Source organism: Pseudonocardia sp. N23 (genome assembly GCF_002583555.1).
GTDB lineage: Bacteria > Actinomycetota > Actinomycetes > Mycobacteriales > Pseudonocardiaceae > Pseudonocardia.
Genome location: NZ_BEGX01000016.1, coordinates 1 through 99,506, shown reverse-complemented (window position 1 = coordinate 99,506; position 99,506 = coordinate 1). Strand labels below are relative to the sequence as shown.

Here is a 99,506-nt window from a genome sequence, read left to right as displayed (position 1 = left end):
GCCATCGTGTGCTTCCTCCTCGATCGGAGTTACACCGTTGGTTTTACAGTCCCGAACCAGGCTCACGTCGAGCTCGGCGGAGGCGGGTGGAGCGGCCGGTTCGGCGCCGGCGGAGGCCGGAGGGCCGGGGTCGGGGGCGGGGTCAGCCGGTGGAGCTGTTCTCCTGGCGGACGAGCGCGGCGATGCGGACGTCGCGAGTGCGTTCCAGGTGCGCGCGCAGGACGGTGCGGGCGCGGTCCTGGTCGCCGTCGGAGATGGCCTCGAGGACCTCGGCGTGCTCGTCGTCGGTCGACTCCAGGTTCGGGTTCCGCGACATGTCGACGCTGTCGTAGAGCGCGAGCTGCAGTGCGAGCTGCTCGAGGATGCCGGTGATCGTGGGGTTGTGACAGGCCTGGCGCAGGACGGCGTGCCAGCGGCCGTGCAGGGCGCGACGCTCCTCCTGGTCGCGGGCGTTGCGCGCCTCCTCGTCGACGTGGCGCAGCCGGGCCAGGTCGAGAGCGGAGCGGTGCGCGGCCGCGGAGGCGGCGGCCTCGGCCTCCAGCGCGATGCGCGCCTGGTAGATGTCGACGACCTCGGGCGCGGTGAGGGCCCGCACCTGCGGGCCGCGGGGACCGCGGACGACGAGCCCGTCGCACTCCAGGCGGAGGATGGCCTCGCGGACGGGAGCGCGACCGACGCCGAGGCGGGTGGCGAGAGCGGTCTCGAGCAGGGTCGTCCCGGGCGGCAGCGCCCCGCCGACGATCTCGTCGCGCAGCACGAGGTACTGCGACTCGGCGGTGTTGCCTGCCTGCACGGGTGCGGCCACGGGTCCCCCTCACCTGCCGGACCGTGAGGTCCGACCGACATCGACGGGCCACAGCGTACGGGACGTGTCCGCACAATCCCGCATCTACGTCCATCATGTAGACGCGTGTAGACGCGCGTCGACGCGCGTCTTGCGCATGCCGCGGCAGTCACTTACTGTCGCGAGCGACCACCCGGCAGGACTCCGCACCGACGCGAGGAGGAACCGTGAGCGCACGTCACTTCTCCCAGCGCAGCGTTCTGTCCCGGCCGCGCGACACCCGCGGTGACCGCGGCTGCCGCAGCTGTCGTCCTGGTCCTCGTCGCGGCTGAGCCGCAGCCCGTGCCGTCGAGCCGGGCAGCTCGCGCCCTTCCGTGGCGCACCGTCCGTGACCGCGTGCCGGTCCGGATCTCCTTCCCAGAGAGGTTTCTCCGATGACGGCTGACGTCGTGCTGCGCCGTGGACTGGTCGTGGCGGCCCTGACCCCCTTCGTGGGGACCACCGTGCGCGTCGACAAGGCGCGGTTCGCCGCGCAGATCGACGCCCTGGCCGCCGCCCGGCCCGTCGCGGTGACCGTCGGGGCCGTGGAGAGCCAGGAGTTCCAGGTGCTGTCGAAGGCGGCGCGGCTCGGCCTGGTCGACGCGGCCCGCGCGGGCCTGCCCGACGACGTCCCGGTCATGGCCGGCGTGTCCAGCCCGTCGCTGAAGGAGTCGATCGCCCTCGCCGCGGAGATCCACAAGCGCGGCGCGGCGGTGGCTGCCGCGGTCGCGAGCCCGAAACCCTGGGGGGCCGCACCCACTCCCGACGAGGCCCACCGCTGGTTCGCGACGCTCGCCGACGAGAGCCCGATCCCGGTGCTGCTCTACAACAACCCGCGCCTGGGCGTGGACCTCTCCGTCGACACGATGGCCCGGATCTGCAGCCACCCCAACGTCGTCGCGATCAAGGAGACCTCGCGCGACGAGCAGAAGCTGCTGGGGCTGGTCAACCGCGTCCAGGGCAACGCGCACGTCTACACGAACATGGAGCTGCTGCTCTCGACGCTGGTCCTGGGCGGCAGCGGCGCCATGCTGCCGACGTCGGGCCTGCCGATCGCGGCGCGGCTCGTCGAACACGTCGAGGCCGGCGAGATCGCCGAGGCCGCGAAGCTGCAGCTGTTCTTCTCCGAGTTCCCGGGCCGCTGGACCGGGCTGGGCTTCCTGCCCGCGGTCAAGGCCGCGGCCGGGCTGATGGGCTGCGAGCTCGGCGAACCCCTGTGGCCCTGGTCGGGCCTGGACGACAACGCCCGCGCCGAGATGCGCGAGTTCCTCGCGAAGTGGGACCTCCTCGACTTCTTCGCCCCTACCGGGAAGGCCGCCTGATGGCACTGGTCGACGTCTCCCACCAGCTCTGGCCCGGGATGCCCAAGATCCCGATCCTGCCCGAGGTCGAGCGCCACCAGGTCGCCTCGATCGCCGCGGGCGCCCCCTTGAACATCAGTGCGATCACCCTGGCGTTGCACGTCGGCACGCACATCGACGCCCCGGCGCACGCCGTCGACGGCGCGGCGACGATCGACGAACTGCCGATCGAGCGGTTCGCCGGGACGGCCGTCGTCGCGAAGGTGGACCGCAAGCCGGGCGAGGAGATCACGGTCGACGACGTGCTCGCCGGCGGTCCTGCCCCGGCCCGGGGTGAGTTCCTGCTGGTCGCGACGGGCTGGAGCGAGAAGTTCCTGACCTCCGACTACGGCGACCACCCGAGCCTGTCCCCCGAGCTGGCCGCGTGGTGCGTGGAGCAGGGCATCCCGTTCGTGGGCGTCGACATGATCACCCCCGACCTGCCGGTGCACCGCCGCGGCGAGGGCTTCGACTACCCGGTGCACCGCACGCTGCTCGGCAACGACGTACTCATCGCCGAGAACCTCACGAACCTCGACGGGCTGGCCGGCACCCGGGTCCATCTCCACGCCTACCCGCTGGCCATCCGCGGCGGCGACGCCGGACCGGCCCGCGTGGTCGCCGACACGGGAGCCGCCCGATGACACGTGCACTCGACCACGGTCCCGGACCGCTCGACTTCCCGGACAGCCCGCTGTCACGGGCGGCCCGTCAGCCGCTGATGCTCGGCCTGTTCCTGCCGCTGCAGACGGGCGCGTTCTCCCAGTCGACGCTTCCCCGCGACACCCGCTGGGACTTCGAGTACAACCGCCACCTCACCCAGCTCGCCGAGCGCTCCGGGTTCGAGTTCGTGTTCGGGCTGCAACAGTGGGTCGGCAAGGGCGGCTTCGGTGGCGAGATGAACTACCGGGAGAACTTCCTGGACCCGTTCATCTCGACGATCGCGCTCTCGACGGTGACGACGAGCATCCTGTCGATCTCCACCGTCCACGTCCTCTACGGCAACTGGCACCCGATGCACCTGGCCCGCTTCGCCGCGACCGCCGACCACATCGCGGGCGGGCGCTACGGGCTCAACATCGTCACCGGCTACGCCACCGGCGAGCCGCCGATGTTCGGCATGGACCGCATCGACCACGACCGCCGCTACGACATGGCCGACGAGTTCACCTCGATCCTCTCCGACCTGTGGAACGGCCGCGAGAACCTCACCTACGACGGCGAGTTCTACAAGCTGACCGACGCCTACGTGTCGCCGCGGCCGCGCTACGGACGGCCGATCCTGGTGGCGGCCAGCGGCTCCCCGGCGGGCTACGACTTCGCGGGCCGCCACGTCGACATCGTGTTCACCGCGAGCCCCGCGGGCGCGGACTACGACGGCGCGATCGACGCGATGCCCGAACACGTCGCGAAGATCAAGGCCGCCGCCCGCAAGCACGGCCGCGAGGTCAAGGTCATCATCTTCCCGCTGGTCATCTGCCGCGAGACCGACGAGGAGGCGTTCGCCTACCGCGACGAGATCGTCGCCCACGCCGACACCGGGTCGCTGGTCAACTACCACGCCCGCCACGCCACCGGCGACGCCCAGGCCTGGCCCCAGCACGTGCTGGCCGATCGCGCGCTCGGCGGGCACCTGCAGATCACCGGCGGCCCGGAACGGGTCGCCGAGGCGCTCGACCGGCTGCACGCGGCCGGGTTCGACGGCGTCCAGCTGGGCTTCTACGACTACGAGCCGGAGCTGGCGTTCTTCACCGAGGCCGTCGTCCCGCTGCTCAAGGCCCGCGGGCTGCGGGGCTGAGCCGTGGAGACGATCCTGACCGCCACCGTCATGGGCCTGGGCATGCACCACGGCTCCTGGCGCTACCGCGACGGCGACGCGTTCGACTACGTGGACCCGGACTACTACGCCCACATCGCGCGGACCGCCGAAGCCGGTGCGCTGCACGCGATCTTCCTCGCCGACACCCTCGACGTCAGCGAGGAGCGCTTCGCCCGGCCCAACCTCGGGTCGCTCGACCCGGCGGTGACGCTGGCCGTGATGGCCGCCCACACCGAGCGGATCGGGCTCGTCGGCACCTCGTCGACGACGTTCAACGAGCCCTTCAACCTGGCCCGGCGCTTCGCGAGCCTCGACCACATGAGCCGTGGCCGGGCCGGCTGGAACGCGGTGACGACGTTCGTCCCGGCGGTCGCGGGCAACTTCGGCGGGATGCCGCTGCCCGCCCACGACCAGCGCTACGCCCGCGCCCGGGAGTTCCTCGAGGTCGTCATCGACCTCTGGGAGAGCTGGGAGGCCGACGCCGCCGTCGGAGACAAGGCGGCGGGCACGTTCGTCGACGCCGCGCGGGTGCACACCCTCGACCACGTCGGCGAGCACTTCTCCGTCCGCGGCCCGTCGACGCTGCCGCGCTCGCAGCAGGGCCGGCCGGTGATCTTCCAGGCCGGGGCGTCCGAGGGCGGGCGCGACCTGGCGGCGCAGTACGCCGACGTCGTGTTCACCGCGCAGAACACCATCGAGGCCGCGACGGCCTTCCGCACCGACGTGCGCCGCCGCGCCGTCGGCTACGGCCGCTCCGCCGACGCGGTGAAGATCGTGCCGGGGCTGCTGCCGGTCGTCGGCAGCACCAGCGCCGAGGCCAAGGCGCGCAAGGAGAAGCTCGACGAGCTGCGCGGCGTCGGCCCGGAGCTGGAGAAGCTGGCGCTGCGGGTCGGCGTGCCGGTCGAGGCGTTGGAGCTCGACGAGCCGCTGCCGGTCGAGCTGATCCGGGCCAACGACGCGTTCCGCGGCTCGCACGGGTTCCGCGACGCCGCCGTCGAGCTCGCGACGCGGGAGAACCTGACCGTCCGCGAGCTGCTCTACGCCAACGGCGGCGGGCACCAGCAGGTCGTCGGCACTCCCGAGGAGATCGCCGACACCATCGAGACATGGGTCGACGCCGGTGCGGTCGACGGCTTCAACCTCATGATCGACGCCTTCCCGTCGGGGCTGGAGGACGTCGTCGAGCACGTCATTCCGTTGTTGCGCAAGCGATGTCTGTTCCAGCACGACTACGCCGGTACGACGCTGCGCACGAATCTCGGCCTCCCACCCCTCCCCTGAACCCGGAAGCGAAACCATGACCGAGCCCGATCCGGTGCTCGTCGCGCATGCCGACGGCGTCGCGCGCGTGACCTTCAACAGACCCGACCACGCGAACACGATCACCTATGCCACGATGACCGCGTTCATCGACGGCCTCGAGCAGGCCCACACCTGCGGCGCGAACGTCCTCGTCGTGGCCGGCAACGGCACCGACCTCACGCTGGGCCGCGACAAGGGCGAACGCGTCCCCGGCGTCAGCCGTGCGGACAACCTGCGGCTCATCCTGCGCGCCAACGACCTGCTCGCCTCGTTCCCCGGGATCAGCGTGACCGCGGTGCGCGGCCGCGCGTTCGGCTTCGGGACCGGGCTCGCGCTGCACTCCGACATCGCGATCGCCGCCGACACCGCGACGCTGGGCTTCGACGAGCTGGCGGCCGGTCTGCCGCCGCTGGTCGTGCTCACCTACCTGTACCGCCACGTCACCCCGAAGGCCGCCGACGACCTCGTGCTCACCTCGCGCAAGGTCGGCGCGGCCGAGGCGCTGCGGCTCGGCCTGGTCAGCCGCGTCGTCGCCGAGGCGGACCTGGACACGACGGTCGAGCGCACGGTCGCCGAGCTCGCCGGTCGCGAGCCGTCGGCGCTGCGGTTGCTCAAGGAGTTCGCGGGCGAGGCGAAGTCGGCGGACCAGCGGCCGGCCAAGGAATTCGGCGAGTACGCGGTGGAGCGTCTCGTCGCCTGGATCGAGCGAGGGAACTCATGAGCACCGAGATCGCGGCCACCGGGACCGCGCGCAAGACGGCGCCGAACACCCGCCGCGCCAACTTCGCCTCCGCCTGGCTGGGCTGGATGCTCGACGGGTTCGAGACCTACTCGATCGTGCTGGTCGGCAGCCTCGTCGTCGCCGACCTGGTCGGGAGGAACGCGTCGCCGATCTGGTTCGGCACGATCCTCGCCGTCCAGCTGATCGCGTGGGCGGTCGGCGGGCTCGCATCCGGCGTGCTGATCGACTACTTCGGCCGCCGCCGCGTGCTGATGGTCTCGATCCTCACCTACGCGATCGCCACCGGCCTGGCCGCGCTGTCGCCGAACTTCACGATCTTCCTGATCCTGCGGATCATCGCCGGGATCGGCATGGGCGCGGAGTGGGGGCCCGGCAGCGCGCTCGTCGCCGAGACCTGGTCCGACCGCACCCGCGGGCGCGGCATCGCCCTGCTGCAGTGCGCGTTCGGCGTCGGGTTCCTCGTCGCGACCGGCGTGTTCTGGCTGCTCGGCCCGACCGAGCCCGGCACCTGGCGCTGGCTGCTGGCGATCGGCGCACTCCCGGCCCTGGTCGTGCTGTTCGTGCGGCGCCGGGTCGGCGAGTCCCCGATGTGGGAGGACGCCGACGCCCGCCGCCGTGCCGCGACGGCCCGCGCCGCCGGTGGCGAGTCGCTCGACGCGAACGAACGCGCGCTGACGACGTTCACCCTGCGCCGGCTGTTCACCGAGCCGGGGAGCCGCAGCCGCATCCTCAAGCTGCTCGCCTGCTCGACCGCGAGCCTCGTCGGCTGGTGGGCCGTCTCGACCTGGGTCCCGCAGTACGCGGGCGCCGCCGTCAAGGCCGCGGGCGCCGCACCGACGACCACGACGTTGATCGTCGTCGCCTACAACGTCGGCGGTGTGCTCGGCTGGCTCGCCTGGGGCGTCCTGGCCGACACCATCGGCCGCCGCTGGGCCCTGTGGTCGTACTTCGCCGGGGCACTGGTGCTGACGTGGGTGCTGTTCGGGGTGCACTACACGTCGCTGGGCCTGCTGACGCTCGTCGTCGGCGTCAACGGGTTCTTCACCCTCGGCCAGATGGGCTGGATGGCGACCTACCCGGGCGAGCTGTTCCCGACGAGCCTGCGCGGCAGCGCCATCACCGTCGTGTTCAACGTGAGCCGGGTGTTCGCCGCGGCGGGCGCCCTGCTGGCCGGCGGGATCGTCGGTGGCCTCGGCGGGATCGCGACGGCCGCGCTGACCATCGGCTCGATCTACGTCCTCGGCCTGGTGTTCGCGCTGCTCGTGGGCCCGGAGACGAAGGGCAAGCCGCTCCCGCAGTGACCCTGTGAGTGGCAGACGAGCCGGGTGCCGGCCAGCGAGGTGTCCCCGGCGTTCGCCGCGGCCGCCGACCGCATCGCGTCGGAGGTCGCCGAGCGCCTGCGCGCGGCATAGCCTCGCCGGGGTGTACCCCGGTCGGTTCGCCGTGCTCACCCCCGACAAGCCCGCCGTCGTCATGTCCGACACCGGCGCGGCGCTGACCTACGCCGAGCTGGAGGAACGCTCGGCGCGGCTGGCCCGGGTGCTGTACGACGCGGGCCTGCGCCCGGGCGACGACGTCGTCGTGCTGAGCGAGAACTCGTTGCGCTGCTTCGAGGTCTACTGGGCCGCAGTGCGCAGCGGGCTCTACGTCACCGCCGTCGACCACCACCTGACGCCCGCGGAGGCGGCCTACGTCGTCGACGACTGCGACGCGACGGCCCTGGTCACCTCGGCGGGCAAGGGCGACACCGCGACGGCGATCGTCGACGCGACCCCGCGGGTGCGGCTGCGGCTGGCGTTCGACGGCCCGGTGACCGGGCACGACGACTACGAGGCCGCGCTCGCGGCGGCGTCGACCGACCCGATCCCGGGGAACCCGCCACGTGGCAAGGACATGCTCTACAGCTCGGGGACGACGGGCCGACCCAAGGGCGTGAAGCCGCCGCTGCCCGACACGGCCGTCGACGAGGCGCACGACCCGCTGCTGGCGGTGTTCGGGCCCGTCTACGGCTTCGACGCCGACACCGTCTACCTGTCCCCCGCCCCGCTCCACCACGCGGCGCCGCTGCGGTTCGGCGCGATGGTGCACTCGGTCGGGGGCACGGTCGTCGTCATGCCGCGGTTCGACGCGCAGGCCTCACTGGCCGCGATCGAGCGGTACCGGGCCACGCACAGCCAGTGGGTGCCGACGATGTTCGTGCGGATGCTCAAGCTCCCCGACGACGTCCGCGCGCGAGCCGACGTGTCGTCGCTGCAGGTCGCGGTGCACGCGGCGGCGCCGTGCCCGGTCGAGGTCAAGCAGCGGATGATCGACTGGTGGGGCCCGGTCCTGCACGAGTACTACGGGTCCACCGAGGCGCTCGGCGTCACGATGATCGACTCCCACGAATGGCTCGCGCACCCGGGCTCGGTCGGGCGCTCGCGCCTGGGCATCGTCCGGGTCTGCGACGACGCGGGCGACGAGGTGCCCGTCGGCGACACCGGGCTGGTCTACTTCGAGCGCGACGTGCTGCCCTTCGCCTACCACAAGGACTCCGCCAAGACGGCCGAGGCGCAGAACCCGGCGCACCCCACCTGGGGCACGAACGGCGACATCGGGCACGTCGACGACGAGGGCTACCTCTACCTGACCGACCGCCGCGCGTTCACGATCATCTCCGGCGGGGTCAACGTGTACCCGCAGGAGATCGAGGACGCGCTGGCCCTGCACCCGGCGGTGCTCGACGTCGCCGTCATCGGGGTGCCCGACGACGACCTGGGCGAGTCGGTGACGGCCGTCGTCCGCGCCGCGCCGGACGCGACGCCCGGTCCGGAGCTGGCCGCGGAGCTGCAGGAGTTCCTGCGCACGCGCCTCTCACGTCGCAAGGTCCCGCGCGAGGTCGACTTCGTCGACGAGCTCCCCCGGACCGAGACCGGCAAGCTGCGCAAACACGTGCTGCGCGCCCGCTACGCGGCCCGCCGAGATGCGCACCAGCGCGGTTCGGGACGCGCCGAACCGCGCTGAGGTGCATCTCGGGGGCTCGGCGCGGCCACGCTGGGCATGGCGCGCATGGCGATGATGGACGACCTGTCCGAGGAGGAGCGGGCCCGGATGCGGGCGGGCAGCCTCCTCGCGTTCGACCCGCCCGACCACATCCGGCTGCGCCGGATGCTCACCCCGGAGTTCACGATCCGCCGGGACGCCGGGTGACGACCGACGACAGGGGGCCCGGACCGACGAACGGTCCGGGCCCTCGTGCCGGTCAAGCAGTGTGGACCACGTGCTGCGGATCAGATGGTGCGGGACTGGCTGTGCCGGGGTTCACCGGCCCCGACGGTGACGGCGTCACCCTCGACGGTCGCCGGTGCGCCGACGGCCGCGGCGGCCGCCTGCTCCGCAGCGACGGGGGCCGCCGGGGCGCTGCCCCGCAGCGTGACCTCGCGGATCACGAAGGCGGCGACGATCGCGACCAGGGCGACGGCGGCGGCCCAGAGGAAGGCCGTCGAGACACCCGAGGTGACGGCCGCGCGGAACGCGTCCTGCACCTGCGCCGGGAGCGAGCCCAGCATGGCCGGCGTGAGCTGCCCACCGCTGACCTGCGCACCCGCGGCGGCACCGAGGCTGCCGGTGAGCGAGGACTGCAGGTGCTGGGCGTAGAGCGTGCCCAGCAGCGACACCCCGAGCGAGCCGCCGATCGTCCGGAACAAGGTGGCGGCACCGCTGGCCGCGCCCATGTCCTTGCGCTCGACGCTGTTCTGCACCACCAGCATCGTCGTCTGCATCAGGAAGCCCATGCCGACGCCGAGCACGACCATGAACAGCGAGCTGGTGAGCTGCGTGGTACCGACGTTCATCAGCGACAGCAGGCCCAGACCCGCGGCCATGGCGAACGAGCCCAGGATCAGCAGGACCCGGTAGCGCCCGGTGCGGGTGACGAACTGCCCGCCGACCAGCGACGTGACGAGCATGCCTGCCATCAGCGGTAGCAGGAGCAGCCCGCTGCTCGTGGCCGACGCGCCCTGGACGATCTGCTGGTACTGCGGCAGGAACGTCACCGCACCGAACATCGCGAAGCCGGTCAGGAACGTCAGCGCGACGGCGGGGGTGAAGTTCGGCGCCGTGAACAGTGCCAGCGGCAGGATCGGCTCGGCGACCCGGCGCTCGACGCGGATGAACCACACGGTGGCGACGACGGTCAGCACGCCGAGGCCGATGATCTGCCACGAGCCCCACGCGTACTGGCTGCCGCCCCAGCTGGTGAGCAGGGTCAGGGCCGACACGGCGACGGCGAGCAGGCCCGCGCCGGTCCAGTCGATCGAGACCTGCGCGCGGCGACCGGGCAGCTTCATCGTGAACCAGATGACGACGAGCGCGATGACACCGAGCGGGATGTTGATGTAGAAGGCCCAGCGCCAGCTCAGGTTGTCGGTGAGGAACCCGCCCAGCAGCGGGCCACCGACGAACGCGATCGGCATGACCGCGGCCATCATGCCCTGGTAGCGGCCCCGCTCACGCGGCGGCACGAGGTCGCCGATGATCGCCATGGCACCGACCATCAGGCCGCCCGCACCCAGGCCCTGGATGCCGCGGAACGCGATCAGCTCGCCCATGTTCTGCGCGAGGCCGGACATCGCCGACCCGGCGAGGAACACGACGATCGAGATCATGAAGACGCCCTTGCGACCGAAGAGGTCGCCGAGCTTGGCCCACACCGGCGTCGCGACGGCGGTGGCGAGCGCGTACGCCGTGACGACCCACGACAGGTGCTCGAGCCCGCCGAGCTCACCGACGATCGTCGGCATCGCCGTGCCGACGATCATGTTGTCCAGCATCGCCAGCAGCATCGCGATCATCAGGCCGCTCAGGACCGTGTAGATCTCACGCTTGGTGCGTGTCCGGTCCTCGTCACCGGACGCGTCCGGCGCGGTGACGGTCCCCGCGTGGCGAGGCGCCTGCTGTGGCTCGACGGCCTGCCGTTCGACGACGGCCGCCGCGGGCTCGGCGCGGTGCCCGCCGGCCCGCTCAACGTCGCCCGGTGTGGTCGTCGCCCTCCCGGTCCCCTCGTTCATCTGGTCTCTCCCGAATGTCCGCTCTCTTACTTGCCGACCGGCTAGTAAGCTCCGAAAAGTAAGGTACGCTCGCACTAGCCGGTCGGCAAGTTAGATGACGGGCATCACGAAACTCGGAGGTGGACGGTGACCGACGCACGACGCACGGACACCCGGGAGCAGATCCGCGAGGTGGCGCTCGAGCTGTTCGCCGAACGCGGCTACGAGGGCACCTCGCTGCGGGAGATCGCGGAGCGGCTGGGCATCACCAAGGCCGCCGTCTACTACCACTACAAGACGAAGGAGGAGATCGTCGGCGCCCTGTTCGACGACTTCCTTGCGGGCATCGACGAGATCGTGGAGTGGGCGCAGGGCAAAGGGCCCGGCCCGGAGACGCGTGCCGAGGTGCTGCGCCGCTACCAGGGGCTGCTGTCGGCGCCGTCGGCCGCGCAGGTCGCCCGGCTCATGCAGGAGGGGCAGTCCTCGCTGCGCGACGTCGCAGCGGCGAAGGACATGAAGGCCCGCTTCTTCTCGATGAGCCGCGCCGTCATCGACCCGGACGCCTCGGCGGCCGACCAGATGCGGATGCGTCTCGCGGTGATCGCCCTGCATCTGGGCGCGTTCATGGACCAGGAGAGTCTGCCCGTCCCGCCCGCGGAGCGCAGCGCGGTCGCACTCCAGATCGCCCTGGAGCTCGCCGGGGGCTGATCAGACCTTGCGGTAGCCGGGGTGCACCCCCGGCGTGAGGCCCTGCTCGTCGGCGATCCGCTGGAGCAGCGCGCGCAGCGTCGCGCGCTCGCCGTCGTCGAGCGCCGCGCACAACGCGTCGTCGTGCTCGCGACCCACGTCGGCGATGCGCCGCAACAGCTTCTCCCCCGCCGACGTGATGTGCAGCGCGTGCAGCCTGCGATCGGCCGGGTTGCGCCTGCGCTCGACCAGGCCCCGTTCGCCGAGCTGGTCGACGAGTGCGACGAGCCGGCTCGGCGGAGTGCCGAGCATCGTCGCGAGAGCCTGCTGCGACTGACCGGGCGCCGCCGCGACGGCCCGCAGCAACCCGGTCTGCGGGGGCGTGAGGTCGAGCGCGCCGATCCGGTCGGCGAACGCCATCGCGGCGTGCGCACCGAGCTGCGAGAGCAGGAACGCGGACCCGGGCCCCGGGCCGGGCGCAGCACCCCGCGGCGTGGCGGGCGCGGCCCCGTCGGCGGTCTCCATGCCGGCACCGTACCAGTTGACAAATAATAGACCGAGGTGAATCGTTACGATTCGTAACGATCTGACCAGGGAGGTTTCATGACCGACCGCACTTTTCGTTTCGGTGTCGTCACCACGCCTGGCGACGGTGACTCCTGGCGCGCGACCGCCCGCCGGATCGCCGATCTCGGCTACTCGGCCCTGCTGATGCCCGACGGCCTGCAGCTGCTCTCCCCCTTCCCGTCACTGGCCGTCGCGGCCTCGACCGCGGACATCAGGGTCGCGACGTTCGTGCTGGCCTCACCGCTGCGCACGCCGGTGGCCGCGGCCTGGGACGCGCACTCGATGACTGTGCTGACCGACGGCCGCTTCGAGCTCGGCATCGGCACCGGTATTCCGGCGGCGAAGCAGTCCGCCGAGCGCCTCGGCATGCCCTACGGCAGCGCCGCCGAGCGGCTCGCCCAGGTCGGCGCGACGATCGACCACGTCCGCGAGCTCGACGGCGACGGTCTCCGCACGCCCGTGCTGGTCGCCGCGGGCGGCCCGAAGTCCCGCACGCTGGCGGCGGAGAAGGCCGACATCGTCACCCTCGCCGCGGGCCCGCTCGCCGGCACCGAGGAGATGGCCGCCATGGCCGACGACCTGCGCGCCAAGGCAGGCGACCGCGCCGACGCGATCGAGCTGGCCATGAACATCTTCGTCGTCGGCGACGAGGTGCCCCCGTGGACGAAGCAGTTCATGGGCGTGGACGCCGACGAGCTGATCGCCGCCGACGCGCTCACGATGCTGCGCGGCACCCCGCAGGAGATGGCCGACGAGCTGCGTCACCGCCGCGACCGGATCGGCACGTCCTACATCAGCGTCAACGCACAGTTCGTGGAGCAGTTCGCCCCGGTCGTCGAGCTGCTGAACGGCCGGTGACCCCACCCCTCACGGCTCAGGTGCCTGCGAGGATCGCACGGAGCTGGTCGGCCTTCTGCGGGGTCCAGTCGGGTGGGCGCAGCAGCAGCGCCCAGGCGTCGACGGACTCGCGGGTGTAGCGGTGGCCATGGCCTTCCGGCACCTCGGCGGCGGCGGGCATGTCGAGCGTGACCTGCCAGAACGTCACGATCGGCAGCCACGTCATCGACGGCAGCACGTCGCGGCCGCGGGGCTCGGCGAGCCAGTCGGGCCGGCTGAACAGCAGCTGCGGGCTCCACCACGTGATCGGGTCCGACGGATGCTGCAGGATCAGCGTGCGTGAGCCGTCCCAGGGTGCGCCCGCGGGTGGTGCCCCGACGGCGACGTCGGTGCTGAACCGGACGGTCCGCCCGTCGCGGTACACGGGCTCGACCTCGCGGCTGCCCGGGTCGCGGTCGTCGCGGAACTCGGTGTGCAGGGCGTTGAAGTTCGGCGGCCCGACGAAGAGCGCGCCGGAGGTGCGGTTTCGTAGGTCGGACTCGCCGCTGAACGCCGCCTCCGCCCCGAACGAGCCCAGGCTCTCGCCGAAGACGTAGAGCTGCGGGCGCCGGTCGACCGGGAGCGAGGCCCATCTGCCGTAGACGGCGTCGAACAGCGCGCGCCCCGCGGCCTGCGCCCGCGACGCGTCGACCAGGTAGGAGAAGCCCGACGGGACGAACGAGTACTGCAGCGCGACGATCGCCGAGTCGCCACCGGCGACGTACTCGAACGACGACATCGCGCCCGCGTCGAGCCAGCCCTGCCCGGTGGTGGTGGCGACGAGCAGCCGGGCCCGGTCGAAGCCACCCGCCCGTTCGAGGTCGGCGACGGCGAGCGCGGCGCGGGCGTCGGCGGTGGCCGCGGAGTCGACCCCGGCGTAGACGCGGACCGGGTCGGCGGCGCGGGTGCCGGTGAACGCGGCGATGTCGGCCGCCGACGGCCCGCCCGCCACGAAGACGCGGCCCTCGCGCCCGAGGGAGTCCCAGTCGATCAGCGACTCGGGCCCGCCCGAGCGCAGGTCCGACGCCGGACGGGTGACGCCCTCGGGGGTGGCGTCGTTGGCGGCGGCGAACGCGCGGTCGGCGGCGGCGAACATCCCGTCGAGGGCGACCCCGCTCACCAGGTGGACGACGAGCCCTCCGACGAGGAGCCCACCGAGCGCGCGGGCGCCGCGGCGGCCCATCCAGCGCGACAGCAGCCACCCGATGCCGCGGCCCAGCCCGAACAGCAGCCGGCACAGCGCGAGCAACACCAGGAACGCGAGGGCGGCGACGGGTACCGCGAGCAGGCTGTCGCCCCACGACTGCGCCGGCGCCCCCATCAGCTCACGCAGCCGCCCCTGCCAGTGCCGGCCCGCGACCACCGCGGCGGCGACGAGGACCACCACGACGACCGCGAACACGACCACCGACCCGCGCCGGGCCCGACGCGGGTCACGGCCGGCGAAGGCCCGCCATGCCAGTGCCGCGAGCACGCCGAGTCCGTAGCCGAGGATCGCCCCGATGCCGGCGACCGCCCCCTGCAGGACGCCGCTGCGCGGCAGCAGCGACGGGGTGAACGACAGGCACGCGAGGGCCAGGCCGCCCCAGAGCCCGGGCAGGCTCGGCGCGAACCAGCGCCGCACCGCGCGCGGCGGGTCGTCGACGCGATCGGTCTGCTCGTCCGCACGTTCCGTCGTGACGACCATCGGTGAAACGGTAACGATGTTGTGCGCCGCGCAGTACCCCCCGACGGCTCAGCCGAAGAGGTCGCCGAGCTCGACCCGGGACCGGTTCGACCACGGCAGGGATGTGGCGAGGTCGGCGGTGGGGGCACGGGCCGGGCGGCCGCCGGGGGCGGTGGACGGTCAGGCGGAGCGGCCCCGGCGGCGGCTGCGCCGCGGGGTGGCGGGGCGGTCGCCCTCGGCACCGCCCGCCCGCAGCGCGCTGGCGGCGAAGCCGTGGTCGGAGCGCAGCCGGGCGACATCGGCGTCGTCGCTCCAGAAGTCGGCGAACTCCTCCGCCGGGAACCGGGCGGCCATGAGCTGCATGGCGATGTCGTGACGGACGTACTCCACGGCCACCATGACGACGGCGGGGTTGTCGGAGAAGATTCCCCATGCGTCGGAGTCGACGAACCCGCCGATGACGCATTCGCGCCGGTCGGCGACGGCGACGAACAGCCGGCAGCCCAGGTTCTCCAGCACCACCGCGGGAGGGGAGAGCTTGTGCTCGTAGGAGTGGCCGGGGAGGTTCTCGTCCTCGCCGTAGGTGAGGGTCGTGACGGTGACGCCGCGGGCGTCGGCGTCGCGGACCAGGCCGTCGAGCTGCGCGCCCTCCTGCGGCCAGGTGGACAGGAACAGGTCGCGCCGGGCTCCGGACACGACGTCCCCCGCCCGTTCGAGCAGGGGTTCGCGGCCGGTGAGGTTGTGGATCAGGTGCACCCGCGACGGCGGCGCGATCGAGGGCAGCGCTGCGCGCAGGGCGCCGAGGGCGGACTCGTGGCGACGGCCGAGCCGGTCGATCAGTGACGCCGGGGGAAGCGGCAGGTAGGTGACGGTGTCGTCGTGCGTGCGGACCTCGTAGGTCGCGCCGCTGGCCGTGAGCTTGCCGAGCGTCTCGTAGACGGTGCTGCGGGGCACCCCCGAGCGCTTGGCGACCTCGTAGCCGTTGAGCGGCTCGCCCGCGGCGACCAGCGCCAGGTAGGCCTTGGCCTCGTACATCGACATCCCCAGCTGCTGGAGCTGGGCGACGACCCCGGTGGGGACGGTCATCGCGCGTCCCCCGAGTCGGCGAAGGAGTCGGACAGGTCGACGAGCGCGATCTTCGTGTCGAGCCTGCTCGGCAGGAACGCCCCCTGGACGCTGTGGCGGACCGTCGTGTCGGCGTCGCCGCGGGCGGCGGCGCGGCCCGCGAGTCGGCCGAGGGTGAAGCCGCCGGAGATGCGGGTGCCCCCGAGCTCGGCGGTACCGCCGAGCCCGCCGAGGCAGTCCCCCGCCGCGTAGAGGCCGGGGATCGGGGCTCCGAACACGTCGATGACCTGCAGTGACCGGGTGGTGCGGAACCCGCCGGACACGAAGTTGACGCCGACGACCATCGGGATCGCGGTGAACGGCGCGGTCGCGCAGGTGCGCCGTCCGGGCGGCATGACGACGCGACCGGTGACCGGGTCACCTGTCGCGCCGGTGGCGAGGAACGCGTTCCAGCCTTCGACGGTGGCCTCCAGCGCGGCGGCCGGGACCCCGATCGTCGTGGCCAGCTCGGCGAGCGTCGGTGCCTGCACGGCGGGCTCGGGCATCTGCCCGATCAGGGTGGCCTTCTCCCGGGCGACGAGGTCGTCGACGACGTACCAGCCGCGGCGGCCGGGCTGGCCGAGCAGCGCCTCGACGCGCTCCTCGTAGGGGCCGGCCTCGTCGTGGAAGCGCGCTCCGGAGGAGTTCACCGCGATCGCGTCCTCGACCAGCGACGACGAGACGATGACCAGCGGCGGCACGAACGTCATGTTGACCAGGTCCCCGCCGACGGCCTGACCCATGAGGTGACCGTCGCCGCGGCAGGTGTCGACGCCGAGGTAGGGCCCGCGAGCCAGGAAGTTGGGCTGGTAGCGCTGCCGCAGCTCCGGGTTGGCCTGGTATCCGCCGGTCGCGAGCACGACGCCCCGCGCGCGGACCGATGTGGCCCCACCCGGTCCGTCGACGAGCACGCCGGTGACCCGGCCGTCGTCGGTGAGCAGCCGGCGCGCCGTCGTCGAGAACAGGGTGCGGACGTTGGGGAGCGCGAAGTCGGGTTCGAACGCCGTCCGGAACGTCCACGGGTCGACGACGGCGGCCATGCGGTCGACGGTGTGCTGGCGGGGTCGCGGGATGAACCGGCTGAACCGCACGCCGCGCGCGGTGAGGATGTCGTAGGTCTCGGCGCTCTCCCGGCCGAACAGCCGCACCAGGTCCTCGTCGACGACCATGCCGTAGCCCTCGGCGGCCTCGGCCGTCATCCGGGCGGCGTCGGCGACGAAGGTCTCGACGTCGTCGACGAGGCCCTGTTCCGCCTGCATCGCGGAGTTCACGAAGGTCAGGTAGCCGGTGGACCAGACGCAGTTGCCACCGATGTGCTCCATGGCCTCGACGGCGACGACGTCGGCCCCCTCGGCCGCGGCGGCGGCGACGGCTGCCATCCCGGCCGGGCCGGTGCCGAGCACGACGACGTCGCAGGACAGCTCCTTCACGACCGCCCCTCGATCCACGCCATCAGCTCGGGCTCGACCGACTCGTCGACGAGCTCCAGCCAGGGCCCGCCTCCGGGTGCGCGCAGGTAGGCGAAGCGGGTGGGGTTCCCGTCGTCGTCGACGGCGTGCACCAGCTGGGTCGCGCCGGCGGCCCGCAGGGCGGCGACGCGGCCGGGGAGGTCGCGCTCCCAGTAGCCGAGATGGTCGAGCCGGGCGCCGCCGTGCGCGCCGCCGGACCAGATGCCGCCGCGGACGTCCTGGATCAGCTCGACGAAGGGCGGGCCCGGTCGGGAGTACGCCGCGAGCAGCTCGACCTCGATGACCGTGGGGTCGTCGTCGACCTGGACCCGCAGCGGTCGCGGCCGGATCTCCGACCAGGTCCGCCCGGCGGTGGCCGACAGGCCGGCCATCGCCTTCTCGATGTCGTCGACGACGTAACCGACGTGGTAGAGGTCCACGGCCTGCTCTCAGTCGTTCGTGACGCCGAGCGACAGACCGCCGTCGATCGTCAGGATGCTGCCGGTGGCCCACTCGGCTTCGGCGAGGTAGGCGACCGCCTCGGCGACCTCCTCGGTGGTGCCGATGCGCCCGATGGCGTGCGCGGCCGCCAGCCCCTTGAGGCGTTCCTGCGCCTCTTCGGGGGTACCGAGCCCGGCACGCTCGTTGATCTCGGTGTAGACCCCGCCGGGCCGGATGCAGTTGATGCGGACGCCCTGCGGGCCGAGCTCCGCGGCGAGCACACCGGTCAGCGCCTCGAGCGCACCCTTGGTGGCGGCGTACGGCGAGGCGCCGGGGAACGCGCGCTGGGTGTGCACCGATCCGAAGACGACGACCGAGCCGCCGCGTTCGCGCAGCGCGGGCATCGCGAGGCCGGTGAGCTGCACCGGGCCGACGACGTTGGCGTGGTAGAGGTCGAGCATCTGCTGCTCGTCGAGCTCGTCGATCCGGCCGCGGTACATGTTGCCCGCGGCGTTGACGAGGGTGTCGAGCCCACCGCCGTGCTCGATCGCGGCGGCCAGCATGCGTTGGCGGTCGGCGGGCACGGTGACGTCGCCGGCGACCACGGCGCAGGCCTCGCCGATGTCGTCGGCGACCTTGCGCACCTTGTCCTCGCGCCTGCCGCTGATCGTGACGCGCGCACCGCGGGCGGCGAACAGCCGCGCGACGGCCTCACCGATGCCGCTGCCCCCGCCGGTGACCAGCACCGACGTCCCGGCGATCTGCTTCACGACACCTCCTGCTCGGGATCGGCTCCCACGGAGTCGACCGACTTCGGGCGGGCCATCCGCGCCAGCGCGGCGACGGTGATGCCGCCGTCCACGGCGACGGTCTGCCCGGTGATGTAGGCCGCGCCGGGCGAGGCCAGGAACATGACGGCGTCGGCGACCTGCTCGGCGGTACCCAGCTCGCCGAGGGGCACCTGGCCCTGCCGGAGCCGGCGGATCTCGGGGTCGGCATAGATCGCGTCGGACATCCCTGCGTTGATCAGGCCGGGCGCGACGCAGTTGACCCGCACACCCGCGGCCGCCCACTCCAGCGCCATCTGCTCGGTCAGCCGGATCACCGCGGCCTTCGTCGCGGTGTAGGCACCGCCGTTGGGGGCGGCCGCGATCCCGTTGATCGACGAGATGTTGACGATCGTCCCCCCGGCCGAGCCCTGCTGCCCGACACCCATCCGCACCGCACCGTGGCGGGCGACGACGAAGGTGCCGGTGAGGTTGACGGCGAGCGCGGCCTGCCAGTCGGCGACCGACAGGGTGGCCAGCGGGCCGAACCGGACCAGGCCCGCGTTGTTGACGACGAGCGTGGGAGGGGTGTCGAGCGCGTCGTAGCCGGCGACGACGGAGTCCTCCGAGGTCACGTCGACGCGCCGGGACGTCGCGACGTCGCCGATGCTCTCGGCGGTGGCCTCGGCGGCGGCCTCGTCGACGTCCCAGCAGGCGACGCGGTAACCGGCCTTGCCGGCGTGGCGGGCGATGACGGCACCGATGCCACTGCCCGCGCCGGTGACGACGGCGGTCGCTACGGCGTTCATGGTCTTCTCCTCGGGGAACGAACGTTCACTGCCCGACCGTTCACTGGGCGGCCGTGACCCGCCACGTGCACGTCTCCTCCGGCACGTCGGGCGGCGTGACGGTCCAGGCGCCGTGCGCGTGGCTCTCGATGCTGCGGATGCACCGCGCGCAGTAGCGGGGATGTCCGCCGGGGACTCCCGGGACCTCGTCGTCGCCGACGAGAGCGACGTCGGGGTTGTCACGCCAGTAGTGCCCGCCGCTGCCGCAGGCGTGCCGGAACGTCGTGACCGGGCCGACCGACGACACCGTGCCGACCGAGCCGTGGGCCCGCAGCAGCGCCGCGATCTCGGCGGGGTCGACCGCGACGCCGGAACCGACGAGGTCGTCGATGCCGACGGTGGTCTCCCCGATCATCCGCGCGATCACGTCGTCGACGGCGTGCTCACCGCCGGTCGCGTCGGCCGCGATGTCGAGCAGCTGCACGATCAGCGCGACGAGCCGGTCGTGCAGGCCCCGCCAGCGCGCGTGTTCGGCGTCGACCAGCTCCAGGACGCGTGGGTCGACCGGTGGGTCGAGCGCGCGCAGCTGGTCGGGCAGCTGCCGCAGGTGCAGCTCCCCTGTGTCCCCCGTCATCGGTCCCCCTCGGTGTACCGCTCCGTCAGCGCAGGTAGGAGCTCACCAGCTCGTCCGACGCCAGCAGCTCGTCGGAGTTGCGGGTGAGCTCGTTGCGCCCACCCCGCAGGATGTAGGTGCGGTCCGAGACCCGCAGCGCGGCGGCCTGCTGTTCGACGATCAGCAGCGTGACGCCCTGTTCGCGCAGCTCACGGACGACCTCGAACAGGTCGCGCACGATGCGCGGCGCCAGGCCGAACGACAGCTCGTCGATGAGCAGCAGCCGGGGCTGGCTCATCAGCGCGCGGCCGAGCGCGAGCATCTGCTGCTGGCCGCCCGACAGCGACGACGCCGACTGGTCGAGCCGGCCCGCGAGCTCCGGGAACAGCGCGAGCACGCGGTCGCGGTCGGCCTTGGCGGCGCTGCCGTGCACCCGGCGCGCCGAGAGCCCCAGGTCGAGGTTCTCCCCCACCGTGAGCGTCTGGAAGATGCCGCGCCCCTCGGGGAGCTGGCACAGGCCCAGGCCGGCGCGCTTGTTGGGCGGCAGCTTGCCGAGGTCCTTGCCGTCGAAGGTGATGCGGCCCGACCACAGCGGCAGCACCCCCGACAGCAGGCGCATCAGCGACGTCTTCCCGGTGCCGTTGGGCCCGAGGACGGTGACGATCTCACCCTCGTCGACGTGCAGCGACACCCCGTGCAGGACCTCCAGACCGCCGTAGCCGGTCCGGGCATCCTCAATCTCCAGCAGCAACGTCGGCTCCCAGGTAGGCCTCGACGACGACGGGGTCGCGCAGGACGTCCGCGGGCGGTCCGTTCTGGATGATCCGCCCGAAGTGCAGGACCGCGGCCGTGGGACACAGCCGGGTGATGAGCTCGAGGTCGTGCTCGATGATCATGACCGCGGCCTCGGGCCGCTCCGCGAGCCAGCCGTTGAGTCCCTCGACCAGCCGGTCGACGTCCTCGGCGCCCAGGCCCGCGGCGGGCTCGTCGAGCAGCAGCAGCAGCGGGTCGTTGAGCAGCGCGCGGGCGACCTCGATGATCTTCTGGCTGCCGATCGGGAACGCGTTGGCGGCCCGGTCGGGGTGCTCACCGAGCCCGAAGATTCCCAGCAGCTCGCGGGCGCGGGCCCGCTGGTCCTTCTCGTCGCGGCGGGCGGCCGGCACACCGAACAGCTCGGCGATGTGCCCGTGGCGGTGGTGGCGCCCACCCCCGACCATGACGTTCTCGACCGCGGACAGGTTCGGGATGAGCCGCGGTGTCTGGAAGGTGCGGGAGACCCCGAGGCGCGCGACCTTGTCGGGCCGCATGCCGATGACGCTCTGCCCGCCGAGGCGGACGTCACCCGCGTCGGGCCTGAGGTAGCCGGACACGACGTTGAGACACGTCGTCTTGCCCGCGCCGTTGGGGCCGATGAGCCCGGTGAACCCGGGCCGCACCGCGAGGTTCACGCCCTCCAGCACGGAGTTGCCGCCGAAGGACTTGTCGATCCCCTCGAACTCGACGACGGCCCTCGCCTCCCGGGACGGGGTGGCCGTGTCACCGGCGTCGACGGTCTCGGTGGACATCACGCGTCCTCCTTCACGGCGGTGCCCTCGGTACCGGGGACCGGCTCCGCGGGCTTGCGGCGCAACAGTGCCGTCCCGAACCGGGAGTCACGGATGGTCCGGAACAGCGAGGTGAGCCCGCCCGGCAGCAGCGCGATCACGACCATCAGGACGAGGCCGTAGGCGATGGCCTGCTGGTCTCCGAGGTCCTGGAAGAACTCGATGATGACGACGGCGAACGCCGCGCCGACCAGCGGGCCCCACAGCGACCCGGCGCCACCGACGAAGACCATGACCAGCATCGGGACCAGCAGGTTCATGTGGAACATGGCCGGGAAGATGAACGTCTGCAGCTGCGAGTACAGCGTGCCGGCGACGGCGGCGATGAACCCGGACAGCCCGAAGGCGACGAGGCGGTAGCGCAGCACCGACACCCCGAGCGAGCCGGTGAGCGGCCCGAGGTCGCGCACCGCCTGCAGGGTGCGGCCGAAGCGGCCGAGCAGGGCGCGGCGGGTGAGGAAGAACGTCAGCGCCGCGACGACGAGGATCACGAAGTAGGTCGACGCGCTGCCGGTGATTCCGGGCAGCGTCCACACGTCGACGTTCATGCCCGCCCCGCCGCCGGTGATGGGCCGGGCGAACACCAGCAGCTCGACGATCGCCATGCCGAGCGCGAGCGTCGCGATGGCGAGGAAGAAGCCCTTGAGCCGGACCGCCGGGAACCCGATGACCACCGCGAGCAGGGCGGCGGCGACACCGGCGAGCGGGATCGTGATCAGGAACGGGACCCCGTGCTGGACGGAGATCGCGCTCCCGTAGGCGCCGAGGGCGAACAGCGCGGCGTGGGCGAGGCCGATCTGCCCCGACCAGCCGACGAGCAGGTTGAACCCGACGGTCGAGATCGCGTAGACGAGCGTCAGGCTGAGGACGAACACCAGGTAGGAGTTCGCGACGAACGGCACCGAGAAGAGGACCACCAGGGCGACGATCGCCACGATGCCCTTGCGCAGGCCCGACCCGCGCCCGCCCTCGTCGGCGGCGCCCGCGTTGGCTCTGATCCCGGCCGCGACGGCGGCGGGCCCGGTGGTCGGGGCGCTCGCGAGCACCTCGGTCGAGTCAGACATCGCGCAACCTCACTCCCTTGGTGAACCCGTCGGGACGCAGGACCAGGACCAGGAACACGATCAGCAGCGCGACGGAGAACTGCGCCGCGGTCGACAGGTAGGCGCCGACGAGCTGCTGGATGACACCCAGGATCAGGCCGCCGACGAACGTGCCGATCAGCGACGTGAAGCCGCCCATCGTGGCGGCGACGAAGCCGTAGATGATCAGCGACGTCGGCGTGATCGTCGAGACCAGCGACGACTGCGCCTGCAGCATCACGGTGACCGCGGCGATGAGCCCGCCGATGCCCCACGCGATGGCCGACAGCCGGCCCGCGTTGACGCCGATGAGCCGTGCGGTCGCCCGGTTCTCGGCGACGGCGCGCATCTGCGCTCCCGTCGACGACCGGAAGAACATGGTGATCGCGACGGCGCCGACGAGCCCGACGACGATCGACACGATCTGCGAGACACCGATGGACACGCCACCGCCGACGCTCACCGACACACCCGACCAGGGTGCGGGGAAGCTGCGGGGGTCGTGCCCCCAGATCAGGCCGACGACCGCATTGAGCGCGAGCGAGAGGCCGATCGTCATGAGCAGCAGCGGAAAGTGCCCGTACTTGGACAGCCGGCGCATGAGCGCGGCGTCGATGAGCACCCCGAGTGCGATGCCGACGACGAGTGTCGCCAGCACGGTGATCCAGAACGGCAGGCCTGCCGCGGCGAGCGAGATGCCGACGTAGGTCGCGACGAGCCCCATCTCCGCCATCGCGAAGTTGGGGACGTCGGCGGCCTTCATGACGACGACGATGGCCAGGCCGAGCAGGGCGAACCAGCTTCCGGACTCCAGCCCGCTGACGAGGGTCTGCAGCACGTTTCTCTCCTTCCTGCTCGGCCCGGCCGTTCGCGGCGCGGGACGTACCTACGGGCGGTGGTGGATCAGATCGGAGCCATGAACTGCTGCTCGACGACCCACTTGCCGCCGGTGAACTTCGCGATGCCGGCCTGCTTGGCGCAGGTGTGGCCGTCGGGAAGCGGTCCGCACTCGATGTCCGGGATCGACCCGAGCTTGATCGGGTCGGACTTGAGGCCCTCGGCGGTCTTCTGGAAGTTCGCGTAGGAGACGTCGTCACCCATGCGCTTGACCAGCTCGGCGAACGCCTGGACGAAGCTGTAGGTCTGGAGCGAGAAACCGCTCTCGGCCTGCGGCTTGCCGCTCTTCTTGGCCAGCTCGCGCCAGTGCTCGACGGCCGGGTTGTTCGTGGAGACGGTGTCGGCCTGCATGCCGCCGAGGAAGCCCTCGGCCGCGTCGCCGGCCGGGCCGACGGTCGAGGTGCCGCCGGTGCCGCCGGCACCCTGGTCGGCGAAGACCATGCCCGTGAAGCCCTGGGCGCGCAGCTGCTTGAGGATCAGCGCGGTCGAGGTGTTGTCCTCGGCGAGCAGCACGGCGTCGGGCTGGGCCGCGACGACCTTGTTGACCGCGGAGCTGACCTCGGTGCTGCCAGTGGCCGTGGTCTCGTCGGCGACGACCTGCATGTCCGGGTGCTTGGGCATCTGCGCGTCGAGCGCCTGCTTGGCCGAGACACCGAGGTCGTTGTCCTGCTTGATGACCGCGAGGCGCTTGGCGCCCTTCTTGGCGAAGTAGTCGATCGCGACCGCGTCCTGCGCGGCGCGGGTGGCGCTGAGCAGGTAGACCTCGGCCTGCTTCGGGTCGGCCGGGGAGATCGGGCCCCACATCGGCGTCTTGTTCTCAGCGAGGAACTGCCAGGTCCCGGGCAGGCCCTGCGAGCCCGCGGGGGCGACGATCGCGTAGACCTTCTCCTGCGAGACCAGGCGCCGGACGTTGGTGACGACGCGGTCGGGAGTGAAGCCGTCGTCGAGGATGATCGCGTTGACCTTGCGGCCGCCGATCCCGCCGCCCGCGTTGATCTCGTCGACCGCGATCTGGATGCCGGCCTGCAGTCCCTGGCCGGAGACGGCGGCGGTGCCGGTGATCGGAAGGGTCGCGCCGATGGTGATCTGGTCGGCAGTGATGCCGGGTGGGGTCTCGCCCCCCGCCGCTCCCGAACTGCTCGAGACGTTTCCGCATGCGGTCGCGAGCAGCGCGGTGACGGCCGCTGCCGCGATCAGGAGGGGCTTGCGCATCATCGGGGGTTCCTCCGGGCTGGGGGTGGTGCGCAGACGTGTGACGTCCGCAACTGCGCGGAAATCTAGGGGTCACAAACAAGCGTCGTCAAGACGCTAACGACGTTCGCGATGCTCACGATTCGGAGACGGAGCCGGAACGTCGCCCGCGAAGGGGTCCCGGACGGCCGCCGCGGCGCGCGGCCACGGGCTCACCGCGGACCGGTCGAGCGCCCCGACGCCTGGCCGTCCGATGAGTGCGAGGGTGCGGTCGATCTCGTCGTGCAGGATCGCGAGCATCCGCTCGACGCCGGCCGTGCCGCCGGCAGCGAGCCCGTACACCCAGGGCCGTCCGACCAGACAGGCCCTGGCGCCCAACGCGATCGCCTTGACGACGTCGCCGCCGCGGCGGATCCCGCCGTCGAGCAGGACGTCGATGTCGGCGGGCACGGCGTCGACGATCTCGGGCAGCACGTCGAGTGCGGCGGGTACCGAGTCGGCCTGCCTGCCGCCGTGGTTGGACACCGCGACGGCGCGGCAACCGACGTCGACGGCACGTTTCGCGTCCTCGCCGGTCATGACGCCCTTGAGCACCACCGGCCCGCCCCAGGCCTCGATCATCCACTCGAGGTCGCGCCAGGTGTGCGCCGGGTTGAGCAGCCCGTTGGTGTGGACGGCGAGCCCCGTCGTCCCCTTGGCCTCGGTCATCAGCCCGGTGAAGTTCGCGAAGGTGGGCCTCGGGTGGCTCAGCAGCCCGGCGAGCCAGCCGGGATGGCGCACGAGGTCCCAGCCCGTCCGCGGGTTGACCTGCGGGGGAACGGTGAGACCGTTGCGCAGGTCCTTCTCCCGTGCCCCGACGACGGGCACGTCGACAGTCACCACCATCACCTCGAACCCGAGGTCTCGGGCCCTGGCGATGATGTTGCCGACGGTGCCGCGGTCGCCCCACGGGTAGAGCTGGAACCACTGCGGCGAGTCCACCGAGGCGGCGACGTCCTCGATCGACACGCTCGACCCGGAACTGGTCACCGACACGGTGCCGAACGCCTGCGCCGCCGCCGCCGAGGCCAGCTCGCCCTCGTGCCCGACCATCCTCATCAGCCCGGTCGGGCCGAGGATGACCGGCATCTCCAGCCGCCTGCCGAGCACCGTGACGGCCTGCGGCCGCTGCGCGACGTCGACCAGGACCCGTGGCCGCAACGCCACCCGGTCGAAGGCCGCCTCGTTCTCGGTGACGGTCAGCTCGTCCTCGGCCCCGCCGTCGACGAAGTCGAAGACCATGCGCGGCAACCGCTTGCGTGCGGCGGTGCGCAGGTCCGCGACCGTGATCGCGGCGGCGGCCCGCCGGGCGCGACCACCTCGACGCCGGCCGCCCGCGCGTCCGTCTCCTGCCACGTCGTCCCTTCCCGGTCGCGGACGCACGCCACGACGGCCACGATGCCCTCCCGGAGATCCCACCAGGACTCCAGGAGCGCGTCGTGACCGTCGTGACCCGACCGACGACGCTCTGTTGTCAGTCCTGCTTGAGCGTGGCGAAGAGGTCCGGGTCACTGCGCAGGAGACGGCGGTAGTTCGCGATCCACATCTGCTCGCGGAACTCGTTCTTCAGGTAGGCGCCGCGGTAGCTCTCGGCGATCTGACGGTCCAGCGGCTTGCCGCCGACGGCCATGGCGGCCAACTGGTAGCCGGCGCACAGCTCCATGATCAGCGCTTCCATGGTGACCCGCTCCAGGGTGTCGCCCACGTGCAGCGAGCCATGGTGACCCATGAGCAGCGCCTTCTTGCCGCCGAGCGCGGCGACCATCAGGTCGCCCTCCTCCGACGGGACCAGGTTCGGGTCGTCGATCCACGGCACGACGTCGTCGAGCAGCAGCGAGGCGTAGTCGTAGTAGACGCCGTACGGCTCGCCGGTGGTGCTGAGCACGGACATGTTCTTCGCGTGGGTGTGGATCACGCAGTTGACGTCCGTGCGGGCGGCGTAGATCGAGGCGTGGAAGTTGATGCCGGGCGAGGCCGGCAGCGTGCCCTGCTCGATCACGGTCAGGTCGAAGCCGACCTTGCTGACGTGCTCGGGCAGCGTCTCGTCGAAGTACTGGAACGGGGTGACGAGGAAGGCCTCCTCGCCCGGAACCCGCAGGCTCACGTGCCCGCCGACCTGGCTGTCGAGACCCTCGCGGTGGAGGATCCGCCGCGACGCGGCGATCTGGAACCGCGGGTCGCTCTCGCTGACGACGGCCGGGGCCCCCGTGGCGGTGGTCGGCGCCTTCTCGCTCTCGGTGAGACTCATCGGTTCCTCCGGTCCGGGACACCACCACCGGCCCGGGCGGCGTCGCCTGACAGGCAGGCTAGCCCGGCGCGTCCATGCGGCGCTAGGGTTCTAGTGACGCTTTTATGGTCAGAGTTTCACCCCGGTTTCCCCTGGGACGGACTCGGCCCCGACCGGGTCCGCGGACACCGGCCGCGACGCGCAGCCGACGGAGAGGGTGGCGTGATGACGGGACGCATCGGAGTGCTGGGAGCGGGCGGGATGGGCTCGGCCTACGCCGCCCATCTGGCCCGTGCGGGGGCGGACGTCGTCCTCGTCGGACGCGGCAGCGCGCACGTGCAGGCGCTGGCCGCAGGTCCCCTTCAGGTCGACCCGCCGGGTGGCGCCCCGTGGAAGGTCGACGTCCCCGTCGCCGCCCATGCCGCCGACGTCGCGCCCGGGTCGCTCGACGTGCTGCTGCTGCTCACCAAGGCCTACGACCTGGGCGAGGCCGCCGCATCCGCCGCGCACGTGCTGGCCCCGGACGGGGTCGCGGTCCCGTTGCAGAACGGGCTGGGCACCGATGCGCTGGTTGCCGACGTCTTCGGCGAGGGGCGCACACTCGTCGGCACCACCACGGTCGGCGCGGCGCTGGCCGACCCGGGCCGGATCACGGTGTCGGTGTCCACGGCCGCGGGCGGCTCACGCACCGACCTGGGCCCGATGGGCCGCGGCCGTGCCCCGGTCGAGCGCGGAGCCGACGTGGCCGCGGCGCTGAGCGCGGCGGGACTGTCGGCCGAGGCCGTCCCGCAGGTCGACACCCTGATCTGGAACAAGCTGGCGCTCGCGTCGATGAGCCCGCTCAGCTCCGTCCCGCGCGTCACCGTCGCGACGGTGTGGAACAGCGTCGAGGGCCGTGACCTGGCCGAACGCATGGCCGCCGAGGTCGTCGCCGTCGCCCACGCCGAGGGCGTGGAACTCGACCGCGACGCCGCGCTCGACCACGCCCGCGCGGTCTGGGCCGGCACCGGCGAGCACTACACGTCGATGTGCACCGACGTCCGCAACGGCCGCCGGACCGAGCTGTCGGGGATGGGCGCAGCCGTCGCCCGGCTCGCCGACGCGCACGGTGTCGCAGTGCCCGTGCACACCACCGTGCTCGGCCTGCTGGCCCTTGCGGGCGTCCGATGATCGTGGTGACCCCGCGCACCCGTCGTCTTGGTGCTAGCGACTACTCCGGACGGTCCCGTTGATCTCCCTCGCCGCCGGGACGGTGCTCGACGCGGGACCCGGGGCGACCATCGACGCCGCCGCGGCCGCGGGCTACGACGCCGCTGGTCTGCGCCTCGACGCCGACACCGGTCCGGCCGCGGCCGGCGCCCTGCGCCGCCGCGCCGACGACCAGGGCCTGGCCCTGCTCGACCTGGAGGTCGTGCGGCTGGGCCCGGACCGCGGGATCGACGAGGCGCTGCGGCTGCTCGACCTCGCCGTCGTCCTCGGCGCCCGGTTCCTGCTCACCGTGAGCGGCCACCCCGATCCCGCCGACACCCGCGCCGAGCTCGCGACGCTGGTGGCGGCGGCACACGGCGGCCCGACCCGTGTCGGCCTGGAGTTCATGCGGTTCACCACCGTCGCCACGCTCGCCGCCGCCGTCGCGACCCTCGACGACATCGGCGCCGACCCGGCCGACGCGGCGGTCCTCGTCGATGCCCTGCACCTGCGGCGCAGCGGCGGCTCCCCCGCCGACGTCGCCGCGGTCACCGCCGTCGCGCCCGGCCGGATCGGCTACGTCCAGGTGTGCGACGGGCCGGCCACGGGCCCGGGCACGCTCGACGCCGTCGCCGACGAGGCCCGCCACCATCGGCTCCCACCAGGGGACGGCGACCTCCCGCTGCGCGACCTGCTCGCCGCCACCCCGGCCGGGCTGCCGGTCAGCGTCGAGGTGCAGTCCGACCGGCTCGCCGCCGACCTCGACCCCACCGCGCGCGCCCGCGTCCTGCTCGACGCGACCCGGCGCGCCCTTCCCGGACAGGAATGACCCGTGCGCGCCGCCGTCACCACCGGACCCCGCGACATCCGCGTCGAGACCGTCGCCGACCCCGACCCGGGGCCCGGTGACGCGGTCGTCGACGTCGGCACCGTCGGCCTGTGCGGCACCGACCTGCACATGTACCTCGGCGAACGCCACGACACCGGGTTCCCGCTGCGGCAGGGCCACGAGGTCGGCGGCACGCTCACCGCGCTCCCCCGCGGCTACGACGGCCCGCTGCAGGTCGGCGACACCGTCACGATCAACCCGGCGATCCCCTGTGGGCGCTGCCGGCCCTGCACCCGTGGGCACTGGCCCGCCTGCACCGGCTTCCGCGCGCTGGGCGTGGCGCTGCCGGGTGGCCTGGCCGACCAGGTCGTCGCACCCGTCGGCCAGCTCTTCGGCGCCCCGGGCCTGACCCCGACCGAGGCCGCCCTCGTCGAGCCGTTCTCGATCGCGGCGATGGCCGTCGCCCGCGCCGAGCTGCGCGGCGACGAGCGGCTCGCCATCGTCGGCGCCGGGCCGATCGGGCTGGCGATCACCGTGTGCGCCGCGGCCGCCGGGCACGAGATCCTGGTCAGCGACCCCGTCGCGTCCCGCCGCGCACTGGCCGCCGAGCTGGGCGCCACCCGCGTCGTCGACCCTGCCACCGAGGCCGGCGCGATCGCCGACTGGTCGCACGGCGAGGGTGCCGACATCGCGTTCGAGGCGTCCGGGTCACGGCCCGGGCTCGACGCCGCGCTGAGCGCGGTCGGCAACGGCGGGCGGCTCGTCGTCGTCGGCGTCGCCGCGCACGACCTGGTGGTCCCGGTGCCGAAGGTCCTGTTCGAGGGCGTCACGATCGTCGGCGCCCGGGCGGGTCTGTTCCCCGAGGCGCTGCGGGTCGTCGGCGGGCAGCGGGACGCGGTCGCCAGGTTCGTGAGCGGCACCTATCCCCTCGACGACGTCGCCGCCGCCTTCGACCACGCCGTCACCGGCGCCGCGTCGATCGTGAAGGTCTTCGTGACGCCCTGACGTGCTGCCGTCCGCGCCGCTCACCACTCCGGCGGGCGCCTGCATCGGCGGCCACGAGGGCCGCGGTCAGGCCGATCGCATCGGCGCCGACGACCACCATGTCGTGTTCCGTACCGGGATCGCCGCTCCAGAGGCGCACGTCCGCGCCTCTCTGCGACCGGGCAAGACACTGATTGTCATGACCCGGAATTCACGGCGGCAACCGCGTCGCAGGCTCAGTCGCGCACGGTGATCGCGTTCTCCGGGCAGGCCGACGCACCTTCGCGTGCGTCCTCGTCGGAGCCCTCGGCGAGTGTCACGTCGTCGACGACGAACCCGTCGTCGTCGAGGTGGTAGACGTCCGGAGACGTCGCGGCGCACTGCCCGTGGCCCGCGCAGGCGGCGAGATCGATGTCGATGCGCACGAGGGTCTCCTCAGCTCGACGACGAAGGTGGCGGTTGCAGCAGCTCGACACGCACGCCGTCCGGGTCCTGGATGTAGACGACCTTGCCGCCCTTGGCGATCCCCGCGTCCGGGGCGACGACCGCGCGCGACACCGGCCGGACGCCGGCAGCGAGCAGCCTGGCGTGCACGGCCTCGACGTCGTCGACGACGTAGCAGGTGTGGGCGGTACCGGGGTTGGCCGTCGACGTGTCGACGGGTGCGCGCGGCACCCCGCGGTACTCCGTCAGCTCGATGACCACCGACGAGTTCGGCGGCCGCAGGTGCGCGAGGTGCAACGCGACGCCGGGGTAGCCGACGACCTCGCCCGCGTAGGCCTCGTCGCGGACCTGGCGGGTGATCACCTCGAACCCGAGAATGCCCTCGTAGAAGGCGAGCGACCGGTCGAGGTCGGCGACCTGGATGCCGACGTGGTGCATCCGGAGGATGCCGTCGGCCGTGGAGGGTCGCGAGTGGCGATGGTCGCCCTCGCGACCATCGCCACTCACAGGGGGGTTGCTCACAGGGGGGTTGCTCACGGCGGTGTCGCGCTCCGGGGTGTCGCTCATGCCGCCGTCTGTCCGCCGTCGACGGCCCAGATCTGGCCGGTCACCCACGTCGACTCGTCGCTGCCCAGGTAGACCGCGGCCATCGCGATGTCCTCCTCGGTACCGAGGCGCCCGAGCGGGAACCGCAGGGTGCGCTGCATCTCCAGGGTCTCGTCGACGGACTCGCCGGTGTCGGTGCCGAACCCGCCGCGCGCCTCGTAGGTGGCGCGGACGAGTGGGGTGGGGACGGTGCCGGGGCACAGCGCGTTGACCCGGATCTGCGCGGGCCCGTACTCGACGGCGAGCTGGCGCGTCAGCCCGATCACGCCGGCCTTCGCGGCGGCGTAGGGCGCGATCCCGGCGACGCCGATCAGCCCGCCGACACTGGCCTGGTTGATGATCGACCCGCCGCCGCCCTGCGCGATGAGGTGCTTGAGCGCGTACTTGTCGGAGAGGAACACCCCGGTCAGGTTGACGTCGATGACGTGCTGCCACTCCTCCAGGGTCGTGCTCGCACCGGTGCCGACGCCGGGGATGCCGGCGTTGGCGTAGAGCACGTCGATCCCGCCGAACGCGTCGGCGCAGAAGTCGATCATCGCGGCCGCGTCGGCCTCGACGGAGACGTCTGCGGCGACGGCGAGCGCGGTGCCGCCCTTGCCACTGATCATGGTGACGGTCTCCTGCGCACCGGCGAGGTCGAGGTCGGCACACACGACCGCCGCGCCCTCCGCGGCGAACCGCAGCGCGGCCCCCCGGCCGATGCCCGAGCCGGCTCCGGTGATCACGGCCCTCTTGCCCGACAAGCGGGTCACTGTGTCCTCCTCGACGGTCAGGGGTGCAGCTGGAGCTGGAGCGACGGGGCCGACCGGAGCATGAAGCCCGCGTCGGCCGGGGGGTCACCGGCGAACGACAGCCGGCGGTAGCGACTCAGGAGGTGCTCCACTGCGAGCTCCATCTCCAGCTTCGCCAGCAACGACCCCGAGCAGGTGTGCTCGCCGCCGCCGAACGCGCGCAACGGTCCGACGGGCGTGAACTGCGGGTCGGCGTTGTCGGCGAAGCGCCCGACGTCGAACGTGTCCGGGTCGGGGAACACGGCGGGGTCGCGGTTGGCGGCGCCGAGCAGCAGGATCAGTTTGTCCCCCGCGGCGACGGCGACGCCCCCGAGATCGGTGTCGACGCGCGCCTGCCGGACCGAGCCCTGCACCGGCGCCTTCCAGCGCAGCACCTCCGCGACAGCCGACGGCACGAGCGCGGGGTCGGCGCGCAGCCGGTCCCACTGCTCGGGGTGGCGGATGAGGCCGCCGAGCAGGTTGACCAGCGCCCGGTCGGTCGTCTCGATGCCGGCGGCGAGGAAGAACGCGGTGTTGGACTTGATCTCGGCGTCGGCGAGGCGCTGGCCCTCGTACTCGACGGTGCACAGGTCCGAGAGCAGGTCATCGCCCGGCTCGGCGCGCTTTCCGGCGATGGCCGGGTCGAGCCAGGCGTCGATCTCCTCGCGGGCCTGCACGCCGCGGTCGTGCACGGCAGGGTCGCGGGAGACGTTGGAGATGCTCGCGGCTGCGAGGTCGTGGTACCACTGCGGGAAGTTGACGGCCTCGTGCATCGTCATCAGCTCGGCGATGACCGTGAGCGGCAACGGGGTGGTGAGCCCGGCGCGGATGTCGGCGACGCCGGGCGCGGCCGGGAGGTCGGCGCCCAGCTCCTCGACCAGGGCACCGATGCGCTCGCGCAGGGTGCCGCGCAGCTCGCGGCGGTTGCGGATCCGGCGGGCGACGATGGCGGCCTTGCGACGGTGCTCGTCGCCCGTCATGTGCAGGATCGTGCGGCCGTAGATGGCGCTGCTGCCGCTGCCGGAGGCGAGCGGGCCGAACGCGTCGGCATCCTTGAAGCCGCGGGTGACCTCGGCCCAGCTGGTGACGAGCCAGGCCTGCATCGGCTCGCTCCACACGACCGGCGACTCGGCGCGCAGTCGGGCCAGGATCGGGTAGGGGTCGCCGGTCGCGGGGCCTGCGGCGTGGGCTTCGAGCTCGGCCAGTGCCGACGTGCCCGCCAGCGTCATGGGGTCCTCCCGGGTCGGACCGACGTCGATGTCAGCCCGCCGCTGATAGTAGCTATGAATCTAACGCCGCATCAGGGTCTGGTGAGCACGACCGGCATCGAGTCGTACATGTCGTGGCTGCTCGACGCGGCCGCGACCGGCGGGTTCGCCGGGTCTAGCCGCACGTCGGCGGCATAGAGGGCGCGCAGGATGCGCAGCATCGTGCCTTCCGTCGGCGCCTGCCCGTCACGCTTGGCCAGGCCCGTGACCAGCGGTCTGCCGACGCAGACGTGCGCGCCGCCGCCGAACGTCAGCCCCCACGGCCGGACCCCGGACACCTCCGGCGAGCCTCGGTAGGGGTTGAAGCCGGCGGCGTCGTCGCCGAACACATCGGGATCGCGGTTGGCCGGGGTGAACAGCAGCGCGAGGCGCTCACCCTCGGCGACCTCGCGGCCGGACGCGAGCGTCACCGCCGCGGTGGCGTAGCGCAGCAGCGTCGGGGCGGGCTGGTGCAGCCGCAACGACTCGTTGACCATGAGCCGCAGGAAGTCCGGGTCACTCCTGCGCGCGGCGTCCTCGGGATGCTCGCGCAGCCACTCCTCCATGTGCACGATCACGTGCGGGAGTGTGTGCGTCGTCGTCTGGGTGGCGGCGACCAGGAACAGCGTCGCCTCGCGGAGCGGGAACTCCTCGTCCCACTCGTCGTCCCAGTGCAGGAGCAGCAGCGTCACCAGGTCGACGGGCACGTCGTCGCGCTCGACGCGACCGGCGTGGAAGTCCTCCACGAGCTGCCTGCGGCGCCCGACGGACGGGGCGAAGAACTCCTCGACGAACTCGGCGCGCCGCGCCAGCCCGTACGCGAGCACCTCGTCGTGGTCCTTCGTCGACCACTCGACGGTCGCAGCCGCACCGAGGTCCTCCAGGAACCGGCGGAACCGCTCGGTCGCCTCCGGGGTGTCGACGCCGTCGATCCCGGTGGTCGTCGCGGCGATCCGGTGCAGCATCGCGCGCACCAGCGGGACGAGGTCGACGGTCACCGTGCCGTCGTCGCCCGCACCGTCGAGACAGTCGCGCACCATCTTCTCGACGACAGGGCTGAGCGCCTCGTGGTCGTAGTACATCAGCGCGGTGCGGTCGAAGAGCGGGTTCTCCAGCCGGCGGCGCTCGCGATGGCCGGGGCCGTCGAGCAGGAGCAGCGAGTCGGCGAACAGCGGGCGGCTCTCGGTGTGCGAACCCTGCCGGAAGTCCTTGGAGCGCAGGATCTCGTCGATCTCGCGGAAGTCGGAGATCTGCGTCATCGTCGCGATGTGCGGCGGTGGAGTCCACTCGCGCATGGGTCTCTCCCGGGGTCGTCGTCGATCCGGCGGGCCTGAATCCAGGGTCATAGTCAACAGCATCTGGGAACCCTTCTCAAGGCTCCGTTCGCTGCATACCATGACCCTTGATTGCTCCGACCCGGAGTGACCCCCGACTCCGACCCGGAGCGACCCTCGGCAAGGAGGCCGCATGCGGCGGACGGGTTCGCCCCGCGCAGTCGTCGCCGTCAGCACCGTGGCCGTCGGGCTCGGTACCGCCCCGGCGTTCCTCTTCGGGTTCCTCGGCCCCGTGCTGCAGGCCGACCTCGGCCTGTCCCGCACCCGGATCGGGCTGCTCGTCGGGCTCATGTTCGGCCTGACCGGCATCGGCTGCCTGCTCGCGGGCCGGGTCACCGAGCGCATCGGCGCCCGGTTCACCGTCGTGGCGTCGACCGTCCTGCTGCTCGTGGCGCTCTGCGTCCCGGTCCTCGCCCCGAGCTACCCGGCGCTGGTCGTGTGCGCGCTCGTGTCCGGGGTCGCGTACGCGCTGGCCAACGTCGGCACCAACGTGTCGGTGACGGCAGCGCTGCCCGTGGCACGCCACGCCGTCGGGCTCGCGGTCAAGACGGCAGGAGTGCCCGCGGCGGTGGCAGTGACCTCGTTCGTCGTGCCAGGACTGGGCGCCGCCTACGGCTGGCGGCCCGTGCTGCTGTGGTCGATCCCCGTCGTCGTGGTGGTCGGGATCGCGGCGGCGCTCGTGCTGCCGGACGCGAAGGGCCGCGCCCGCGGGCTCTCCGACGACCCCGTCGCGGCGGCACAGGGCAGGCTCCCGACCGGGTTCTGGCGGTTCACCCTCGCCGCGACGCTGCTCATCGGCGGCTCGCAGGCCATCTACTCGTGGGCGGTGCCGTTCCTGCACGAGGGCGCGGGCGCGACGCTGCCCGTCGCCGGGGTGCTGACGGCCGTGGCCTCGCTCGTCGCGCTCGCTCCGATGATCGGCGCCGCCCGGCTGGCCGACCGGCTCGGCACCTCGCGGCGGCTCCCGATGGCCGCGGCCCTGTGCGCGCTGCTCGCCGTCGCCGAGCTCGTCCTCGCGACCGGCCGGGGTCTCGCCGCCGCGGCTGTCGCACTCGTGATCGCCACGGGGGCCCAGCTGGGCGCGGTGTCGCTGATGCACGCCTCCGTCGTCGCGGCGGCGCCGCACGCGGTCGGGCGCGGCTCGGGCGCGGCGATGGCGGGGTTCTACCTCGGCGCGCTGTTCGCGGCGCCGTTGTTCGGGCTGCTCGTCGACCTCACCGGCGGCTACCCGGTCGCGTGGTTGATCGGGGCCGCGCTGACGGCGGCGTCGGCCCTGTGCTTCCTGTGGTGCCGGTCCGTGGGGAGAACCGCGCTCACCACAGGTCCCGCATCGCCCCCCACGGCCCGCCCTGCGCACTGATGCCGCCGTCGACGGTGACGACCTGCCCGGAGATCATCGCCGCCGCCGGCGAGACCAGGAACGCGGCGACCTCGGCGATGTCGGACGGCGTGCACAGCCGCCCGACCGGCGTGTTGTCGACGAGCAGCGCCCGGACGTCCTCGCGGCCGCCCAGGTAGGTCTCCAGCGAGTCGGTGAGCACCGGGCCGGGGACGATCGTGTTGGCGGTGACGCCGCGCGGGCCCAGCTCGACCGCCCACGAGCGGGTCAGCGCCTCCAGCGCGGCCTTGGCCCCACCGAGCAGGCCGTGCCCGGACTGCGCGAACCGCGCGTCGAGGCCGCCGATCGTGAGGATCCGGCCGCCGGGGCCCATCGTCGGGGCGCAGCGGTGCACCAGCTCCACCAGCGAGTCGACGACGGTGGCGAACGTCAGCCGGCTGTGGCGGCCGGCGAGGTCGGTGAGCGGCCGGAACGCCGTCGACGCCGCGTTGGCGACGAGGGTGTCGACGTGGCCGAACCGGTCGAGCACGGCGTCGGTGAGCTCGTCGAGCTCGTCGGGGTCGGCCAGGTCGGCGAGCGCGACGATGCTCTCCGCGCCCGCGTCGGCCAGCACCTTGGCCACCTCGTCGGCGGCCGCGGCGTCGCGGCGACCGTGGACGACGCAGTCGTGGTCGGCGGCGAGGCGTTCCAGGATCGCGCGGCCGATGCCGCGCGTGCTGCCCGTGACGACCGCGACCCGACGGGCCATCAGAGGCTCAGCAGCCGCGCGATGTTCCCGCCCAGGATCGCGTCGGTGTCGTCGTCGGAGAACCCGAGGTCGCGGATCGTCGCGATCTCCGCGGCCGGGTCGGCCATGGGCCAGTCCGAGGCGAAGCAGATCCGCTCCGGGCCGTGCTTGCTGATGATCTCGCGCACGCGGCGAGTATCCAGGGTGGCGAGACCGGGCGGCCAGGAGGTGTCGAGGTGCACCGGCAGCCCGATGACGATCTCCGCGGCCTCCTCGAACCGCTTGTAGCCGCCGAAGTGGCACGCGATCAGGTCGAGCCGCGGGAACTGCCGGACGAGCTCGGCGAGCATCGCGGGGCTGCACCGGTCGCCGGGGTCGTCGCCCGCGCCGCCGACGTGCACGATCACCGCGAACTCCCCCGACATCGCGTCGAGCGTGGCGAGCAGCCGCGGGTCGTCGAGGGTGAGCTGCTGGAACATCGGGTGCACCTTGGCCCCGCGCAGGCCGTGGGCCCGCAGGCTGGCGACGTTCTCCTCCGGCGAGAGCCCGGGGTGCACGGACCCGAACCCGATGAACCGGTCCGGGTCGAGCGAGCCTGCGAAGCGGTTGGCGTTGCCGACGCGGTCAGGGGTGTTGGCGATGCCCAGGCACACCGAGCGGTCGACGCCCGATGCGGCCATGACCTCGGTCAGCGACGAGACGGTGCCGTCGCCGAAACGCCTCAGGTCCGCGGGTGATCCTGCGATCGCCTTGCGCGCCACCGCGTCGGGGTAGACGTGGGTGTGGCCGTCGATGATCACAGCTTGCTGACCTCGCCCCCGTCGATCACCAGCACCGACCCGCTCACGAAGTCCGAGAGCGGCGACGCGAGGTAGCAGACGAGCGGGCCGAACTCGGCCGGATCCGCCATCCGGCCCGCCGGGATCTTGCGCAGCCGCCGCGCGAGAACGTCCGGCGAGCCCGTCACCGCCGCCTGCGCGTCCGTGGTGAACGCGCCGGGGGCGATCGCGTTGACCTGGATGCCGAACGGGGCCCACTCCGCGCCGAGCGCCTTGGTGAACTGCACCAGCGCGCCCTTCGACGCCGAGTACGACACCAGGATCGGCTTGCCGTTGATCCCCGACGTGCTCGCGATGTTGATGACCTTGCCGGAGCGCTGCGCGAGGAAGTGCCTCCCCGCCGCCCGGGCGAGGACCGCGGGGGCGGCGACGTTGACCGCGAACACCTCGTCCCACTCGGCCTGCGGCTGCGCGGAGAACGTGCCCGCGGGCGCGATCCCGGCGTTGTTGACGACGACGTCGAGCCGCCCGAACCGCTCCACCGCCAGGTCGGCCAGCGCGGCGACGGCGTCGGCGTCGCGCATGTCGACCGTCGCGACCGCGATCTTCTCCGGGGCCGTGGCCTGCAGCTTCTCCAGTGCGTCCGTGGTCCGCGCCGCGGCGAGCACGAGTGCGCCCTCCGCGACCAGCGCCTCGACCGCCGCCGCGCCGAGCCCGCGGCTCGCGCCGGTGACGATCGCGACCTTCCCGTCGAGACGGAGATCCATCAGCGTCCCTTCGCAGCGATCTCGGCGACCGCTCGTTTGGCGATCTTGCCGACCGCGTTCTTCGGCAGCGAGTCCATCGTCAGCACCCGTTCCGGGATCTTGATGCTCGGCAGCCCCGCCGCCTTGCAGTGCGCCCGGATCTCCGCCTCGTCGACACCCGACCCCTCCCGCAGCGCGACCGCCGCGAGCACCGACTCGCCCCACTCCGCGTCGGGCATCCCGACCACGGCCGCCTCGATCACGGCCGGGTGCGAGTACAGGACGTGCTCGATCTCCGACGGCGTGATGTTGTAGCCGCCGCGGATGATCAGGTCCTTCATCCGGTCGACGATGTAGAGGTAGCCGCCGTCGTCGAACATGCCGACGTCACCGGACCGGACCCAGCCCTCGACCAGCGTCTCCGCCGTCTTCTCCGGGTTCCGGTGGTAGCCGCGCATCGTGTACGGCGTGTGGAACCGCACCTCGCCGCGCTCGCCGGGCGCGCAGTCGTTCCCCTCGGGGTCGACGACGCGGACGTCGGCGAGGTAGGACGCCCGGCCCGCCGAGGCCATCAGCCCGGTGCGGCCGGCCGCGATCTGCCGGTGGTCGTCCTGGGTCAGCATCGTCGCGATCGAGGCGATCTCGGCCATGCCGTAGAGCTGGCTGAACACCGGCCCGAACCGGCCGACCAGCTCGCCGACGCGGTCGTGCGCGATGGGCGCGGCGCCGTAGCCGATCGACGTCAGCGTCGCGACGTCGTCGTGCCCGAGCCCGGCCTCCAGGACGCGGTAGAGCTGCGTCGGCACCAGGTACGTGTGCGTGGCGGCCTGCTTCGTCGCCTCCGCGGCGAACTGGCCAGGGTCGAAGCCGCGGCCGTCGAGGAACCCGACCGCGCCGCCGAGGAAGAACGTGGGTGCCAGCGTGATCTGCACGCTGGAGTTGTGCGGGATCGTCGTGAGCCAGCGCGAGTGCCGCGACATCCCGTACTCCAGCCCCGCGACCATGGCGTGGGTCGCGACGGCCTGGGCGTCGAACAGGATTCCCTTCGGCGCCCCGGTCGTCCCGCTGGTGTAGACGATGCAGAACTCGTCCGACGGGGCGCGGGAGTGCAGTGTCGGCGGGGCCGTCGCCGACGCCGCCGTGAGCCCGCCCCAGCCGGCGTCGGACGGGTCGTCGACGTCCACCACGGTCAGCCCGAACTCGTCGGCCAGGGTCGCCGCCATCTCGCGGAACGGCGCCTCGGTGACCAGCACCCGGGCCGCTGCGTTGCCGAGGATCGCGCGGTACTCCTCCAGGCTCATCCGGAAGTTGAGCCCGCAGTAGACCGCCGCCGACTTGGTGACGCCGACGATCGCCTCCGCGACCTCCAGCCTGTTGCGCAGCAGCACCGCGACCCGGTCACCCGGCGCGACGCCGTACCGGCCGGTCAGGAGGTTGGCCAGCCGGTTCGTGCGGTCGTCGAGCTCCCGGTAGCTCAGCGTGCGGTCGCCCTCGAACGCCGCGTCGGCGTCGGGGGTCTTGCGGGCGTGCGCCGACACGGCGACACCGATGTCCATGACAGAAGACCCCTCAGACGTAGAGCACGACGTCGCCGCCCTCGACCACGACCTCGTAGGTGCGCACGCGCAGCTTGTCGGGGTCGACGATCGAGCGGCCGGTGGCAAGGGTGAACTCGTAGCCGTGCCACGGGCAGACGATGTACTCGTTGTGCCGCACGTAGGAGTACTCGTGGGCCGGGGTGCTCTCCATCGTGCCCTTGACCACGCCCTCGCACAGCGGAGCGCCGTGGTGCGGGCAGTTGTTGCGCAGGGCGTGGAACCGTCCGCCGACGTTGATCACGCCGATGGAGCGGCCGCCGACGTCGACGATCCGCCGCTCGCCCCACGGGAAGTCCGCCAGCTTCTCGACCACGACGCGGGTGCCGCGGCCGGTGCCGGGGCCCGACGTGCCGGGGTTCGTCGACACGGTCTCAGTCAAGGCGGTCTCCGTAGACGGCGCGCGGGGTGTCGACGAGGATCTTCTGCCGCAGCTCCTTGGAGACGGACTGCAGCGAACGCTCCGGGTTGTCGAAGTCCCAGTGCGGGTAGTCGGAGGAGAACATCAGCGTCCGGTCGGCGTGCAGCATCTCCATCAGCGGCGCGATGTGCTTGGTGTCGTGCGGCTCGATGAACGGCTGCGTCGTGAAGCGGATGTGGTCGAGCAGGTACTCCGACGGTGGCCGCGTCAGCCACGGGACCTCGTTGCGCAGGCCCTTCCAGTCGCGGTCGAGCTTCCACATGACTTCCAGCGCCCAGAGGAAGCCGCCCTCGGCGATGATGTACCTGAGCTTCGGGAACTTCTCGAACACGCCGTGGCAGATCATGCTCAACGTGTTCGACTGGTGGATCTGGCCCAGTGCGGTGTGCCACTCCAGGTAGAACGTCGGGGTGCCGGCCATCCGCGGCGCCTTGGCGAAGACGTTCTCGCAGCCCGACGGGTGCACGATCAGCGGCAGCTCGTGGCGTGCGCAGGCCTCGTAGATGGGCCAGTAGTGCTTCTCCCCCATCAGGATCTCACCGAGCGGCATGAACACCGCGACGATCCCGTCGCGCTTGGCCACCCGGTCGATCTCCGTGACGGCGGCCTCCGGGTCCTGCGGGGCGACGACGAGCGCGCCGCGCCAGCGCACGTCGTTCTGCAGCCAGCGCTCGCACATCCACTCGTTGTAGGCCGAGGCGATGGTGGCGGCGACCATGCCGTCGGGCATCGCGCCGATGCCCAGGCACTGCCCGGCGAGCAGCACGGCCCGGTAGATGCCGTGCTTGTCGAGCAGGTGCTGGGCGGTGAAGTCGGGGTCGGTCGCGGGCGGCATGCCCGGCCGGGCGGCGTCCTCGCGGTAGGCGCCCGCGGCGTTGATGTAGAGGTAGTCCAGCGGCAGCGTGAACTGGGCTGCGGCCATGCCCTTCGCCCAGTCGTCACCGCTGACGCCGAGCCGGTTGCGCCACGTCTGCGTCATGTACGGGGTGAGGTCCCGGATGCCGTCGACGAAGTTCGGGTGCACGTCCGAGTCGATGATCCCGGTCTTCTTCGGGTCACTGCGCTCCGCTTCCCGCGGTGCCTCGATGGTCGTCATGGCCCTCTCCCTTCGGGTCAGCGCGCCCGGCCGAGCAGCGCGAGGTTGTAGTACTGGGCGCCCGAACCAGCGCCGGACGCGATCGCGACCTCGGCACCGGCCACCTGCCGGTCGCCGCACGTGCCGCGCAGCTGGCGCACGGCTTCGACGAGCTTGAGTGTCGGCCCGCCCCACCCGATGTGGCTGCACGCCAGCAGCCCGCCGTCGGTGCATGTGGGAAGCTTGCCGTCGAGGCCGATGCCGGTCGCGAGCGCGAAGTCGGTGCCCTCGCCGGGTCCGCAGAAGCCCAGTGCCTCGAACTGGCGGGCCACCTCGAGGGAGTTGACGTCGTAGAGCTGCGCGACGTCGACGTCGGACGGGCCGAGCCCGGCCTGGGTGAAGGCCTTCGCCGCCGCCCGTGACCCGATCGTCCACGCCTGCTCGTAGCGGGCGGGGTCGACGTACTGCTGGCGCAGCCACTCCATGCCCGCGCCGAGCACGACGACCGGCGGGTGCGGCAGGTCGCGGGCCCGTTGCAGGGTGGTGACGACGACGGCCGCGCCGCCCTCGGACGCCAGGCACAGGTCGAGCAGCGTGAAGGGGTCGACGATCGGCGTCGCGGCCAGCACGTCCTCGGCGGTGTAGGGGCCGCGCCCGGCCATGACGGCCTCGGGGTTGGCCGCGCCGACGTTGCGGATCGTCGCGGCGATCTCGGCCATCCCCTGGCGCGCATGCGGGTAGCGGGCCAGATGGCGTTGCGCGACCAGCGCGAAGTGGGCGGAGGTGAACGCCCCGAACGGGGCGACGAACTCGTTGCCGGGCTGGGTGTAGGCGGCGACGCTGCCACCGCCGAGCACCCCGGCCTGGCCGCCGGTGATCAGCACGGTGGTGGCCTGACCGGTCATGATCGCGCCGGCGGCGTCGAGAAGGGCGGGCACGCCCTGCGGGTAGGAGTCGCCGATCCAGTCCAGCGGCACCCCGAGCAGCGTCGACCAGTCGGCCGACCCGGGAGCGAGCACGGTGCCCCCTGGGCCGGGCCAGCGCGCGGCGATGCCGTCGAGATCGGTGTGGCGCAGGCCGGCGTCGGCGAGGGCGAGCTTCGCGGCGTCGAGCGCGACCTGCAGCGAGTTGCGGTCGGATCGCTTCTGTTGCGGGGTCAGCCCGACCCCGACGATCGCGACCTCGTCGATCCTCACGGGAGGACCTCGGTGAATGCAGGGAGGGTCCGACCATCGCGCTCGATCCACGCCACCTGCACGGGCGTGTCGATCGCCGGGAGGCGCCCGTCGGGGCCGTCGACGAACTCGGTGAGGATGCTCCAGCCCTCGTCGAGGTCGACGATGCCGAGCCGGAACGGCACGGCGAACCCGGGGCTCGGCGGCTTGTGCACGACGGTCGCGCTGTAGACGCGACCGCGGCCGGCGCTGTGTTCGTAGGTCCAGTCCTCCGACAGGCACGTGGGGCACGCGACCTGCGGGGTGAAGAAGTTGCGGCCGCACGCGCGGCACACCGGGCGGACGAGCTCGCGGCGGCTCGCGGCCGCCCAGAACGCGTCGGTCAGCCCCGGGGCCGGGGCGGTCACGGGTTCACTCCCCACCGACGAGCAGCCGGTGCGCGGCCTCCTTGACCGTCATCCCGACCTCGACCCCGCGCGCGGCGGCGGCCTCGTTGTGCGCGCTGATCAGCCCGTGCTCGTAACCGAGGAAGGCGTCGCCGACCGGGGCGGTGGTGCCGTCGATGCAGGCGCCCGCGAGGCCGGCCTCGTCGGCGGTGACCAGCCCGGAGACGCCGGAGCGGTTCTTGCTCATGCCGCCGTCGTGGCAGATGAAGCCCCACGGCTTGGCCTCGAGGAGGAACTTCGCGCCACTGCGGCCGGTGTGCCCGGCGGTGACGAGCACGCTGCGGTTCTCGTCCTCGGGGTAGGCCCAGACGATCGAGTCGGTGACGACGACGCGCCGCCCGCTCGAGTGGGTCTCCATGATCTCGCGGCGGACCTTGTTGCCGACCTCGACGTCGGTCGGGTCGTTGGCGAGCAGGATCTCGGCGGCCTCGGAGACGGCCATGCCGGGCTTCACGCCGCACGTCTCGGCGACGTAGTTGACGTGCTTGACGACGCCGTTGCGGTAGAGGTCCTCGCCGTTGCCCATCTCGGCGGTCATGCCGTCCGCGGTGGCGGCGGCGATCCCGAGGGCCTCGAGGTACCAGAGCCCCGCGATGCCGGCGCCGTCCTTGCCGACGCACGCGTCGTGCCCGATGACGCCGCGCGGGCGGTGGATCGCCATCATCCGCGCCGGCAGGACCCCGACGTAGGAGGCCGGGACGACGACGTCGCGCCCGGTGTTGCGGGCGTCGACGTAGCGGGCCGAGTCCATGGTGCAGATCCGGCCGCGGTCGCGCTCGACCACGATGTCCTGCGGGTGGTCCTGCTCCCGCTCCAGCAGCGTCTTGCCGTCCATGCGCGATCCTGACGTCGTCGTCGGTCCTGCGAGGGCGCCGACCACCGATCGGCGCCTGAATCTCTGTATATCATTAACAGCAGCAGCGATCCAGGGTCGCCTACGCCACGCCGCCCGCCGCACACGACGGCGCCGCCTCCCAGGATGCGGGAAGCGGCGCTGTGGAGCCAGGTGGGACCGGGATCAGGTCCCGTACATCTCCCAGCTGAGGACCTCGTCCATCTGCCGCTGGTAGTGCCGCTCGAAGTAGGCGAGCGTGTCGTCCATGTGTGCGCGCATCGCGGCCTCGGCCTTGTCGCCCTGGCCGGACTCGATGCCGATGCACACCGCGTCGTGCGCCTGCCACACCAGCTTGCGGAACCGCCGCGGGTAGTCGACCCCGAGGACCGTGCCGTCGGTGATCCAGTGCAGCGAGTTGATGCAGTAGCCGAACAACGGGTTGTCCGAGCCCCAGGCCACGAGGTCGTGGAAGCGGCGGTTCTCGTCGAGGAACGCGTCGCGGTCGTCGAGGCTCGCGCCCATGAGGTCGACCGAGGCGCGCAGGTCGGCCACCAGCCCGGCGTCGCCACGCTCGGCGCACAGCCGGGCCGTCAGCGGTTCGAGCAGCTGCCGGGTCTCGATGACCGCGCGGAACGGCGTGTCGGCGAACTGCATCAGCAGTGCCAGGGTGCTCGCCAGGTGCCGCGAGTCGGGCGAGGTGATCACCGGGCCGCCGCCGGGGCCGGGCCGGATCGTCAGCACACCCTGCAGCTCCAGGACCCGCAGCGCCTCGCGCAACGTGTTGCGCCCGACGTTGTAGGTCTCGAGCATGTCCCGCTCCGGCGGCAGGTGGCTGCCCGGCTGCAGGTTGCGGTCCTTGATCTCCTTGACGATCCGCTGCGCGATGACGGTGGCGCGCTTGGGCGGCATCCCCGTCGGCGCCGAGCGCGGCGCGACGTCCCTGCGGACGACGGACATGTAGGCCCCCTGCTCCTGCGACCCCGAACTGCTCCGCGACACCCCCGCCCGACAGCCGGTCGGTGGTGCCAGATCCTGACGATCATACTCAGCAATCGGACGAACAGTCCGGATGGCCCCGGCCGGGCCGGGCAGACGCTACCCCGACCGGCCGGGCCCGCCGGTCACCCCACCGGCATCCCGACGGTGCCACCGAGCGCTTTCCAGGTGAGCCGGCTGCTGACGAGGCACTTGGCGCTCGGGTCGTCGACCTCCACGATCGGCACCTTGTCGCCCGGAACGCCTGGTGCCAGGTGCTGTGCGCGGCGATGCCCCGGTCGGCGACGGCGAGGTGGTCGACGTCGAGCTGCAGCACGTCGGTGCCGTCATCGCCATGCCCTGGCAGAAACCGCGGATCGCGTCGGAGTCGGGCATCTCGTCGTAGCTGTCCCAGGCCTTCTCGAGATCGAGAGCAGCCATCAGTGGGCTCCTCTCGTGGTGGTGGGCGCGTTCGGACGAGATTCAGCCGGCGACGTCGCGGGACTCGATCACGCCTTGCGCCGCGGGCAGCCAGGACGCGACACCCGCGAACGGCATGGCGACCAGCGTCGCCTCGACGAGCTGCTCCTCGGTGGCCCCGGCGCGCCGCGCACCGCGGGAGTGGATGGCCACGAACCGCGGCTGGTACTCGGCGGCGTTGACCGCGCAGAGCAGCAGCTCCATGTCGCGGGCCGGCAGCGGGGTCTCCCCCAGCGACGACTCGCGCATCAGGAAGTAGCCCTCCAGCCCCGCGCCGACCCGGTCGCCGAGCAGCTCGACGTAGTCGGGCACGACGCCGAAGTACTGCTGGAAGTAGGCGAAGGCGCCCGGGACGTCGGCGGTGAAGCCGTCGGTCGCGCCGGCGCCCGCCGGGGCGTGCTCTGCGGGCCCGTACGCGGCGTCGGTGGCGGCGACGAACAGCCCGTGCGGGACGACGCCGCGCGAGATCAGCAGGCCGACCGAGGCACCTTCGGCGTGCTCGCGCGGCACACCGGCCTTGGCGGCGACGGCGAGGAAGTGGCCGACGAGCGCCTCGTCGCGCTTGACCGCGCAGATGGCCGCGGCGAACAACGCCTTGAGACCGACCGGCAGCGTCCCGTCCGTGGTGATGACGTCCGCGACCCGGGCGAGGCCCTCGACGAACTTCGGCGTCGACACCTCGAGCCGTGGCAGCCAGGGCGCCTCACCGACCAGCTCCGCGGTGCGTCGCCCGCCCGACGTCGAGACCGTGCCTGTCATGGTGACCACTCCTCGTCGAGTACACCGGCCGAGTCACCGACAGGGGGGCGCACCGGCCCGTCACGCTGTCGCTCAGCTCACCAATAAAGTAACATAGTATGCATGGACTCCACGGAGAAGTGGTTCGGTCTCGGGCCCGCTGAGGTGGCCCTGCGCGAGGAGGCCGAGGCCGTCGCGGCGTCCGTCGCCGCCATCGCCGCCGAGGCCGATGCCATGAGCGAGATCCACCCCGGGATCCGGGAGGCTCTGCGCGCCAGCGGCTTGTCGGGGCTGATGGTCCCCGCCGCCTACGGTGGCCGCTCCGAGAGCGTCGACCCGCTGGCGGTCTGCATCGTCCGCGAGGTGTTCATGCGGGCGTCGTCGCACCTGGACTCCATGTTCGCGCTCCAGGGCATCGGCAGCTACGCGATCACCGTCGGCGGCACCGACGAGCAGCGGGCGCAGTGGCTGCCCCGCGTCGCGTCGATGGAGACCCTCGCCGCGCTGGCGCTCACGGAGGAGAACGCGGGCTCCGACCTCAAGAACGTCTCCACGACGGTCACCGAGAAGGACGGCTCGCTCGTCGTGCGCGGCGCCAAGTCGTTCATCTCCAACGCCGGCGCGGCCGACTTCTTCGTGACGCTCGTGTCCGAGGAGGCCGGGCTGTCGCTCGTGATGGTCCCCGCCGACGCCCCCGGCGTCTCGACGGTGCCCAGCCCCGAGCTGATCGCCCCGCACGTGCTGGGCGAGATCGAGTTCGACGACGTCGTGCTCCCGCCGGAGGCACGCCTCGGGGTGCCCGGCAAGGCGATGTCGCTGGTCCTGGGCACGCTCGCGGTGTTCCGGGTGTCCGTCGCCGGTGCCGCGTGCGGGCTGGCCGCCGGTGCCCTGGCCGAGGCCGCCCGCCACGCCCGCACCCGCGAGCAGTTCGGTCGCCCCCTGCTCAAGCACGGCCCCGTGGCCCAGCTGCTGGCCGACTCGTGGAACGACGTCGAGATGGCCCGGCTGCTCACCTACCAGGCGGCGTCCTCGGCTCGCACCGACGCCGCGGCCGCCCTCAACCGGTCGTCGATGGCCAAGGTGGCCGCGACCGAGGCGGCGAGCCGCGTCGTCGACCGGTGCGTGCAGGTCATGGGCCGCTGGGGGCTCGTCGCGAACAGCCCGATCGAGCGCTACTACCGCCAGGCCCGCCCGATGCGCATCTACGAGGGCGCCTCCGAGGTCCTGAAGCTGGGCATCGCGCGCGCCCTCTGCGACGAGGTCTGATCCCGTGAGCGGCGATGGCCGCCATGGCGGCCATCGCCGCTCACGAGCCGTGTCAGCGGCCTGACCAGCGCGGCGAACGCTTCTCGACGAACGCGCGCGCCCCTTCTTTCGCATCCTCCGACGTCCGCACCTGGGAGAGCATCGGCTCCTGGCGGGCGAACAGCTCGTCGTCGGGCCACAGCGCCGACGCGGCCATGACGGCCTTCGACGCCTGCACCGCCAGTGGGGCGTTCGCCGCGATCTCCGCCGCCAGCTCACGGGCGGCACCGAGCGCGGCCCCGTCGGCGACGACACGGCTGACCAGCCCGAGCTCGGCGCAGCGGGCCGCGGTGAGCGGGCGGCCCGTGAGCACCGCCTCCGACGCCACGTTGCGCGGCACCCGCCGCGGCAGCCGCAGCACCCCGCCGCCCGCCGCGACCAGGCCGCGCTTGACCTCGGGCAGCCCGAAGGCGGCGCTCTCCCCCGCGACGATCAGGTCGCAGGCCAGCGCGATCTCGAAGCCGCCGCCCAGCGCCGGGCCCTCGACCGCGGCGATGATCGGCTTCCGCGGCGGGACGCCGACGATGCCGAAGCCGCCGCGGTGCTCGTCGACGGGCCGCTCCCCTGTCGCCGAGTACGCGGCGAGGTCCATCCCGGCGGAGAAGTATCCCGACGAGCCGGTCAGCACCCCGACCCGCAGGTCCGGGTCCTCGTCGAGCTGGTCGATCGCCGCGCTGACCAGCCGCGCGGTCCCGAGGTCGACGGCGTTGCGCCGGCGCGGACGATCGATGGTCAGCACCAGAACGGGGCCGTCACGCTCGACGAGCAGCCCGCCCGCCGTGCCCGGGTCGGCGCCGTTGGTGGAGTGCCGCGCGGTCATCGTGGCGCCATGCGGATACCACCGTCGAGGCGGATCGTCTCGCCGTTGATCATCGGGTTCTCCAGGACGTGGACCGCCAGCGCCCCGAACTCGTCGGGGGCGCCGAGCCTGCTCGGGTGCGGGACCATCTTGCCCAGCGAGTCGCGCACCTCCTGCGGCAGCCGCCCCAGCAGCGGCGTGTCGAAGATGCCGGGCGCGATCGTCGCCACCCGGATCTGCTTGGTCGCGAGGTCTCGGGCGGCCACGATCGTCATCCCGACGATGCCCGCCTTCGACGACGCGTACGGGATCTGCCCGATCTGGCCCTCCCACGCGGCGACGGACGCGGTGAGCACGATCGCGCCGCGCTCCCCGTCGACGGACTCGAGCTGCGCCATCCGCGCCGCGGCGAGGCGCAGCACGTTGAACGAGCCGACCAGGTTGAGCTCGATGATCGCCGCGTAGTCCTCCAGCGATCCCGGGGTGCCGTCGCGTTGCAGGATCCGCATGGCGTGCCCGCGGCCCGCGCAGTGCACGACGGCGCGCAGCGGGCCGAGCTCGGCAGCTGCGTCCAGCGCCGGGGTGACGCCGGCCTCGGTGCGGACGTCGCCGACGACGAACCGTGCCCGGTCCCCCAGCTCGGCGGCGGCCTGCGCCCCGGCCGAGGACTCCAGGTCGAGCAGCACGACGCCCGCGCCCGCCTTGACGAGCCGCCGCGCGGTGGCCAGCCCGAGCCCGGAGGCGCCGCCCGTCACGACGGCCGAGATGCCTGCGATGTCCACGTGATTCCTTCCGGATGATTCTGGCCCTGGCGGGTCTTGGCGCCGGGTCAGACCGTCTCGAGCAGCATGGCGTTGGCCATACCGCCCGCCTCGCACATCGTCTGGAGGCCGAGGCCTCCGCCGCGGGCCTCCAGGGCACCGAGCAGCGTCGTCGCGAGCCGGGCGCCGGAGGCGCCGAGCGGGTGGCCGAGCGCGATCGCGCCGCCGCGGACGTTGAGCCGGCCCGGGTCGGCGTCGAAGGCGGCCTGCCAGGCCAGCGGCACCGACGCGAACGCCTCGTTGACCTCGTAGAGGTCGACGTCGCCGATGCCCAGCCCGGCGCGGTCGAGGAGCCGCCGGGTAGCCGGGACGGGCGCGGTGAGCATCTCGACGGGATCGTCGCCGCACACCGCGAAGCCGCGGAACCGGGCCCGCGGGGTGAGGCCGAGCTCGCGGGCGGTGCGGTCGCTCGCCAGCAGCAGCGCGGACGCCCCGTCGGTGATCTGCGAGGAGTTGCCCGCGGTGACCGACCAGCGGATCTCCGGGAACCGGGTGGCCATCGCGTCGTCGGTGAAGGCCGGCCTGAGACCGGCCAGCTTCTCCGGGGTGGTGCCGCGGCGGATGGACTCGTCGGCCGCGACGACCGTGTCCCCCACGATGATCGGCACGATCTCGCCGTCGAACCCGCCCGCGTCGGCTGCCGCCGCGGCGCGGGCGTGCGAGCGGGCGGCGTAGTCGTCGAGCTGTTCGCGCGACAGCTTCCAGCGGGCCGCGACCAGCTCGGCCGACACCCCCTGCGGCACCAGGCCCGGCGCGTACCGCGCGGTGACCGATGGACCCGCCGAGTCGGCGCCGAGCTTCGCCGCACCCATCGGGACACGGCTCATCGACTCCACGCCGGCGACGACCACGAGGTCGTAGGCGCCCGCCATGATCCCCTGCGCGGCGAAGTGCACGGCCTGCTGGCTCGACCCGCACTTGCGTTCGACCGTCACCGCCGGGACGTGCTCGGGGAACCCCGCGGCGAGCCAGGCCATCCGGCCCACGTTGCCCGACTGCTCGCCGGCCTGGCTCACGCACCCGGTGACGACGTCGTCGACGCGGCCGGGGTCGATCCCGGTGCGCGCCACCAGCGCCGCGATCGTCTGCGCGAGCAGGTCGACGGCGTGCAGCCCGGACAGGGCACCACCCGGCTTGCCCTTGCCCATCGGCGAGCGCACCGCGTCGATCACATAAGGCTCGTCCACCCCGGGCTCCTCTCGTTCGCGCACGTCAGTCGACGGCGCCGGCGTATGCCTGCATCAGCCGCTCGTGGGAGGTGAACTCCGACGCCGGTCCCGACGCCTTCACCTCGCCGTTGCTCAGGACGTAGACGTAGGAGCAGTGCTCGAGCGCGACCGACGGGTTCTGCTCGACGATCACCGCGGGGATGTCGGCGAACAGCACGTCGAAGCGGCCGTACAGTTCCTTGATCAGGATCGGGGCCAGGCCCAGCGACATCTCGTCGATCATCACGATCCGCGGCCGCTGCACCACGGCCCGGCCGATCGCGAGCATCTGCTGCTCGCCGCCGGACAGGAAGCCCGCGCGCACCCCGCTGCGCTCGGCGAGGCGGGGGAAGGCGTCGAGGACCCTGGCGATGTCCTCGTCGACGTCGCGGCCGCCACGGGTGTAGGCCGCGGCCCGCAGGTTCTCCACCACGGTGAAGTCCGGGAACACCCGCCGCCCCTGCGGCACGTGCGCGACACCGCGGGCGACGATCTCGTCGGGGCGCAGCCCGGTCAGCGTGTCCCCGCCGAGCAGGATCTCCCCCGACCGCACCGCGACGAGCCCCGACACCGCGCGCAGCATCGTCGTCTTCCCGGCACCGTTGGGGCCGAGGATCGCGACCTTCTGGCCGGGCCGGACCTCGACGTCGATGCCGTGCAGGACCGTGGATCGGCCGTAGCCGCCGGTGACCCCACGGAGAACGAGCCCTTCAGCCGCCAAGGTAGGCCTCCACGAAGTCGTCCTGGCGCCGCACGACGTCGGGGACGTCGTCGGCGATGACCCGGCCGAAGTTCAGCGCCACGACCCGGTCGGTGACCCGCATGACCAGCTCGATGTTGTGCTCGACGAGCACGACCGTCGCGCCGACGTGGCGGCTGTGCACCAGCACCCGGCCGACGAGGTCGTCCCCCTCGTCGGGGGTGAGGCCGGCCGCGGGCTCGTCGAGCAGCAGCAACCGGGGCCGGGCGACGACGGCGCGGGCGACGTCGACACGTTTCTGCACGCCGTAGGCCAGGTTCTCGACGCGTTCGTCGAGCAGGTCGGCCAGTCCCAGCATCTCGGCGGTCTCGATCGCGTCGGCGTGCATCCGCCGCTCCCCGCGGACGAACGGCGGCAGGCGCAGCACCTGGCTGAGCGGCCCGTAGCCGGCGACCGCGTGCTGGCCGATCATCAGGTGGTCGAGGACGGTCAGGCCCTCGTGCAGGCTGAGGTTCTGGAAGGTCCGCCCGACGCCCAGGGCCCGGCGCTGTGCGGCCCGGCGCGCCCGCAGCACGGTGTCTCCGACGGCGATCTCCCCGCCCGCGAGCCCGACGAAGCCGGAGACGGCGTTGAGCAGGGTGGTCTTGCCCGCACCGTTGGGGCCGACCAGGCCGACGACCGAGCCCGGCACGATCTCCGCCGACACCCCGTCGACGGCCGTGACGCCGCCGAACGCCACCCGTACGTCGCGGATGGACAGGCCCGTGCCGCCGTCGCCCGAGGCGGCGGCGCGAGGCGTCTCCGTGACCCGTGCGGTGTTCTGGGCGAGCTCGGCCTCGACGATCGTCGCCGTCGGCGCCAGCTGGATCTCCGCGGGTGCGGTCCGGCGCCTGCCGGGACCGAAGCGCCGCCACAGCGCGGCGATGCCGCCCGCGAAACCGCCCGGGAAGAAGATCATGATGACGACGAACACGACGCCGTAGATGACGTAGCGGAACTCGCCGGTGGTGCGCAGCATCTCCGGCAGGCCCTCGACGAAGATCGCGCCGAGCGCCGCGCCCCACAGGTAGCGCTGGCCGCCGATGATCGCGATGACCAGGGTGACGATCGACAGCTCCAGCGAGAAGTCCTGCGGCGAGACGTAGTTGACGGTGTGGGCGTAGAGCACGCCCGCGCACCCGACCATGGCGCCCGAGACGCCGAACGCGCCGACCTTCTGCCAGCCGAGCGACATCCCCAGGCTCGACGCCGCGAGCGGGCTGGTCCGCACCGCGTTCCACGCCCGTCCCTGCTTGCCGCGCAACAGGTTGCGGGCGAACAGCATTGCGATGCCCATGACCGCGAGCGCGATGTAGAGCAGCCCGAGCGGGGTGTAGGTGGTACCGAACAGCGTGGGCGGCGGGACCTGGATGCCGGCGCCGCCACCGGTCAGGCTCGACCACTCGAAGAAGATCTGCTGGGCGACGATGCAGAGCGCCAGCGTCGCGATGGCGAGGTAGAGGCTGCCGATCCGCAGTGACGGCAGCCCGATCACGACGCCGATCAGCGCGCCGACGACGATGCCGGCGACGAGCTCGCCCTCCATCCCGAACGGGGAGATGCGCGAGACCGCGATCGTCGCGTAGACGCCCGCACCGAGCAGGGCGGCGTGCCCGACGGACGGCTGGCCCGCCGCTCCGAACAGGACGGTGTGGCTCGCGCCGATGATCGTGAAGATGACGACGACGGTGACGACGTAGGCCTGGTAGCCGGTGAGCACCCCCGACGCCGCGAAGACGACGAGGATCGCCACCAGCGCGAGCAGCACGTCGCGGCCGGGGAGCCGGGCGAGCACGCCGCTCCCGGCCACCGCCTTCCCCGTCACGGGCTTCCCTGCACCGGGCGCGGTCATGCCCGCGACGCCGACAGTCGGCCGAACAGCCCGGCGGGCCGGATCAGCAGCACCACCAGGATGATCAGGACGGGCAGCGCGATCGTCACCGCGCGCGGGGCGTAGGCGATCGAGAGAGCCTCGAGGACACCGAGGATGAAGCCACCGGCGACGGCCCCGGGCAGGCTCGACAGCCCACCGAGGACGGCCGCGGTGAACGCCGAGATGAACGTGCCCTGCAGGAACCCGACCGAGAGCACCGACACCGACGCCACCATGACCGCCGCGACGAGCCCCAGCAGGCTGGAGATGATCCACGTCCAGCGCGAGACGGTGCGGGCGGGGACGCCCATCAGCGTCGCGGCCTGCGGGTCCTGGGCGTAGGCGCGCATCCCGACGCCGAGGTTGGTGCAGCGCAGCACGACGCCGAGGACGATCGCTCCGGCGACCGCGACCGCGAGGATGACCAGCCGGGTGAGGTCGATGTTGATGCCGGCGACGCCGACGCCGCCGGAGGGCAGCGGCGCGTTGATGTTCTGGACGCCGGAGCCGAAGAAGATCTGGGTCGCGTTGTTGAGCACGATGTCGAGGCCCATCGTGGCGAGCACGAGCCGGAACAGGTCGCCCGATCCGAGCGGGCGGACGATCCCGCGCTCCACGGCCCAGCCGAGCAGCACCGCGCCGACGACCGCGACCGCGAGGCCGGCGGCCCAGCCGAGGTTGAGGATCGTCCCGACCTGGAAGAACAGGAAGGCGCAGAAGGCGCCCATGGAGGCGGTGGCGAAGTTGACCGCATCCATGGTCTTGAAGATCAGGGCGATGGACAGCGCGAGCAGGGCGTAGACGCCGCCGGTCATGAGCCCGTTCACGACCGCCTGCAGGAAGGCGCTCACCTGGGCCGTCCGATCCGGTCGGAGGGAACGCGCGCGGTCATCGCCGACCTCCCGTTCCGGCGGCGTCCCCAGCGGCGCCAGCCGATTCAACTGATAAAGATATACATGGATTGCATCCGAGGGAACCCCGTCCCGGACATCTTGCGCACGCCGGTCGGCAGTCCTAATGTCGCAACACTATTAACATAGATTCTCCGCCGAGGCGGCAGTGCTGCCGCCGGGGAAGGACGACCGATGCGTCGAGTAGTGGGCGTAGCCGTGGCAGCGATCGCGGCGACCGTTCTCGCAGGCTGTGGCGGTGCGACCGTGTCGCAGTCGGACTCCGGGGGCGGAGGTGGCGCAGCGGCGCCGGGCATCACCGCCGACACGATCACGCTCGGCATGGTCACCCCGATGACGGGCCCGTTCGCGGCGCTCGGCACCGACGGGCAGGCCGGCGCCGACGCGCTCATCCAGACCGTCAACGCGGCCGGCGGCATCAACGGCCGCAAGCTCGCACTCGCGGTGCAGGACGACCAGTACGACCCCAAGCAGGCCGTCGCCGGCGCCCGCTACTTCGCGACCCAGCAGCCCGTCCTCGGCATCTGGGGCAACAACGGCACCGCGACCACCCTCGCCGGGATGCCGACGCTGCAGCAGGCGGGCGTCCCACTGCTGTTCCCGATGGCGCTGAGCACCCAGCTCGCGACCTACGACCGCTCCTTCGCCTCGATGCTGCCGCTGTCCGCGCAGTTCCAGCTGTTGTCGGACTGGGTCGCCACGCAGCCGAACCTCGCGACCGGCAGGTGGGGCATCCTCTACCAGAACGACGGCACGTCCGCCGAGGTCGCGGACGGCTTCAAGAAGGGCAAGACCCCGCTCACCGACAACGTGAACTTCGAGCGCACCGCGACCAGCTACGCCACGCAGCTGCAGAAGCTGCAGGCCGGCGGCATCACCAACCTCGTGTTCATCGGCAACGTCAACCAGATCTCGGTGGCGCTCAAGGAAGCCGACCAGACCGGCTACAAGCCGCAGTGGTACTCCTCGCTGGGCAACACCAGCCCCGACCTGGCCAAGCTCACCGGCCCGCTCGCCGAGGGCGTCATCACCGTCAACCCCTACGCCCCGCCGCAGAGCGACCTCCCCGGCACCAACGAGTTCCGGGCCGCGATGGAGAAGTACGAGCCCGGCAAGTCCCAGAGCATGTACGCGCTCAACAGCTGGGTCGGCGGCAAGATCATCGTCGACGCGCTGCAGCGCGCCGGCAAGGACGTCACCCGCGACTCGTTCCTCGCGGCGCTGCAGGAGACCAAGGACCTGCAGGTCGGCAACATCATGCCGCCCATCAGCCTGACCGCCACCGACCGCACCGCGAGCACCTGCATCGTGCTGGCCGCGGTCAACCAGGGAGTGTTCAAGGCCAACGGCGACCCGGTCTGCCAGTGACCCGCACCTCCCTCGCACGGACGGCGGTCGTCGTCGGGGCCGGGCTCGCCGGTCTCGCGACGGCCGCCGCCGACCGCGGTGTCGCCGTGACCGTGCTGGGGGAGGGCGACCTCGCCGGTCGCGCGGCGTCCTTCTCCGGCGACCACGTGTGGATGGCGGCCAACCATCTCGAAGCGGCGCAAGGGATCCAGGACGACCTGGCGCCGGCCGAGGCCTACGTCCGCGCCGTCGGCGCCTCGCACACTCACCGGTGACGGCATCCGGCTCGCCCGCCAGGCCGGGGGCGCGGTCGTCGAGGCGCATCGCGGCGGAACGCCTGCCAGCGCTCGTGGGTGGCGATGGTCGCTACAGCGACGGCCGCCACTCAGGAGGTCTGTTGCTCACCGGGTCTCGCGGTCCGCCGTCGTGACGTCGACGCCGGACTCCCGGAGCTCCAGCTTGCGGACCTTGCCCGACGGGGTCATCGGCAGCGACGCCACGATGCGGACGTAGCGCGGGACGGCGAAGGCGGGCAGCCGCGGCTCGCACCACTCCCACACCTCGGCCGCGGTCAGCGTCGTGCCCTCCTCCGGGACGACGACGAGGAGGAGCTCGTCCTCACCGGCCTCGGAGTCGGCCGGCACACCCACGACAGCGCAGTCCAGCACCCCGGGGTGGGCGAGGACCGGCTGCTCGACCTCGAAGGAACTGATGTTCTCCCCGCGCCTGCGCAGGGCGTCCTTGAGCCGGTCGACGAAGTAGTACCAGCCGTCGGCGTCGCGGCGCAGGCCGTCGCCGGTGTGGAACCACAGGTTGCGCTGGGCCTCGACGGTGCGTTCCGGCATGCCGTAGTAGCCCGTCGTCATGGTGAACGGCAGGTGCGCGCGGACCACCAGCTCCCCGACCTCCCCGAGTGGCACCTCCTCGTCGGTCCCGGGGTCGACGAGCCGCACGTCGAAGTAGTCCTCGACGAGCAGCCCCGCGGCCCCGGCCGGGCGGTCCTCCCCGTAGGGCGTGAGGATCGGCATGGAGATCTCGGTGAGCCCGAAGTTCTCGACGAACGCCTCGATCCCGAAGCGCTCCTTGAAGTCCGGGGCGATCGAGGTGGCGAGCGGGACGGCGTAGAGGCAGCGCAGGGGGTTGTCGGCGTCGTCGTCGCGGCGGGGCTGCTTGTGCACCCAGTCCATCATCACGCCGATGAAGTTGGTGACGGTCACGCCCGACTCACGCAGCTGCTCGACCCACCGGCTGGCGCTGAAGCGCTGCTGGAGCACGAACCGGGCGCCGACGATCATCGCCGGGTAGCAGGCCAGGAACTGGGCATTGCCGTGGAAGAGGGGTCCGACGGCCATGTGTGCGTCGGCGTCGGTGAGCCGGCACAGCGAGACGCACTCGTCGGCGAAGAAGTGGAAGTGGGTGTGCGGCATGGTGACGCCCTTGGACAGCCCGGTGGTGCCGCTGGTGAACAGGATCGCGGCGGGATCGGAGGCGGCCACCTCGGGCAGCGAGGCGGGCCGGTCGGCCCCGCTGAGCAGCGAGAACGGCTCCGCCGACCACCCCGCGCCGCGCAGCGCCGCGATCGCCTCGCGGGACGAGGACGAGGAGCCGGTGACGTAGAACGTGCCGATGCCCTTCGCCGCCTCCAGGTCGAGGAAGTGCGCCACGAACCCCGGGTCGACGACCGCTGCGCGGGGCGCGACCGTCCGCACCTGGTGCTCCAGGAACGTGCCGCGGTAGGCGGTGTTGATCGGGACCTCGACGAGCCCCGCGACCGACGCGCCCATCCAGGCGAGCAGGTAGTCGATCCCGTTGGCCGCCATGATCAGGACGCGGTCGCCCTGCACGCAGCCCCCGGCGAGCAGTCCCCCGCCGACGCGCTCCGCGGCGTCGAGGGTCTCGGCGTAGGTGAGCTGCACCTTCTGGAACGGGACGTCGAGGAACACGGCGTCGCCGTGGGTGCCGGCGCGGTGGCGCAGCACCGCGGGCAGCGTCCACGTGGCGCGGTCGGGGAAGGTGAGGTGCAGGTCGCGGTAGGTCCTCATCGGAGGTCCCGGAAGCGCGGGGCGCGCTTCTCCATGAACGCCGCCGCCCCCTCGCGCATGTCGGGCGATCCGATGGCCTGCACGAGCATGCCGAGCCCGGAGACGTAGTTGTCCCGGCAGGCGTTCCACCACACGTTGGAGCTGATCTTGGCGATCTCCAGGTAGCGCGGGGAGAGCGCGAGCAGCTCGTCGGCCCAGCGGGTCACCTCGGCCTCCAGCTCGTCGTCGTCGACGACGGCGTTGAGCCAGCCCAGCTCGAGGGCCTGCGCGGCGGTGTAGCGCCGGCACATCATGGAGATCTCCTTGGCGCGCTTCTCCCCCACCGAGATCGCCAGCAGGTTGGTCCCGCCCAGGACGGGCGCGCTGCCGACGCGGGGCCCGGTCTGGCCGAGCTCGGCGCTGCGAGCCGCGATCGCGAGGTCGCAGGCGACGACGAGCTCGTTGCCGCCCCCGGCCGCCGCACCGTTGACGGCGGCGATGACCGGCCGCGGCGAGGTCCGGATGACGTCGAACAGCTCCAGCGACGCGTGGAACATCCCGCGCAGCTCCTCGGGGTCCGGGTCGGCGAGGTTGGCGAGGTAGCCGCCGGCGCAGAAGGCCCGGCCACTGCCGGTCAGGACGATCACCCCGGCGTCGGAGGCGCCGCGGACGGCGTCGGTGAGCGCCCGGCCCATCGCGGCGTCGTAGGCGTTCATGCGGTCCGGCCGGTTCAACCGGATCCAGGCCACGTCGCCACGTCGTTCGACCGTCACATCTGCGGAACCGTCGTTCATATGCTGACTACTATCACCCTGGATTAGCGATGACAACGCGCACGGGAGGAGCGGTCATGGCGACCGAGGACCTGGAGGCACGCATCCGGCGGCTGGAGGACCGCGCCGAGCTCGGCGAGCTCGTCGCGTTCTACGGCAGGCTGCTCGACGACCGCGACGTCGACGGGCTGGCCGCGCTCTACACCTCCGACGCCGTCTTCGACTCCACCGACGGCCCGATGACCGGCCGCGACGCGGTGATGGGCTACTACCGTCGCCAGCTCGACCGCTACGGGATGACCTACCACTACCCGCACAGCCACACGGTCGAGTTCACCGGTCCCGACGACGCGACCGGCGTCGTGTCGGCGCACGCGGAGCTGGCGATCCTGCCGACGCCGTTCGTCGTCGCGCTGCGCTACCTCGACGTGTACCGCCGCGAGCAGGGGCGGTGGCGGTTCGTGTCGCGGCGCGCCCTGCAGCTCTACGCCGCTCCCCTGGCCGACCTGCCCGACGTCCTGGCCGGGACGTTGCGCCGGCGCTGGCCGGGGACCGAGCCCGTCGCGGCCGACATCCCGGAGTCGCTGCCGACGTGGCAGGCGTACTCACAGAGCTAGACGCCGAGCGGGACCACGTGGACCGTCGCCAGCACCCGCTCGGTGGCGGCCACCCGGCCGGCCAGTGCACGCCGGTCGACCTCGGCCGCTTCCGAGGTCACGTGCCCCAGAGCGGCATCGGCGGAGGGGAACCACAGTGCCTCGACGGCGTCGACGATCCCGAGCGGACCGGGCAACCGGACGAACGCCTCGACCGCGGTGGCGGCCCCACCCCGGCCCGGTGCGCCGAGGACCGCAGCGAGGTCGCCGGTCGCGACGTCGGGGGCGCCGCGCATGAGCGTCAGCAGCCGGACTCCCCCGGGCTCGGCGGGCGGCGTGCCGGCGACCCGCTCGGTGAGCACCGCTCCCCCGCCGCTGCGGTCGACGAAGCGGCGCTCGTCGGCACGCCCGGCCGTCAGGTAGTGGGGCTCGGCGAAGACGGTGTCGAAGGCCGCGACGTCGTCGGCGTCCATCTCCGAGCAGGCGTCGAACCCCGGCCACGGCAGCCCGGTGCCCGCCACCGCGTGGTTCTGCCAGTAGCGGCGCAGGCCGGGCAGCACACCGATCACGGCACCGTGGCGCTCACGCCAGTGCTGCTGGAACCGGTCGACGGTGAACCCGGCCTTGCGGGGCGCGAGCCCGAACCGGGTGATCACCGGTGCAGCAGCCGGTGCGCCGCCTCGCTCGCGGGCATCCCGATCTCGACACCGCACCGGGCGGCGAGGGCGTTGACCGCGCTGATCACGCCGTCGCGGTAGCTGGACAGGCCGTCGCCCATCATCGCGGTGCGGGCGTCGACGCATGCGCCGGCCAGACCGTCGGCCTCGACGATCGCGAGCCCGGCGACGCCGGAGTCGTCGCGGCCGCGCCCGCCGTCGGAGCAGATGAAGCCATACGGGCTGAACCTCCGCAGGTAGGGGACGCTGGAGCGGCCGGTGTGCCCCGCGGTGACCAGGACGTTGATGTCACGGTCGGCGGGGGTGCCGAAGGCGATCGAGTCGGTGCAGACGACGGCGCGCCCGTCCGGGCCTTCCTCCATGACGGTGCGGCGTGTGATCTCCGAGGGCGTCTGCGCGGCGGGGTCGGTGGTGAGCAGGAGCAGTGCGGCGTCGGCGACCGGCATGCCGACGGTGACGCCACAGGCGGCGGCGACGGCGTTGACCCGGCTGATCCGGCCGTGGCGGTGGACGTCGACGCCGTCGCCGAGGTGCACACCGGTGACGTCGGCGGTCGCGGCGGGGATGCCGAGCGCCTCGTAGAACCAGAGCCCGGCGATGCCGGCGCCCTCGGGGCCGATCCCGCAGTCGAGCCCGATCGCCCCACGGGGGCGGCGGTCGGCGACGAACCGGGCGGGCAGGACCCCGGAGTAGGACGCGGAGACGACGACGTCGCGTCCGGTGTTGCGGGCGTCGACGTCGTAGGCCGAGTCGATCGCGACGACGTGCCCGCGATCGTGTTCGGCCACGACGGTCTGGAGGTCCTGCGTGCTGGTCACGGGCGGCACTTCCCCTCGTCCCGGCGTTGATCCTATGGTGGTGAAGCACATGCATGAGGCGAGAAATCCGCATTCTCGGAATAATTCCGATCCTCTCGCCGTGAATCCGGAATACCGTCCCCGGACTGTCCCGCCACAGCAATCTCTGATAACAATATCCCCCAGTCAACGGACGATCTCACAGAGAGGTGAGGGCGCCCATGAAGCCCGCTGTCTTCGAGTACGTGTCACCGACGTCGGTCGACGAGGCCGTGACCGCACTGTCCACCACCGACGACATCGGCGACGTGAAGGTCCTGGCAGGCGGGCAGAGTCTCGTCCCGCTCCTCAGCCTGCGCCTCGCCCAGCCCGGTCGCATCGTCGACATCAACGGCATCGAGAACCTCTCGGAGATCACCGAGGAGGCCGGCGTCGTCACGATCGGTGCGCTCGTGCGCCAGGCCGTCGCCGGACGCTCGGACGTCGTGCGCCGGTCGATCCCCCTGATGGCCGCCGCGATCCCGCTGATCGGTCACGGCGCGATCCGCAACCGCGGCACCGTCGGCGGCAGCATCGCCCATGCCGATCCCGCCGCGGAACTCCCGACGGTCGCGGCCTGCCTCGACGCCGAGCTCGTCGCGCAGGGTCCCGGCGGTGAACGCTCCATCCGCGCCGCCGACTTCTTCACCGGCTTCTTCACCACGGCGCTGTCCGAGGACGAGATCCTCACCGCCGTCCGCATCCGGGCGGCCGGACCCGGTACCGGTGCCGCCTACGAGGAGGTCGCCCGACGTCACGGCGACTTCGCCATGGCCGGGGTGGCCGCCCAGGTGCGGCTCGACGGTGACACCGTCGCCGAGGCCCGCATCGCGATCTCCGGTGTCGACCTGGCACCCGTGCGCGCCAGCAAGGCCGAGGCCGCGCTGGCCGGACGGACCATCGACGACGCCGTACTCGACGAGGCCGCCGACGCCACCGTCGCCGACCTGTCCCCCTCGTCGGACCTCCACGGTTCCGCCGCCTACCGCAAGCACATCGCGGGCGTGCTGATCCGCAAGGCCGTCCGCACCGCCGCTGCTCGTGCCCGGGAGACCCTGTGAAGGAGCGTCAGCGAGTGAACCGTCAGCACAGCACCCGCGCGAAGAGCCGCCCGAGCGTCAGCGAGGGCGAGTGATGAACACCCGCGAGATCACCGTGACCGTCAACGGACGGAAGCGGACCGTGAACGTGGAGGTCCGGCGCACGCTCGCCGACTTCCTGCGCGAGGACCTCGGCCTCACCGCCACGCACCTCGGGTGCGAGCACGGCGTCTGCGGGGCCTGCACCGTCATCGTCGACGGGCACACCGAGCGCTCGTGCACCCAGCTCGCCGTCCAGGCCGACGGGCGCGAGATCACCACCGTCGAGGGTCTCGCGACGGGCGACGGCGAGCTGCACCCCGTACAGCAGGCGTTGCGCGACAACCACTCCTTCCAGTGTGGCTTCTGCACCCCCGGGTTCGTGATGACGATCTACGGGATGTGCGAGGACAAGAAGGCGGGCCGCCCGGTGCCGTGCTCGCGCACCGAGATCCGTGAGGAGCTGTCGGGCAACATCTGTCGCTGCACCGGCTACCAGTCGATCGTCGACGGCACCGAGGCGGCGCTCGCGGGTACCGCCGGGAAGGAGTCCTGATGGCAGGCGGCAGCGCGATCTCCGGGCTGGTCGGGGCACGGGTCCACCGCAAGGAGGACCGCACGATCCTCACCGGCACCGGTCGCTACGTCGACGACGTGCAGGCCCGCGGGATGCTGCACGCACACTTCCTGCGCAGCACGGTCGCCCACGGCCGGATCACCTCGATCGACGTCGACGAGGCGCGCAAGGTCGAGGGCGTGGTGCGCGTCTTCACCGGCGCCGACATGAGCGCGATCACCGAGGACCTGAGCTTCGCCCAGCCGATCCCCGGCCTGCACAGCCCGTCGTACCCGGCGATCGCGCACGACGTCGTGCGCTTCGTCGGCGAACCGGTGGCGTTGATCATTGCCGAGAGCCGGTACATCGCGGAGGACGCGGCCGGTCTGATCGAGATCGACTACGACATCCTCGACCCGATCATGAGCACCACCGCCGGCCTGGCCGACGGTGCCACCGAGCTGTTCGGCGACGTGCCCGGCAACGTCGTGCACACCGACGAGCAGCTCTTCGGCGACATCGAGGCCGCGTTCTCCCAGGCCGACCACGTCGTGGAGCAGTCGCTCGACCAGCACCGCTGGGCGTGCAACCCGATGGAGACCCGCGGTGGCGTCGCCACCTACGAGACCGGCAGCGGCCAGCTCGTCTACGAGGCGTCGACGCAGACGACGCACACGCTGCGGTTCCTGCTGGCCGGCTGGATCCGCCAGCCCATCCACCAGTTCCGTGTGACCGCCAACAACATCGGCGGTGGCTTCGGCCTGAAGTTCTCCGCCTACCGCGAGGACGTCGCCGTGTGTGCGGCGGCCAAGGCGGTCGGCGGGGCCGTGAAGTGGGTGGAGGACCGCAACGAGCACCTCGTCGCGGCCGGTGCCGCCCGCGAGGAGCAGCTGACGCTGCAGGCCGCGGTGAAGGCCGACGGAACCCTGCTGGGGCTGCGCGTCACCATGAAGCTCGACGCGGGCGCCTACCCGATCAACCCGCCGGCCACGGTCTACGCAGGCCTCGTGCGCACCACGCTGCCCGGCCCCTACAAGCTGCCCGCCTACCATTTCCAGCACCACATCGTCGCCACGAACAAGGCGTCCTACATCTCGCTGCGCGGGCCCTGGGCCGTGGAGACGCTGGTGCGCGAGCGGCTGATGGACAAGATCGCCGAGACGTGCGGGATCTCGCCGGTCGAGGTGCGGACGCGCAACCTCATCACCCTCGACGACCAGCCCACGAAGATGATCACCAACGTGACGCTGGAGAACGTCACCGCGGCCGAGACATTCCAGAAGCTGGTCGAGATGGTCGACCTCGACGAGGTCCGCCGCCAGCAGGAGGCGGCCCGCGCGGAGGGCCGGCTGCTCGGCTTCGGCGTCGGGACGTTCATCGAGCCGGCGCCCGGCACCCAGGAGTTCTGGGCGGCCGTCGGGTTCCCGTTCGGCTCGGAGCCCTGCCGGATCCGGATCGAGATCGACGGCAAGGTCACTGCCTTCACCCCGCAGACCCCGCACGGCCAGAGCCACGAGACGACGCTGTCGCAGCTGATCGCCGACGAGCTCGGCGTCGGGTTCGACGACATCCGCATCGTCTACGGCGACACCGACGCCACCCCGTTCTCCATGCTGGGGACGGGCGGAAGCCGGGCCGCGACGATGGCCAGCGGCGCCGCCGTCTACGGCGCACGTGAGCTCCGGAAGCGGGTGCTGGAGATCGCCTCGCACATGCTGGAGGCGAGCGTCGAGGACCTGCAGATCGCCGACGGCGTCGTGTCGGTCAAGGGTGCCCCGGGCGCTTCGGTGCCGATGGGCCAGATCGCGATGGGGTGCTGGCTCGCGCCCGACCAGATGCCGCCGGGCACGAACACCGAGATGGAGTTCGTCGCCGACTACGACGGTGAGGGTGGCGGGTTCTCCCAGGCCAGCCACGCCTGCTGGGTCGAGGTCGACCAGCAGACCGGGAAGATCGAGGTGCAGCGGTTCCTCGTCGTCGAGGACTGCGGCAAGATGATCAACCCGGCCGTCGTCGAGGGGCAGGTCATCGGCGGGATCGCGATGGGCGTCGGCGGCATGCTGCTGGAGCACTCCGCGTACGCCGAGGACGGTCAGTACCTGACGGCGACGTTCATGGACTACCTGATGCCCTCGGCCCCGGAGCTGCCGGAGATCGAGATCGAGCACATGGAGTTCGAGACCGACAAGGTCGTCGGGTCGCGTGGCGTCGGTGAGGGTGGCACGGTGCTCGCCCCCGCGGCGTTGCTCAACGCGATCGACGACGCGCTCGCGCAGGTCGGGCGGCCGCGGATCACCGAGACCCCGATCACCCCGACGCGGATGCTCGAGCTGCTGGGTGTGATCGAGAAGGAGTGACCCTCGCGCGCGTGTCCTCCTGGGCCGAGGCCGACGAGATCCTGACGTCGCGCCTGTTCGCGCAGGAGTCCAAGCACGAGAGCGCGCCGCTGGTGGGCGGGACCGTCCTGGTCATGGACGGTCCCGCCCATCTGCGTCGGCGCCGGCTGCTGGCCCCGCTGATGTCGCGGACGGCACTCGCGGACCACGACGCGGTCGTGGCCGCGACCCTGGACGACTGCGTCCGGTCGCAGGCAGCTGACCTCGTCCCGCTCGGCCGGTCGGTGTTCCTGCAGCTCGCGGCATCGATCATCGGCCTCGGTGATCTCGGCGGACGGACGCCCGAGCTGCTCGCGCTGCTCGGACCGCTCCTGGAGGCGGTCACGGTCGAGTGGTCGACGCGCGACCACGCGGTCGTTCTGGCGGAAGGGCTGGCAGCGCGCGACAGGCTCGTCGCTGGCTTTCCCTTGTCCGCCGACGGGTCGACGCTGGCGGCGATCATGGCCGCCCACCCCGGCGAGTGGGACCCCGAGGCCGCGGTCCGCGAGGTCGTGCTGTTCCTGGCGGCGTCGACCCTGAACAACGCGGCGCTGCTGGTGCACGTCGTGGACGAGCTGTCGCGGTGCCCGCTGCCCGACGACAGGCTGTCCGACGCCCTCGCCGAGACCCTGCGGCTGTACCCGCCGACGGTGGCGCTGCTGCGCCGGGCGCTGGAGGACGTGACCCTGCGCGACGGCAGGCTCGTCCGCGCGGGCGAGTACGTCGCCGTCGACCTGCACGCCGCCAACCGTGACCCGGCCGTCTTCGGTGCCGACGCCGACGAGTTCCGGCCGGGCCGCGCGGTCGACGGGCGCGCCCGGCCGTGGGGGCTGACGTTCGGCAGCGGGCCGCACCTGTGCCTGGGCCGCGCCGTCGTCACCGGGACCGCCGTCACACCGGGCGTGCACCTGCGAATCCTGCGGCGGCTGCGCGAGCTGGGGGTGCGGCCCGACCCGGACCGCCCGCCCGTCCTCGCCCCGACGGCCCAGCGCCGCCACGACAGCTACCCCGTGCTGCTGGCACCCACGTGAGGTTCTGAGTGGCAATGGTCGCTGGAGCGACCATTGCCACTCACAGGGGTGCGACGGGCGCGGGCAGCGCGGGCATCCCCAGCAGCTCACGGGCCTGCGCCGGGCTCGCGACCGGGCGGCCGATCGTCTCCGCCAGCGCCGCCACCTTCGCCACCAGCTCGCCGTTGTGCGGGGTGCCGAAGCGGGCGTAGTCGTGGTCGCCGAGCCCGATCGCGACGTGCCCGCCCAGCACGATCGCCGCGGCAGCCAGGGGCAGCACGTCGCCGCCGTAACACATCAGCTGCCACGGCTCCCCCGGCGGAAGCTCGGCGACCATCGCCTGCAGCGCGAGCAGGTTGGTCCCGGCACCCGAGGGCCGGGAGTCGCCGGTGAAGACCAGCTCCCAGAACGTCGGCGCCTGCGCCAGCCCCATCTCCCGGAAGCACCGGGCCGTGCGGATCTGGCCGATGTCCCACACGACCGTCGTCAGGTAGGTGCCGATGCCCTCGAGGATCCGCAGCACGGCCTCGATGTCGTTGCGGCTGTTGACGTACACGCCGTCGCCCGGGGTGAACCGGCGCGTCGTGGCGTCCCAGGTGTCGATGTTGAGCGAGCCGAAGTCGACAGCGGCGGCGTCGAAGCGCAGCCACGGGTCGTCGGCCAGCGCGCGGAGGTGCTTCACCCGGTCCTCGACGCCGGTCTGGCTGATGTAGCCCAGCGTGGGCTTGGTGATCAGGTCGGTCGCGGCGCGGATGCCCTCGTGCGCCGCCCGGTAGGTCTCGACGCTGTTGTCGGGGCCGCCAGTGTCGGGGTCGCGGCCGTGCCAGTGGATGATCGCGGCGCCCGCGTCGTGGGCGCGGACGGCCTCGCGCACGATCTCGTCGGTCGAGTACGGCAGGTGCGGGTTGGCACCGCGCATCGTCGACTCGTTGCAGCGGACCTCGATGAGGAGAGGGTCGTCGTTCACGACTTGACCTCGGGCACACCGGGGCGCGGCAGGACGTCGATCAGCATCTGCATCATGCCGCCGTCGACCTCGAGGTTCTGGGCGTTGACGAAGCTGGACGCGTCCGAGAGCAGGAACGCGATCACCGCGGCGACCTCGACCGGGTCGCCGATGCGCCGGCTCGCGATCATCTCCAGCCGGCGGCGCAGGGCGTCGGGGTCGGAGTTGAACTTCTCCGACATCGGGGTGCGCATGATGCCGGGGCTCACGCAGTTGCTGCGCACCCCGCGCGGGCCCCACTCGACGGCGAGCTGGCGGGCGAACATGATCGCCGCGGCCTTGCTCGGCGCGTAGGCCCCGGCGCGGGCCTCGGGCACCGTGCCCGCGACCGAGCTGACCGTGACGACGGCGCCGTCGCGCTGGTCGAGCATCGGCGGCCCGAAGTGCTTGGCACCCAGGAACAGTCCGCGGGCGTTGACCGCCATGACGCGGTCCCACTCGGCGACGTCGAGCTCCTCGATCGGCGTCCAGCTGATGACGCCCGCGTTCGCGACCAGGCCGTGCACCGTGCCGAACCGGGCGACGGTCTCGGCGGCGGCCGCGGCCATCGCGTCCTCGTCGGCGACGTCGGCCTCGAGCGCGAGCGCGGCGTCCCCGATCTCGCCGGCGACGCGCTTCGCCGCCGCGGCGTCGATGTCGAGCACGACGACCGACGCGCCGAGGCCGGCGCACACGTGCGCGGTGGACTCACCGAGCCCCTGCCCCGCCCCGGTCACGACGATCACCCGGCCGGCCAGGTCGATCTGTGCGGTCATCGGGCACCCCCGATCAGCACGCTGTCGTCGGATCCCTCGTCGTTCCACGGCGTCACCACCGCCCCGGACGCGGACCGGAAGCGATCGGGCAGCTCGTCGACCATGTGCAGGGCCATCGACAGCCGGCCGTAGCCGACGAACGCGGCGACGTTCATCCCGATCTCGACGACCTCCGCCTCGGAGAAGTGGTCCCGCAGGTCGGCGAGGGTGGCATCGTCGATCGCGAGGTGGTTGGTCGCCATCAGGTCGGCGAACCGGAGCGCGGCGCGCTCGGCGTCGGTGAGGTCCGGCGAGGCCGTCGGATCGTCGGGGCTCGCGAGCTGGCAGACCAGGTCCTCGTCGACGCCCTCGGCCGCGCCGTCGGCGTAGCGGACCGCCATGCAGCTGCGGCACTGGTTGTGGAAGGCCACGCGCAGCCGCAGCAGCTCGACGAGGCGCCGCGACAGCAGCCCGGGCCTGCGCAGCTCGCCCATGTAGGCGGCGTAGGCGCGGGCCAGCTCGGGGCGGTGTGCGTAGAAGCGCAGGTTGCCCAGCTCGAGCGGGGTCCGTGACTCCGCCATCTCGCGCAGGTCCTCGGGGAACTCCTCGGCGGACAGCATCCGGATCCGGGCCACGCGGTGCCTCCTCGGCGTCGGGCTCCGGCGAGGTCGGACCACGACCACCGAGCCCTGTCAGGTCGTCAATGACTGATAACGATGACCCTAGACTCTACCGTCGCCGGTGTACACGCCCGGCGCACCGCCCGCCGCGGCGGCCCGACCGGACGAGACCGTCGGCCGCGCAGCCGCGCGTACCGGTCGGCACCTCACAGAACTCGGTGGACCCGCGGCGGGCAACGGTGGAAAGTGGTCGGTCCCCCAAACCCCCTTCGAGAGGAGACCTGTGTCCGCTCCGGCCGAAGCACGCCCCGCGGCCGCGCCCGCACCACCGACCGGCACCCCCGCCGGGCCGGAGGTCCGGTCGCGCCGTGGGGTCGCGCTGCGCCTGGCCGCACGAATCTATGGACGCGAGCTCGCTCGCCACAAGCTGCTCACCGGCACCGCACTGCTGATGCCGGCGATGGGCAACATCGCCCTGTCCTACCTGCCGCCGCTGGCCGTCGCCGCGCTGGTCGACCGGCTCGCCTCGGGCGGCGGGCTGACCGTCGCGACAGTGACACCGCTGGTGGTGGGCTTCTTCCTGTCGCTGCTCGTGGGCGAGGCGTGCTGGCGGGTGGGCATCCACTGCCTCAACCGCACCGACGCCCGCGGCATCGAGCACCTCTACGTGGAGGGGATGGACGCACTGCTGGCGAAGGACGCGGCGTTCTTCCACGAGAACTTCGCGGGCGCGCTGACCAAGCGCGTGCTGAGCTTCGCCTCGCGGTACGAGGACTTCGTCGACACCCTGGCCTTCCAGATCGTGGCGCAGCTGCTGCCGCTGACCTTCGCGTCGGTGGTGCTGTGGCACTACGACCCGTGGCTGGTCGCCGTCCTGGTCGGGATGATCGTCGTGTCGGCGGTGACCGTCGTGCCGCTGATCCGTCGCCGCCAGGCGCTGGTCGAGGCGCGGGAGACGGCGTGGACCCGGCTGTCGGGGCACGTCGCGGACACGCTGACCAACATGGATGCGGTCCGTGCGTACGCCTCCGAGCTCCGCGAGGCGGCCGAGCACCGGCGCCGGGTGGCCGAGCACAAGCGGCTCACCCTGCGCGCGTGGGACTACAACAACCTGCGGATCGACACGATCGTCGCACCGCTGTCGGTGATCACGAACGTCGCGGGGCTGGTGCTGGCGTTGCTGGTGGCCATCCGCACCGACGGCCCCGGCGTCGCGGCGGTGGTGGTGACCGTCGCGTACTTCACGCAGGCCACGAAGATCCTGTTCGACTTCAACCAGACCTACCGTCACCTGGAGCGGTCGCTGACCGAGGCCGCCCAGTTCGCCGAGCTGCTGCTCGACGACCCGACGGTCGTCGACCACCCGGAACCGGAACCGCTCGCGGGCGGGCCGGCGGGGGTCGTCCTGGAGCGGGTGCGCTTCACCCACTCGGGCCGGCACGCGCCGCTGTTCGACGGGCTCGACCTGTCGATCGCACCGGGTGAGCGGGTCGGGCTCGTCGGCCGCTCCGGCGGGGGCAAGACCACGATCATCCGGCTGCTGCTGCGGCTGATGGACATCCAGGAGGGACGGCTGCTCGTCGGCGGTCAGGACGTCGCCCGGATGTCCCAGGCCGACCTGCGGGGCATGATCGCCCACGTCCCGCAGGACCCGGCGATGTTCCACCGCACGCTGCGGGAGAACATCGCGTTCGGCCGCCCGGACGCGACCGACGACGACATCCTTGCCGCCGCGCAGGCCGCGCACGTGGTGGAGTTCGTCGAAGGGTTGCCGGACGGGTTCGACACCCTCGTCGGGGAGCGTGGGGTCAAGCTCTCGGGCGGGCAGCGGCAGCGGGTCGCGATCGCGCGGGCGATCCTGCGCGACGCCCCGATCCTGCTGCTCGACGAGGCGACGAGCGCGTTGGACTCGGAGAGCGAGGCCCTGATCCAACGGGCGTTGTGGCGGCTGATGGAGGGCCGGACCGCGATCGCGGTGGCACACCGGCTGAGCACGGTGGCCGGGATGGACCGGTTGATCGTGATCGACCGCGGCCGGGTCGTCGAGGAGGGCTCGCACGCCGAGCTGCTCACCCGCGGCGGCGGCTACGCGCGACTGTGGGAGCGGCAGTCGGGCGGGTTCCTCTCGGAGTAGACCTCACCCCAGGGGCTCGAGCAGCCGGTGGGGCTCGGCGAGGGCGGCGCTGATCGCGTCGCCCTCCGCCGGGCCCTCGTAACCGGGTCCGGGGACCAGGACCGTCGCCCCGACGGGCACGTGCGCGCCGCAGTCGGCGCAGTGCCCGCCGGGTGTGACGGTGCCGCCGCACCCGGCGTGGGTGAACACGCGGCGCGGGCCCGCGGGCGAGTAGTGGACGTCGCCCCAGGCGGCGAGGGCCCGCAGCACCGGCCACAGGGCCATCCCCTTGTCCGACAACAGATACTCGTCGCGGCCACGCGGACCGGGCACCCGGTCGAGCACGCCTTCGGCGACGAGGAACTCCAGGCGTTCGCTGAGCACGGCACGCGGTACGCCGAGGTGACGGGAGAAGTCGCTGAAGCGGCGGACCCCGAAGAACGCGTCGCGCAGGATCAGCAGCGTCCAGCGTTCCCCGACGATCTCCAGGGCGCGGGCCATCGCGCACGACTGGCCGGGGTACTCGCGGGGCAGCGCCATACGACCATCGTCGCATACAGTTCGTTCACCGAACCATTCCTGGTACCGTCCACCGCGACCCGCACCCCGACGAAAGAGCAGCGACGATGACCGCACCCGGCGCGACCCCGGGCCGCTCCTTGGCCGTCACCGCAGGCGGCACCCTGCTCGCGATGACGGCGTTCACGGCGCCGCTCTCGATCGTCCCGTCCGTGGGCGCCGACCTCGGTGCCGGTCCTGTCGGCACCGCCTGGATCCTCAGCTCGATGAGCCTCGGCCTCGCCGTCGCACTGCTGACCTCCGGCGCGATCGGCGATGCCGTCGGCAGGCGCCGCGTCTTCGTCGCCGGTGCCGTCCTCACCGCCGTCGGGTCGGCGCTGTCGGGGCTCGCGCCCACGACCGCCCTGTTCGTCGCGGGCCGGGTCGTGCAGGGCCTCGGCGCGGCGGCCCTCATGGCGTGTGGCCTCGCACTGATCAGCGCGACCTTCGCTCCCGGCCCGCCCCGCGCCCGCGCCACCGGCGTCTGGGGTGCCGCCATGGGCGCAGGCCCCGCCGTCGGCCCGCTGCTCGGCTCGGTCGGCGACGCCGTCAGCAGCTGGCGCTGGGCCTACCTGGTGCTCACGCTGCTGTCCGCCGGTATCGCCGTCGCCGGGCAACGATGGCTGGCCGAGTCCCGCGGCGACGCCGCGCGCCGGATCGATGTGGTCGGCGCCCTGCTGCTCGGCGCCGGACTGGGCTGCCTGCTCGCCGCCCTCACCGAAGGCCGCCAGGGCTGGACGCAACCGTTCGTCGCCGTGCTGGGTGCCGCAGCCGTCGTCCTGCTCGTCGCGGTCGGGATGCACCTGCGCCGCACCGCCGAGCCGCTCTTCCCGCCGTCGCTGTTCCGACGGCCCGCCCTGGTCGGCGCGACACTCGCGGCGTTCGCCACCGGCGGCGGGATCATCGCGCTGATGTCGTTCATCGGCACCGTTCTCGAACGCGGGATGGCCCACTCCGCCGTCGCGGCCTCGACGATCCTGCTGGCCTGGTCGCTGCTCAGCGTCGGCGCCTCGCTGGCGAGCCGGTGGCTGCCCGCCGGGCTGTCGGGCGGTGCCCGGCTCTCACTGGGGCTCGCCGTCATCGCCGTCGGGATCGTCCCGCTCGCGCTGCTCGGCCCGGCCGGCGGGTTGTGGGCGCTGATCCCCGGACTGGTCGTGTCGGGCGCGGGAACCGGGCTGGCCAACGCCACGCTCGGCCGCGAGGCCGTCGCCGCCGTCCCACCGGAGCGGGCCGCCACCGGCAGCGGGATCAACAACGCCGCCCGCTACGTCGGCGCGGCCTTCGGCGTCACCGGGGTGACGGTGCTGGCGATCCGCCCCGACTCCCCCGACCCCGTCGCGAGCCTGCTGAGCGGCTGGAATGTCGCCGTGATGTGCGGCATCGTCGTCTGCGTGCTCGCCGCCGTCGCCGTTCCACTGCTGCAACGCGCCGACGACCGCCGCCTCACCCGGGCGGTCGCACCCGCGCCGTGACCGGCCGGAGCCGCGCTCAGCCCGTGGCGGACGTCGTCACGACGCCGGTGGCGTCGGCGAGGACACCTGCCAGGTGCTCGGTCGCCCACTGTCGCCGCGCGGCGAACTGACCCACGGTCGTCAGCGGCCGGCCGGTGCCGTACCAACCGCACGAACAGCCCGCGACCCAGGCGGTGAAGGTGCGCTCGGCACACCGCGACACGTCGGTCCACACGTCGCTCAGCGCGCCGTTGCGATACCGACCGGCGAGATATCCGACGTGCCCCTCCACTCCGGGCACCGTCCCGGTGAACAGCATCGGAACATGATGCCCCGCAACAGCCGCGGCGCAAGGCCCGAACGGCCCACACTCACCTGGAGGTGCGACGGGGCCGACCGGACCCCCTATCGGAATCACGGAAAGTGATCGAACCGACGTGATCACCACCGTCCGTGATCGGCGCGCCGGGGCCGCCCGCCAGGCCGGGTCGTGCATCAGCGCCGGGTGTGACACGGTCGCGACCACGCGAGGAGGTGCCGGATGATGCGGACCGGAACAAGGACTGCCGACGAGATCGACGCGCTCGTGGCGGCGGTGCTGCGCGACGTGCCCGTGGTCGACGGACACAACGACCTGCCGGCGGCGCTGCGCAGCGCCGCCGGCTACGCCGTCGAGGGTCTCGACGGCCACCGCCCCGAGCTGCACACCGACCTGCCCCGCCTGCGTGCGGGCGGTGTCGGCGCCCAGTTCTGGTCGGTCTGGGTGCCGTCCGGGCTCCCCGAGCCCGAAGCCGTCGTCGCCACGCTGGAACAGATCGACGCCGTGTACCGGATGGTCGCCCGCTACCCGCGCGACCTCGCCCTCACCTGCACTGCCGACGCCGTGCGCGCCGCCACCCGGACCGGGCGCATCGCATCACTGCTCGGGGTCGAGGGCGGGCACAGCATCGCCTCCTCGCTCGCGGTGCTGCGCACGTTCGCGCGGCTCGGAGTGCGCTACATGACGTTGACGCACAACGACAACACGCCATGGGCCGACTCCGCGACCGACGAGCCGCGCGTCGGCGGGCTCGACGACACCGGTCGCGCGGTCGTCGCCGAGATGACCCGTCTCGGAGTCCTCGTCGACCTCTCCCACGTCTCCGCGGCCACCATGCACGCCGTGCTCGACGTCGCCGACGCTCCGGTGCTGTTCAGCCACTCCTCGGCACGTGCTCTGTGCGACCACCCCCGCAACGTCGCCGACGACGTCCTCGCCCGCATCCCCGGCAACGGCGGCGTCGTCCAGGTGACGTTCGTGCCCTACTTCGTCTCCGCCGAGATGGCCGACTGGAGCCGCGCTGCCGACGCCGAACGGACCCGGCTCGGCGACGAGGCCGTGTCCTGGCGCTGGCCCCGAGCACCGCGCCCCGGCGAGGCCGCCGCGGACGTCGCGGCGGAGTTCGCCCAGGCCGGCCGGGAGCCCGTCGGGTTCACCGACTGGCTCGCCGCCCATCCGCGCCCGACGGTCACCGTCGCGCAGGTCGCCGACCACGTCGACCACGTCCGCGAGGTCGCGGGGGTCGCGCACGTGGGGATCGGCGGCGACTACGACGGCGTCGACGTGCAGCCCACCGGTCTGGAGGACGTGTCGGGCTACCCTCGCCTGCTCGCCGAACTGGCGCGGCGCGGCTGGTCGCGCACCGACCTGGAGGCCCTGACCGGCCGCAACGTCCTGCGGGTCCTGCACGACGCCGAGCAGGCCGCCACCGAGCCGCTGTGGCCGACGGTCGCCCCACGCTGACCCTGCGGGTGGCGACGGTCGCCGTGGCGACCATCGCCACCCACGAGTCGTCAGCGTTCGTCGACCACCCTGCGGGCCTTGAAGGTCGTCTCCGGGAGCGTGCCCGGGGCGAGCAGCGTGACGCCGGTCCGGATGCCCAGGATCCGCTGCAACGCCTCCTCGGTGCGGGTGCGCAGGGCGTCGCCGGCCGGGTCCGCCTCCGCCTCGACGGTCAGCTCGTCGAGGGCGCCGCGCTTCTGCACCCGGATGCGGAACTCCGGGCCCAGCTCGGGGACGCTGCGCAACGCCGTCTCGACCGCGCTCGGGAAGACGTTGGCACCCCGGATGACGAGCATGTCGTCGAGGCGGCCGAGGACGCCCTCGGGGAGCCGGGGGTAGGTGCGCCCGCAGGGACACGGGTCCGTCGCCAGGTACGTCTCGTCGCCGGGGGCGAACCGGATCATCGGCTGGGAGTCGCGCCACAGGTGGGTGTAGACGACCGCGCCGCGCTCCCCCACCGGGATCGGCACGTTGGGGTCGGACCCGTCGACGACCTCGGTGTAGACCTCGTCGGTGTAGAGGTGGGTGCCGGTGCCCGCCTCGCAGCCCACGCTGGTCTGGAACGGGTACATCTCCGAGGTCGAGCCGGCGTCGGAGACGATCGCGTCCCAGCCCTGCTCGATGATCGCCCGGGTCCCGGGCAGCGAGCCGCCCGGCTCGCCACCGACGAGCAGGTGCCGGACCGTGGAGGTACGCAGGTCGATCCCGAGCTTCTCGGCCACCGACAGCAGGTGGATGCAGTACGACGGGGTCGCGCTGAACACCGTCGAGCCCAGCCGCTCGATGAGCCGTAGGTGGCGCTCCGAGTCGGTGACGCCCAGCGGGAACAGGGTCGCGCCGATCCGCTCCACGCCCTGCACGACGCCCCAGCCGCCGAAGAACAGCCCGAACGGGAAGCCGACCTGCACGACGTCGTCGGGGCGCACGCCCGCGCACCACTGCGCCATCGCGTGCACGTCACCGGCGCGGTCCCAGTCCGCCTTGGACACGGCGTACATCGTCGGGGTGCCCGACGTACCCGACGAGCCGTGGATGCGGGCGACGCCACCGGGCGGCAGCTCGCGGGCGTAGCTGCCGAAGGGCGGGTGCTCGGCCTGGTCCGCGACCAGCATCTTCTTGGTGATCACCGGGACCTTCGTGGTGAAGTCCTGAAGCGACCGCACCTCGTCGGGGCGGAAGCCGTGAGCCTCCCAGTGCCGCCGGTAGAACGGCAGCTCCGACCACGCGTAGGCGAGCTGGTGGCGGATCCGGTCGAGGATCAGCTCGTCGCGCTTCGCCGGGTCGAGGGTCTCGCGGTCCTCGTCCCAGAAGCGGGGGAAGCCGCGGTCGTCGACGGCGACCGAGCGGGGTCCGGACACGGGGGCTCCTATCCGATCGCGCGGTCCCGGCCCGCCCAGTGCAGGGCGCGCAGGACCTTCTTGTCGATCTTTCCGAACGGGGTCTCGGGCAGGTCGTCGACGATCTCGACGGTCTTGGGCCGGGCGTACCCGGCGAGCTCGCCGCGTGCCCAGTCCAGCAGTTCGGCGGCGGCGAATCCGGGACCGGGGACGACGACGGCGTGCACGGCCTCCCCCCAGTCGTCGTGCGGCACACCGATGACGGCGACGCGGGCGACCGCGGGGTGCCGGGCCAGCGCGTCCTCGACCTCGCGGCAGTAGACGTTCATGCCACCACTGATCACCATGTCCGACGTCCGGTCCCGCAGGTGCAGGTACCCGTCGTCGTCGAGGAAGCCGACGTCACCGGTGCGGATCCACCCACCGGGCAGGAACTTCGCGGCGGTGGCGGTGGGATCGTCGAGGTAGCAGTCGAGCGTGTACGGCGAACGCAGGCAGATCTCGCCGGTCGCACCCGCGGGTAACGCCTCCCCGGAGGCGGCGACGACCTGCACGTCCGCCGCGATCGAGGCGCGCCCGGCCGAGCCGAGCAGGCCGGGGCGGGCGGGGTCGTGGTCGGACTTGGCCAGCCGGGTCCCCCAGTTCGGGCACTCCGTCTGGCCGTAGAGCTGCACGAACACCGGGCCGAACAGCTCCAGCGCGGCCGAGAGCCGGTTCGGGGCGATCGGCGCGGCACCGTAGACGACGGTCCGCAACCGGTGCGCCGCGGCGCCGCCCGCGGCGTCGAGCAGCCGGTAGATCATCGTCGGCACCAGGAACATCCAGGTGATCGCGTTGTCGCGCAGCAGGTCCAGGACCCGTGCGGCATCGAAGCCCGCCTCGATCACCGACGTCGCGCCGCGGATCAGCGCACTCTGGGCGAACAGCCCGGCGGCGTGGGCGAGCGGGGTGGCGAGCAGCAGCCGGTCGTCGGCGGTGATCTCGGCCTCGAGCAGCTGTGCCTGGTGCAGCGCGACCGTCGAGGCCTGGGAGTGCACGACGCCCTTGGGCAGCCCGGTCGTGCCACCGGTGAAGTAGATCGCGGCCCGGTCGGTGGGCCCGATCCGCGGCACGGGTACCGGCACCGATGAGAACTCCCCGGTCAGCGTCTCGTCCGGCGCCGCGGGAGCGCCACCGCCGTCGTCGACCACCAGCGTCGGGACGCCGGCCACCGGCGGCAGGCTCGTCCCGCGTACCAGCAGACACGCACCCGAGGCCCGCAGCACGTGCGCCACCGTTGCCGGGGGCAGCAGCGGGTTGACCGGCACCTTCACCGCGCCGAGCCGGGCGACCGCGACATCGGCGACGACGAACTCGGCGCAGTTGCGCAGATGCAGCGCGACGACGCCGCCCGCCACAACGCCGTGGTCGGCGAGCTGCGTGGCGACGGCCGCCGACCGGCGGTCGACGTCCTTGAACGTCCACCGCCGGCCGGCGTGCTCGATCGCGATCCGGTCCGGGTGGCGCCGCAGCGCCGCCTCCAGCTCCTCACCCAGGGTCGTGCGCACCGCTCAGGTCGGCCTCTCGACCAGGCCCTGTTCGAGCGCGACGTCCCAGTACGAGTGCAGCCCGCGGACGTGCTGCCCGCCGTCGACGGGGATGAAGTGGCCGGTGATCCGCTGCGCCGCGCGCGACATCAGGAACAACGCGACGTCGGCGATGTCCGACGGGTCCTGGTGGCGCTTCTCCACCAGTGTCCGGTCCAGGAACTCCTGGCCGATCTGCCCGACGGTGAACCCCGCACCGAGCGGGGTGTCGACTGTGCCCGGACCGATCGCGTTGACCCGGACGCCACGCCTGCCCAGCTCGCCCGCGCAGGTCTGGGTGAACTGCATGACGCCGGCCTTGGCCGCGCAGTAGTGGCCCAGCCCGTCGGTCGCCGCGATGGCGTTGAGCGAGGAGATGTTGACGATCGACCGGGGCTCCCCGTCGTCGGGCAGCTGCCGGGCGAAGGCCCGCGTGCACAGGAACGTGCCCTTGAGCAGGGTGTCGACGATGAGGTCCCAGTCCTCCTCACTGGTGTGCTCGACCAGCGACAGCGATGCCGTCCCGGCGTTGTTCACCAGGTGCTCGACCGTGCCGAACCGCTCCGCGGCCGTGGCGAACGCCGCCGCCACATCGGCCGCCACGGACACCGAGCCCTCGAACCACGCGATCCGGTCCCCGCCGCCGAGTTCCTCCGTCGCCGACTTGATGTTGGCCGGCTCGATCTCGAGAACGACCACGTTGGCGCCCTTCTCGAGCAGGGCGGCGGCGATCCCCTTGCCGATGCCGCTGCCCCCGCCCGTCACGACGACGGTCCTGCCCTCGAGCTCCGGGACCGGAGAGGACAGTCCCGCCTCCATCAGTCGATCCCGAGCGCGCGGTTGGCCAGCTTCTGGCGCCGGTCGAGCCGCTCACGCTTGGTGAAGTGCGGCATGACGTAGCGGGCGAACATCTCGTTCGACCGGTTCCACTTGTCCGTGGTCACCCAGTCGCGGACGTTGATCAGCAGCGTGCCGAAGCCGCCGGTCTCCTCCTCCAGCTCCTTGAGCTGACGGGTGCACTCCTCGGGGCTGCCGATGATCCACGGGATGTTGTCGGCCATCCACTCGAACGACAGGTCGGAGTCCTCCATGCCGTCGCCGATCTTCATCAGCGCGCCGAGGCCCAGGCCGAGCAGGTAGTCGTAGGACAGCTTCACACCCTCGCGGATGTCGTTGAGCGCCTGGTTCTTGTCGTCGGTGACGTAGACCTCGCGCACGATGCGCCAGTTCTCACGCGTGACGGCGGGGTCGATGCCGGCCGACCCACCGGCGTCGAGCATGGCCTTGCCCATCGCCTTGAGGTCGGGGGCGAGGTCGTAGGTGCCGTTGTCGATCGGCGCGAAGTGCACCGACAGCGGCTTCCAGCCCCGCTCCCCGCACTTCGCGTAGTTGTGCGTGCCGGTCAGGCCGGCGATCGCGAAGGGCGGAACGTCCTGGTACGGGCCGACCTGCAGCTGGCGGTTCTCGTACTTCCAGTACTGGCCCTCGTAGCTGACCGGCTCGTCCGACGTCAGCAGCTGCCAGATGATCTCCAGCGCCTCGTTGGTCCGGGGCGCCGCCTCCGAGGGCTCGAGGCCGAACAGCTCCTTGTCCGTGGGCAGACCGCCGCCGCCGAAGCCGTACTCCAGGCGTCCGTGCGTGAGGTGGTCGAGGAACGCCATCCGTTCGGCGACCATGAACGGGTCCTGGTAGGGCAGGTTGATCACACCGGTGCCCAGCCGGATCCGGTGGGTCACGGCCGAGGCCTTGGCGATCATGTACTCCGGCACGGGCACGTTCTCGTAGCCGCCGGTGTGGTGCTCACCCACCCAGAACTCGTGGAAGCCCAGCCGCTCGGCATCCACGATGTTCGCGATGTCGCGGTCGTAGGACAGCGTCCAGTTCTCGCGCGGCGGGTGCTCGGGCATGGTGAAGAAGCCGAACTTCATCGGTCGGGGTCCTCTCGACGGCTCCGGTCGTCCGGCCGCGGCCCCGTCGACTGCACCGGGACACGGCAATGGACAAACGCTCGTTTGCTCAAGGTGCTCCAGGTCACTGTGTCTCGTCGCATCGGCGGGTGTCAAGTCTTCCAGGCACTGCGTGCCGGTTCGCCTCGGCGTGACACCTGGACGACAACTCCGTTGCACCCGTTGATAGCCGACCCGAGGTTTGGTTACATGATGCGGTGACCGTCGCCGATCCACGTCCCCGCATCGCCTCCGGCCCCGGCGGGTCGGGGGTCGTCGCGGGCGTGCGCTGCCAGGCGTGCGCCGAACCCGTCGCCTACGCCTGGCCCGCCTGCCCGGCCTGCGGCGGCCCCATCGCCCCGGCCGAGTTCGGCCCCGGAGGCGTCGTCTGGAGCGCGACGGTGGTGCGCATCCCCGTCGCCGGGCGCACTCCCCCGTACGCGCTGGCCTACGTCGACCTCGACGACGGCCCCCGCGTCCTCGCCCACGTCCCCGGCGGCGCGGCCCCGGCCGTCGGCACCCGGGTCCGGCTGCGCGCCGACGCACCCGGCGGCGACCCCCAGGTCGAGGTGGCACCGTGAACCCGGCAGTTCACGGGGTGGGCACCTCGCACTTCGGCCGCCGCCCCGGCACCGACCTCGTCTCGCTGGCCTGGGACGCGGTGTCCGACGCCCTCGCCGACGCCGGCGGCGGACCGGTCGACGCAGTCTGGGTCGGCACCGTGTTCGCGCCCGCCGGTGTCGCCCAACGGGTCCTGCGCGCGATGGGCATCACCGGCATCCCCGTGGTCACCGTCGAGAACGCCTGCGCCAGCGGCACCACGGCGTTCGCCGAGGCGTGCGAGGCCGTGCGCACCGGCCGCTACGGCCGCGTCCTCGCCCTCGGCATCGAACAGATGAGCGCGGCGTTCGACGGCGCGATCACCCCCGAGCGCACCGACCCCGAGGGCGCCACCGGCCTCGCCCTGCCGGCCCTCTACGCCATGGCCGCGACGCGCTACCTGCACGACGGCGCCGTCACACGTGAGCAGCTCGCGGCCGTCGCGGTCAAGAACCACGCGCACGCCCTGCACAACCCGCAGGCCCAGTACGCCGGCCGCTACACCGTCGAGGAGGTGCTGGCCTCGCGCATGATCGCCGACCCGCTGACCCTGTTGCAGTGCTGCCCGACCTCCGACGGTGCCGCCGCCGCGGTCGTCGCCGCGTCGTCCGGCGGGGTCCGGGAGGTCGGCGTCCGCGGGATCGCCCTGCGCTCGGGGGCACCGTGGGGACGCCGCTCCCCCCACGTCTGGGGTCACGACGTCGTCCGTGACACCGCCGCCGACGCCTACGCCGCCGCGGGACTGCACGCCGCGACCGACGTCGACGTCGCCGAGGTCCACGACGCCTTCACCATCGGCGAGATCGTCACCACCGAGGCGCTCGGGCTCGCCGCGCCGGGCGAGGGCGGCAAGGCCGCCGGGACCGGGGTGACCACCCTCGGCGGCACGCACCCGGTCAACCCGTCGGGCGGGCTGCTCTCCCGCGGGCACCCGCTGGGCGCGACGGGGCTCGCCCAGGTCGCCGAGATCGTCCGGCAGCTGCGCGGCGACGCCGGCGGCCGGCAGGTCGACGGCGCGCGGATCGGGCTCGTCGAGACCATGGGTGGCGGGGTCAGCGCCCTCGACGGGAACGCCTGCGTCGTCGCCGTGCTGGAGGCGCCGTGACGAGCGCGCCCCCGGACGCCGACATCCTCGGCCCCGAGGCCGTCGCCGACCCCTACCCGTTGCTGGCCGAGCTGCGCGAGCACGATCCCGTGCACTGGAGCGAGCGCTACCGTTCCTGGTTCGTCACCCGCTACGACGACGTCGACGCCGCCCTGCGCGACCCCCGGTTCTCCTCCGACCGCATCGCCCCCTACCGTCGCGCCCGCCTCGAGGGCGAGGACACCGACCCTGCCGTCCGCGCCGCGTTCGGGGTGCTCGAGGACTGGATGGTGTTCAAGGACCCGCCCGACCACACCCGGCTGCGCAAGCTGCTGTCCCGCGCGTTCACCCCGCGTGCGGTGGAGCGGGTGCGGCCGCGGGTCGTCGAGCTGGTCGACGAGCTGCTCTCGGCGATCGCCCCGCGCGGACAGGCCGACCTCGTCCGGGACTTCGCGTACCCGCTGACCGCGTCGGTCGTCGCCGAGCTGCTCGGGGTGCCGCGCGCGGACCGTGACGTCTTCAAGGACTGGTCCGACGCCATCGCCGGGCTCGTCTTCGGCGGCATGGGTGACCCGCAGCGGCACGCGGCCGGCGCCGCCGGCATGGCCGAGCTCACCGGCTACCTCACCGGGCTCGTCGCCCACCACGAGCGCGAACCCGCCGACGACCTGATCACGGCCCTCATCCAGGCCCGCGACGCCGGTGACACCCTGTCCCACGACGAGGTCGTCTCCACCGGGGTGCTGCTGCTGTTCGCGGGCCACGAGACGACCACCAACCTCATCGGCAACGGCCTGCTCGCGCTGCTGCGCCACCCGTCGGTGAGCGCCGACGCCACCGGGCTGGTCGAGGAGGTCCTGCGCTACGACGGGCCCGCCAAGACGATCGCCCGGCTGATGGCCACCGACGTCGAGATCCGGGGACGGACCCTGCGCCGCGGCGACCGAGTGTTCCTGTGTCCGTCGGCGGCCAACCGCGACCCCGCGGTGTTCGACGACCCCGACCGCTTCGACCCCGGCCGCCCGACCGGACGCCAGCTCGGGTTCGGCGTCGGTCTGCACTACTGCCTGGGCGCGCCGCTCGCCCGGCTGGAGGGGTCCGTCGCGATCCCGGCGGCGGCGCGGCGGCTTCCCGGCCTCACCGTGACCGACACACCGCTTCGCTGGCACCCGGTGCTGCTGTCGCGGGGGCTCGTGCACCTGCCCTGTGAGTGGCGATAGTCGCTGGAGCGACCATTCCCGCTCACGATCCTGTCACCGCACGTCGCGGGCCAGGGCGTGCATCCCGCCGCCTGCCGCGAGGCCGCCCAGCGCCATCGCGAACAGCTGGTCGGCCAGCTCCCGGTCGGCCTGCTCACCCCGCGGGGTGAACCAGTGCTGCATCCAGTCCAGCATGCCGACGATCGCGCGCGCCGTCGTCCGCGCGTCGCCCGCCAGCGAGAACTCCCCCGTCCGCGCCCCCTCGGCGACCAGCGCCTCGACCGCGGCCATGTAGCGGGCGTCCATCGTGCGGAACTCGTCGAACCGCTCGCCACCCATCCGGCCGATGTGCTGCAGGTACACGAACGCCGCCGGGTAGCAGTCGCTGAAGATGCGCACCTGGGTGCGGACCAGCTCCCGCAACCGGACCGCCGCGCTGGCGCCTGTGTCCCGGGTGAGCCGGTCCAGCTCCGCGAGCAGCTGCTCGGCCGGCTGTTCGACGACCGCCAGCAACAGCTCCTCCTTGCTGGCGACGTAGTTGTAGATGCTGCCCTTGAGGATGCCGACGCGGGCGCCGATGCTCTCCAGCGTCGCGGTCTCGTAGCCACGCTCGCGGAACTCCTCACCCGCGGCGACGAGGATCTCCGACCAGCGGCTGGGACGGGGCACGTCGCGAGCCTAACGCGGGCGGTGTTCGCTGCGCGGGAACGATGCCCTGGCCGGGGCGTCGGCAGGCTCCTACCGTCCCGACCATGCAGCGCAGCGACGATCGGATCCTCACCACCCACGTCGGCAGCCTTGCGCGGCCGCACGACCTGCTCGAGGTGATGCGGGAGAAGGAGCACGGCCGCCCGTACGACGTCGACGGCTACACCAAGCGGGTCGCCGCGGCCGTCGACGAGGTCGTCCGCGAGCAGGTCTCCGCCGGCATCGACGTCGTCACCGACGGCGAGATGAGCAAGGTCAGCTTCCTGACCTACGTCAAGGACCGGCTCACCGGCTTCGACACCGGGACCGGCGAGAAGCTGATGCCGCCGTCGTGGCAGGTCGAGATCGACGCCTTCCCCGGCTACTACGCCGACTACCTGGGCAAGTACAAGGACCAGGTCTCCCCGATGACGACGATGGTCTGCACCGGGCCCGTCACCTACGACGGCCACGCGCAGCTGCAGACCGACATCGACAACCTCCGGGCCGCCGTGGCCGCCGCACCGGGTGCCGTCACCGAGGCGTTCCTGCCCTCGACCAGCCCGAGCGGGTTCGGGCGCAACGAGTTCTACGGTTCCCACGGCGAGTACCTCGCGGCCGTCGCCGAGGCGCTGCGTGTGGAGTACCTGGCGATCATCGACGCCGGGTTCGTCCTGCAGGTCGACGACCCGTGGCTCATCGAGTACCTGTCGGAGAACCCCGCGACCACACCCGAGCGGCGGGTCCGCGATGCCGAGCAGCACATCGAGATCCTCAACCACGCCCTGCGCGGAATCCCGGCCGAGAAGATCCGGCTGCACACCTGCTACGGCCTCAACCACGGGCCCCGCATCCACGACCTGGCCTTCCGCGACATCGCGCCGCTGATGCTGAAGGTGAACGCGGGCGCCTACTCGTTCGAGGTCGCCAACCCGCGTCACCAGCACGAGTGGAAGATCTGGCGCGACGTACGACTGCCCGACGGCAAGGTCCTGATCCCCGGGCTGCTGGGGCACGCGAGCAACTACGTCGAGCATCCCGAGCTGATCGCCGACACGATCGAGCTGTACGCGGGGATCGTCGGCAAGGAGAACGTCATCGCCGGCGCGGACTGCGGCTTCTCCTCGCGCGCGTCCTTCCACCCCGAGGTGCACCCGACGGTCGTGTGGGAGAAGTTCCGCGCCCTGTCCGAGGGCGCCCGCTTGGCGACGGAACGCCTGTACTGAGCGTTGCCGCTGCTCAGCGGTCGTGAGTGGCAACAGTCGCCATGGCGACTGTTGCCACTCACAGGGTTCACGGGGCCGAGCGGTCCAGCTCCGCGGACACCGACGCCGCCGCCCGGCGCACATTCTGGACGACGGCCATCTTGCGCGCGCCGAGGATGCTCGCCGTCCGACCCACCACCGAGATCGCGGCGACGGCCACCCGGCGGTCGCCGCGGGTGACCACGACGGGCGCCGCGATCGACGACATGCCGATCGTGTGCTCCTCGCGGGAGACGGCGAACCCGTCGGTCTGCACCTGCAGCAGGACCTGCCGGTATCGGCCCGGGTCGACGATCGTGAACGGGGTGCGGCGCACGAAGCCGCGGTCGAGGATCGCCCGGGCCATGGCCGGGTTCACCGCGGCCATCGCCTTGCCCGCGCTCGACGAGTGGCCCGGCCCCCGCCGGTACAGCTCTGTGTGGAACATGATGCCGGCGTCGGAGTTCTCCAGCCGCTCCACGTAGAGCACCTCTGACCCGACGGGCACGGCGAGCTGGGCCGTCTCGCGCAGCACCTCGCGCAGCTCCCCCAGGACCGGCAACGCGATCTCGCGCAGCATCAGCCGGTCGACGGCGAGCTGGCCCATCTCGAACAGCCGCAGCCCCAGCCGGTAGCGGCCGGCGCCGCTGCGCTCGAGCAGCCCGCCCGACGCGAGCGCCGCCAGCATCCGGCACGCCGTGCTCTTCGCGACGCCGAGGCGCTGCGCGACCTTCGTCGCCCCCAGCTCCGGTTCCTCGCCGAAGCACTCGAGGACCGCCATGGCGATGGCGACGGACCGCAGGGGCCCGTCGCCTGCCTCCGTGTCGGCTGCGTCGGTGAGGGCCGGCCGTCCGTCGAGGACCGTCATGGGGTCACACCTCGTCCCAGGCCGGGAACTCGTCGGCAGGCGGCACGTGCACCTCGGTGACGCGGTTGCGGTAGGACACGAACGCGGTCCGCCCGCCCTCGCGCAGCTTGACCCGGATCTCCTCGGTGTTGAGCGGCTCGCCCGGGTCGTAGCCGTGCGCCCACGTCGCGAAGGCGCGCATCGGACCGGAGTGCGTGGCCGCGACGATCCGCCTGTGCCCGGGGCTCTGGGCCATCAGCCGGTGGAAGCCCCGCCAGAACCGGCGCACGCACAGCGCGGGCGGCTCGAAGTACATGAGCGGGATCGTCAGCCACATCTGGATCGGGTCGGCCCCGCCCAGCTGGGCCCGGTAGAAGCGGTCGATCTCGACGAGCCAGCGCGGCCGGTCGCCGACCGCCATCCGTTCCAGCTTCTCCATCGTGGCCTGGTACTGCCGGAACGCCGAGGTCACGTCGCGCAGCCCGTCGGGGGTCCAGACACCGAAGTTGCGCAGCTCGGGGATGGCCTCCGGCTCCGACAGCTCGACCTCGTGACCCCACATCTGCAGGCCGTCGGTGGCGCCACGGTAGATCTGCTCGGCGGTCTGGCGGGCGCGGTTCGTCGCCGCGCACACCAGCCGCACCTTGTCGCCGCCGTCCCAGCGCCGGGCCAGCTCGTGGCCACGACGATGCGCCTGCCAGCCGCCCATCGGCGTCAGGCCGGCATCGGTGGAGTAGCCCTGGGTGATGCCGTGGCGGATGATCGAGATCTCGCAGACGACCTTCTCCGACGCGCGGCGCTCGACCGGTGCGGAGATCTCCTTGCCGCGGGTCGCCTCCGCGAGCGCGGGGGTGAACGTCGTCCCCTCGAACTCGACGGTCGCCGGCAGCGGGGCCGCGGTCGTCGCGCCGCGGTCGCGGAACCGGCGCAGGTACAGCGGGGTGTCGTCGGTCGGCGGCGCGTGGCCGTTCGTGCCCTCCGCGGGTGCGGCGCCGCGGCGCTCCCGGTAACGGGCCAGGTAGCCCGGAGCCTCGTAGCGGTCGAGCTTGCGGGCGTCGGTCATGAGTGCACCGTGAAGAAGCGCTCGTTGACCTCGCGGTGGTAGTAGAAGATGGCCCGCCCCATCTCCTCCTCGGTCCACGTGATCGGCTCGAAGTCCGGGTCGACCCAGTAGCCGCCGGTGAACAGCTCGTTGCGGTTGCCCACGGGGTCGAAGAAGTACGTCGTGTAGCCGCGGGTCACCCCGTGCCGCGTGGGCGCCACGTCGATCTGGACACCGTGGTAGGCCAGCGTGTCGGCGGCGTCGCGGATGCCGTTCCAGTCGTCCATCCAGAACGCGAAGTGGTGCAGCGCGCCGTTGGGACCGGTGATCACGGCGATGTCGTGCGGGGTGTGGCTGCGTTCGAGGAACGCGGCGAGCTGGTGGCCGTCGTTGGCCACGATCTGCTCGGTGAGCCGGAACTCCAGCAGCTCGGTGAAGAACGCCGTGAACGCCTCGACGTCCTCGGCCATGACGAACACGTGGTCCAGCCGCGGCGGCGCGATGCCGACGAGGTCCTGCGGCCGGGGCGGCGGGTTCGTCATCGGCAGCATGTTGCCGAGCCGCTCCATGCCGTGGACCAGCTCGACGAGGTGCCCCGACGGTGCCTCGAAGCGGATCGCCGCGCCCCAGCCCGGGCCGAGCTCGCGGGAGGCGAACCGCTTCACCGGCACGCCCGCGGCCTCGAGCTTCTCGGTGAAGTGGTCGAGGTCGTCGGCGGCACCGACCTTGAACGACATGTGGTCCAGGCCGTAGGTCGGGGCCTGTCGCAGCACGACGGAGTGGTGCTCCTGCTCGTCCCAGCACTTGAGGAAGACGCGGTCGACGCCGTCGCGGACGTCGCGCGCGGTCTCGATCAGGCCGAGGACCTCGGTGTAGTAGGCGGTGCACAGCTCCAGGTCGGGGACGCGCACCTCGACGTGCTGCAACCGGAGGATTCGGTCAGGCATGTGGCGGGACTCCTTCGTCGACCGAGGCAGGGGCATCTCGCGCGGGAACGGGGATGGACGCCGGTGGAGCCTGCGGAACCGGCGGGGCGGGTGGATCAGGTGTGCATGCGCAGGAAGCGCTGGCTGATGACGTTCTCGTAGTAGAAGAGGCCCTTCCCGAACTCCTGCTCGGTCCAGGTGATGATCTCGTGGTCGGGATCGACCCAGTACCCACCGGTGAAGACCTCGTTGCGGATCCCGAGCGGGTCGAAGAAGTAGATGGTGTTGCCGCGGGTGACGCCGTGGCGCGTCGGTCCCTGGTCGATCTGCACCCCGTTGTAGGCGAGGGTGTCGGCGGCCTTGCGGATGTGGTCCCAGTCGTCGAGCCAGTAGGCCCAGTGGTGCAGGGCACCGTTGGGGCCGTTGACGATCGCGATGTCGTGCGGCGAGTTGGTGCGCCCGGCGAGCCACACCCCGAGCTGGTGGCCGTTGCCGTCGAGGACCTGCTCGGTCAGCCGCATCCCGAGGACGTCGATGAAGAACCGCGAGGCCTCGGCGACCTCCTCGGCGTTGACCAGCATGTGGTCCATCCGGGGCGGGGCGATGCCGGGGAGGTCGGGCGGCGGCACCGGCGACGGGTTGTGCTTGCCGAGGATGTTGCCGGTCTTCTCGATGTCCCAGACCAGTTCCATGATCTGGCCGCTCGGGACCTCGAAGCGCAGCGACTCCCCCTGGCCGACGGCCTCGCCGCGGCTCACGCGGGTCGTCGGGCAGCCGTAGGCCTCGACGCGCTTCTCGAAGTCGTGCAGGTCGTCCTCCGCCTCGACGCGGAAGGTGAACGAGTCCAGCCCGGTGCGGGGGTTGTAGCGCATCCGCAGCGAGTGGTGGTCCTCCTCGTCCCAGCACTTGAAGTAGACGGTGTCGTCGGTCCGCTGCACCTGCTGCAGGCCCATGACCTCGGTGTAGTAGGCGGCGGACAGGTCGAGGTCCGGCGTGCGGACGTCGACGTGAGCGAGTCTGAGGATCCCCACGGTGCAAGCTCCCTGGGATGGCGGGGCGTCTTGACGGTTCGACCGTAGCCGTCCTAGCGTTCCGCAGGACAGACTTGCCGTTCCGCAAATCGGAACGCTTCCGCGTCGGTGAGGTGTGATGACGGAGAACCGTCCCGAGGACGTGCGCGCGGCCGTCGCGCAGTACGTGACCGCCCTGCACCGCGCCTACCTGGCGCAGGCCGACACCTTCGCGCCCGCCGTGCGCGGTGCGATGCCGCTGCTCGCGGGCGGTCCGCCGGTCACGGTCGCCGCTGTCGGCGTGCGCAACCTGCACCTGCTCGCGACCCGTGAGGGTCTGGGCCCCCTGCGCGGCCAGGAGGTCGAGGTCGACGGCTCGCTCGACGGGCTGGGCTGGACGCTGCGGTTCTACGACCCCGTCGTCGTCCCCGCCCTCGGCACGCTCGACGAGACCGCCGGCCCCGCCTACGACGGGGTGAAGACCGCCCTCGGCATCTCGACGGTCGTCTACCACGTGGTCGCCCAGCCCGGGTCCGGGCTGACCCCGCACCACGCCGGGCACGTCGGGTCCGGGCTCGCGAGCGGGCACTCCGCCGCTGCCCGCGACTTCGAGACGATCCGCAGCCGGGTCCGCGGCCGTGAGCACCTCGTCGACGAGCTCGCCGGCGCCGCACACGCGGGCCTGCCGCGGGCACAGGCGCTGCTGGCCAAGGAGATCGCCCCGCACAACGCCGGTGTCGCCGCGGCGGCCGAGAGCCTCGACCCCGACTCGATCAGGAAGGCCCTGCTCGCGTCGGTGGGTGGCCGCAGCGACTGGCGACCCCCGTCGTGACCGACGCCCCGCTCTCCACCGTCACCAACGCCGCCCGGCTGCTCAAGGCGTTCCTCACCCGCGAGGAGTCGATCGGCGTCTCCGAGCTGTCGCGGCGACTGGGCATCGGCAAGTCCAACGTCCACCGCCTGCTGACGACGCTCGCCGGTGAGGGGCTCGTCGAGCAGGACCCGCACACCGGCGGGTACCGCCTCGGCATCGTCGTCTACGAGCTGGGCGAGGCCGTGAAGATCCATCTCGACCTGCACGCCGCCGCCGGGCCCGTCCTGGTCCGGCTGCGCGAGGAGACCGGCGAGTCGTCGCAGGTCGGGGTGCTCGACGGCATCGAGGTCGTCTACGTCGACCGGCTGGAGAGCGCCTACTCGCTGCGGCTGTTCACCGAGACCGGCCGCCGCGTCCCCGCGCACGCCACCAGCTCCGGGAAGGTCCTGCTCGCGCACCTGCCGGGCGCGGCGCTGGACCAGGTCCTGGCCGCCGGGCTGCCCCGGTTCACCCCGCACACCGTCACCGACGCCGACGAGCTGCGCGCCGAGCTCGCCGGCGTGCGGGCGCAGGGCTGGGCGCGGTCGGTCGACGAACGCGAGATCGGCGTGACCTCGGTCGCCGCCCCGATCCGCGACATGCACGGCGACGTCGTCGCCGCGGTGAGCATCGGGGCGCCCTCGGCCCGGCTCGGCGCGGTGTCGCGGCGCCGGCACGCGCGGCTGCTCGTCGAGGCGGGCGAGGCCGTGTCCCGCCGGCTCGGCTGGGTGCCCGAGGGTGAGCGGCGGGTGGCAGCCCGATGACCGGCCGTTCTGCTGAGTGGAACGGAGCGGCTGACACGCACCCGGCCGCCCGCGACGATCGGTCGTCCCCGCCCCACGGCGGTGGACGCGATGCAGTGCGACGAGGAGGACCATGCCCGTGACGGACGCGCCCGCGAAGGCTCGGGCGCTCTACGAAGCCCGGCGGACCCGCGTGCCGATCGCGCCGTTCACCGACGCCGAACCCGGCCTCGGGATGGCCGACGGATACGCGATCCAGCAGGAGCTGGTCCCGCTGCTGCTGGCCGACGGCGACACCATCGTCGGGCACAAGGTGGGTCTGACGTCGAAACCCATGCAGCGCATGATCGGCGTCGACTCCCCCGACCACTCTCCCGTCCTCGGCTCCACCGTCTACGCCGACGGCGACGTCATCGACCCCGCGAACTTCATCGCCCCCAAGGCCGAGGCCGAGATCGTCTTCGTCATGGGCTCGCGGCTGGCCGGCCCTGGCGTCACCGTGACCGCGGCGCGCCAGGCCATCGCGGGGGCCGTCGCCGGGTTCGAGATCGTCGACTCCCGGATCGCCGACTGGCGGATCAAGCTCGCCGACACCGTCGCCGACCTCGCCTCCTGCGGCGCGATCGTCACCTCGTCGCGGATCGTCCCGCTCGACGACATCGACACCCGGCTGCTCGGCATGACGCTCACCCGCAACGGCGAGCTGGTCGACACCGGCGCGGGCGCCGCGGCACTCGGCGACCCCGTCGCCGTCGTCGCCTGGCTCGCCAATGTTCTGGGCGCCAACGGGGTCGCCCTCGAACCGGGACACATCGTCATGACCGGGGCACTGCACGCTGCCGTACCGATGGCCCCCGGCGACGTCTTCCGCGCCGAGTTCGACCGGCTCGGGCCCGTCACCGCACGCGTCGGCCGAGCCGCTCGTGTCGAGGAGGAGACCTCGTGAGCGTCAACGTCACCGAGCTCGCCGGGCGGCTGCAGAAGGCCGTCGCCGAGCGCACTGCGATCGACTCGCTCAACGCCGAGTTCCCCGACCTCGACCTCGACGCCGGCTACGCCGTGCAGCGGGTCCTGCGCGAGTCGGCCGGACCGCTCGTCGGCTGGAAGCTCGGCGTCACCTCACGGGCCAAACAGGCCCAGGTCGGCGTCTCCTCCCCCGTCTACGGCTTCCTGCCCGGATCCGGCGCGCTCGACATCGGCGAGCCGCTCGACACCACGGCGCTCATCCAGCCGCGCTGCGAACCCGAGATCGTCTTCGTGATGGGCCGCGACCTCGCCGGGCCGCACGTCAGCGCCGCCGACGTCGTCGCCGCGTCGTCCGGGGTCGCCGTCGGGATCGAGGTGCTCGACTCCCGCTACCGCGCCTACAGGTTCACGATGGCCGACGTCGTCGCCGACAACACCTCCGCGTCCCGCTTCGTCGTGGGCACGCCGGTGCCGCTCGACGGCATCGACCTGCGCGTCGTCGGCGTCGTCCTCGAACACAACGGCGAGGTCGTCGCGACGGCGTCGGGCGCCGCCTCACTCGGCCACCCCGCCGCCGCGGTCGCCTGGATGGTGCGCCGCATGGCCGCCGACGGTGAGGGGCTGCGCGCGGGCGAGGTCGTGCTCTCCGGCGGGCTCACCGCCGCAGTGCCCGTCGCACCGGGCGACGTCGTCGTCGCCTCGATCGACCGGATCGGTTCGCTCGAACTCGGTTGCCGCTGACCCTGGAGGTCTCATGCCGCTCGTGCAGATCACCCTCGCCCGGGGCCGCACCCCCGAGCAGCTCGCGGCGCTCGGCGCCGCCGTGACCGCCGCCGTCGAGGAGTCCATCGGGGCACCCCGGGAGGCGGTGCGCGTCGTCGTCAACGAGTGCGAACCGGAGCTGTGGTTCGTCGGCGGCGAGTCGCTCGCGGACCTGCGGGCGAGCGGGCGCCGATGACGCTGCTCCCCCTCGGCGGCGATCCCGTCGCCGGCGAGGGGGCGCGTGTCCTGGGTGTCGACGACGGCCGCAGCTTCGCGGTGTTCGTCGTCGACGGCCGCTACCGGGTGACCGACCCGCTGTGCCCGCACAACAAGGGCCCGCTGGTCGAGGGGCAGGTGGACGGCGGGGTGGTCCGATGCCCGTGGCACTGGTACCGCTTCGACCTGGCCACCGGCTCGTGTCACACCCACCCCGCTCTGCGACTCGGGGTGTACCCGGTGCGGCGCGGTGCCGACGGCTGGGTCGCCGACGTCGGCGAGAAGCCCGTCGCGATGTCGATGTCGGAACGCCTGCGCGCCCACGCACGGGGCGACGCCCCCTGATCCCGGCGGAACGGGCGCGCGAGATGCACACCAGCGCCGCCGAAGCGCCGGTGCGCGACGCTCAGGTGCATCTCGGCCGCGTCTGCGGCACGGTGGATCACGTTGTGTCGCAACGGTCACCGGACGGGTGACGTGCGCAGCCCGAACGGGTCCACCTCCTTCGAACGATCCCGAACGATCCGTGGACGCCACTGGCGTCCGCGCGTCAGCCCGTGATCAACAGGGGGTCGGGCTGCTCGGGGGCCCTGCAGGTGCCGCTGCGGGGCCGGAGCCGGGGTACCGCCCGCGGCGGGGTCAGTGCTCGGGTTCGTGGCCGACGGCGACGTCGCCGGTCGGGGTGATCTCACCGGTCCAGCCGCAGGCCGAGCAGGAACAGTAGAACCTGCGCGCGGCGCCCTCCCAGAACTCGGTCGCGAGCGCGGGCGGGGCGCCGCAGCGCGGGCAGTGCCGCGGTGCGTCGCGGCGGTGGGCCTCGGCGTCGGCGGCGAAGCGCCGGTCCGGGCCGCGCTCGACCCGGCCCGACGACCACCCCGACACTCCCGCCGTCACGACCCGGCCTTCTCCGACCCGGCCTTCTCCGACCCGGCCTGCTCCGACCCGGCCTTCTCCGACCCGACCAGCTCGATGCCGACCCGTTCCGCGGCACTGACGTGGATCTTCTTGATCGCGTCGAGCATCGGGGAGAAGCGCGTCGACCCCATGTCGCAGAAGTCGAGCGCGAACTGGGCGCCGGCGTGGAACTTGTCCTTCTCGCACGGAAGGTCGATGCGCTCGTGGTCTTCGCGGATCGTGCCGAGCGGGTCCTCGCCGCGGGCGACGCGGTCCATCTGCTCGCGGAACAGCTTGCGCAGCATTGCGACCCCGATGTCGGAGCGGCCCAGGTGCTCCGTGGTGCGATCCGTGATCGCGCCCTGTGTCACCCAGGCCATGATGTCCTGGCCCTCGACGTAGTTGACGACGTGGCGGCCCTTGGCGTCGAGCACCGGGATCTCGTAGTCGGGCACCACCGGCTGCTCGACGTGCTCGTAGCCCTCCTCGGGGCGGTGCACGGTGTAGAGCATGAACCGGGTGGTGGTCCGGTTGATCGGGACGCGGATCTGCATCTGGTGCACGCCGCCGCCGCCGACGCGCATGTTGTACGGGAAGACGAGCGGGTGCCCGACCTTCCAGTCGTCGTTCTCCTCGCTCGCACCCTCGAGCACGCGGCGCTTGATGATCCCCCACTCGAACGGTGTGAAGCCCACCTTCTGGTGCTTCTTCGCGAACGACGCCGGTGACGTGAAGCCCTCGTGGCGGCCGATGAACTGGAAGTACCGCCCGTGCAGCCACTCGACGTGGTGCGGGTCGACGGCGTTCTCCATGATCTGGACGTAGTTGCACGGCAGGTCGGCCCAGCCGATGTCGCGGAAGCCCTCCATCACGTAGGTGTCGAAGCGGGGCAGCCTCGGTGCCGGGTCCTCGGCCGAGTGCGGGCCCACATAGGCCCAGACGAGCCCGCCCATCTCCTCGGCGACACCGGCCTGCGCGGAGACGCGGGCGCCGAAGCGGGTGTCGTCGCGCTCGGCGGGCTGCTCGACACACACGCCGTCCTCGTCGAACACCCAGCCGTGGTACGGGCAGCGCAGCCCGTCGGACTCGACGACGCCGTAGGCCAGCGACGCCTTCCGGTGCGGGCAGGCCTCGGGGACGATGCCGTAGCGGCCGGACGGCGAGCGCCACACCGCGAAGAACTCACCGAGCAGCTCGACGCGCTTCACGGGGAACTCGGCGAGCTCACGGGCGAACGCCACCGGGTACCAGTAGCGACGCAGCACCTCACCCATCGGCGTCCCGGCGTCGACCTGGGTCAGCTCGTCGTTCTGCTCGGCGGTCAGCATCGGCGCTCCCTGCTCGTGGTGGTGCCGCGAAACGTAGGTGGCGCGACCACCGTCGACAAGGAATCCTTCCCGCATGGAGGGAAACCGGCAGGAAAGGCCGTCGTGGGAGCTGACGTCGGTCCGCAACGCCGCGCGCCTGCTGAAGGAGTTCTCCCGCACCGACCGCGAGCTGGGCGTCTCCGAGCTGTCGCGGCGGCTGGGGCTCGCGACCAGCACCGTCCACCGGATGCTCGCCACGCTGGCCGCCGAACGCCTGCTCGAACGCGGCGTCGCCGCGGGCTCCTACCGGCTGGGCCTGGCGATGTTCGACCTCGGCGCCGCCGTCGCCCCGCGTCTCGACCTGCACGAGGCGGCCCTGCCGGTGATGGCGGTGCTGCGCCAGAGCACCGGGGAGACCGTGCAGCTCGCCGTGCTCGACGGGCTGGAGTCCGTGTACGTCGACCGGCTGGAGAGCCCCCACACGGTGCGGATCTTCTCCCGCGTCGGGACCCGGCTGCCCGCGACGACCACGGCCACCGGCAAGGCCCTGCTCGCCGCGCTGCCCGCCGCCGACCTCGACGCCCGGCTCGCGGACTGGCGTCCTCAGCGGCCCACCCCGTTCTCGATCGTCGAGGTCGAGGTCCTGCGGACCCGGCTGCGTGAGATCGGTGAGCGCGGCTGGGCGGAGAACCGGGAGGAGAGCCGGGTGGGCGTCGTGTCGTGCGCGGCCCCGGTGCGTGGTGGCGACGGCGCGGTGATCGCCGCGCTGTCGGTCGCCGCCCCGACCGCGCGGGCCGCCCCCGCCGCGCTGCGGCGGATCCGGGAGGCCGTCGTCGAGGCCGCCGCCGTGCTGTCGCGGCGCCTCGGCCACCCCGGCGCATAGCCTGGGTGCCATGCGGATCAGCCTCTTCGGGTATCTCGGCGCCGGTGGTGGGCGCACCGTCACCGACTCCTACGTCGCCGAGCTCACGCAGGCGCACCAGGAAGGGTTCCGGCGCTACTGGACCGCGCAGCTGCCCACCGACCCCGACCTCCTCACCGTCCTCGCGGTCGCACTGCGGGAGGTGCCCGACATCGAGGTCGGCACCGGGGTCGTGCCGATCCAGCTGCAGCACCCGTTCTCGCTGGCCCAGCGCGCGCTGACCGTCAACGAGATCGGCGACGGCCGGCTGACGCTGGGGCTCGGACTGAGCCACAAGCCCGTCGTGGAGGGGGCGTGGGGGCTGCCGTTCGACCGGCCGCTGCGCCGCATGACCGACTACCTCGACGCGCTGCAGCCGCTGCTCACCGACCGGCGCGTCTCCGCCGAGGGCGAGACCGTGACCGCGCGGGGCTCGCTGCGCTACCGCGACGCGCCGGACCCCGAGGTGTACCTCGCGGCGCTGGGTCCGCAGATGCTGCGGCTCGCCGGCAGGCGGACCGGCGGGACCCTCACCTGGATGACCGGGCCGCGCACCCTCGCCGAGCACGTGGTGCCGACGATCCGCGCCGCCGCCGAGGAGGCCGGTCGCGCGGTGCGGGTCGTCGCGTCGCTGCCGGTCGCAGTCACCGACGACGTCGACGCCGCCCGCGCCGAGGCCGCCCGCCAGTTCGCGGTCTACGGGAAGCTCCCGTCGTACCGGGCGATGCTCGACCGCGAGGGGTACGCCGGGCCCGACGACGCCGCGATCGTCGGCGACGAGAAGGAGGTCGCCGAGCGGATCGCGCAGCTGCGCGACGTCGGCGTCGACGAGTACGTCGCCCTGCCCTTCTCCCCCGACCCCGACGTCCGTGCCCGCACCCGCGCCCTGCTGCGCGCCGAGGACCACGACGACACCTGACCACCCGGCCCGCCGGTTGAACGGACATTCTCCGCCCGGGCCCGGCATCCGGGAGCGGCATTGACACCCGTGCGGCGGGCGGCTGTGCTCGGACCCGTGATCATGCGGGCGAGCGGCGCGGGCCTGACCGAGCGCCGCCACGTCGACCTGTGCCGCACCGGGGCCGCCCTGTGTCCGTGGGCACACCGATAGCACCACCACCGGTGTGCCGCCGCCAGGCCCGCGCGGGAGCCGCACGGGCTCGACACAGCCCCAGGAGACCTCCATGACCACCGCCACCACCCGCGCCGACGACCTGCGCGCGATCGTCGATGCCACCGCCTCCGCCGTCGCGGACGACCCCACCAAGGCCGCGGCGCTGTTCCGCGCCGACGGCGAGGGCACCGACGGCGTCCGCACCGAGATCCGCATCGGCCGCCACGCGGTCACCATCGACGAGCCGCCCGCCCTCGGCGGGCAGGACGCCGCCATCAACCCCGTCGAGTCGGCGCTGGCCGCGCTGCTGTCCTGCCAGGTCGTGACCTACCGGTTCTGGGCCGCGAAGCTCGGCATCCCGCTCGACGACGTCAGCGTCCGCACCGAGGGCGACCTCGACGTCCGCGGGTTCTTCGGCCTCGACGACGGCGTGCGCCCCGGCTTCGGGGAGGTCCGCCTCGCCGTCGACCTGCGCGGGCCGGCCCCGGCCGAGGACTACCAGCGGCTCAAGGACACCGTCGACGAGCACTGCCCCGTCCTCGACCTGTTCCGCAACCCCACCCCGGTGACGACGACCCTGGGCAGCTGACGACCGGGCGAACCTCTCCCGCATCCAGGCCGATGCGTACTCCGACGTCGCCGACCCACCGAGACCGACGTGAGTGTCGTGCACGGCCGCCGCGACGACACGCACGTCGGGCTCGGCGAGGGTCGACCCGGGTGGGCCGCGAGCGGGCGGCCCACCCGGCGGGTGTCAGCGGCCGGGGACCGGCTTGCCGCTGAAGACGTACTTCTGGGCCAGCGCCACGGGGTCGTAGGCGACGACGGTGGGCTCCTCCGCGGTGACGGTGACGGGCCTCGACTGCACGATGCAGATCCCGTCGCCTGCCCGGCGGTGCCGGGAGATCACCCACTCCACGTCGACCGGGTAGCCGTAGTGCTCCTCGATCGCGGTCACCGCGGCCACGACGGCACCGACCTGCTCGTCGTCGAGGACCTTTCGGTCGGCCAGCCGGGCCGGCATCTCGACCTCGGTGACCCGGCCGTCGGCGAAGTCGAACGCCGACACGATCGCCTTGTGGGCGACGTCGTAGCGCAGGACACGGCCGTCGGCCTTGCCGACCTCGATGTGGTCGGGGTCCACGACGCCCTGCACGATCGCCTCACCCCAGCCCCACGACGTCTCGATGACGACACGGTCCGGCTTGCCCGTCACCGGGTGCACGGAGAACGCCACCCCCGACGCGCGGGCGTGGATCAGCTCGATGACGCCGACGGCGATCGGCATGTCGTGGTGGCTGATGCCCTTGCGCAGCCGGTAGGCCAGCGCACGGCCGGTGAACAGCGACCCCCAGCAGGCGCGGATCGCGTCGAGCACCCGCGGCGCACCCGACACCCCGAGATAGGTGTCGAAGATGCCGGCGAACGAGGCGTCGGCGGCGTCCTCACCGGTGGCCGAGGAGCGCACAGCCGTCGGGACGTTGACATCGACGCACCGCACGCACAGTTCCTCGTACGCGTCGACGATCTCCGCGGCCAGCGCCTCGGACATCGGCGTCGCGACGAACAGCTCCCTGATGGCCGCCGACGCCGTCTCGACCTCCGCCTCCGACGGCTCGGCACCGACGGCGGCCAGGACGGCGTCGATCCGCGCGTCGAGGCCGGCGTCCGTGCAGTGCCGCCGGTAGGCGTCGACAGTGACCGCGAACCCCTGCGGCACCTCCACCCCGGCCCGGTGCAGGTCGGCGAGCCTGCCGATCTTCGATCCGGCGGCCGCGACCGCCTCGTCCGGCTCGACGGCATCGACCCACACCACACTGCTCATGAGAACCCCCGTCACGGCTGTCCGGCGTCGCCGGCGAGCTCGGCGGCCCGCTTGAGGATGGTCACCTTGCCGTTCGTGCCGTCGACCTCGATCTTGTCGCCGTCGTTGATCGCGACGGTGGCGATGCCGACGGCGGTGACGGTCGGGACGCCGTACTCGCGGCCGACGATGGCGGCGTGGCTGAGCATGCCACCGCCGTCGCACACCGCACCCGCGATCTTGCCGAACGCCGGCGTCCAGTTGGGCGAGGTGGACTCGCAGACGAGGATCTCCCCGGGCGCGACGCGGTGCAGCTCGTCGGAGCTCTGCAGCACCCGGGCGACGCCGGTGGCCGTGCCGCGGGCGGCCGCGACGCCGGTCAGGGTCGTCTCGTTGGCGGCATCGGGGTTCTGTACGGCTCGCAGCGAGCCCGGGTTGATGCCGAAGATCTCGATGAGCACCGGGTCCTCGACGGAGTCGGGCACGGTGCCGAGCACCTTGGGCATCTGCCCCCGCAGGCCGTGCCAGTGGTCGAAGTACTGGCGACGGTCGCGCACGAGCCCGCTCAGCTCACCTGCGTAGGGCTTGCCGTCGGCGACCTGGAGCAGCTCGGGCCAGAAGAGGTAGAGCATGTCGTCGCGGTGGTCGGCGCCGACGCGGGTCGCGAGCTCCTGGCAGGCCTGGCGCAGCGGCAGCATGACCTTGAGGTCGATGTAGTAGTTGTGGTCGTCCTGCCACCACGGGAAGTTCGCGGCCTGGTTGGCGGCGAGCCCGCCGTCGAACACCGCCTGCTCCTCGCGGGTGAGGCCCGACCGGGCGGCGTCGATGGCGGCGTCGCGCTCCTCCAGGGCGTGGCGGGCGGCGGCCTCGAAGTCGTGGTCGGTCTCCTTGAGCAGGAAGGTCTTGATGTTTCCGAAGGCGTTGGTGTTGTCCTCGATCCAGCTGGGGACGCCGACGTCGCAGGTGGCGTCGGTGCGGTGGCCCCACACCCGCAGCCAGTCGTCGAAGTCGGTGAGCCACTGCGCCGCGGAGCCGCCGTGCGTGGTGAGGGCGGCCCGCAGGTTCTGTGGCTCGTTGTCGGCGAAGACCTGCGACAGCCCGGCCTGGCGCGCCTTGATGGCCAGCGCGTAGAGCTCGCGGTCGAGCTCCATGATCTTCGTTTCCTCGCCCTGGAGGAACTTGCCGACGAGGCTGGTGTCGATGCCCATCTCGGCGCAGGAGCCGTAGAAGCCGAGGAAGTTGACCAGCATCGGGTACATGACGCCGAAGTGGATCTCCATGGCGCGCTTGTGGTAGCGCCGGCCCTGCCGGATCAGGGTGCCCAGCTCGGCGGTCGGGACCGTCGTCAGGTCGATGCCCTGGAAGTAGTCCCAGGTGGCTTCGAGCTCGTCGCGGCCGGACTCCCAGATCGACCGGTAGTTCTGCAGGAAGTGCGGCAGGTTGGTGCCGAGGCGGTTGGCGCGGGCACCGATCTCGCGAGGGTCCTCCTCGGGGATCGGCGACCCGTAGAGGTGGGTGCCGGCGAAGCGGCAGGTGACACCACGGCCCGGGGGCAACGGCAGGCTCTCCGACGCGCCCTGGGTACCCGCGCAGTAGCCGTCGGCGCTCCACAGCGTCGCCGCGAGCGGGGTCAGGCCGCGTGACCAGTGGAAGTCGAGGAACCAGAAGGCGTTCTCGTCGCCGGGCCGGAACGGTGAGGGCGCGTCGACGACGTACGGGAAGTCGAAGTGCTCCGGCTTGTACCCGGGGTACCACTCGCCGGTGTACGCGTCGAGGGGGACGACGTTCGCCATCGGATCTCCTCTGATCGGGACGATTGTTCGGACCGTGACAGCGGACACACCCCGCGGCAACCCGGCCGTTCTCCCCTGCCGAACGCCCCGCCCCGGTGAGCTGCCGTTTCCCGGCGGAGAACGCGCTGCTTCCACCGTGGGGCGACCCGTCCGTAGGGTCAGCGCGTGGTGATCACGGGTGCGCACGGGTGAAGGCGCTGCTGCTCGACGTCGGCGGCGTCGTGTTCCGGTCCGGGTCGGAGATGCTGGCGCTGCTGGGTGAGCGCGAGCCGGCCGCCCGCGCGGTCACCGCCCGTCGCGGGCCGCTGGGCCCGGAGCCGGATCCCGACTGGGAGCGCATGCTGCGCGGCGAGGTCACCGAGCGCGGCTACTGGGCGCTGCGGGCCGCGGAGCTCGGCGCCGCGCTGGGCCGCGACGGCTGGTCGACCCACGAGTTCATGGTCGAGCTCTACGAGCGGGCAGGCGTGGAGATCGTGCGTCCGGTCGCGGCGGCGCTGATGGCCGACGTGCGCGCCGCCGGGCTGCGCCTGGGCATCCTCACCAACGACCTCGCGGCGTTCCACGGCGACGGGCCGCTCGGCACCCACACCGGGCTGCAGGACGTGGACGTGCTGGTCGACGGCTCGGTCACCGGCATCCTCAAGCCCGACCCGCGCAGCTATGCGGCCGCGATCGACGGGCTGGGCGTGACGCCGGGTGAGATCGTGTTCGTCGACGACATGCCGTGGAACGTCGAGGGCGGCCGGATGGCGGGCCTGCACGCCGTGCAGCTCGACCTGCGCGATCCCGACGCCGCGTTCGCGCGGGCACGGACGGCGCTCGGGCTGGGTGCGGCCCGGTGACCGCGGAGCTCGCGGTCGTCGTCGGGGCCTCGGGGACGCTCGGCGGGGCGATCACCGACGCGCTGCGCACCGCGGGGCTGCACGTCGTCGCCGTCGCGCGGACCGCGCCGCCGTCGACGGAGACCACCACCGGTGTCGCCGCCGACGTCGGGACCGCGGACGGCGCCGGGGCCATCACGGCCGCGGTGACCGCGCTCGGTGCGCCGGTGCGGATGATCGTGCAGGCCGCGGGGCTGCCGCCGACCGGGCCGCTGGCCTCCATCGACCCCGACGCGCTCGGCACGACCGTCGCCCTCAAGGTGGGTGGGTTGTTGCGGCTGGTGAGAGCCGTCGACTCCGTTCTCGGCGCGGGGTCGCGGATCGTCGCGCTGGGCGGGCACTTCGGCAGCGAGCCCTCACCCGACGCCTGCGCCGCGGGCGTCACCAACGCGGCCCTGGCCAACCTGGTCCGCCAGCTCGCAGCCGTCTACGGGCCACGCGGGATCACCGCACACCTGGTCGCACCCGGTCCGGTCGACACCCCGCGGATGCGGGGGCTCGCGGCTGCCGCCGCCGAGCGACGCGGGATCGCCGTCGACGAGGTGCTCGCCGAGCGCGCCGCGGAGTCCCCGCTGGGCCGGTTCGTCACGCCCGCCGAGGTGGCGTGGACGGTGGCGACCCTGCTCGCCCCGGAGGCCGACGCCCTGCACGGCGCCACCCTGGCCCTGGACGCGGGCGCGCGCCATGGCCTGTTCTGATCCCGGCGGCCTGTTCTGATTGTGAGGCTGGTGGTACCGGCCCGGTAATGGTGGGTTGGTGCACGACGACAGCA

At 72.5% G+C, this 99,506-nt stretch carries 103 protein-coding genes; 42 read left to right on the top strand and 61 right to left on the bottom strand.

Annotated elements, in window-relative coordinates; translation table 11 throughout:
* Positions 1 to 142 precede the first annotated feature (142 nt).
* Positions 143 to 805 (bottom strand): GntR family transcriptional regulator, encoded by a 663-nt coding sequence (locus tag TOK_RS06410; RefSeq protein ID WP_216361871.1) that lies wholly within the window; start codon positions 803 to 805, stop codon positions 143 to 145.
* 413 nt (positions 806 to 1,218) lie between these two features.
* On the opposite strand from TOK_RS06410, the gene TOK_RS06405 reads away from it, so the two are divergent.
* The 8 genes from TOK_RS06405 to TOK_RS32385 all read left to right on the top strand — a co-directional run bounded on the left by TOK_RS06405 (position 1,219) and on the right by TOK_RS32385 (position 9,215).
* Positions 1,219 to 2,145 carry a dihydrodipicolinate synthase family protein gene (locus TOK_RS06405; RefSeq protein WP_098956870.1) on the top strand — a complete coding sequence of 309 codons (927 nt, stop codon included), beginning with the start codon at positions 1,219 to 1,221 and terminating at the stop codon, positions 2,143 to 2,145.
* A complete protein-coding gene (locus TOK_RS06400) occupies positions 2,145 to 2,807 on the top strand; it encodes a cyclase family protein (RefSeq protein ID WP_098956869.1) in 663 nt (220 codons plus the stop codon). Before TOK_RS06405 ends, TOK_RS06400 begins: the two co-directional genes overlap by 1 nt.
* Positions 2,804 to 3,961 (top strand): LLM class flavin-dependent oxidoreductase, encoded by a 1,158-nt coding sequence (locus TOK_RS06395; RefSeq protein WP_098956868.1) that lies wholly within the window; start codon positions 2,804 to 2,806, stop codon positions 3,959 to 3,961. The genes TOK_RS06400 and TOK_RS06395 overlap by 4 nt, the downstream gene beginning before the upstream one ends.
* Positions 3,962 to 3,964: 3 nt before the next feature.
* Positions 3,965 to 5,263: an LLM class flavin-dependent oxidoreductase gene (locus TOK_RS06390; RefSeq protein ID WP_098956867.1), complete on the top strand. Its 1,299-nt coding sequence runs from the start codon at positions 3,965 to 3,967 to the stop codon at positions 5,261 to 5,263.
* A gap of 16 nt (positions 5,264 to 5,279) precedes the next feature.
* The gene (locus tag TOK_RS06385; protein ID WP_098956866.1) at positions 5,280 to 6,005 is read left to right on the top strand and encodes an enoyl-CoA hydratase/isomerase family protein; all 726 of its coding nucleotides are present in this window, start codon (positions 5,280 to 5,282) and stop codon (positions 6,003 to 6,005) included.
* Entirely contained in the window at positions 6,002 to 7,327 is a 1,326-nt protein-coding gene (locus TOK_RS06380; protein ID WP_098956865.1) for an MFS transporter, read from the top strand. The genes TOK_RS06385 and TOK_RS06380 overlap by 4 nt, the downstream gene beginning before the upstream one ends.
* A gap of 121 nt (positions 7,328 to 7,448) precedes the next feature.
* On the top strand, positions 7,449 to 9,029 hold the full coding sequence (locus TOK_RS06375; protein ID WP_098956864.1) for an acyl-CoA synthetase: 1,581 nt from the start codon (positions 7,449 to 7,451) through the stop codon (positions 9,027 to 9,029).
* A 36-nt stretch (positions 9,030 to 9,065) separates the two neighbouring features.
* On the top strand, positions 9,066 to 9,215 hold the full coding sequence (locus TOK_RS32385; RefSeq protein ID WP_216361873.1) for a hypothetical protein: 150 nt from the start codon (positions 9,066 to 9,068) through the stop codon (positions 9,213 to 9,215).
* 80 nt (positions 9,216 to 9,295) lie between these two features.
* On the opposite strand, the gene TOK_RS06370 is transcribed toward TOK_RS32385, so the two are convergent.
* On the bottom strand, positions 9,296 to 11,074 hold the full coding sequence (locus tag TOK_RS06370; protein WP_098956863.1) for an MDR family MFS transporter: 1,779 nt from the start codon (positions 11,072 to 11,074) through the stop codon (positions 9,296 to 9,298).
* 126 nt (positions 11,075 to 11,200) lie between these two features.
* Here TOK_RS06370 and TOK_RS06365 point away from each other — a divergent pair, with 126 nt between their 5' ends.
* Entirely contained in the window at positions 11,201 to 11,761 is a 561-nt protein-coding gene (locus tag TOK_RS06365) for a TetR/AcrR family transcriptional regulator (RefSeq protein ID WP_098956862.1), read from the top strand.
* Here TOK_RS06365 and TOK_RS06360 read toward each other — a convergent pair whose 3' ends face one another.
* A complete protein-coding gene (locus TOK_RS06360; protein WP_172457440.1) occupies positions 11,762 to 12,265 on the bottom strand; it encodes a MarR family winged helix-turn-helix transcriptional regulator in 504 nt (167 codons plus the stop codon).
* A 78-nt stretch (positions 12,266 to 12,343) separates the two neighbouring features.
* Between TOK_RS06360 and TOK_RS06355 the strand changes: the two genes are divergently transcribed.
* A complete protein-coding gene (locus TOK_RS06355; RefSeq protein WP_098956861.1) occupies positions 12,344 to 13,165 on the top strand; it encodes an LLM class flavin-dependent oxidoreductase in 822 nt (273 codons plus the stop codon).
* A gap of 16 nt (positions 13,166 to 13,181) precedes the next feature.
* On the opposite strand, the gene TOK_RS06350 is transcribed toward TOK_RS06355, so the two are convergent.
* The 14 genes from TOK_RS06350 to TOK_RS06285 all read right to left on the bottom strand — a co-directional run bounded on the left by TOK_RS06350 (position 13,182) and on the right by TOK_RS06285 (position 27,071).
* On the bottom strand, positions 13,182 to 14,870 hold the full coding sequence (locus TOK_RS06350) for an alpha/beta-hydrolase family protein (protein WP_098956860.1): 1,689 nt from the start codon (positions 14,868 to 14,870) through the stop codon (positions 13,182 to 13,184).
* A 159-nt stretch (positions 14,871 to 15,029) separates the two neighbouring features.
* Positions 15,030 to 15,935, bottom strand: coding sequence for a TrmB family transcriptional regulator (locus TOK_RS06345; RefSeq protein WP_098956859.1), 906 nt, complete (start codon positions 15,933 to 15,935; stop codon positions 15,030 to 15,032).
* On the bottom strand, positions 15,932 to 17,383 hold the full coding sequence (locus TOK_RS06340) for an FAD-dependent oxidoreductase (RefSeq protein ID WP_253258214.1): 1,452 nt from the start codon (positions 17,381 to 17,383) through the stop codon (positions 15,932 to 15,934). The genes TOK_RS06345 and TOK_RS06340 overlap by 4 nt, the downstream gene beginning before the upstream one ends.
* Positions 17,380 to 17,841 (bottom strand): VOC family protein, encoded by a 462-nt coding sequence (locus TOK_RS06335; protein ID WP_098956857.1) that lies wholly within the window; start codon positions 17,839 to 17,841, stop codon positions 17,380 to 17,382. Before TOK_RS06335 ends, TOK_RS06340 begins: the two co-directional genes overlap by 4 nt.
* Positions 17,842 to 17,850: 9 nt before the next feature.
* On the bottom strand, positions 17,851 to 18,612 hold the full coding sequence (locus tag TOK_RS06330) for an SDR family NAD(P)-dependent oxidoreductase (protein WP_098956856.1): 762 nt from the start codon (positions 18,610 to 18,612) through the stop codon (positions 17,851 to 17,853).
* Entirely contained in the window at positions 18,609 to 19,418 is an 810-nt protein-coding gene (locus TOK_RS06325) for an SDR family NAD(P)-dependent oxidoreductase (protein ID WP_098956855.1), read from the bottom strand. The genes TOK_RS06330 and TOK_RS06325 overlap by 4 nt, the downstream gene beginning before the upstream one ends.
* A gap of 40 nt (positions 19,419 to 19,458) precedes the next feature.
* Positions 19,459 to 20,031, bottom strand: coding sequence for a hypothetical protein (locus TOK_RS06320; protein ID WP_098956854.1), 573 nt, complete (start codon positions 20,029 to 20,031; stop codon positions 19,459 to 19,461).
* A gap of 25 nt (positions 20,032 to 20,056) precedes the next feature.
* Positions 20,057 to 20,761, bottom strand: coding sequence for an ABC transporter ATP-binding protein (locus TOK_RS06315; protein ID WP_098956853.1), 705 nt, complete (start codon positions 20,759 to 20,761; stop codon positions 20,057 to 20,059).
* Positions 20,745 to 21,575, bottom strand: a complete 831-nt coding sequence (locus tag TOK_RS06310; RefSeq protein ID WP_098956852.1) for an ABC transporter ATP-binding protein — start codon at positions 21,573 to 21,575, stop codon at positions 20,745 to 20,747. Before TOK_RS06310 ends, TOK_RS06315 begins: the two co-directional genes overlap by 17 nt.
* Positions 21,575 to 22,678: a branched-chain amino acid ABC transporter permease gene (locus TOK_RS06305; RefSeq protein WP_098956851.1), complete on the bottom strand. Its 1,104-nt coding sequence runs from the start codon at positions 22,676 to 22,678 to the stop codon at positions 21,575 to 21,577. The genes TOK_RS06310 and TOK_RS06305 overlap by 1 nt, the downstream gene beginning before the upstream one ends.
* Positions 22,671 to 23,534, bottom strand: a complete 864-nt coding sequence (locus TOK_RS06300) for a branched-chain amino acid ABC transporter permease (protein ID WP_098956850.1) — start codon at positions 23,532 to 23,534, stop codon at positions 22,671 to 22,673. The genes TOK_RS06305 and TOK_RS06300 overlap by 8 nt, the downstream gene beginning before the upstream one ends.
* Before the next feature lie 65 nt (positions 23,535 to 23,599).
* Positions 23,600 to 24,808, bottom strand: a complete 1,209-nt coding sequence (locus TOK_RS06295) for an ABC transporter substrate-binding protein (RefSeq protein WP_098956849.1) — start codon at positions 24,806 to 24,808, stop codon at positions 23,600 to 23,602.
* A gap of 93 nt (positions 24,809 to 24,901) precedes the next feature.
* Positions 24,902 to 26,179, bottom strand: coding sequence for an alpha-hydroxy acid oxidase (locus TOK_RS06290; protein ID WP_253258213.1), 1,278 nt, complete (start codon positions 26,177 to 26,179; stop codon positions 24,902 to 24,904).
* A 118-nt stretch (positions 26,180 to 26,297) separates the two neighbouring features.
* A complete protein-coding gene (locus TOK_RS06285; protein ID WP_098956848.1) occupies positions 26,298 to 27,071 on the bottom strand; it encodes a class II aldolase/adducin family protein in 774 nt (257 codons plus the stop codon).
* Between the two features lie 204 nt (positions 27,072 to 27,275).
* On the opposite strand from TOK_RS06285, the gene TOK_RS06280 reads away from it, so the two are divergent.
* The 3 genes from TOK_RS06280 to TOK_RS06270 are packed head-to-tail and all read left to right on the top strand — an operon-like array spanning position 27,276 to position 30,072.
* The gene (locus TOK_RS06280) at positions 27,276 to 28,220 is read left to right on the top strand and encodes a ketopantoate reductase family protein (protein WP_098956847.1); all 945 of its coding nucleotides are present in this window, start codon (positions 27,276 to 27,278) and stop codon (positions 28,218 to 28,220) included.
* 58 nt (positions 28,221 to 28,278) lie between these two features.
* Positions 28,279 to 29,067: a sugar phosphate isomerase/epimerase gene (locus TOK_RS06275; protein WP_098956846.1), complete on the top strand. Its 789-nt coding sequence runs from the start codon at positions 28,279 to 28,281 to the stop codon at positions 29,065 to 29,067.
* A gap of 3 nt (positions 29,068 to 29,070) precedes the next feature.
* Entirely contained in the window at positions 29,071 to 30,072 is a 1,002-nt protein-coding gene (locus tag TOK_RS06270; RefSeq protein ID WP_098956845.1) for a zinc-binding dehydrogenase, read from the top strand.
* A gap of 215 nt (positions 30,073 to 30,287) precedes the next feature.
* Here the strand turns inward: TOK_RS06270 and TOK_RS06265 are convergent, their stop codons facing one another.
* From TOK_RS06265 to TOK_RS06245, 5 genes are all read right to left on the bottom strand, one after another.
* Positions 30,288 to 30,476: a ferredoxin gene (locus TOK_RS06265; protein ID WP_098956844.1), complete on the bottom strand. Its 189-nt coding sequence runs from the start codon at positions 30,474 to 30,476 to the stop codon at positions 30,288 to 30,290.
* A 10-nt stretch (positions 30,477 to 30,486) separates the two neighbouring features.
* Positions 30,487 to 31,062 (bottom strand): VOC family protein, encoded by a 576-nt coding sequence (locus TOK_RS06260; protein WP_098956843.1) that lies wholly within the window; start codon positions 31,060 to 31,062, stop codon positions 30,487 to 30,489.
* Positions 31,059 to 31,853 (bottom strand): SDR family NAD(P)-dependent oxidoreductase, encoded by a 795-nt coding sequence (locus TOK_RS06255; protein WP_098956842.1) that lies wholly within the window; start codon positions 31,851 to 31,853, stop codon positions 31,059 to 31,061. The genes TOK_RS06260 and TOK_RS06255 overlap by 4 nt, the downstream gene beginning before the upstream one ends.
* 17 nt (positions 31,854 to 31,870) lie before the next feature.
* The gene (locus TOK_RS06250; RefSeq protein ID WP_098956841.1) at positions 31,871 to 33,100 is read right to left on the bottom strand and encodes a cytochrome P450; all 1,230 of its coding nucleotides are present in this window, start codon (positions 33,098 to 33,100) and stop codon (positions 31,871 to 31,873) included.
* A 71-nt stretch (positions 33,101 to 33,171) separates the two neighbouring features.
* On the bottom strand, positions 33,172 to 34,413 hold the full coding sequence (locus TOK_RS06245; RefSeq protein WP_172457439.1) for a cytochrome P450: 1,242 nt from the start codon (positions 34,411 to 34,413) through the stop codon (positions 33,172 to 33,174).
* Positions 34,414 to 34,585: 172 nt separating this feature from the next.
* Between TOK_RS06245 and TOK_RS06240 the strand changes: the two genes are divergently transcribed.
* Complete coding sequence (locus TOK_RS06240; RefSeq protein WP_098956839.1) at positions 34,586 to 35,812, top strand: nitrate/nitrite transporter; 1,227 nt, start codon at positions 34,586 to 34,588, stop codon at positions 35,810 to 35,812.
* Here the strand turns inward: TOK_RS06240 and TOK_RS06235 are convergent.
* The 10 genes from TOK_RS06235 to TOK_RS06195 all read right to left on the bottom strand — a co-directional run bounded on the left by TOK_RS06235 (position 35,766) and on the right by TOK_RS06195 (position 44,547).
* Positions 35,766 to 36,539: an SDR family NAD(P)-dependent oxidoreductase gene (locus TOK_RS06235; protein ID WP_098956838.1), complete on the bottom strand. Its 774-nt coding sequence runs from the start codon at positions 36,537 to 36,539 to the stop codon at positions 35,766 to 35,768. The two genes, TOK_RS06240 and TOK_RS06235, sit on opposite strands and share 47 nt — an antisense overlap.
* Positions 36,539 to 37,318 (bottom strand): amidohydrolase family protein, encoded by a 780-nt coding sequence (locus TOK_RS06230; protein WP_098956837.1) that lies wholly within the window; start codon positions 37,316 to 37,318, stop codon positions 36,539 to 36,541. Before TOK_RS06230 ends, TOK_RS06235 begins: the two co-directional genes overlap by 1 nt.
* Positions 37,315 to 38,064 (bottom strand): SDR family NAD(P)-dependent oxidoreductase, encoded by a 750-nt coding sequence (locus tag TOK_RS06225; RefSeq protein ID WP_098956836.1) that lies wholly within the window; start codon positions 38,062 to 38,064, stop codon positions 37,315 to 37,317. The genes TOK_RS06230 and TOK_RS06225 overlap by 4 nt, the downstream gene beginning before the upstream one ends.
* On the bottom strand, positions 38,064 to 39,599 hold the full coding sequence (locus TOK_RS06220) for a class I adenylate-forming enzyme family protein (RefSeq protein ID WP_098956835.1): 1,536 nt from the start codon (positions 39,597 to 39,599) through the stop codon (positions 38,064 to 38,066). Before TOK_RS06220 ends, TOK_RS06225 begins: the two co-directional genes overlap by 1 nt.
* Positions 39,600 to 39,612: 13 nt before the next feature.
* The gene (locus tag TOK_RS06215) at positions 39,613 to 40,020 is read right to left on the bottom strand and encodes a Rieske (2Fe-2S) protein (protein WP_253258212.1); all 408 of its coding nucleotides are present in this window, start codon (positions 40,018 to 40,020) and stop codon (positions 39,613 to 39,615) included.
* A complete protein-coding gene (locus TOK_RS32380) occupies positions 40,013 to 41,155 on the bottom strand; it encodes an amidohydrolase family protein (RefSeq protein WP_172457438.1) in 1,143 nt (380 codons plus the stop codon). The genes TOK_RS06215 and TOK_RS32380 overlap by 8 nt, the downstream gene beginning before the upstream one ends.
* 17 nt (positions 41,156 to 41,172) lie before the next feature.
* Positions 41,173 to 42,330: a thiolase family protein gene (locus tag TOK_RS32375; protein ID WP_172457437.1), complete on the bottom strand. Its 1,158-nt coding sequence runs from the start codon at positions 42,328 to 42,330 to the stop codon at positions 41,173 to 41,175.
* Positions 42,327 to 42,716: a Zn-ribbon domain-containing OB-fold protein gene (locus TOK_RS06205; protein WP_172457436.1), complete on the bottom strand. Its 390-nt coding sequence runs from the start codon at positions 42,714 to 42,716 to the stop codon at positions 42,327 to 42,329. The genes TOK_RS32375 and TOK_RS06205 overlap by 4 nt, the downstream gene beginning before the upstream one ends.
* Positions 42,717 to 42,720: 4 nt before the next feature.
* Positions 42,721 to 43,590, bottom strand: a complete 870-nt coding sequence (locus tag TOK_RS06200; RefSeq protein WP_098956833.1) for a hypothetical protein — start codon at positions 43,588 to 43,590, stop codon at positions 42,721 to 42,723.
* 183 nt (positions 43,591 to 43,773) lie between these two features.
* The gene (locus tag TOK_RS06195; protein ID WP_141566280.1) at positions 43,774 to 44,547 is read right to left on the bottom strand and encodes a FadR/GntR family transcriptional regulator; all 774 of its coding nucleotides are present in this window, start codon (positions 44,545 to 44,547) and stop codon (positions 43,774 to 43,776) included.
* 286 nt (positions 44,548 to 44,833) lie between these two features.
* Here TOK_RS06195 and TOK_RS32370 point away from each other — a divergent pair, with 286 nt between their 5' ends.
* On the top strand, positions 44,834 to 44,971 hold the full coding sequence (locus tag TOK_RS32370) for a hypothetical protein (protein WP_172457435.1): 138 nt from the start codon (positions 44,834 to 44,836) through the stop codon (positions 44,969 to 44,971).
* Between the two features lie 77 nt (positions 44,972 to 45,048).
* Here TOK_RS32370 and TOK_RS06190 read toward each other — a convergent pair whose 3' ends face one another.
* Entirely contained in the window at positions 45,049 to 45,804 is a 756-nt protein-coding gene (locus tag TOK_RS06190) for a carboxymuconolactone decarboxylase family protein (RefSeq protein ID WP_141566279.1), read from the bottom strand.
* Between the two features lie 102 nt (positions 45,805 to 45,906).
* On the opposite strand from TOK_RS06190, the gene TOK_RS06185 reads away from it, so the two are divergent.
* The gene (locus TOK_RS06185) at positions 45,907 to 47,049 is read left to right on the top strand and encodes an acyl-CoA dehydrogenase family protein (RefSeq protein ID WP_098956830.1); all 1,143 of its coding nucleotides are present in this window, start codon (positions 45,907 to 45,909) and stop codon (positions 47,047 to 47,049) included.
* 52 nt (positions 47,050 to 47,101) lie between these two features.
* On the opposite strand, the gene TOK_RS06180 is transcribed toward TOK_RS06185, so the two are convergent.
* From TOK_RS06180 to TOK_RS06155, 6 genes are read right to left on the bottom strand one after another with little or no spacing between them, the layout of a single operon-like run.
* Positions 47,102 to 47,908, bottom strand: a complete 807-nt coding sequence (locus TOK_RS06180) for a crotonase/enoyl-CoA hydratase family protein (RefSeq protein WP_098956829.1) — start codon at positions 47,906 to 47,908, stop codon at positions 47,102 to 47,104.
* Positions 47,905 to 48,669, bottom strand: coding sequence for an SDR family NAD(P)-dependent oxidoreductase (locus tag TOK_RS06175; RefSeq protein WP_098956828.1), 765 nt, complete (start codon positions 48,667 to 48,669; stop codon positions 47,905 to 47,907). Before TOK_RS06175 ends, TOK_RS06180 begins: the two co-directional genes overlap by 4 nt.
* A 47-nt stretch (positions 48,670 to 48,716) precedes the next feature.
* Positions 48,717 to 49,895: a thiolase family protein gene (locus TOK_RS06170; RefSeq protein ID WP_098956827.1), complete on the bottom strand. Its 1,179-nt coding sequence runs from the start codon at positions 49,893 to 49,895 to the stop codon at positions 48,717 to 48,719.
* A 25-nt stretch (positions 49,896 to 49,920) separates the two neighbouring features.
* On the bottom strand, positions 49,921 to 50,637 hold the full coding sequence (locus tag TOK_RS06165; RefSeq protein ID WP_098956826.1) for an ABC transporter ATP-binding protein: 717 nt from the start codon (positions 50,635 to 50,637) through the stop codon (positions 49,921 to 49,923).
* A complete protein-coding gene (locus TOK_RS06160) occupies positions 50,627 to 52,507 on the bottom strand; it encodes an ATP-binding cassette domain-containing protein (protein ID WP_098956825.1) in 1,881 nt (626 codons plus the stop codon). Before TOK_RS06160 ends, TOK_RS06165 begins: the two co-directional genes overlap by 11 nt.
* Positions 52,504 to 53,379: a branched-chain amino acid ABC transporter permease gene (locus tag TOK_RS06155; protein WP_098956824.1), complete on the bottom strand. Its 876-nt coding sequence runs from the start codon at positions 53,377 to 53,379 to the stop codon at positions 52,504 to 52,506. Before TOK_RS06155 ends, TOK_RS06160 begins: the two co-directional genes overlap by 4 nt.
* Positions 53,380 to 53,685: 306 nt before the next feature.
* Here TOK_RS06155 and TOK_RS06150 point away from each other — a divergent pair, with 306 nt between their 5' ends.
* On the top strand, positions 53,686 to 54,807 hold the full coding sequence (locus TOK_RS06150) for an ABC transporter substrate-binding protein (RefSeq protein ID WP_172457434.1): 1,122 nt from the start codon (positions 53,686 to 53,688) through the stop codon (positions 54,805 to 54,807).
* Positions 54,804 to 55,061: an FAD-binding protein gene (locus tag TOK_RS06145; RefSeq protein ID WP_098956822.1), complete on the top strand. Its 258-nt coding sequence runs from the start codon at positions 54,804 to 54,806 to the stop codon at positions 55,059 to 55,061. Before TOK_RS06150 ends, TOK_RS06145 begins: the two co-directional genes overlap by 4 nt.
* Positions 55,062 to 55,187: 126 nt before the next feature.
* Here the strand turns inward: TOK_RS06145 and TOK_RS06140 are convergent, their stop codons facing one another.
* Positions 55,188 to 56,828: an AMP-binding protein gene (locus TOK_RS06140; protein WP_098956821.1), complete on the bottom strand. Its 1,641-nt coding sequence runs from the start codon at positions 56,826 to 56,828 to the stop codon at positions 55,188 to 55,190.
* On the bottom strand, positions 56,825 to 57,556 hold the full coding sequence (locus TOK_RS06135) for an enoyl-CoA hydratase/isomerase family protein (protein WP_253258211.1): 732 nt from the start codon (positions 57,554 to 57,556) through the stop codon (positions 56,825 to 56,827). The genes TOK_RS06140 and TOK_RS06135 overlap by 4 nt, the downstream gene beginning before the upstream one ends.
* A 101-nt stretch (positions 57,557 to 57,657) precedes the next feature.
* On the opposite strand from TOK_RS06135, the gene TOK_RS06130 reads away from it, so the two are divergent.
* Positions 57,658 to 58,197 carry a nuclear transport factor 2 family protein gene (locus TOK_RS06130; protein WP_172457433.1) on the top strand — a complete coding sequence of 180 codons (540 nt, stop codon included), beginning with the start codon at positions 57,658 to 57,660 and terminating at the stop codon, positions 58,195 to 58,197.
* On the opposite strand, the gene TOK_RS06125 is transcribed toward TOK_RS06130, so the two are convergent.
* Entirely contained in the window at positions 58,194 to 58,832 is a 639-nt protein-coding gene (locus tag TOK_RS06125) for an EthD domain-containing protein (protein ID WP_172457432.1), read from the bottom strand. The genes TOK_RS06130 and TOK_RS06125 overlap by 4 nt on opposite strands.
* Positions 58,829 to 59,671, bottom strand: a complete 843-nt coding sequence (locus TOK_RS06120) for a hypothetical protein (RefSeq protein ID WP_098956874.1) — start codon at positions 59,669 to 59,671, stop codon at positions 58,829 to 58,831. The genes TOK_RS06125 and TOK_RS06120 overlap by 4 nt, the downstream gene beginning before the upstream one ends.
* A gap of 200 nt (positions 59,672 to 59,871) precedes the next feature.
* Between TOK_RS06120 and TOK_RS06115 the strand changes: the two genes are divergently transcribed.
* The 4 genes from TOK_RS06115 (at position 59,872) to TOK_RS06100 (ending at position 64,730) form a co-directional block, all read left to right on the top strand.
* Positions 59,872 to 60,750 carry a xanthine dehydrogenase family protein subunit M gene (locus tag TOK_RS06115; protein ID WP_098956817.1) on the top strand — a complete coding sequence of 293 codons (879 nt, stop codon included), beginning with the start codon at positions 59,872 to 59,874 and terminating at the stop codon, positions 60,748 to 60,750.
* Positions 60,751 to 60,823: 73 nt separating this feature from the next.
* Entirely contained in the window at positions 60,824 to 61,324 is a 501-nt protein-coding gene (locus TOK_RS06110) for a (2Fe-2S)-binding protein (RefSeq protein WP_098956816.1), read from the top strand.
* Positions 61,324 to 63,681, top strand: a complete 2,358-nt coding sequence (locus TOK_RS06105; protein ID WP_098956815.1) for a xanthine dehydrogenase family protein molybdopterin-binding subunit — start codon at positions 61,324 to 61,326, stop codon at positions 63,679 to 63,681. The genes TOK_RS06110 and TOK_RS06105 overlap by 1 nt, the downstream gene beginning before the upstream one ends.
* 11 nt (positions 63,682 to 63,692) lie before the next feature.
* Positions 63,693 to 64,730, top strand: a complete 1,038-nt coding sequence (locus TOK_RS06100; protein ID WP_141566278.1) for a cytochrome P450 — start codon at positions 63,693 to 63,695, stop codon at positions 64,728 to 64,730.
* A 40-nt stretch (positions 64,731 to 64,770) separates the two neighbouring features.
* Here the strand turns inward: TOK_RS06100 and TOK_RS06095 are convergent, their stop codons facing one another.
* From TOK_RS06095 to TOK_RS06085, 3 genes are read right to left on the bottom strand one after another with little or no spacing between them, the layout of a single operon-like run.
* On the bottom strand, positions 64,771 to 65,676 hold the full coding sequence (locus TOK_RS06095; RefSeq protein ID WP_253258210.1) for a 3-keto-5-aminohexanoate cleavage protein: 906 nt from the start codon (positions 65,674 to 65,676) through the stop codon (positions 64,771 to 64,773).
* Positions 65,673 to 66,470: an SDR family NAD(P)-dependent oxidoreductase gene (locus tag TOK_RS06090; protein ID WP_098956813.1), complete on the bottom strand. Its 798-nt coding sequence runs from the start codon at positions 66,468 to 66,470 to the stop codon at positions 65,673 to 65,675. The genes TOK_RS06095 and TOK_RS06090 overlap by 4 nt, the downstream gene beginning before the upstream one ends.
* Entirely contained in the window at positions 66,467 to 67,084 is a 618-nt protein-coding gene (locus TOK_RS06085; protein WP_098956812.1) for a carboxymuconolactone decarboxylase family protein, read from the bottom strand. Before TOK_RS06085 ends, TOK_RS06090 begins: the two co-directional genes overlap by 4 nt.
* Positions 67,085 to 67,352: 268 nt before the next feature.
* On the opposite strand from TOK_RS06085, the gene TOK_RS06080 reads away from it, so the two are divergent.
* Positions 67,353 to 69,203, top strand: coding sequence for an ABC transporter ATP-binding protein (locus TOK_RS06080; protein ID WP_098956811.1), 1,851 nt, complete (start codon positions 67,353 to 67,355; stop codon positions 69,201 to 69,203).
* Positions 69,204 to 69,206: 3 nt separating this feature from the next.
* On the opposite strand, the gene TOK_RS06075 is transcribed toward TOK_RS06080, so the two are convergent.
* The gene (locus TOK_RS06075; RefSeq protein WP_098956810.1) at positions 69,207 to 69,722 is read right to left on the bottom strand and encodes a helix-turn-helix domain-containing protein; all 516 of its coding nucleotides are present in this window, start codon (positions 69,720 to 69,722) and stop codon (positions 69,207 to 69,209) included.
* 86 nt (positions 69,723 to 69,808) lie between these two features.
* On the opposite strand from TOK_RS06075, the gene TOK_RS06070 reads away from it, so the two are divergent.
* Entirely contained in the window at positions 69,809 to 71,212 is a 1,404-nt protein-coding gene (locus TOK_RS06070) for an MFS transporter (RefSeq protein ID WP_098956809.1), read from the top strand.
* Positions 71,213 to 71,228: 16 nt separating this feature from the next.
* On the opposite strand, the gene TOK_RS06065 is transcribed toward TOK_RS06070, so the two are convergent.
* Positions 71,229 to 71,510, bottom strand: coding sequence for a hypothetical protein (locus tag TOK_RS06065; RefSeq protein ID WP_098956808.1), 282 nt, complete (start codon positions 71,508 to 71,510; stop codon positions 71,229 to 71,231).
* 222 nt (positions 71,511 to 71,732) lie between these two features.
* On the opposite strand from TOK_RS06065, the gene TOK_RS06060 reads away from it, so the two are divergent.
* A complete protein-coding gene (locus TOK_RS06060; protein WP_253258209.1) occupies positions 71,733 to 72,974 on the top strand; it encodes a dipeptidase in 1,242 nt (413 codons plus the stop codon).
* 50 nt (positions 72,975 to 73,024) lie between these two features.
* On the opposite strand, the gene TOK_RS06055 is transcribed toward TOK_RS06060, so the two are convergent.
* The 4 genes from TOK_RS06055 to TOK_RS06040 are packed head-to-tail and all read right to left on the bottom strand — an operon-like array spanning position 73,025 to position 77,843.
* Positions 73,025 to 74,371, bottom strand: coding sequence for a phenylacetate--CoA ligase family protein (locus TOK_RS06055; protein ID WP_253258208.1), 1,347 nt, complete (start codon positions 74,369 to 74,371; stop codon positions 73,025 to 73,027).
* Between the two features lie 8 nt (positions 74,372 to 74,379).
* Positions 74,380 to 75,897 (bottom strand): class I adenylate-forming enzyme family protein, encoded by a 1,518-nt coding sequence (locus TOK_RS06050; protein ID WP_098956806.1) that lies wholly within the window; start codon positions 75,895 to 75,897, stop codon positions 74,380 to 74,382.
* A gap of 3 nt (positions 75,898 to 75,900) precedes the next feature.
* Positions 75,901 to 76,734 carry an SDR family NAD(P)-dependent oxidoreductase gene (locus TOK_RS06045; protein WP_098956805.1) on the bottom strand — a complete coding sequence of 278 codons (834 nt, stop codon included), beginning with the start codon at positions 76,732 to 76,734 and terminating at the stop codon, positions 75,901 to 75,903.
* On the bottom strand, positions 76,734 to 77,843 hold the full coding sequence (locus tag TOK_RS06040; protein WP_098956804.1) for an LLM class flavin-dependent oxidoreductase: 1,110 nt from the start codon (positions 77,841 to 77,843) through the stop codon (positions 76,734 to 76,736). The genes TOK_RS06045 and TOK_RS06040 overlap by 1 nt, the downstream gene beginning before the upstream one ends.
* A 236-nt stretch (positions 77,844 to 78,079) precedes the next feature.
* Between TOK_RS06040 and TOK_RS06035 the strand changes: the two genes are divergently transcribed.
* From TOK_RS06035 to TOK_RS06025, 3 genes are read left to right on the top strand one after another with little or no spacing between them, the layout of a single operon-like run.
* The gene (locus TOK_RS06035; protein WP_098956803.1) at positions 78,080 to 78,442 is read left to right on the top strand and encodes a Zn-ribbon domain-containing OB-fold protein; all 363 of its coding nucleotides are present in this window, start codon (positions 78,080 to 78,082) and stop codon (positions 78,440 to 78,442) included.
* Entirely contained in the window at positions 78,439 to 79,566 is a 1,128-nt protein-coding gene (locus tag TOK_RS06030) for a thiolase family protein (RefSeq protein WP_098956802.1), read from the top strand. Before TOK_RS06035 ends, TOK_RS06030 begins: the two co-directional genes overlap by 4 nt.
* Positions 79,563 to 80,765, top strand: coding sequence for a cytochrome P450 (locus TOK_RS06025; RefSeq protein WP_098956801.1), 1,203 nt, complete (start codon positions 79,563 to 79,565; stop codon positions 80,763 to 80,765). Before TOK_RS06030 ends, TOK_RS06025 begins: the two co-directional genes overlap by 4 nt.
* A 33-nt stretch (positions 80,766 to 80,798) precedes the next feature.
* Here TOK_RS06025 and TOK_RS06020 read toward each other — a convergent pair whose 3' ends face one another.
* The gene (locus tag TOK_RS06020; protein ID WP_098956800.1) at positions 80,799 to 81,413 is read right to left on the bottom strand and encodes a TetR/AcrR family transcriptional regulator; all 615 of its coding nucleotides are present in this window, start codon (positions 81,411 to 81,413) and stop codon (positions 80,799 to 80,801) included.
* 83 nt (positions 81,414 to 81,496) lie between these two features.
* Between TOK_RS06020 and TOK_RS06015 the strand changes: the two genes are divergently transcribed.
* Positions 81,497 to 82,657, top strand: coding sequence for a cobalamin-independent methionine synthase II family protein (locus tag TOK_RS06015; protein ID WP_098956799.1), 1,161 nt, complete (start codon positions 81,497 to 81,499; stop codon positions 82,655 to 82,657).
* 67 nt (positions 82,658 to 82,724) lie between these two features.
* On the opposite strand, the gene TOK_RS06010 is transcribed toward TOK_RS06015, so the two are convergent.
* From TOK_RS06010 to TOK_RS05995, 4 genes are all read right to left on the bottom strand, one after another.
* On the bottom strand, positions 82,725 to 83,543 hold the full coding sequence (locus TOK_RS06010) for an IclR family transcriptional regulator (protein ID WP_098956798.1): 819 nt from the start codon (positions 83,541 to 83,543) through the stop codon (positions 82,725 to 82,727).
* Between the two features lie 4 nt (positions 83,544 to 83,547).
* Positions 83,548 to 84,585 carry a histidine phosphatase family protein gene (locus tag TOK_RS06005; RefSeq protein ID WP_098956797.1) on the bottom strand — a complete coding sequence of 346 codons (1,038 nt, stop codon included), beginning with the start codon at positions 84,583 to 84,585 and terminating at the stop codon, positions 83,548 to 83,550.
* Entirely contained in the window at positions 84,582 to 85,511 is a 930-nt protein-coding gene (locus tag TOK_RS06000) for a catechol 2,3-dioxygenase (protein WP_098956796.1), read from the bottom strand. The genes TOK_RS06005 and TOK_RS06000 overlap by 4 nt, the downstream gene beginning before the upstream one ends.
* Before the next feature lie 95 nt (positions 85,512 to 85,606).
* Positions 85,607 to 86,521: a catechol 2,3-dioxygenase gene (locus TOK_RS05995; RefSeq protein WP_098956795.1), complete on the bottom strand. Its 915-nt coding sequence runs from the start codon at positions 86,519 to 86,521 to the stop codon at positions 85,607 to 85,609.
* 118 nt (positions 86,522 to 86,639) lie between these two features.
* On the opposite strand from TOK_RS05995, the gene TOK_RS05990 reads away from it, so the two are divergent.
* From TOK_RS05990 to TOK_RS05965, 6 genes are all read left to right on the top strand, one after another.
* Positions 86,640 to 87,332 carry a hypothetical protein gene (locus TOK_RS05990; RefSeq protein WP_098956871.1) on the top strand — a complete coding sequence of 231 codons (693 nt, stop codon included), beginning with the start codon at positions 86,640 to 86,642 and terminating at the stop codon, positions 87,330 to 87,332.
* Positions 87,329 to 88,117, top strand: a complete 789-nt coding sequence (locus TOK_RS05985) for an IclR family transcriptional regulator (protein WP_098956794.1) — start codon at positions 87,329 to 87,331, stop codon at positions 88,115 to 88,117. Before TOK_RS05990 ends, TOK_RS05985 begins: the two co-directional genes overlap by 4 nt.
* 112 nt (positions 88,118 to 88,229) lie before the next feature.
* Positions 88,230 to 89,042: a 2-keto-4-pentenoate hydratase gene (locus TOK_RS05980; protein WP_098956793.1), complete on the top strand. Its 813-nt coding sequence runs from the start codon at positions 88,230 to 88,232 to the stop codon at positions 89,040 to 89,042.
* Positions 89,039 to 89,803, top strand: a complete 765-nt coding sequence (locus TOK_RS05975) for a 2-keto-4-pentenoate hydratase (protein ID WP_098956792.1) — start codon at positions 89,039 to 89,041, stop codon at positions 89,801 to 89,803. The genes TOK_RS05980 and TOK_RS05975 overlap by 4 nt, the downstream gene beginning before the upstream one ends.
* Positions 89,804 to 89,816: 13 nt before the next feature.
* Positions 89,817 to 90,020, top strand: a complete 204-nt coding sequence (locus tag TOK_RS05970; protein ID WP_098956791.1) for a 2-hydroxymuconate tautomerase — start codon at positions 89,817 to 89,819, stop codon at positions 90,018 to 90,020.
* Positions 90,017 to 90,385, top strand: a complete 369-nt coding sequence (locus TOK_RS05965; protein ID WP_098956790.1) for a Rieske 2Fe-2S domain-containing protein — start codon at positions 90,017 to 90,019, stop codon at positions 90,383 to 90,385. The genes TOK_RS05970 and TOK_RS05965 overlap by 4 nt, the downstream gene beginning before the upstream one ends.
* A gap of 294 nt (positions 90,386 to 90,679) precedes the next feature.
* Here TOK_RS05965 and TOK_RS05960 read toward each other — a convergent pair whose 3' ends face one another.
* Together TOK_RS05960 and TOK_RS05955 are read right to left on the bottom strand one after the other, a co-directional pair.
* On the bottom strand, positions 90,680 to 90,934 hold the full coding sequence (locus TOK_RS05960) for a hypothetical protein (RefSeq protein ID WP_253258207.1): 255 nt from the start codon (positions 90,932 to 90,934) through the stop codon (positions 90,680 to 90,682).
* Positions 90,931 to 92,262 carry a Rieske 2Fe-2S domain-containing protein gene (locus TOK_RS05955; protein ID WP_253258206.1) on the bottom strand — a complete coding sequence of 444 codons (1,332 nt, stop codon included), beginning with the start codon at positions 92,260 to 92,262 and terminating at the stop codon, positions 90,931 to 90,933. Before TOK_RS05955 ends, TOK_RS05960 begins: the two co-directional genes overlap by 4 nt.
* A 73-nt stretch (positions 92,263 to 92,335) precedes the next feature.
* Between TOK_RS05955 and TOK_RS05950 the strand changes: the two genes are divergently transcribed.
* The 4 genes from TOK_RS05950 to TOK_RS05940 all read left to right on the top strand — a co-directional run bounded on the left by TOK_RS05950 (position 92,336) and on the right by TOK_RS05940 (position 94,845).
* Positions 92,336 to 93,124, top strand: coding sequence for an IclR family transcriptional regulator (locus TOK_RS05950; protein ID WP_098956788.1), 789 nt, complete (start codon positions 92,336 to 92,338; stop codon positions 93,122 to 93,124).
* A 10-nt stretch (positions 93,125 to 93,134) separates the two neighbouring features.
* The gene (locus TOK_RS05945; protein ID WP_098956787.1) at positions 93,135 to 94,061 is read left to right on the top strand and encodes a TIGR03564 family F420-dependent LLM class oxidoreductase; all 927 of its coding nucleotides are present in this window, start codon (positions 93,135 to 93,137) and stop codon (positions 94,059 to 94,061) included.
* A 102-nt stretch (positions 94,062 to 94,163) separates the two neighbouring features.
* Positions 94,164 to 94,253, top strand: a complete 90-nt coding sequence (locus tag TOK_RS35250; protein ID WP_374754860.1) for a putative leader peptide — start codon at positions 94,164 to 94,166, stop codon at positions 94,251 to 94,253.
* A gap of 73 nt (positions 94,254 to 94,326) precedes the next feature.
* On the top strand, positions 94,327 to 94,845 hold the full coding sequence (locus TOK_RS05940; protein WP_098956786.1) for an OsmC family protein: 519 nt from the start codon (positions 94,327 to 94,329) through the stop codon (positions 94,843 to 94,845).
* A gap of 165 nt (positions 94,846 to 95,010) precedes the next feature.
* Here TOK_RS05940 and TOK_RS05935 read toward each other — a convergent pair whose 3' ends face one another.
* Both TOK_RS05935 and TOK_RS05930 read right to left on the bottom strand, forming a co-directional pair.
* Complete coding sequence (locus TOK_RS05935) at positions 95,011 to 96,081, bottom strand: PEP/pyruvate-binding domain-containing protein (RefSeq protein ID WP_253258205.1); 1,071 nt, start codon at positions 96,079 to 96,081, stop codon at positions 95,011 to 95,013.
* Positions 96,082 to 96,092: 11 nt separating this feature from the next.
* Positions 96,093 to 97,853, bottom strand: coding sequence for a PEP-utilizing enzyme (locus TOK_RS05930; RefSeq protein WP_098956784.1), 1,761 nt, complete (start codon positions 97,851 to 97,853; stop codon positions 96,093 to 96,095).
* A 188-nt stretch (positions 97,854 to 98,041) separates the two neighbouring features.
* Here TOK_RS05930 and TOK_RS05925 point away from each other — a divergent pair, with 188 nt between their 5' ends.
* On the top strand, positions 98,042 to 98,695 hold the full coding sequence (locus tag TOK_RS05925; protein ID WP_098956783.1) for an HAD-IA family hydrolase: 654 nt from the start codon (positions 98,042 to 98,044) through the stop codon (positions 98,693 to 98,695).
* Positions 98,692 to 99,432, top strand: a complete 741-nt coding sequence (locus TOK_RS05920; RefSeq protein WP_098956782.1) for an SDR family oxidoreductase — start codon at positions 98,692 to 98,694, stop codon at positions 99,430 to 99,432. Before TOK_RS05925 ends, TOK_RS05920 begins: the two co-directional genes overlap by 4 nt.
* Positions 99,433 to 99,506 lie beyond the last annotated feature (74 nt).

What these genes read in the sequence shown, in the direction of transcription:
- TOK_RS06385 (WP_098956866.1), top strand. Translation starts at nt 5,280, where the DNA reads ATGACCGAGCCCGATCCGGTGCTCGTCGCGCATGCCGACGGCGTCGCG.
- TOK_RS06295 (WP_098956849.1), bottom strand. Translation starts at nt 24,808, where the DNA reads ATGATGCGCAAGCCCCTCCTGATCGCGGCAGCGGCCGTCACCGCGCTG.
- TOK_RS06190 (WP_141566279.1), bottom strand. Translation starts at nt 45,804, where the DNA reads ATGACAGGCACGGTCTCGACGTCGGGCGGGCGACGCACCGCGGAGCTG.
- TOK_RS06280 (WP_098956847.1), top strand. Translation starts at nt 27,276, where the DNA reads ATGACGGGACGCATCGGAGTGCTGGGAGCGGGCGGGATGGGCTCGGCC.
- TOK_RS06305 (WP_098956851.1), bottom strand. Translation starts at nt 22,678, where the DNA reads ATGTCTGACTCGACCGAGGTGCTCGCGAGCGCCCCGACCACCGGGCCC.
- TOK_RS35250 (WP_374754860.1), top strand. Translation starts at nt 94,164, where the DNA reads ATGCGGGCGAGCGGCGCGGGCCTGACCGAGCGCCGCCACGTCGACCTG.
- TOK_RS06065 (WP_098956808.1), bottom strand. Translation starts at nt 71,510, where the DNA reads ATGCTGTTCACCGGGACGGTGCCCGGAGTGGAGGGGCACGTCGGATAT.
- TOK_RS05930 (WP_098956784.1), bottom strand. Translation starts at nt 97,853, where the DNA reads ATGGCGAACGTCGTCCCCCTCGACGCGTACACCGGCGAGTGGTACCCC.
- TOK_RS06345 (WP_098956859.1), bottom strand. Translation starts at nt 15,935, where the DNA reads ATGACCGTCCCCACCGGGGTCGTCGCCCAGCTCCAGCAGCTGGGGATG.
- TOK_RS32385 (WP_216361873.1), top strand. Translation starts at nt 9,066, where the DNA reads ATGGCGCGCATGGCGATGATGGACGACCTGTCCGAGGAGGAGCGGGCC.
- TOK_RS06045 (WP_098956805.1), bottom strand. Translation starts at nt 76,734, where the DNA reads ATGGAGGCGGGACTGTCCTCTCCGGTCCCGGAGCTCGAGGGCAGGACC.
- TOK_RS06250 (WP_098956841.1), bottom strand. Translation starts at nt 33,100, where the DNA reads ATGACGCTGGCGGGCACGTCGGCACTGGCCGAGCTCGAAGCCCACGCC.
- TOK_RS05970 (WP_098956791.1), top strand. Translation starts at nt 89,817, where the DNA reads ATGCCGCTCGTGCAGATCACCCTCGCCCGGGGCCGCACCCCCGAGCAG.
- TOK_RS06040 (WP_098956804.1), bottom strand. Translation starts at nt 77,843, where the DNA reads ATGAAGTTCGGCTTCTTCACCATGCCCGAGCACCCGCCGCGCGAGAAC.
- TOK_RS06395 (WP_098956868.1), top strand. Translation starts at nt 2,804, where the DNA reads ATGACACGTGCACTCGACCACGGTCCCGGACCGCTCGACTTCCCGGAC.
- TOK_RS06140 (WP_098956821.1), bottom strand. Translation starts at nt 56,828, where the DNA reads ATGAGGACCTACCGCGACCTGCACCTCACCTTCCCCGACCGCGCCACG.
- TOK_RS05950 (WP_098956788.1), top strand. Translation starts at nt 92,336, where the DNA reads ATGGAGGGAAACCGGCAGGAAAGGCCGTCGTGGGAGCTGACGTCGGTC.
- TOK_RS06130 (WP_172457433.1), top strand. Translation starts at nt 57,658, where the DNA reads ATGGCGACCGAGGACCTGGAGGCACGCATCCGGCGGCTGGAGGACCGC.
- TOK_RS06105 (WP_098956815.1), top strand. Translation starts at nt 61,324, where the DNA reads ATGGCAGGCGGCAGCGCGATCTCCGGGCTGGTCGGGGCACGGGTCCAC.
- TOK_RS06405 (WP_098956870.1), top strand. Translation starts at nt 1,219, where the DNA reads ATGACGGCTGACGTCGTGCTGCGCCGTGGACTGGTCGTGGCGGCCCTG.
- TOK_RS06325 (WP_098956855.1), bottom strand. Translation starts at nt 19,418, where the DNA reads ATGAACGCCGTAGCGACCGCCGTCGTCACCGGCGCGGGCAGTGGCATC.
- TOK_RS06005 (WP_098956797.1), bottom strand. Translation starts at nt 84,585, where the DNA reads ATGACCGACGCCCGCAAGCTCGACCGCTACGAGGCTCCGGGCTACCTG.
- TOK_RS06350 (WP_098956860.1), bottom strand. Translation starts at nt 14,870, where the DNA reads ATGGTCGTCACGACGGAACGTGCGGACGAGCAGACCGATCGCGTCGAC.
- TOK_RS05965 (WP_098956790.1), top strand. Translation starts at nt 90,017, where the DNA reads ATGACGCTGCTCCCCCTCGGCGGCGATCCCGTCGCCGGCGAGGGGGCG.
- TOK_RS05955 (WP_253258206.1), bottom strand. Translation starts at nt 92,262, where the DNA reads ATGCTGACCGCCGAGCAGAACGACGAGCTGACCCAGGTCGACGCCGGG.
- TOK_RS06245 (WP_172457439.1), bottom strand. Translation starts at nt 34,413, where the DNA reads ATGCGCGAGTGGACTCCACCGCCGCACATCGCGACGATGACGCAGATC.
- TOK_RS05945 (WP_098956787.1), top strand. Translation starts at nt 93,135, where the DNA reads ATGCGGATCAGCCTCTTCGGGTATCTCGGCGCCGGTGGTGGGCGCACC.
- TOK_RS05940 (WP_098956786.1), top strand. Translation starts at nt 94,327, where the DNA reads ATGACCACCGCCACCACCCGCGCCGACGACCTGCGCGCGATCGTCGAT.
- TOK_RS05980 (WP_098956793.1), top strand. Translation starts at nt 88,230, where the DNA reads ATGCCCGTGACGGACGCGCCCGCGAAGGCTCGGGCGCTCTACGAAGCC.
- TOK_RS06355 (WP_098956861.1), top strand. Translation starts at nt 12,344, where the DNA reads ATGACCGACCGCACTTTTCGTTTCGGTGTCGTCACCACGCCTGGCGAC.
- TOK_RS06260 (WP_098956843.1), bottom strand. Translation starts at nt 31,062, where the DNA reads ATGAGCGACACCCCGGAGCGCGACACCGCCGTGAGCAACCCCCCTGTG.
- TOK_RS06060 (WP_253258209.1), top strand. Translation starts at nt 71,733, where the DNA reads ATGATGCGGACCGGAACAAGGACTGCCGACGAGATCGACGCGCTCGTG.
- TOK_RS06010 (WP_098956798.1), bottom strand. Translation starts at nt 83,543, where the DNA reads ATGACGGTCCTCGACGGACGGCCGGCCCTCACCGACGCAGCCGACACG.
- TOK_RS06110 (WP_098956816.1), top strand. Translation starts at nt 60,824, where the DNA reads ATGAACACCCGCGAGATCACCGTGACCGTCAACGGACGGAAGCGGACC.
- TOK_RS06185 (WP_098956830.1), top strand. Translation starts at nt 45,907, where the DNA reads ATGGACTCCACGGAGAAGTGGTTCGGTCTCGGGCCCGCTGAGGTGGCC.
- TOK_RS06380 (WP_098956865.1), top strand. Translation starts at nt 6,002, where the DNA reads ATGAGCACCGAGATCGCGGCCACCGGGACCGCGCGCAAGACGGCGCCG.
- TOK_RS06115 (WP_098956817.1), top strand. Translation starts at nt 59,872, where the DNA reads ATGAAGCCCGCTGTCTTCGAGTACGTGTCACCGACGTCGGTCGACGAG.
- TOK_RS06015 (WP_098956799.1), top strand. Translation starts at nt 81,497, where the DNA reads ATGCAGCGCAGCGACGATCGGATCCTCACCACCCACGTCGGCAGCCTT.
- TOK_RS32380 (WP_172457438.1), bottom strand. Translation starts at nt 41,155, where the DNA reads ATGACGACCATCGAGGCACCGCGGGAAGCGGAGCGCAGTGACCCGAAG.
- TOK_RS06180 (WP_098956829.1), bottom strand. Translation starts at nt 47,908, where the DNA reads ATGACCGCGCGGCACTCCACCAACGGCGCCGACCCGGGCACGGCGGGC.
- TOK_RS06075 (WP_098956810.1), bottom strand. Translation starts at nt 69,722, where the DNA reads ATGGCGCTGCCCCGCGAGTACCCCGGCCAGTCGTGCGCGATGGCCCGC.
- TOK_RS05935 (WP_253258205.1), bottom strand. Translation starts at nt 96,081, where the DNA reads ATGAGCAGTGTGGTGTGGGTCGATGCCGTCGAGCCGGACGAGGCGGTC.
- TOK_RS05990 (WP_098956871.1), top strand. Translation starts at nt 86,640, where the DNA reads ATGACGGAGAACCGTCCCGAGGACGTGCGCGCGGCCGTCGCGCAGTAC.
- TOK_RS06320 (WP_098956854.1), bottom strand. Translation starts at nt 20,031, where the DNA reads ATGACGGGGGACACAGGGGAGCTGCACCTGCGGCAGCTGCCCGACCAG.
- TOK_RS06360 (WP_172457440.1), bottom strand. Translation starts at nt 12,265, where the DNA reads ATGGAGACCGCCGACGGGGCCGCGCCCGCCACGCCGCGGGGTGCTGCG.
- TOK_RS06235 (WP_098956838.1), bottom strand. Translation starts at nt 36,539, where the DNA reads ATGGCCCGTCGGGTCGCGGTCGTCACGGGCAGCACGCGCGGCATCGGC.
- TOK_RS06310 (WP_098956852.1), bottom strand. Translation starts at nt 21,575, where the DNA reads ATGTCCACCGAGACCGTCGACGCCGGTGACACGGCCACCCCGTCCCGG.
- TOK_RS06285 (WP_098956848.1), bottom strand. Translation starts at nt 27,071, where the DNA reads ATGAGTCTCACCGAGAGCGAGAAGGCGCCGACCACCGCCACGGGGGCC.
- TOK_RS06000 (WP_098956796.1), bottom strand. Translation starts at nt 85,511, where the DNA reads ATGCCTGACCGAATCCTCCGGTTGCAGCACGTCGAGGTGCGCGTCCCC.
- TOK_RS06070 (WP_098956809.1), top strand. Translation starts at nt 69,809, where the DNA reads ATGACCGCACCCGGCGCGACCCCGGGCCGCTCCTTGGCCGTCACCGCA.
- TOK_RS06195 (WP_141566280.1), bottom strand. Translation starts at nt 44,547, where the DNA reads ATGTCCGTCGTCCGCAGGGACGTCGCGCCGCGCTCGGCGCCGACGGGG.
- TOK_RS06220 (WP_098956835.1), bottom strand. Translation starts at nt 39,599, where the DNA reads ATGGACATCGGTGTCGCCGTGTCGGCGCACGCCCGCAAGACCCCCGAC.
- TOK_RS06200 (WP_098956833.1), bottom strand. Translation starts at nt 43,590, where the DNA reads ATGGACGGCAAGACGCTGCTGGAGCGGGAGCAGGACCACCCGCAGGAC.
- TOK_RS06400 (WP_098956869.1), top strand. Translation starts at nt 2,145, where the DNA reads ATGGCACTGGTCGACGTCTCCCACCAGCTCTGGCCCGGGATGCCCAAG.
- TOK_RS06160 (WP_098956825.1), bottom strand. Translation starts at nt 52,507, where the DNA reads ATGACCGCGCCCGGTGCAGGGAAGCCCGTGACGGGGAAGGCGGTGGCC.
- TOK_RS06240 (WP_098956839.1), top strand. Translation starts at nt 34,586, where the DNA reads ATGCGGCGGACGGGTTCGCCCCGCGCAGTCGTCGCCGTCAGCACCGTG.
- TOK_RS06370 (WP_098956863.1), bottom strand. Translation starts at nt 11,074, where the DNA reads ATGAACGAGGGGACCGGGAGGGCGACGACCACACCGGGCGACGTTGAG.
- TOK_RS06090 (WP_098956813.1), bottom strand. Translation starts at nt 66,470, where the DNA reads ATGACCGCACAGATCGACCTGGCCGGCCGGGTGATCGTCGTGACCGGG.
- TOK_RS06225 (WP_098956836.1), bottom strand. Translation starts at nt 38,064, where the DNA reads ATGGATCTCCGTCTCGACGGGAAGGTCGCGATCGTCACCGGCGCGAGC.